Here is a 113,665-nt window from a genome sequence, read left to right as displayed (position 1 = left end):
GTGCGCGAAGCCGAGGCCGCGCAGCAGGTTCTCGAGCTGTGGCCCGGTCTCCGCGTCCACGCCGAGCTCGGCGAACGCGATCCCGGTGAGCTCGGGCGCGGGCGTCAGAGTGTCGTCGGACAGGGCGATGAGGGAGCGGCGGGCGTCGACGGCCGTGCGATGGGGATCGGCCTGGCGGAAGACGTCGTTGAACACCTCGAGCGAGAGTGGGCCGTCGTAGCCGGCGTCGAGGACGGCTCGGGTGAATCCGGTCAGGTCGAGGCGCCCCTGCAGCGGGAAGAGGCGGTGGTGGCGGCTCCACTGCAGCACGTCCATGTCGAGGCGGGGCGCGTCGGCCAGCTGCAGGAAGAAGATGCGCTCGCCGGGCAGCTCGGCGATCTTCCCGTACGCGTCGGTGCGGGACAGGACGTGGAAGCTGTCGAGGCACAGGCCGAGCGCCGGGTGATCCGCGCGGCGCACGATGTCCCACGAGTGCTCCCAGGTCGACACGTGCCGGCCCCAGGCCAGAGCCTCGTAGGCGATCCGCATGCCCCGCTCGGCCGCCAGGTCGGCCAGCCGCCGCAACTGGTCGGCCGCGAGCCCGTCGTCGTCGATCGTGTCCGGGGCGACCGAGGAGCAGATCAGCACCGTACGGGTTCCGAGCCGGCCCATCACGTCGAGCTTGGCCCGGAAGCGGCGCTCGGCGGCGGCGAAGCGGGCCGGGGGAGCGCCCTCGGCGTCGCGGAACGGCTGGTAGAGGTCGATGGTGAGCCCGAGGCCGGCCGTCCGCCGCCGGATCTCCTCGGGCGAGCTGACCGACGCGATCAGGTCGTTCTCGAAGATCTCGACCGCGTCGAACCCGGCCGCCGCGGCGGCGTCGAGCTTGTCCTCGAGCGTGCCGGACAGGCAGACGGTGGCAATGCTCGTCCGCATCACGCCTCCTATGGACGAACCAGTACGTTCACACTAGGAAGCGGCCGGGCCGGCGGCAAGGCGAGGAGCAAGTGGGCCAGGATTTTAGGATGGGAAAGGCGAGTGCCGACCACCACGTCCACCGATTCCACGACCGGCTGCAATTACCCGGCGGTAATTTGCAGAGGCAATCATCCGACGTTTCGGCGGGATGACGGACGCCTTTACGAACGGCAGACGAAAGCGAAAGAAAAATCAGACCGTTGTTCGAGAAGCTTCAATGCGGGTTCGGTGCGCACCGTCCAAGACTCACCACGCAGGGTCGATCGAAGCCGGCCTAAACGCGGCGAATGCGCGGTGAGCGAGAAGGCGGGCCATCCGTCCATACCGGACAGACCGCCGCCTAAGCCCGCGAACCGGCGCGGCGGCCGGGGTCGGGTGCGTCGTCAATAGGAGGTGCGAACTATTAACGAAAATTTGCGACGCGGCCCGGAATGGCAAGTCAGGGCGGATCGGCATTGTTTAGACGCGGGTCGAACATAAAAGGCGGATACCACCAGGGACGACGGTGGTCAACATCCGGGAATGGTCGTCGTGGAGACAGGCCGATCGACCCCCGCCAATCCTTAATTCTTGCTTAGACTCGCCGTCGGCCCGCCCGCTCCGCGTTCCCCCCACCGCCCACCACTGTGGAGGCTGCCCGATGGCTGCTGCCCGCACATCCGTACGCGCCCTGATCGCCGCCCTGTGCGCCGGCGCTCTCGCCATAGCCGCCGTCCCGTCCGCGGCCGTGGCCAAGCCCGCCGGCCCCAAGGCCCCGCACGTTCCCGGTTTCGGCCAGGTCGCCCCGCCTCGGGTCAAGCCGCCGGCCCCGCTGCCCAAGCGCACCGGCAAAGTCACCATCGCCAAAGCGAAGACCGCAGCCAAGACCGCAACCAAGGCCGCCGGGCTCAACGACCGCACCGCCTTGCGCGCGCTGGTCGTCGCGACCAACCAGGACGACTTCGGCGTGCCCACCTGGAAGACCACGCTCGACCGGCTCGGCGCCGCCTACGACGTGCTCTACAGCGCGAGCACGCCGCTGACCGTCGACTCGCTCGTGCGGGCGGACGGCACCGGCAAGTACAACGCGATCCTGCTGACGAACACGATGCTCGTGTACGCCGACGGCGGCAGCTACCTCAACGGGCTCGACGCCGGCGAGTGGAACATTCTCTGGGCGTACGAAAGGAACTTCGGGGTTCGGCAGGCCGCGCTCTACACCAGTTACGGCAGCTGGCCCGAGGACTACTGCCTGCGCTCGGCCGGCGAGACGTCGATCGGTGACACCCCGCTCGACGTGAGCCTCACGAGCGCCGGCGCCGGGGTGTTCGACTACCTGAAGGCCGGCGTCACCGTGCCGGTCGTGCAGTCGTACGTCTACAAGACCTCGATCGCCCCGGGCTGCGCGGCCGATCCGATCGCCACCGACGGCACGAACGTCCTCGGGGTGCGCAGCACGTCGACCGACGGCCGGGAGCGGCTGGCCCTGACGTTCACGCTCAACCAGTACCTGCTGCAGTCGGACGTGCTCGTCTACGGGCTCGTGCGGTGGGCGACCAAGGGGCTGTTCCTGGGCGAGCAGCGGCACTTCCTGAACGTCGACATCGACGACTGGTTCAACACAGCCGACCACTACTACCCGGACGGCCACATCGAGTACGACCCGGGCTTCAAGGTCACGGCGCACGACATGGTGAACCTGGACCAGCGGCAGGACGCGCTGGGCAACGGCTTCAAGTACAACCTGGCCTTCAACGGGGCCGACATCGACCCGTTCGCGGGCAACCAGTGCAGCCCGAACGGCGGCATCAACGAGCTCACGGCCACCACCAAGTGTCTGGCCGGCGATTTCCGCTGGCTCAACCACACGCTCAATCACCCCGAGCTCAACCACACCAGCTACGCCGACACGTACGCCGAAATTCTCGACAACCGCAACGCGGGCGCGGCGATCGGCCTGACCGAGTCGGCCGGGGTGCTCAAGACGCCCGAGTACTCGGGTCTGGGCGTCTACACGGTCGACCCCGACGACGACACCGGCGTGCCGGTCGACCACGGGCTGCAGGGCTCGAATCCGGAGCTGCTGCGGGCGGCCAAGGACCTGGGCATCAAGTACCTGCACGGCAACTTCTCGTTCGCCAGCCATCAGCCCGCCCACTTCAACGCGTCGATCCCACACCCGCTGGAGCCGACCGTCGAAATTGTGCCGGACTGGCCCACGAACATCGCGTACTTCGTGACCACGCCCGAGGAGGAGACGGCGTTCTACAACTCCTTCTACGGACCGGACGGCAAGTTCCCGTACTGGCCGACCAACCGCACGTACGAGCAGATCCTCGACTACGAGACCGGGATCGCGTTGCAGCACGTGGCGGCGGGCGGGGTCAACACGCACACCTTCCACATCGCAAACGTCAACGACTACGGCAACGGACGCACGCTCGTGACCGACTGGACCGAGGCGGTCGCGGCGAAATTCGCCGAGCTGTACGCGGTTCCGCTGCTCAACCTGGACTGGGCCGACCTCGGCGCGTACGCGAGTGAGCGGACCGCCCACTTCGGGCAGCTGTCGGCGGGCGTCGAGGCCGTCTACGACCGGTCCACCGGCGAGGTGACGGTGTCGTCGCCGGCCGCGGGCACGGTTCAGGTCGGCGGTGTCCAAGGGGCGAATTCCCGTTCCTACGGTACGGATGTCACGACCCCGATCGTGCTGGCCGCGGGCACAGCCGTGACGGTGACGGCCGCGCCGCGGGCCTGAGAACGACCATGCGGATCGCGCTGGTGTCGGAGGGCACCTACCCGTACGCGATGGGCGGCGTCAGCATCTGGTGCGAGCAGCTCATCCGCGGGATGCCGGACTACCGCTGGGAGGTCGTCGCGCTCACCGTCGACGGCTCCGAGCAGTCGGTCTTCGACAGCCCGGCCAACCTGGACGGGGTGCACCCGATCCCGTTGTGGGGCGGGCTCCGCGCGAAGCGGCGGGGCGACCGGCACGGCAGCGCGTTCACCGGGCCGTACGAGATGTTCCTGCGCGCGCTCATCACACCGCTGGAATCCGTACGGCCCGAACAGGGGCGCGGCTTGTTCCTGCTCGCCCTGCGGGGCCTGTGGGAGTACGCCGAGTCGGGCGGCGACCTGGGCGAGGCGCTGGTCTCGAACGAGGCGGTGACGATGATGCTCGACGCGTGGCGCGACCTGCGCGTCGAGTCGACCGGCCCGCCGCCCACGGTGGCCGACGCCGTGCAGGCGACCTGGCTGCTCGAGCACATGCTGCGGCCGCTGAGCGCGCCGGCCATCGAGGCCGACATCGTGCACTGCTCGATGAACGGGCTGTCGATGCTGGTGGCGATGGTGGCCAAGTGGAAGCACGGCACGCCGCTGGTGATGAGCGAGCACGGCATCTACCTGCGCGAGCGGTACATGGCCTATCTGCATGACGACGCACCCCATGCCGTACGGGTCATGGCGCTCAGCTTCTTCCGGTCCCTGGCCGGCGCGGCGTACCTGATCACCGACGTGCTCGCGCCGCACTCGGCGTACAACCGGCGCTGGCAGTTGCACAACGGCGCCGACCCGGAACGCATGTGGACGATGTACAACGGCGTGGAGCCGGCCGACTTCCCGGCCGCCACCTCCGAGCCGGCCGTGCCGACCATCGCCTTCATGGGCCGGGTCGACCCGCTCAAGGACCTGCACACGCTGATCCGCGCGTTCGCCATCGTGCGCGCGAAGATCCCGGCCGCGCGGCTGCGCATCTTCGGCGGCACGCCCGCGGTCAACCGGCTCTACCACGAGTCGTGCCAGGCGCTGATCACCGAGCTCGGGCTGGACGGCGCGGCCGTGCTGGAGGGCCGGATCGAGCGGGCCGTCGACGCCTACCACGCCGGCAGCATCGTGGCGCTGACCAGCATCTCGGAAGGCTTCCCGTACACGGTGGTGGAGGCCATGGCGTGCGGGCGGCCCACGGTTTGCACGAACGTGGGCGGGGTGGCCGAGGCGGTCGGCGACACCGGCCGGGTGGTGGCGCCGCGCGACCACGTGGCCGTGGCCGAGGCCTGCATCGAGCTGCTGAGCGACGATCAGCTGCGGTACAACCTCGGGTTCGCGGCCCGGGCGCGGGTTCTCGAGCACTTCACGCTCGCGCAGTCGCTGCAGATGTACCGGGACGTCTACGAGCGGCTGGCCCGCCCGATCGAGGGACCGAACCCGTTGCCGCGCCTGCGACCGGCCGCCCCGGCCTGGGCTGGTCTGCGATGACCGTCGAGAAGGAGGCCCCGGCGGCGCCGGCGACCCACCCGGTCGTCCTGCCCCGCATCTCCACCGACCCGCTGGACACGCTCGTCGACCGGGTGCGGCCGGTGCTGGCCCGGGCGGTGGAACCGTTGCAGGTGGCGGCGGCGCTGGAGGCCGACGGCGTCACCGACCGCAACGCCCGCGTCGAATACGGCTTCCCGGACGTCTTCGCGCTGGCCCAGGAGGTGTTCCGCCGCCTCGGTCCGCCCGCCGACGACCCGCCGGCGCCGGCCGCCAGCGGGCACGGCCGCCGGCAGGTGACCCGGCTGCTGCTGCACGGGCCGCTCTACGCTCTGCCCAGCGCGGTGTTCCCGGCCGTGCTGGCGGTGCTGGGCGAGCGCAACGCGCTGATCGCCCTGACCACGGCCGGCGTTGTCGGCTGGGCTCTCGCTGGGACGGTCGCCTATGCCGCGTACAAGCTGCTGGGCGCGAACCGGCCGCACCGGGCGGCCCGGTTGCTCCGCTTCTCGGCGCTGGCCGCGCCCGCGGTCGGCGTGCTCATCGGGTTGTGCGTCGGCGGCACCTGGGAGCTGATCGTCCTGGCCGCGGGGCAGCTGAGCTACCAGCTGGCCGGGACCGTGCTCATGTTCTATCGCCGGGAACTGTGGCAGGCGCTCGCGATGGTGCCCGCTGTGGTGGCGGGCGTGGTCTATCTCGTGAACGAGGACATCCTGGCGCCGGCGCTGATCACGGGCGGGGCAGGGGTCGCGGCCGCCTATGCCGCCGCGCTGTGGTCGACCCGCGGGCACGGCAGCGGGGAGCCCGCGTTCGGGCACGACCGGAAGAAGCTTGCCGGCGTTACGGCGTACGGAATTCTTTCGGCCCTTCTGCTTCTGCACGCCGCCCTGCCGTACCTGCCGAACCGGATCGACATCGCGCTCGCCGTGGCCCCGCTGATCTTGTCGATGGGGTTCGTCGAGTGGCGGGCCGAGCGGTTCCGCGGCCGCGCGCTCGAGCTGACCCGGACGAGCCGCAGCCCGCGCGACTTCGAACGGCGGCTCGGGCAGCGCATCGGCCGGGAACTGCTCGTGTGCATGGGCGTGGCCGCCGCGCTCGGTCTGGTGCTGATTCTGGTGCTGCAGACGCGCGACCCGGCCGTGTTCGTGATGATCGGCGCGCACGTCCTGCTCGCCGGCGCCTACTACGTCGCCTTCCTGCTGGCCGGATTCGAGCACTTCGGCCGGCTCTGCGCCTCGCTGATCGCCGCCCTGACGCTGCACCTCGGCGTCGTGGCCCTGCTCGGCCGTCCGGTCGCCCCACTGACCGACACGGTGCTCTTCGGGGGCAGCGTGCTCGCCCTGCTGTCGCTGTTCCTGCTCGGCCTGGCCCCGTCCGTCCGCCAGGTGCGCCACTACCGGTAGACCACTGGAAAGGAGCGGATCTGCATGCACGCGGTGATTCTCGCCGGAGGCAAGGGAGTGCGGCTGCGCCCGTACACCACCACGCTGCCCAAGCCCCTCATGCCCATCGGCGACAAGCACGCGATCCTGGAGATCGTCCTGGAACAGCTCGCCTCGTGCGGGTTCACGTCGGTGACCCTGGCCATCAACCACCTCGGCCCGCTCATCAAGGCCTTCGTCGGCGACGGCGCCCGGTGGGGGCTGCGCGTCGGCTACATCGAGGAGGACCGGCCATTGTCGACGGTCGGGCCGCTGTTCGCGCTCAAGGACAGCCTGCCCGAGCAGTTCGTGGTGATGAACGGCGACGTGCTGACCGACCTCGACTACGCCGACCTGCTCAACCAGCACACGGTCTCGGGCGCCGGGCTGACCGTGGCCATTGCCGAGCGCACCCACAAGGTGGAGTTCGGGGTGCTCGACGTGGAGGCCTCGCAGATCGTCGGCTTCCGCGAGAAGCCCAGCCTGCGGTATCAGGTGAGCATGGGCGTGTACGGGATGAGCCGGCGTACGCTGGCTCCGTACCCGGCCGGGCGGCCCTTCGGATTCGACGAGCTGGTGCTCGATTTGCTGGCTCGACGGGACAACCCGTCGACGTACCCGTTCACGGGGTTCTGGCTCGACATCGGGCGGCCGGAGGACTACGACGAGGCGAACCGCAGCTTCGAACAGCTACGGCCCATCCTGCTGCGCGACCGGGCCGGTGAGCCGGTATGAGGATTCTTTGCGGGGTGCTTGCGGGCTTTCGGGGCGTCGCGCTCGGGGGCTTTCGGGACGCGGCTTGTTCGGCGGTGGCGGCATGAGGATTCTGCTGTTCGGGTCGTCTGGGTTCATCGGGCGGCACGTGCGGGCGGCGCTCGCGGACGTGGGCTCGTTGGTGTGCCCGGGGCGGGATCGGCACGACCTCGTCAACGGTGATGTCGCTTCGCTTAAGCAGCTGGTGAGCGAGGAGCGGCCGGATGTGGTCGTTTGCTGCGTGGGGGCGCTGACCGGCACCTCCGCGCAGCTTGTGCAGGCCAACACCATGGTGGCGGCGAAGCTGCTCGAAGCCGCGCCGGATGCGCGGCTGGTGCGTCTGGGGTCGGCGGGGGAGTACGGCGTGACGCCGCACGGATCCGCCGTCGGCGAGGACGACCGCACGGAGCCGGTGGGGGCGTACGGGATCAGCCACCTCGCCGGGACGCGGTTGTTCGCGCTGGCCGAGAACGCGGTGTCGCTGCGGGTGTTCAACCCGATCGGCGCCGGGCAGCCGGCCGAGAACGTGCTGGGGCGGGTGGCCGCGCTCATTCGCGACGGGCAGACGTCGCTGTCGCTCGGGCCGCTGGGGGCGTACCGGGACTTCGTCGACGTGCGGGACGTGGCGTCGCTGATCCGGGCCGTGGTGGTCGCCGACTCCGTGCCGTCGCGGGTCTACAACGCCGGCAGCGGGCGGGCGGTGACCGTACGCGAGGCGGTCGGGATGCTCACCGAGGAGGCCGGCTGGAGCGGCGAGATCCTCGAGGCGCTGGCCGGGCCGCAACGCTCGGCGGCGGTCAACTGGATCCAGGCCGACATCAGCCGGGTCGCCGCCGATCTGGGGTGGAAGCCCGCGCATTCGCTGAGCGCCTCGATCAGCAGCATCTGGACCGGCGCGTGAGAGGGGCGGTGACGGTCGCGGCAACGGTGCTCCTGGCCGTCGCCGCCTGCAGCACGCCGTCCGACCCGGCGCCCGCGCCCGACGATTCGCTCACAACCGCGCAGTCCGGCCCTGCACCTTCGCTCAACGAGACGCCCGACCCTGCACGTTCGCTCAACCAAACGCTCAACCCGACGGCCGACCCTGCACGTTCGCTCAACTCCGCGCATCAACCGACGGCTTGGGCCTATCAGCTGCAGAACTACAAGAACGACCGGCTCGACGAGCTGGCCGCCGGCCGGTATCAGACGGTGGTGATCGACCTTGCACGCGACGGACACTCCGGATGGTTCACTTCGGCCGAGATCGCTCATGTTCGTGCAACCGGCAAGCGCGTGCTCGCGTACTTCGAGATCGGCAGCATCGAGAACTTCCGGCCGGAGTACCCGGGGCTCGACCGGGACCTGATCGCCAACGAGTGGACCGACTGGCCGGGCGAGTACTTCGTGCGCTACTGGGATGAGCGATGGTGGCGCTCGGTTGTCCGTTCGCGCATCGATCGCGCGCTGTCGGCCGGCTTCGACGGCGCCTATCTGGACACCCCGTTGGCGTACGAGGAAATTTCGCTCAGCTTCGCTCAGGGAAACGACCGGAACGCGCTCGCGCTGAAGATGGCCTCGCTCATCGCGCGCATCAGCGCGTACGCGAAAGCTCGTGACCCTGACTTTCTGGTCGTCCCGCAGAACTCGCCGGAACTGCGGCACCAGCCCGGCTACACCGCCGCGATCGACGGCATCGGCATGGAGGAGCTGTTCTTCAAAGCCACCGACGAGCGCTGCGCCGAGGACTGGTGCGCCGAGAACCTGGCCGACACCCGGGCGCTGCGCGACGCCGGCAAGTTCGTGCTCAGCGTCGACTACGCGACGAGGCCGGCCGACGTGCGCGCCGCTTGCGACCACTACGCATCCGAACGCTTCACCGGCACGGTCACCGTGCTCGACCTGGACCGTCCCGGTCCGCCCTGCCCCAGGAAATGAGGAGAACCGCATGCCACAGACGATCGGAGTCGTCGGCCTCGGCTACGTCGGTCTGACGCTGACCGCCGCGCTGGCCGACAAGGGGTACGTCGTGCACGGCGCCGACGTGTCCAACCATGTGCTCGACACGCTCGCGCAGGGCCGGTCGCACATCTTCGAACCGGGCGTGGAGGACATCTTCGCGCAGCGGGTCGGCCGGAACGTGCACGTCGCCGAGACGCTGCCACGGGACACCGTCGACGTCGCCGTCATCAGCGTCTCGACGCCGGTCGACGAGGCCACCCGGCGCCCGAACCTGGCCAACCTGGCCGCCGCCGCGCGCAGCGTCGCCGCCACCTGCAAGCCGGGCACGCTGGTGGTCGTGCGCAGCACCGTGCCGGTCGGCACCAGCCGCCGGGTCGTGCTGCCCGAGCTGCGGGCCGCCTGGGGCGACGACGTGAAGCTGGTGATGGCGCCCGAGCGCACCATCCAGGGGCAGGCGCTGCGCGAACTGGTCGAGCTGCCGCAGGTCGTGGGCGGCCTCGACGAGGCTTCGACCCAGGCCGGGCTCGAGTTCTTCGGCGGCCTCGCGCACACCGTCGTGCCGGTCTCCAGCCTGGAGGCGGCCGAACTGGTGAAGCTGTCCAACAACTGCCACACCGACCTGATCTACTCGTTCGGCAACGAGATCGCGCTCATCGCCGAGCAGCACGGGCTCGACCCGCTCGAGGTGATCCGGGCAGCCAATGTGGACTACCCGCGGCCCGACCTGTCGAAGCCGGGGTACGTGGGCGGCGGCTGCCTGTCGAAAGACCCGTACATCATGCTGGACAGCGCCGGCGGCTACACGCCGTTCCTGGTCGGGCAGGCTCGCGCACTGAACGAGCACCTTCCCAAGCACGTGGCCGAGACTGTTGTTCGTTTGCTGCGCGAATTGCGCGGGGAGACGCGCGGTCTGCGGCTGGCGGTGCTCGGATGGGCGTACAAGGGTTGGCCGCCCACCGACGACATGCGCGGGACGCCGATCGCCACGATGATGCCGATCTTCTCGGCGGCCGGCATCACCGTCACCGGGCACGACCCGATGGTCACGGCCGAGGTGGTGCGGCAGTACGGCGGCGACCCGATCAGCCTCGACAAGGCGTTCGCCGACAGCGACGCCGTGCTGGTCATCAACGACCACCCCGACTACCGGGCGCTCGACGTGAGCGCTCTGCTCGGCGACGCGCGTCCGGCGCTCGTCTTCGACTCGTGGCGCATCCTCGACGGCGAAGCCATCCGCGAGCTGGGCATCCGCTACGCCGGGCTCGGCTACCTGCCGGCCGAGGTGACCGCATGAGGGCGCTCCTGCTCGGCGGGGCCGGCTTCATCGGCCTGCACCTGGCCCGGCGGCTCGTGGCCGACGGCTACGAGGTGACGATCGTCGACGACTTCTCGCGGGGGCGCTCGGACAGCGACCTCGGCGCGCTGGACGTGAACGTGATCTCGGGTGACCTGACCGATCCGGCCTTCTACGCCGGGCTGGAACACGGCTGGGACCAGATCTACCTGCTCGCCGCCGTCGTCGGGGTGCGCAACGTCGAGAAGGATCCGGCGCGGGTCGTCCGGGTGAACACGCTCGTGGCGATGCACCTGCTCGACTGGATCGAACCGGGGGAGCGGGTCTTCTTCGCGTCGACCAGCGAGGTCTACGCAGGCGGGGTCGACGCCGGCATCGTCCCCGTGCCCACGCCCGAGAAGATCCCGACCATGATCTCCGACATAACTGCACCCCGATTCGCGTACGCGGCCAGCAAGCTCCTCGGTGAGGCGGCGTTCATCCACACGGCGCGCGCGAAAGGGTTCGACGCTGTCGTCGGTCGCTTTCACAACGTGTACGGGCCGCGGATGGGCGCCGATCACGTGATCCCGGAGATGTCGCTCCGCGCGCGTTCCGGCGAGGACCCGTTCCGGGTGCCCGGAGCCGACCAGTTCCGCGCGTTCTGCCACGTCGACGACGCGGTCGAGGCGATGGTGCGGCTGATGGCCACGCCCGAGGCGGCCGGCCAGATCGTGCACATCGGCAACGACCGCGAGGAGACGAACATCGGCGACCTGGCGAAGCTGGTGCTACGCGTGTCCGGCACTACTGCCGCGATCTCGCCTTCGTCCGCGCCGCCTGGATCGGTGCGGCGGCGCTGCCCTGACCTGTCGAAACTGCGGGAACTGACCGGGTACGAGCCGTCGGTGACGCTGGAGGAAGGCGTGCGGACGACGTACGCCTGGTACGCGGAGCACGGGAGGCCGGCATGACCGAGGAACGCGCGCCGATCTGCTTCTACTACGGCAACGGCAAACTGCTGGAGCTGGCCGAATATCCCCGCGTGGTGCTGCAGCCCGACTTCTACAACGCCGAGGAGATCGCGTACCTCAAAGGCAAGGGCGTGCACTGCCTGGCCTACCTGACCCTGTCCGAGGACACCGGGCCGCCCGCCGACTGGCAGCGCGTCGAGGTGAACCCCGACTGGGGCGGCAAGTTCGTGCACGTGGACCATCCCGGCTGGGTGTCGCACGTGGTCGGGCAGGCCCGGGCGGCGCTGGCGGCTGGGTTCGACGGGCTGTTCCTGGACACGCTCAACGTCGAGCTGACCTTCCCCGAGGACGTGCCGCACCTGCTCACCCTGGTCGCGGCCGTGCGGGCGGTGTCGGAGTCGGCGTACATCCTGGCCAACCGCGGCTTCGGCATGCTGCCCCGGCTGGCCGAACTGGTCGACGGCGTGGTGTTCGAGTCGTTCTCGGCCCGCTGGACCGAGGACGGCTACGCCCCGTGGCCGCCCGACGTGCTGGAGTTCCACGCCCAGATCGCCGAGCAGCTGCTGCGGCTCGAACTAGACCTGTACGCGCTGGACTACGCCGACGACCCGGGCCTCACGGACTTCGCCATCCGCCGGGCCCGCCAGTTCGGCATGCAGTGCATCGTCAGCGACCGCGCCCTGTCCCGAGTCTGACCGTTCGCTCATCAACGCTCATCGCAAACGCTCACTCGCCGACCGCCCCGCCCGGAGCGCTCAGCGAGTGAGCGTTGCTGCGCGTTCGCTCACTGAGTGAGCGTTGTTGCGCGTTCGCTCACTGAGTGAGCGTTGTTGCGCGTTCGCTCACTGAGTGAGCGTTGTTGCGCGTTCGCTCACTGAGTGAGCGTTGCTGCGCGAACGCTCAACGAGTGAGCGTTGTTGGCGCAAGCGATCAGAGTGCGCTTTTGTACAGGGCGAAGGTTGTTCGTTTGCGCAGGCGGAAGCCGATCGACTCGTACAGGCGGATGGCGTTCGTGTTGGCGGCCGACGTGTGCAGGAACGGGATCTCGCCGCGGTCGCGGATGCCGGCGGCGACCGCGCGCACGAGGCGGGTGGCCAAGCCCTGGCCGCGGTGGGCCGGGTCGGTGCAGACGGCGCTGATCTCAGTCCAGCCCGGCGGGTGCAGGCGCTCGCCGGCCATCGCGATGAGCCTGCCCTCGCGCCGTACGCCCAGATACGTGCCAAGCTCGATCGTTCGTTGCCGGAACGGGCCGGGCTGGGTGCGCTCGATCAGGTCCAGGATCTCCGGCACGTCGGGCGGGCCCAGCAGCCGTGCCTCGGGGAACGGCTCGGCGCGCAACGACTCGTCCACGAGCTGCACCCCGCCTACCTCGCCGGCTAGCTGCCAGCCGGGGTGCTCCGCCGGGACCGGTCCGGCCACCGCCACCTCGGCGGCCGGACCGGTCAGCTCGGCGAGGTCGGCCCAGGCCTGCGGATCCTCCGGGTCCTCCAACGCATGGAACGGCGCCACGTCGACCTGATACCGCACCGCCCGGCCGTAGAACTGAGCGAACCGCGAGTGGGTGCCCCGCAACGACTCCCAGACCGCATTGTCCAGAACGGCGTACTCGGCGCCGCCGAGGTTGTCGGCAACGCGTTCCCGTCGGGGCTGGCTGCCGTCCAGGTTGGTGGACGACGAGACGGCCGTCATCGGACCACCTCGACCGGCCCGTAGTGGTCTCCGCCCGTCGGCGTCCTCATCACGCCACCTCGCGGATGGGGCGGTCGGGCACGGCCAGGCCCAGGTGGTCGCGCAGGGTGGGGCCGGAGTACTCGGTGCGGAAGACGCCGCGTTCCTGCAGGAGGGGAACCACCGTGTCGGCGAACTCGTCGAGACCACCCGGGGTTACGTGCGGGACCAGGATGAAGCCGTCGCTGGCGTCCTGCTGCACGAGCTCGTTGATCGAGTCGGCGACCGTGGTGGCCGAGCCGATGAACGTCTGCCGCCCGGTGACTTCGATGATGAGCTCGCGGATCGACAGCTTCTCGGCGGTGGCCCGCTCGCGCCACTCGTTGGCCACCGCGATCGGGTCGCGGTGCATGCGGACGCTGGCCCGGCCGCGGGCGATGTGCTGGTCGGACACGTCGGGGTCGACTTCCGGCAGCGGGCCGTCGGGGTCGTACGCGGAAAGGTCCCGGTTCCACAGCTGCTCGAGGAACTTGATCGCGGTGGCCCCGCTGACCTGCTGCTTGCGCACGATGCGCGCTTTCTCTTGCGCGTCTGTGTCCGTGTCGCCCAGAACGAACGTCGCCGCGGGCAGGACGAGCAGTTCGTCGCGCTCACGGCCGTACGTCGCTAGGCGGCCTTTGACGTCGGCGTAGAACTTCTGGCCCTCTTGGAGCGTGCCGTGCCGGCTGAAGATGGCGTCGGCGGTGGCCGCGGCGAACTCGCGGCCCGCGTCGGAGTCGCCGGCCTGCAGGATCACCGGGCGGCCCTGCGGGCTGCGCGGCACGTTGAACCGGCCCGCGATGTCGAAGTGCTGGTCGGTGTGCCGGAACTCGCCGGCGTGCGGATCGCGCAGGAACACGCCGTTCGCCTTGTCGGCCGCGATCGCGTCGGCCGGCCATGAGTCGAAGAGTTCCTTGGCCGTCTCGAGGAACTGCGTCGCCCGCGTGTACCGGTCACCTTCGGCCAGGAAGCCGCCGCGCCGGAAGTTCTCGCCGGTGAACGCGTCCCACGAGGTGACGACGTTCCAGGCGGCCCGCCCGTCGGAGAGGTGGTCGAGGCTGGCGAACTGCCGGGCCACCTCGTACGGCTCGTTGAAGGTGGAGTTGATGGTGCCGGCCAGCCCGAGGTGGGTGGTGACGGCGGCCAGCGCGGCCAGCACGGTGAACGTGTCCGGCCGCCCGACCACGTCCAGGTCGTAGATCTGCCCGCCCTGCTCGCGCAGACGCAGGCCCTCGGCCAGGAAGAAGAAGTCGAACTTGGCGCGCTCGGCCGTCTGGGCCAACTTGACGAAGGAGTCAAATTCGATGTGGCTGCCGGCCGCCGGGTCGCTCCAGACGGTGGTGTTGTTGACGCCGGGGAAGTGCGCGGCGAGGTGGATCTGCTTAGGCAACGCGGGCTCCTTCGGCGTAGCGGTTGGCCGGCCGTGGAAGACCGAGCAGGCCGCGCAGGGTGGACGCCTCGTACTCCGTACGGAAAACGCCGCGCGACCGAAGCTCGGGGACCAGCCCCCGAGTGATCCCGCGCAGGTCGGCCGGCAGCCGCCCGGGGCGCAGCCGGAAGCCGGTGAGCCCGGCCGCCTGCCACTCCAGCAGCAAGTCGGCGAGTTGTGACGGCGTACCGGAAAAGACCGCGGCGTCCGACGTGAACGGCTCGACCGTGAAGCCCGGCGAGGTCGGCTCGAGGAAGACCACCAGGTCTCCGAAGACGTGTTTCACGTCGACCTGACCGACGATCTGCCGGGCGTTGTCCACATCCGTCGGCGTCACATACGCGACGTCGGCCGCGCGTGAGGCGAACCGGTAGGGGATCTCGGCGTGGCCGAGCGCGGTCACGACCGGCTGGCCCTGCGGCGGCCGCGGCGTGATGGAAGGGCCTTTCACCGAGAAGAACCGGCCCTCGAAGTTCACGTAGTGAACCTTGTCGCGGTCGATGAACCGTCCGGTGGCGGCGTCGCGGATCTCGGCGTCGTCCTCCCAGCTGTCCCAGAGCCGCCGCACCGCCTCTACGTAGTCGGCGGCCTCGTCGAACAGATCGGCGACCACCTGCTGGTCCAGGTTCGCGGGATCGAGCGCCGGGATCTGCCGCCGGCCGAAGTGCGCGGCCTCGTTCGACCGCGCCGAAAGCTGCACCCGCCAGCCGGCCCGGCCCCGGCTCACGTAGTCGAGCGTGGCGATCGCCTTGGAGATGTGGAACGGCTCGGTGTGGGTGACGGTCGCGGTCGGCACCAGGCCGATGTTGTGTGTGAGTGGAGCAACCCGGGAGGCGATGAGCACGGCGTCCAGCCGCCCCTGCACGTGAGCCGGGTCGTCGCTCTGCACGCCCAGCGCGTCCTCGATGGTGACGAAGTCGAGCTTGCCCGCCTCGGCCTCGGCGACCAGACCTGTCCAGTAACGAGCGGTGAAGATGTCCGCCGGTTGCGCTTCTTGTTCGCGCCAGGCGGCGGGATGCCAGCCCGCGCCGTCCAGAGCGACGGCCAGATGCAGATTCGGCATGGGTTACTTCCCCTCGATCGGCAGGCCGGGCGGGTTGATCTCGGAGGTGTCCACGGTCTCGTTGGCCAGGTTCCAGCGGTCCAGGATCTTCTGGTAGTCGCCCGACTTGATCAGCTCGTTGATCGCCGCGGCGTACGCCTCGACCAGCCCGCTGCCCTTCTTCGTGGTGATCGCGATCTTGCCCTGCAGCGTGGAGCCGGCCCCGGAGTAGGTGCCGACGATCTCGGTCTGCCCGGCCGTGGCCACGTGGTAGGCCGAGGTCGGGTTGGGCCCGAGGTAGCCGTCGATCGCGCCCGACCCGAGGGCCAGGTAGGTCGCCTGGTTGGTCTGGTAGTACTTGATGTCGACCTTGGGCAGGCCCTGCTTGACGGCCTCCTCGCTCCACTCGACGAGGATCTTCTCCTGGTTGGTGCCGGAGCCGACGGCGATCTTCTTGCCGGCCACGTCCTTCGGGCCGGTCACCTTCCAGCCGCTGCCCTTCTTGGCCTCGAAGGCGAGCTCGTCCTTGCGGTAGGTGGCGAAGTCGTACTTCTGCTTGCGTTCCTCGGTGACGGTGATGTTCGAGGCGCCCAGGTCGTACTTGCCGCTGTCGAGCCCGATGAACAGGTTCTCCCAGCTGGTGTTCTGAAGGTCAGGTTCCAGGCCCAGTACGCCGGCCACGGCCACCGCGATGTCGGGCTCGCTGCCGATGAGCGTCTTGTTGTCGGTGGCGGTGAACGCCAGGGGCGGGAAGCCCGCACCGGCCGCCCCGACGCCGACCGTGAGCTTGCCCTTCGTACGGATGGCCTCGGGAACCAGGTTGGCGATGGCGTCGACCTTGGCCGGCACGATGCGCTGCTGATCGGGACCGTCGTTGATCTTCACGGTCTGACCCGTGTCGGTGTCGATGGCGGCAGCGGCCTTCGGTGCCTCCTCCGGGGCGGAGCAGCCGGCGATCGCAACGAGCCCGGACGTGAGCGCGGCGGCCAGCAGGACGGTTCTTCTACGCATGTGTTTCTCCTGAAGAAGGGGCGGTGCCAAAGGGTGGGGAGGCGGTCAGACCAGGACCTTGGACAGGAATGCCCTGGTCCGTTCGTGCTGGGGGTTGTCCAGGACCTCGGACGGCGGGCCTTGTTCGACCAGGCGGCCCTCGTCGAGGAAGACGACGGTGTCGGCCACTTCGCGGGCGAAGCCGATCTCGTGGGTGACGACGACCATGGTGGTGCCGGCTTGGGCCAGGTCACGCATCACGTCGAGCACCTCGCCCACCAGTTCGGGGTCGAGGGCGGACGTGGGTTCGTCGAACAGCACCAGCTTCGGGTCGAGCGCCAGAGCGCGGGCGATCGCCACCCGCTGCTGCTGCCCGCCGGACAGCTGACGGGGGTACGCGTCGACCTTGTCGGCCAGCCCGACCCGGGCCAGCAGTTCGCGGCCGCGCGGCTCGGCCTGCTTGCCCACCGCTTCGAGCACGTTCTGCAACGCGGTCATGTGCGGGAAGAGGTTGAACGTCTGGAAGACGAAGCCGATGTTCGCCCGCTGCTTGAGGATGTGTCGTTCGCTCAACTCGTGCAGCTTGTTGCCGACCCGGCGGTAACCGATCAGCTCGCCGTCGACGCGGACCCGGCCGCGGTCCACCTTCTCGAGGTGGTTGATGCAGCGCAGCAGCGTCGACTTGCCCGAGCCGGAGGGCCCGATGATCACGGTGACGCTGCCGGCCGGGACGGTCAGGTCGACGTCGTGCAGCACCTCGAGCGTGCCGAAGGACTTGGTGACACCGGTCAGCTCAATCATCGGACGTACCCCCGCGAGTAGTGCCGCTCGACGTAGTGCTGCAGCACCGACAGGGCGGCGGTCAGGATCACGTACCAGACGGTCGCGACCAGCAGCAGCGGCACGACCCGCCCGTTGCGGCCGTAGATGACCTGCACCTGGTAGAACAGCTCGCCGATGGCCAGCACGTAGACCACCGAGGTGCTCTTGAGCAGGTTGACCAGCTCGTTGGCGGCGTTGGGCAGGATCGCCCGCATGGCCTGGGGGAGAAGGATGCGGCGGAACTGGCGCAACCGCGGGATGCCGAGCGCGGCGGCCGCCTCGAGCTGCCGCGAGTCGACCGAAAGGATGCCGGCTCGGACGATCTCGGCGGCGTACGCGGCCTCGTGCAACGCCAGGCCCAGCAGCGCCGCGCCGAACGCGCTGACCAGGGTGGACGTCTCGAAGCTGAAGAAGCCGGGCCCGAACGGGACGCCGATCTGCAACCGGTCGTACAGGTAACCCAGGTTGGCCCAGAAGAGTAGCTGCACCAGCAGCGGCACCGAGCGGAAGACCCAGATGAAGCCCCAGCTCACCGACTTGAGCACCGGGTTCTTGCTGAGCCGCATCGGGGCCAGCACGATGCCGCCGGCGAAGCCGAGCACGGCGCCCGCGAAGGTGAGCTGCAGCGTGATGAGCAGCGCGTCCATCACGGACTTCTCGAAGAAGTAGCCGAAGAAGGTGCCCCAGTCCCAGCCCGGGTTGGTGATCAGGCCGTGCAGGAACTGGGCGACCAGGACGAGGACGGCGGCCGCGGCGATCCAGCGCCACGGGTGCCGGGCCGGCACGACGACCAGGTCGTCCGGTGGCGGCGGTTCGTCGCTCGGGCGGCCGGTCGCCGCGCGAGCCGAGGACAGAAGACTCACGAGGGTCCTTCCGGGGAGGGCTGTTGCCGATGACGCTAGGTGGGCGACCGCAAAACCCTCAAGTCCTATCGGGTGTATATGTTTAACGAACTTGTCAACGAGTCCCGGACGAGGTCGTGGGCGGCCACAGCGACGGCGGCGGCCAGCATGGCTGCGCAAATGCCCAATCCGTACGAGATGGGTGCGAGCCCGCCGGCGCCGAGGACCACGCCGGCCACCGCCGCCGTGCCGATCGTGGCCGACACGCGTTGCGCGAGTTGCAGGAAGGCGGCGGCCAGACCGGCCGAAGTGAGCGGCGCGTGCATCAAAGTGAGCGCTTGGTTGGGCGAAGTGATCAGACCGGACGCCGCACCGCTCGCGAATTGAGCGATGGCGAGCGAGACGCTCAACCACTGGTCGTTCACGACATGAAGCACGGCGATGGACGACAGCACGGCGATCAAAGATCCGATCAGCGCCCACAGGATGTTGCGACGGCCGGCGAATCGCCAGCCGACCGACGACAGCAGGGCGAAGCCGAGGGCGCCGGGCAGCATCGTGAGGCCCGCGTGCAACGCCGACCAGCCCAGCTTCTCCTGCAGATGGAGCGTGATGGCCAGCGATGCCGACAGTGCCGCTCCGAACTGGAAGGTCGCGATGAGCGTTCCCGTACGGTATCCGCGCGACCGGAGCAGCGCGGGCAGCAGAATCGGCGTCCGGCCGGTCCGCGCGTACCGGCGTTCCCAGGCGATCAGGGCGACGAGCAGCACCGGCGCGAGCGCGAGAGCCGCCTGGGCCCGCGGCATGGTGAAAGGCAGCAGCAGGCACAGGATCACGCCGCCGAGCAGGGCCAGGCCGGGCAGGTCGAGGCCGGCTGTTTCCCGGCGCGCCGGTGTGTGATGCGGGAACCAGCGGATCGCCAGCGGCACCGTGATCAATCCGAACGGCACATTGAGCAGAAGCACACTGCGCCAGCCGTACGCATCACCGAGCGCACCGATCAAGCTGCCGCCCACGATCGGGCCGATCACGCCGGCAATGCCGCCCACAATGGCGTACGCGCCCAAGGCTCTTGTTCGTTTCTGTCCTTCGAACGTCTCCTGGATGATCCCGAGCACCTGCGGATTGACCGTGCCCGCCCCGACGCCCTGCAGCAGCCGCGCCGCCGCGACCACCCACGCCTCCTGTGCCGTGCCGGCGACGATGGCCGCGCTGCTGAACAGTGTGATCCCGGCCACGAACAGCCACTTGCGGCCGTGCGCGTCGCCGAGCCGGCCACTGGGCACGAGGGCCAGTCCGAAGGTGAGCGAATAGCCCGCGACGATCCACTGGATCGAGCCCTCGCCGGCGCTCAGAGAGGCCCGAAGAGCTGGTACGGCGGTGTTGAGGCTGGACTGGTCGAGCAGCGTGGTGAACGCGGCGGCGAGACAGAGGGCAAGGGTGACCGCAGGTCGTTTCATGCTCACCGCTATCTGAGACAGAAGCCGTTGACCCCTTGCTTATATCCTAGTTCGGCTATAGGAAAAAGAGAGTCCGTTCACCTGGAGGTGGAGATGCGTCGCCGTTCCCTGTTGATCGCCGCCGTGGCAACCGCGCTCGTCGCGGGCTGCTCCGGCAGCGGTGGCACCGACTCCGCCGCAGCCGGCGAACCGGTCTCCGGAGGCGCCCTGACCTGGGGCATCGAGACCGAACCGATCACCCTCAACCCGCATCAGTACGCACAGGCCAAGGCGCGCCTGCTGGTCTGGAACAACTTCGAGTCGCTGCTGACCCACGACGACAAGGGCGGCTACGTGCCGTGGCTGGCCAGTGGTTACGAGGCGTCGGCCGACGGGCTCACCTACACCGTCAAGTTGCGCACCGGCGTCACGTTCAGCGACGGCACGACGTTCGACGCGGCGGCCGTCAAGGCCAACATCGATCAGCTGCTCGCCGACGGCTACGCCCCGGCCGTGGCCGCCGTACAACTCAAGAACTTGAAGTCGGTCGACGTCGTGGACGCCTCGACCGTCAAGTACAACCTCACCCGGCCGGACGTGCTGATCCTCGACTTCCTGTCGTCGCCGCAGGGCGCGATCGTGTCGCCCAAGTCGCTCAAGGAGGCCAAGAACCTCAAGGCCGGCGGCACGGACCTGGCCGGCACCGGCCCGTTCGTCCTCGACCGCTACACGCCCGGCCAAGAGATCCACTACAAGAAGAACCCCGGCTATCGCGACCGCCCGGCCTATCTCGACGAGGTCACCTACCGGTTCCTCAAAGAGAGTTCCGTACGCGTGGGGGCGCTCACCTCGGGCCAGGTGCAGGTGATCGAGGGCGTGCCGGCCACCGACCAGGCGCAGATCACCGGCAATCCGTCGCTGACGCTGAGCAAGGGGCTCAACTCGGGATCGGCGTACAGCTACTACTTCAACGTCACGCATGCGCCGTTCGACGACATCAAGGTTCGCCAAGCGTTCCGGGACGCGCTCGACGTCGACACCGTGCTGAAGGGTGTCTACCGCGGCACCGCCACCCGGGCCTGGAGCGTGATCGGGCCGACCAGCCCGCTGTACGACAAGTCGCTGGAAGGCACGTACGGCGGTAATGCCGAACGGGCCAACGCGACCCTCGACGCGGCCGGCTGGAACACCCGCGACGCCGACGGCTACCGGGTCAAGGACGGCAAGCGGCTCACCGTCCGGCTCGTGCAGTCGGCGCCGTTCGTCCGCGATCGCCGCGAGATCCTGGCCCAGGCCGTGCAGGCCGCGGTCAAGCAGAGCGCGGGCATCGACCTGCAGGTCTCGGTGGTCGACCAGGGCACGGCGACGGCGGCGCTGGAGAAGGGCGAGTACGAGGTCTTCGACAACTCGCGGGCCGACACCGACGCCGGCGCCGCGCTCAACCTGCTGCTCGCCTCGAACGGCGCCATCAACCGGCTGGGCGTGCAGGACAAGGGGATCGACGGGCTGCTCGACAAGGGCCAGGCGGCTCAGGATGCTACTTCTCGCGCGGCCGTCTACCGCGACCTGCAGCAAAAGGTGATCGCCGATGACTCGCTCATCCTGCCGCTGTACGCGCCGGCCGATCAGATCGCGGCGTCCAAGAAGGTGGGCGGGCTGCAGTTCGAACCGACCGCTGGCGTTCCCGGCAGCGCCTACACCGTCTGGCTGAGCAAGTGATCGTGCTCCGCCGCCTGGCCACCGGGCTGGTCGTTCTGTGGGCCGCCGCGACCGCCGCCTACCTGGCGCTGCTCGCGGCGCCCGGCGACACCGTGGACAGCATCATCGGCGACGGCGCCGACACCCCGCTGATCCGCGCTCAGATCGTCCGCGAATGGAACTTGGATCGGCCCGCCGTCATTCAGTACGTGGATTACCTGTGGCGGGCCGCGCAGGGTGACCTGGGCCGGTCGTACCTCCTGCAACGTCCCGTACGGGATGTGATCGCCGACCAGATCGGGCCGACGCTCACGCTCGCGGTGACCGCGGCGGTGCTGGGGATCCTGCTGGCGTTGGTGCTGGCCGTGACGACCCGTCGGCCGTGGGCCCGCCGGGTCAGCTCGACGGCGGAGCTGGTGCTGGTGTCGACGCCGTCCTTCCTGATCGGGATCGTGCTGCTCAGCGTGTTCTCGTTCCGGCTGGGCTGGTTCCCGGTGTCGGGCGACCAGGGAGTCGCGGCGCTGGTGCTGCCGGCTCTGACGCTGGCGCTGCCGGTGGCCGGGGTGCTGACGCAGGTGCTGCGCGACGGCATCGACCGGGCGCTCGACGAGCCGTTCGTGGTGACGGCCCGGGCGCGCGGCCTGGGCGAGCGGGCCGTGCTCGTACGGCATGCCCTGCGCCACGCCCTGCTGCCGGTGATCACGCTGATCGGCTGGCTGTTCGGCATCCTCCTGGGCGGCGCGGTGATCATCGAGACCGTCTTCGGCCGGCCCGGGCTGGGCCAGGTGACGCTGCAGGCCGTGACGAGCGAGGACCTGCCCGTGGTGCTGGCCGTCGTCGTCTTCTCAGCCTTCGTGTACGTCGTCATCAACACGGCGGCCGACCTCGCCTACCTGGTCATCGACCCACGCCTGCGCAGGAGCTGACATGACTGTGCGTTTGTTGCGCGTTCGTCGGCGTTTGCTGCTCGCTGTGCGGGGGTGGTCGTCGTGACTGTTCGTTTGTTGCGCGTTTGCCGGCGTTCGCTGGTCGCCTGTTGGACGTTGTTGCTCGTTGATGGGAGGAGCTGACATGACGATCGCCCTCGAGCGTCCGCTGTCGGTTCGGTTGCGGAGGCCGTCGGGTGGTGGCGTGGCCGCGGCGACCGGGTTTCTGGTGTTGGCATTGGTCGCGGCGGTTACGCCCTCGCTGTTCGCCGGCGATCCGCTGGCTGCCGATCCGTTGCACGTGCTTGAGGCGCCTAGTGCGGCGCATTGGTTCGGCACCGACCAGCTCGGGCGTGACGTCTTTGGGCGTGTCGTCCACGGCGCTCGCCACTCCCTGCTCATCGGCGTGGTGGCGACGGCTATCGCGGTCGGCATCGGGCTTCTGCTCGGTTTGCTGGCCGGGCTGGCCCACAAGTACGCCGACGAGGCGCTCAGCCGGTCGTTCGACGCGCTCTCCGCGTTCCCGTTGCTGTTGCTGGCGCTCCTTTTCGTGGCTGTGGCCGGGCCCGGGACGGTCGGCCTGGTGATCGCGATCGGCCTGGCCACGATGCCCAACTACGCCCGGGTCGTGCGCACCCAGACGCTCGTGGTGCGCCAGGCCGGCTACGTGACTCAGGCCGTGGCCTTCGGCGACTCCCGCCTCCGGCTGGTGCTGCGACACGTACTGCCGAACGTTCTCGGCCCGGTTCCCGTGCTCGCCATCATCGGCTTGGGCGAGGCCATCCTGGCCGCGGCCGGCCTCAGCTTCCTCGGCATGGGACCGCAGCCGCCGTCCCCGGAGTGGGGCGCGATGCTCTCCGAAGGCCGCGGCTACCTGAACGTCGCCTGGTGGACCACGGTCCTGCCCGGCGTGGTCGTCACCCTCACCGTCATCTCGCTGACTGTCGTCGGCCGCCGCCTGCAACGCCGCTTCGAGGGGAGGTCGGCGTGAATCTCCTTCCGGTGGTTGTGGATATCCGTTTCGAGAGCGTCGCTATCGCCCGCGGGCGCTTCAAGGGGAGGCAGGCATGAGCGATCTGCTGGTTTCGGTGCGCGACCTGCATGTCACGTTCCCGCACCGCCGGGGCGACGTTCACGCCGTACGCGGCATCGACCTCGACATCCACCGAGGCGAGTGCGTAGCCATCGTGGGGGAGTCGGGATCCGGCAAGAGCGTCACCGCGCGCACATTGGTCGGATTGGCCGGCCACAACGCGCGAGTGCGCAGTTCCCGCTTCGAGATCGACGGCCGCTCCGGCCCCTTCGACTGGCAGAAACTGCGCGGCGGTTTCGCCGGCCTGGTCATGCAGGACGCGCTCGTCTCCCTCGACCCGCTGCGAACAGTCGGCGCCGAGATCAGCGAGGTGCTGAAGGTGCACAGCATTGGCAACCGCAACGACCGACCGGCCCGGGTCCGCGAGTTGCTGTCGACCGTCCACGTCCCCGAACCGGAGCGCCGGGCCGCCCAGTATCCACACCAGCTCTCGGGCGGCCTCCGCCAACGGGCGTTGATCGCTTCCGCCATCGCCGCCGCCCCGCCCTTGCTGATCGCCGACGAGCCCACGACGGCGCTCGACGTAACCGTCCAGGCCCAGATCCTGAACCTGCTGGCCGAACGCCGCGCCACCGGCGACACACTCCTGCTGATCAGCCACGACCTTGCGGTCGTCTCCCGCCTGGCCACCCGAGTCCTGGTCATGAAGGACGGCCGAATAGTCGAGTCCGGCGAGACCTCAACCCTGCTGACCGCCCCGACACACCCCTACACCGCCCAACTGCTGGCGGCGGTCCCCTCAGCCGCCTCCCGCGGCCGCCGCCTCTCATCCCCAACCGCTCCGCCGCTGACAGCTCCCGCAGCAAAATCGCCCGCGTCCACAGGTGCGGCATCCACAGGCGCTTCGTCTATAGACGCGGCGTCGACAGGCGTTGCGTTGACCGTTGCTGCATCCATGAATGCGGCGTCGACAGGCGTTGCGCTCACGGGTGCTACGTCCACGGGCGCTGCGTCGACAGGCGTTGCGTCCACGGGCGATCCGCTTTTGAGCGTTGCGTCCACGAGCCCTGCACCAACTAGGAATGCGCTCACAACCGCTGCGTCGAGAGGCGCTGGATCCGCAGGCGTTGCTTCGACGGGCGCTTCGTCCACAGGTGCTGCGCTCACAGGTGCGGCGTCCACAGGTGTTGCGGTTGCGGGCGTTGCGCTCACAGGCGTCGCATCCACCGGGGGTGCGGCCGTGGCTGCGCCGTCCACAGGGCGCGCTTCGACCGTGACTGTCGCGGATGAGTTGGCGGTGGCACCCGCCCTGTTCGATTCGGGCCCTCCCGCCGTGATTGTCGAGGCCTCGGGGCTGCACAAGCGGTACGGGGCGCACACCGTCGTGGACGGGGTCGACCTGACGATTCGGCGGGGCGAGATCGTCGGGCTGGTGGGGGAGTCGGGTTCGGGTAAGACCACGGTCGCCCAGTTGCTGTTCGGGTTGACCGCGCCCACGTCCGGGACCGTGGCGTTCGAGGGCGCGCCATGGACCGGGCTCAAGGAGCGGCGGCGTCGTCCGCGGCGCCGCCGCCTCCAGCTCATCTCGCAAGACCCGCTGTCCGGCTTCGACCCGCGCTGGACCGTTCGCCGAATCGTCGAAGAAGCACTTCCGCCGGCTTCGCTCACGAACGGCCACTCACCGACTTTCGAACGCGCACAAACAGCCAATGTGAGGCGTCGGTCGTGGCCGTGGTTGAGCGAAGCTGCTCGTTCGCGCAGGAATGAACAAGTGGTGGAGTTGCTCGAGCGCGTCGGGTTGGGGGCCGAGGTGCTTGATCGGTATCCGCGGCAGTTGTCGGGCGGGCAGCGGCAGCGGGTCGCCATCGCGCGGGCGCTGGCCCCTCGGCCGTCGCTGATCATCTGCGATGAGCCGGTGTCGGCGCTGGACGTGTCGGTTCAGGCGCAGGTGCTCGACCTGCTGGCCGACATCCGCGCTGCCGACGGCACGGCGTTGCTGTTCATCTCGCACGACCTCGGCGTCGTGCACCACCTGGCCGACCGGGTCCTAGTCATGCGCGACGGCGCCGTGGTCGAGTCCGGCCCGGTCGACGACGTCTTCCACAACCCGCAACACGAGTACACCCGCGCCCTGATCGACGCGGTGCCGACCTTGGAGGTGTCGCGATGAAGTTCCCGCCGCACAAATACGACCGAGCGATGGTCCACGCAGTGCCGGCGCCGGAGGTGTCGGTATGAGGTGCCTGCCGCACGAGTACGGCCGCGCATTGATCGACGTGGCGCCGAACCTGGAGGTGTCGCGGGTGAGGTGCCTGCTTGGCGAATACGAGCAAGCGATGGTCCACGAGGTGCGGACCCTGGAGGTGGCGCGATGAAGTTCTTGCTCATAACCTTGATTGCTGAGAAGAACGCTGCGCGGGCGGCTCATGAGCGGTTCCGGGAGGTCGTCGACAACGCGTTGCTGGCGGAAGAGCTTGGATTTGACGGGTTCGGGGTGGGGGAGCGGCATGAACGGCCGTTCTTCTCGTCGTCGCCGCCTGTTGTGCTCAGTCATGTTGCTGCGCTTACGTCGCGCATTCGGTTGTTCACGGCGGTCACGACGCTCAGTTTGCTCGATCCGGTGCGCGCGTTCGAGGACTACTCGACGCTCGACAACCTGTCCGGCGGGCGCCTCGAGCTGATCATCGGCAAGGGCAACGGCGCCGCGCAGGCCAAGCTGTTCCACGTCACCGCGGACGACCAGTGGGACCGCAACCGGGAGAGCTACGAGCTGTTCCGCCGGCTCTGGCGCGAGCCGAAAGTGACCTGGGAAGGCCGGTTCCGCCCGTCGCTGGACGACGCGGAGACATGGCCGCGGCCGCTGCAGCAGCCGATCCGGGTCTGGCACGGCAGCGCCACCAGCCGCGAGAGCGTCGACCTGGCGGCCCGGTTCGGCGACCCGCTGTTCTCGGCCAACGTCACCAACCCCATCGAGCCGTACGCGGAACTGATTAGGTACTACCGCGAGCGGTGGGCCCACTACGGGCACGACCCGGCCGATGCGCTGGTCGGGGCGGGCAGCGCCGGCTTCTACGCCGCACCGACCTCGCAGGAGGCCGTGGAGACGTACCGGCCGATCTATGACGCCCGCATCGCGCTGTTCCGCAAGGTGGGTGTCGAGCCGGTGTTCCCGACGCTGGAGGATGCTGTCGAACGCAGCTCGATCCTGGTCGGGAGTCCACAGCAGATCATCGACAAGGTGCACCGCTACCACGCCGAGTTCGGCCACGAGGTGATGCACCTGCACGCCGACGGCGACGGCCTGACCGACAAGCAGCACCGGGCCACCCTCGAGCTCTTCCAGTCCGAGATCGCCCCCGCCCTGCGCCGCGACCTGCCCAGCCGCCCGTTCCCCACCCCGCTGCTGCCCGCCCGCTCCGCCATCGCCGACACGGCGGGCGACGGCAGTGTCGCGGCCGCCCTGCCCGCCGGCGGCGCCTTCACCGAGCAGCCCGCCTCATGACGTCGCTCGCTGGTCAGCCTGCCACCGAGCCCACCACGGCGTCTTTCTGTTCGTGCGCCGGCGAAGCCCACTCGTACCGTCTGCTTGGAGGAACCCCATGACCGTGCCCTTGTCGATTCTGGATCTCGCCCCGCTGGTGTCCGGTGGCACAGTCGGGGATGCGTTGCGCCGTACGCTCGACCTTGCTCAGAAGGCCGAACAGTTCGGCTACCGGCGCTACTGGGTGGCCGAGCACCACTTGACGCCGGGTGTGGCCAGCTCGCAGCCGGCGCTGCTGCTGGGGCAGATCGCCGCCGTGACCGACCACATCCGGCTCGGGTCGGGGGCGCTGCAGACCGGGTTCCTGACGCCGCTGGCCGCACTGGAGCAGTTCGGGTTGCTCGACGCGCTCTACCCGGGGCGGTTCGACCTCGGGCTGGGGCGGTCGGCGCAACGCCGTAAGTCTTCGCTGTCCGATGCGCCGCAGGAGGAGCCCCCGCCTCCTGCCGAGGCTCGGGTGGTCGACGGCCTGCTCATCCCGAAGCACTTCGACTTCGCGCCGCTGATGCGCTCGGCCCGGGCGCAGCTGTACGGGAAGCTGCTCAAGCAGCCCAACGCGGAGGCACTGGATCTGGACGACGTGGTCTCGGACATCCAGACGCTGATCGCCGGCGCCTACAACGACGGGCAGGGGAACGAGGCCCACGCCGTGCCGGGGGAGAGCGCCGACCTGGAGCTGTGGATCCTGGGCAGCAGCGGCGGCGAGAGCGCCCGTGTCGCCGGAGCCCGCGGCCTGCCGTTCGCGGCCAACTACCACGTGGCGCCGGCCAAGGTGCTCGAGGCCGTGGAGGCCTACCGGGCCGCGTTCAAGCCGTCCGAGGTGCTGACCCAGCCGCACGTGATGGTCTCGGCCGACATCGTGGTGGCCGAGGACGACGAGACGGCCCGGCGGCTGGCCTCGCCGTACGGCCGGTGGGTGCACAGCATCCGCGCCGAGGGCGGGGCCATCCCGTACCCGAGCGAGGCCGAGGCGGCCGCCAACCCGTTGACCGCCGAGGAGCGGGATCTGGTCGCCGACCGCCTGGACACCCACTTCGTGGGCACGCCGCAGGCAGTCGTCGAGCAGCTGGAGACGCTGCGTCGCGTGACGACGGCCGACGAGCTTCTGGTCACGACGATCACCCACGACCACGCCGACCGGGTCCGCTCGTTCGAACTGCTGGCCAAGCACTGGCCGGGCTGAGCGATGGGCGCCGGGCTGCCGTCCGATGAGGGAGACGGCAGCCCGGCGCCCCGGATCAGGCGACGGTGCAGGCGGTGCCCCGGAGCGAGTAGCCGGCCGGGGACGGGTTGGTGCCTGTCCACGAGCCCAGGAAGCCGAACGATGCCGACGCTCCCGGGGCCACCGTGCCGTTCCAGGAGGCGTTGGCGACGGTGACCGTCGCGCCCGACTGCGCCACACCGCCGTTCCAGAGCTGACTGATCTGCTGGCCGGCGGGGAACTGCCACCCCAGCGTCCACGACGTCCACGCTGTCGTGCCGGTGTTGGTCACCCGCACGTCGGCCTGGAAGCCGCCCTGCCACGAGCCGGTCACCCGGTAGGTCACCGAGCAGGCGGTCGTGCCGATCGTCGGACCGGGCGTGGTGGGGCTGGGCGTGGTGGGGCCGGGCGTGGTGGGCGACGGGCTGACGGTGGTCGGCGGCGGGGAAGTGCTGGTGCCGATCTTGGTGGGGTCGGCCACGCCCCAGTACGCGGACTTGGCCTGCAGCCGGGTGTCGAACAGCAGTGGCGCGTCCTTGCGGGTCACCGGGAACGTGTCGAGCCAGGTGTTGTCGTCGGCCAGGCCCCACAACGTCACCGAGGTGATCTCGCCTTCGTACTGGCGGAACAGCGCGAACATGTCGCGGTAGACGTAGGCCTGCTGGAGCAGCCGGTCGGCCGGGGGCGCCGGGAACGATTCGCCGTTGCTCGTGTAGATGCTGACGTCCATCTCGGTGATCTGCTGTTCGAGGCCGAGCGGGAGGAACTTGTCGAGCATGGCCTTCGTCTCGGCGACGCTCGGCCAGCTGACGTTGATGTGCATCTGGTGGCCCACGCCGTCGATCGGCACGCCCTCGGACTTGAGCTGTGCCACCAGCGCGTACAGCTTGTCGCGCTTGGCCGGCACGTTGGTGTTGTAGTCGTTGATGAACAGCTTGGCGTGGGGCGCGACCTCGCGGGCCACACGGAACGCCGTACGGATGTAGTCGAGACCGGCGACCGTGAACCAGGTGCTGCGGCGCAGGCCGTCCGCCTGGTTCTCGTCGATGACCTCGTTCACGACGTCCCACACGCCGATGTCGGTGCCGTAGTGGGCGGCCACGTTGCGGATGTGGTTCTCGAGCCTTTCCAGCAGCAGGGCCTTGTCTTCTGCGGTGGCGGTCATCGGCTGCCCGTCGGCGCCGGTGAAGACCCATGACGGCGTCTGGTTGTGCCACACGAGCGTGTGCCCGCGGATCGCCATGCCGTGCGCCTTGGCGAAGGCGACGAGCGGGTCGGCCTGGGCGTACGTGAAGGTGCCCTCGGTCGGCTCGGTGGCGTCCCACTTGAGCGCGTTGCCGGGAGTCACGCTGTTGAAGTGCTTGTCGAGCAGTTGGCCGTGCTCGGTGACGATCTCGGCCCCGGTGATGGACGCGCCCACCGGGAACTCGGTCACGACGTCCTTGATCGACGGGATGGTCGTCTGGATGGGCAGGGCCGGCACGTAGCTCGCCGTCACGTCGTCGATGAACAGATCGCCGGTCGACGACGCCGTCTCGACGTAGATCCGGAGGAAGTCGACGTCGGTGGCGAGCGTGTAGCGGCCGGTGAGGTTGACCCAGCGTCCGCTGTCGACTGCCGTGTTGCCCACGACCTGGTCGTAGGCGGCGATCCCGTCCGTACGCCGTTCGACGCTGAGCCGGGCGTTGTCCGACCCGGTCGCCAGGCGCACCCAGGCCGAGATCGTGTACGCCGTGCCCTTCTCGAACTCGCCCAGCACGTCGAGCGACGGCCCCTGCCAGGTGGCCGTGCGCCCGGTGACCGCGAGGCTGCCCGACCCGCCGTGCGCCACCGTCGTGCTCGCGGCGACCGCCTCGGAGGCGCGCCCGGCCCAGCCCTGTGTCGTACCGTCCTCGAAGTCGCTCGTCAGCACCGTGATGGGCGTCGGTTCGTCGGCCGCACTGGCCGCCGTGGTCGCGACCATGGCCGCCGCCACCGGCAGAGCAGCCGCGAGCGACACGAGAGCAAGCCGCAGAGAAGCACGCATGAGACGTCCCGTCGACGACAGTCGATATGTGACGCACATCGTGACATGGGAGCGCTCCCAGGGCAACCTGCTCATGCGTTCCGCCGGTGGAAGACCAGGGCGGCGACTACGACGGCCGCCACGGGCCAGGCGACGGCAGCAACGGCACCGCGTTCCGCCTGCAGCAGCTCGGTATCGGGCAGCCATGGCGCCGAACCGGCGAAGCGGCCGAGCATCAGCGGGCACACGACGAGATAGAGGATCAGCCCCGCCGCCACGGCGGCCAGAGCGCTTCGCAGAATGGCCCCGAGCCCGGCACCGACCAGCGCGACGCTCAGGGGATAAAGCGTGCCGGTCGGCGCCGCGAGGACGGCGACGGCTGCTATGACCGTGACGCCCTTGGCCGCCATCAGTCGCGGACGCCGTGGCGCGGCCAGCAACGTCGCCCTGATCTGGCCGCCCGGCTCGTACTCCTGCGTCGCGGCGAGCACCCCGACCACCAGGAAACCGGCCTGAGTCCACCGCAACGCCGTCCGGATCGGATCCTCACTGGGCGCGGCGTGATGAGCCGCGAGCGCGATCAGCGCGGTAGCTACCCAGGTCAACCCAGCCGCCCACCGCAGAGACGGCAGGGTCACCAGCTTGAGCAGTTCGGCCCCGATCATGCGGGACGCCGGGCGAAGAGCTTCGCCGCGAGGGCGAGGAGAGCGGCCACCCAGGCGGTCATCACCAAACCGGCCGTCACGGGAGGGATGTGAACCTCACCCGGGTTCGAGCGCAGGAACATGTGGGCGCCGACGATGTCGGGCAGGTAGGCCGCCCACGGGGTGAGCTTGGTCAGTAGGTACGAGACCGAGACGACCGAGCTGTTCACGATGAACACGGTCAGCGTGATGATGCCGTTCCGGAAGATCAGCGTGATGGCGTAGGCCAGCAGACCGAGCAGCACCCAGTAGAGGACGGCGGCGGCTATACGGGCCGGCTCGAACGGCGGGGCGTATTTCGGCAGCATCGCCTGGGTGAGCAAAACGGTGGCCGAGGCGGTCAGCGCGCCCTGTACGGCCACGACCAGCGACAGCGCCGTCCCCTTGGCCAGCAGAAGGCGGGAACGGCCGGGCATGGCCAGCAGCGTCGCGGTCATCTGACGGGCATCGGGTGCGTCGTCCGACGTGGACGTGTACTCGCTGCTGACCGTGACGACGCCCAGTATCAGAGCGCCGAGCAGGCCTATTCCGAGATTCTCGTAACCCAGGTCGGCGATCTGGCCCGACTCGAGCGCCCGGCGCAGGCCGGGTGTGTTGACGAAGACCAGGGCGGGCGCGGCGATCAGGCCCAGCACCAGGCCGACCCAAGCGGTCGGCAGGCCCAGCAGCTTGCGCACTTCGGCCCTCACCACGAGGCTGCGCCCGTCAGAGACAGGAAGGCGGCCTCGAGCGATTCGTGTTCGCCGCGCACCTCGGCCGCCGTGCCCTGAGCGACGACCCGGCCGCGGTTGATCACGACTACGTCGTCGACCGGGAGGTCGAGCAGGTGGCTGGAGAGCAGCACCGTGCGGCCCTCGGCGGCGCAGCGGCTCAGGAATTCGCGCATCCAGTGGATGCCGGCGGGGTCGAGACCGTTGAACGGCTCGTCGAGGACCAGCACCGGTGGGTCCCCGAGCAGGGCGGCGGCCAGGCCCAGGCGGCGGCTCATGCCCAGGGAGAACCGGCCGGCACGCTTGCGGGCCGCCTCGGTCAGGCCGACGATCTCTAGCACCTCGCCGATGCGGGCCCGGGGCAGGCCGTTGCTGGCGGCCATCCAGCGCAGATGGGCCCGGGCCGAGCGGGCGCGATGGGCGCCGCTGCCGTCGAGCAGCGCGCCGACGACGGTCAGCGGGCGGGGGAGTGACGCATACGGCCGGTTGTTGATCGTCGCCGTGCCGGCGGACGGGCGGTCGAGGCCGAGCAGGATGCGCACTGTCGACGTCTTGCCCGCGCCGTTGGGACCCAGGAAGCCGGTGACACGGCCGGGACGGGCCTCGAAGGACACCTCGTGCAGGATGCGGGAGCGGCTGACCCGGTCGATGGAAATCATGCCGAGAGTCAAGTGGAACGGGCGGCCGGCGTCGTCGGACCACGGTCCGGTTTTTGGGCGGCCCTCAGACCAGGGTCCGAGAACTACAGTCGGCGGAGGCCGTCCGCCGCACCCACCGCGGTGAGTCGCTGTTCGCCCCGGCCATCCTGACCCGACTGGTCCACCACTTCGTGTCCGCGCCCAACCCGTCGCCGCGCCGCACGACGCTGGGCGGCCTCACCGGTCGTGAGGTCGACGTGCTGACGCTGGTCGCCCGGGGCCAGTCCAACGACGAGATCGCGACCTCCCTCAAGATCTCGGTGAAGACCGTCAAGACCCACCTGACGCACCTGCTGGCCAAGCTGCGGGCGCGCGACCGGGCCCAATTGGTGATCTCCGCGTACGACTCGGGTCTCGTTCGCCCGCGGGTTGCGGGGCGCACAGTCCAACCGGGACACTCTTGCCGTGACCGATGATCTGTCGACGAAGCTGAACGTCGAGGTGCCGCACTCCGCCCGCGTCTGGAACTACTGGCTGGGCGGCGAGGACAACTTCGGGTCCGACCGGGCGGTCGGTGACCAGGTGAAGGCGGTGTTTCCCGAGATTGTCGACGCGGCTCGGCAGACCCGGGCCTTCCTCGGCCGCGCGGTCACGTTCCTCGCCGCCGAGCAGGGCGTCCGGCAGTTCCTCGACGTGGGCACCGGCCTGCCGACGGCCGACAACACGCACGAGGTGGCGCAGCGGGTCGCCCCCGACTCCAAGATCGTCTACGTGGACAACGACCCGCTCGTCCTCAGTCACGCCCGGGCCCTGCTCACCAGCACGCCCGAGGGCGTCACCACGTACATCGAGAGGAACTTGAAAGACGCGGCCGGCGTGATCGAGGAGGCGAAGCGGACGCTCGACTTCTCGCAGCCGGTCGCGCTCATGCTGCTCGGCGTGATGGGCCACGTCGAAGACCCGGCCGAGGCGCGCGCCTTCGTCCACGGGCTGGTCGCGCAGCTGCCGCCGGGCAGCTTCCTGACGATGTCGGACGGCACGGCCACCAGCGAGCGGGTCATCGAGTCGCACCGGCAGTACAACGAGAGCGGCGCGGTGCCTTATCACCTGCGCGAGGTCGCCGACTTCACCTCGTTCTTCGACGGCCTCGAGCTGGTCGAGCCCGGCGTCGTCCCGATCCCGGATTGGCGCCCGGACACCGATGAGAAGGTAGTCGTCGACGGGTACGCGGGGGTGGCGCGCAAACCTTAGGCGGCGAGTTCGAAATCCATGCGCCGGGCGCGCACGCGTCCGGCCGCGGAACGCTGCTGGGCGGCGACCTCGAAGCGGTGCAGGCGCGGCTGCAGGTCGTGAAGCACGGCGGCCAGCAGGTCGGTCATCGAGATGCCGAGCGCCCGGCAGATGGCCGCCAGCATCTCGGACGACGGCTCTTTGCGGCCGCGCTCGACCTCGGAGAGATGGCCGATCGACATGCCGACCGCGTCGGCCACCTCGCGCAGCGTGCGCCGTTGCGCCAGGCGCGTGCGCCGCAACACCCGGCCGATGAGCTCCCGCAGCATCATGAGCCGACCCTAGCGCCTGCCGCCCACCCCCGCCGACCCGAAACGCGCACGCCGCGACGTGCCGGCCTTGACCGCTGTGGATCGGTCAGGCGCTTGCCTTGCGTTCGCGGAAGGCGATCATGTTCATGCGGTTGCCGCAGCGGACCGTGCAGAAGCGCTTGGAGCCGTTGCGGGACAGGTCGAGCACCAGGCCGTCGCAGTCGTCGGCCTCGCAGATGCGCAGGCGGCTCATCTCGTTCATGCGGATCACGTCGGTCAGGGCCAGCGCGATCTCGGCCCGCATGCGCTCGGCCAGCGGCGCGTCGGGCGAGGTGGCGTGCATGTGCCAGTCGAGCTCGTCGTGCCGGGCCAGGAACGGCAGGGCGTTGGCCTCGCGCAGCATGCGGTTCACGACCTCGACCGCCTCGTCGCGCTCCAAACCCCAGACCGAGCGGAGCAGCGTCCGGGTCTCCCGCACCTCGTTCAGCTCGGCTTCGTCGTGGTCAATGCGTCCCGTGTACGTGTAACGGGTCAGCAGTGCGGCCAGCTGCTCGACGGTGGCCAGCTCGTCCTCACCGCTGCGGGAGGCGCCGGGCGACGTGTTGACCAGCGCCACCACGAAGTCCAGCGACTCCACCGTGTCAGGGGCAAAAAGCAATTTGACTCCTCACTGAGTCGGGCCTAGCGTCAGGGGTATACGTAATTTAGCCCATGACAGAGGAGGCGGAAGTGAAGCCGAAGCACATCGGTGTGGCCGCAATGGTTCTCTCCGCCGTCTCGTTCGGCACGTCGGGCGCGTTCATCAAGCCGCTCCTCGAGGCCGGCTGGTCCCCGGCCGCCGCCGTCACCGTACGCGCTCTGACCGGCAGCGTCGTCCTGCTGCCGATCGTGTTGTTCGCGTTGCGGGGCCGCTGGTCGGCGTTGTGGCGGGCCCGCTGGCGAGTGCTCGGCATGGGCCTGATCGCCGTCGCGTTCACCCAGTTCGCCTACTTCGCAGCGATCTCCCGCATCCCTGTCTCGACCGCCCTGCTGATCGAATATCTGGCCCCACTGCTGCTGGTCCTGTGGGCGTGGGTGACGACGCGGCACATGCCCCGGCCCATGGTGCTGCTCGGCTCGGTGCTCGCGGTCGGCGGCCTGGTGCTGGTCATCGGGCCCGGCGCCCTGCAGGCCGTCGACCCGCTGGGTGTGGCGCTGGCCTTCGCCGCCGCGATCGGCTGCGCGGTTTACTTCGTGGTCGCCGCCCGTCCCGCCGACGGCCTGCCGCCGGTGGCCCTGGCGGGCTCCGGCCTGCTGCTCGGCGGGCTGGCCCTGGGCCTGATCGGGCTGACCGGCGTCCTGCCGATGCGGACGGTCGGCGGCGACGTCGAGATGCTGGGCGCCACCGCGCCGTGGTGGGTGCCGCTCGGTGTGGTCGCCATCGCGGGCACGGCCATCGCCTACGCCACGGGGATCGCCGGGTCGTCGCGCCTGGGCTCCCGCCTTGCGTCTTTCCTGGGCCTGCTCGAGGTGGTGTTCGCCTCGATCTTCGCCTGGCTGGTGCTGGGTGAGTCCCTGACGTTCCTGCAGATCCTCGGCGGCGCCCTGATCCTGGCCGGCATCGCCGCCATCCCCTCGGAGACCACCGAGGTCCCCGTCACCGAGGACGAGGAGCCCGCGCCGGAGCCGGGCGTAGTGCCGATCGCCGGCTGACCGCCCGACCTGGAAGGCGTCAGGCGTGTGCGCCCACCTTCACCTCGCCGATCGTGAGGGTGGGGGTCGCGCCGAGGATGTCGCCCAGTCGTTCGACCTCGGCGTCCAAGGCGCGCAGGCGGGCGCGTGACAGCGGCGTCAGCGGCTCGACCGTGACGTGCACCTTGCGGCCTGCGAGGCGCTGGTGCCAGACTCCGGCCGCGCGCCCGTCGATCAGCAGCACCGGGTAGTTGCCGGCCTGTCCGCGGGCCAGCGCCCGTTCGAAGGCACGGCCCGGGAAGGTCACCGAGCGAGGATGCGCTCCCACCCCGTACGCGTCGAAATAAGGCAACAGCCGCACGCCGGGGACCAGCCCGGGGAAGTCGAGATCCCCCTCCAGCAGCCAGGTCTCGTCACCTTCGACCGTCACCGGCTGCAGGTCCAGCGTCGTGAACACGTCGGCGATGAAGCGCGGGGGAGCGGCCAGCCACCGAGCGACCTGCGCCGGTGTGGCCGGACCGTACGACCACAGGTAGCGCCGGATCAGTTCGCGCAGCGCGGCCATCGGCTCGGGGAGCGAGAACCCCGGCGCCCACAACGCGGGACTCGTGTAAGTGACGTTGCGCCCCCGCTGAGGTCCGAAGCAGATGACTCCTTGCGTCAGCGGTGACCCCACGATCGTCCGCCACCGCGGCCACATCGTCTGGAAGGCGGGCATGACCAGGTCGCCCGCCCACGGTCCGGCCCGGGACACCACTTCGGCCGACAGCTCGTCAACGGTCAAGCCGCCGTCGGCCGCACGCAGCGCGTCGTCGAGTGCCGCCACCACCTGCTCGTTCTGTTCCGGGGTCATCCGTACGTCGGCGGCGAACGGGTTCGAGTGCGGCAGCGCGGCCAGCGCGCCCGCCCACAACCCCAGCTCACCAGCCGGCAGCAGGTGCACGGTGCCGCGCGGCCCGAACGTCTTCACCAGCGTCCGGTCCGTCCACAACGCCTTCTGCACATCCGTCCGAGTGCCGTCTTGGAGGCGCATCGCCACCGAAGTCTCTGCGGCCGACAGGATCTGGGCGTGGGCCCCGCACATCGCGGCCACCACGCCCGCCGGATCGGCGCCGGGCGCCGCCAGGTAGTTGCGCTCGACCCGCCGGGCGATGACATCGGACCAGGTTGGCGTCATGGGACGAACGCTAGCCGCGATTGCGGTCAGTTTCCGGCCGCAGGAACAGCAGCACGGCGAGGACCCGGCGCGACTCGCCGCCGGTGGAGGGCAGCCCCAGCTTGCCGAACACGCTCGACACGTACTTCTCGACGGCCCGCAAGGTCAGGTAGAGCCGGTCGGCGATGCCCTGGTTGGAGTGCCCACTCGCCATGAGCTCGAGCACTTCCCGCTCGCGGGGCGTCAGGGTGGCCAGCGGATCGTCCGGGCGCCGCCGCGCGACCAGCGACGACACGATGATCGGGTCGACCGCCGTGCAGCCCGCGGCCACCCGGCGTACGGCGGCCAGGAACTCCGCGACGTCGCTGATCCGGTCTTTCAGCAGGTAGCCGGCGCCGGCCGCGGAATCGGCGAACAGCGTCATGGCCAGCGCGGGCTCGACGTGCTGGGACAGCACCAGGACGGCCGTGCCCGGGTGCTCGGCGCGGATGGTCACGGCGGCCCGCAGCCCCTCGTCGGTATGGGTGGGCGGCATCCGGATGTCGACCACCGCGACCTCCGGCCGCAGCGAGGCCACGGCCCCGAGCAGCGCCGACGCGTCACCGCAGCGGGCCACCACCTCGAAGCCTGCGTCGGTCAGCAGCCTGGCCAGCCCCTCGCGCAGCAGCACGCTGTCTTCCGCGATCGCTACCCGCACGGCAGCTCCGCCCGCACCCGGGTGCCGCCGCCGGCCGGGCTCCACACCCGCAGCGTGCCGCCGAGAGCTTCCACCCGGTCGGCCAGCCCGCGCAGGCCGCTGCCGCTCGCGGTGTCGGCCCCGCCCGCCCCGTCGTCGGACACCTCGACCACCAGCGTCTTCCTGGCCGGGGCCACTTCGACCGAAGCGCTCGATGCGTTCGCGTGCCGGCCCACATTGGTCAGGCTCTCGCACACCACGTAGTAGGCGGCCACCTCGACCGGCTCGGGCAGCCGGTCGTCGAGGCGGACGTCGAGCCGGACCGGCACGGTGGCCTGGGCGGCCACCGATTCGAGGGCGACCGCCAGCCCGTGCCCGCTCAGCACGGCGGGGTAGAGCCCGTGGGCGAGATCGCGCAGCTCGGACAGCGACGTCGCCACCTCGGCCCGGGCCTCGGCCAGCGCCTGCCGGACGGCCGGGTCGCCGTCCAGGTGCGATTCGAGCAGGCCGAGCCGCAGCGACAGGCCGACCAGCCGCTGCTGGGCGCCGTCGTGCAGGTCGCGCTCGAGGCGCCGGCGTTCCGTGCGGCCCGCCTCGATCACTCGCGCCCGTGACGCCCGTACCTCGGAAAGCCGGGCCCGCAATTCGGCCCGCAGCCGGGCGTTGTCGATCACCATCTCGACCGCCGCCGCCACGGCCCGCACCAGTTCAGCCTCGACGGACGGATGGTGGACGAGGGCGGCCACCGGCTCACCGTCGCGGGGGATGAGGGTCGCCGACGCCGGCAGCGTCACGGGAGAGCCGTCGTGGTCGACCCAGCTGCGGTACTGCGGCAGCCAGTAGAGCAGCGACGCGGTGGGGTCGCGCAGAGCCCGGACCAGGGCGGGGGTCAGGTCGTCGGGCTCGGCGCGCAGCTCGACCACCAGGTCGCCGACGGAGGCGCGGGCCAGCCGCGCGTCGAGCAGACCAGCGAGAAAAGCCACTGGGGCCAGCCCCAGCACGAACAACGTGAGCCGCTGGACCAGTGTGAACCCGGCCGCGACGAACAGACCCATGACCAGCAGCACGGCCAGCGCGACCAGACCCAGCGCGAACGACCCGACGAGCCAGCGCACGGCTCGGTGTTGGCTCCCCAGGCGTACGCCCAATAACCCGACACCGACCAGCAGCAACCCGCTCAGCGTGACCAGCTCGACCGCATGCACCGCGTTGGCCGCACCGGGCGCGTCGGTGATCGCGAGCAGGTTCCCGTCGCCGAAACCGCCCAGCAGCATGACGGTCAACTGCAGACCGATCGAGATTGCGTACGCCACCACGACCACCACCCGGGCCGGGCCGGCGACGCGCCCGCTCGGAAAGGCCAGGAACACGTGCAGGAACAGCGCCACCACCAGCAGGTCGACCGCCTGCCCGACGGTGAACAGCACCGGGTTGGCCGACCACGCGAGGTTCGACAGCGCGGCCCCGAACCCGACGACGACCATGAGCCGGCCGAAGCCGCTTTCCGGCCGCCGCGTCCATGCCAGCAGTCCACAGAACACGTACGCCAGAAGGATCCACACGAACAGGCCGGCCTGCACGAGGTGGCCGCTCGGACGGGCGAGGGCGATCGATGCCACCGCCGCGGCGAGGCCGGCCGCGGCCAGGCTCCATCGCAGCGTACGGCTGGGAACCGCGCGCTCGTCGATGCCAGCAGAATAGGCCGGTCGCCCGCTCGGGAACAGGCCAGAAAACCGCCCTGTGGACAACGTGCGTACACGCTGTCGGCGATGCCCCGGCGCGACGAGCGTGAAGGGCATGACAACACTTGCCGCGGCCATCCGCCGCCACCCGCTCGTCAGCTTCTTCGTCCTCGTCTTCGTGATCGGCTGGTCGCCGTGGCCGTTCGGCATCGACGGCACCGCCATGCTTCCGTGCGCGCCGCTGGTGGCCGCCCTGATCGTCGCCGCCGTCACCGGCACCCTGCGAGATCTCGGCCGTCGCGTCATCCGCTGGCGCGTCCCCTGGTACTGCTACGTCGCAGCCGTCGCCCTGCCGCTGGCCGTCATCTTCACCACGGCCGGGATCCACGGTGGCGCCTCGTGGACCTTCGCCTGGGCCGACCTGGCGATCCTGTTCGCGCTGCGCTGGATCAACCCGCTCGACGGCCCGCTCGGCGAGGAGCCCGGCTGGCGCGGTTTCGCCCTGCCCCGGCTCGACGCCCGCTACGCGCCCCTGATGTCGGCGGCCGTGCTCGGCTTCATCGCGGCTGTCTGGCACCTGCCGCTGGTCTTCGTGACTCAGGGCAACCCGATCGGCTGGGTCGGCCTGTGCACCACCTTCGTGATCACGTTCGTGTACTGCTGGCTGTTCCGTCGCTCGAACGGCAGCGTACTGCTGGTCATGCTCTTCCACGTGGTGCAGGGCACGGTCGTTCCCAAGACCTTCGGGTACGAGGGTCAGGACGTCATGGACGTGCTGGAGCTCGGCCTGTACGCGTGGATGGTGGTCGTCGCGGCCCTGATCATCTTCGACCGCGCCGCCTGGCGCCCCGCCCCGCGTGAGGTCGGCGCCCGTCCCGCGGCCGGCGTCCTGACGACCCCGGTGGTGCAGCCCTGAGCATTCTCAGGGTGATCTCGGGGTAGAGCCCGATGGTTCGGCGAGCACGGGATCGGCAGGCTGATCCCATGCTCGCCGACGTGATGAACACCGCCACCGCCTTTGTCGACTGGCTGTCCACTCTCGACCGGTGGATGGTGCTCGCCTTCACGTTCCTGTCGGCCGCCGTCGAGATGACGTTCCTGGCCGGCCTGTTGGTGCCGGGCGAGTCGGTGGTCATGCTGGCCGGGTCGCTGCCGGACGGGCCGGCCGGCTTCGCCGTCGTTCTGGCGGTGGGCACGGCAGGTGCTCTGGCCGGGCAAATTGCCGGGTACGCGGTGGGGCGCGCATTCGGTCCGCGGCTGCGCACCACGCGACTCGGCCGCCGCATCGGAGCGGCGCGCTTCGACCGGGCCGAGAACTACCTGAGTGAGCGCGGCGCCCCGGCCCTGGTGGCGGTGCGGTTCGTCGCCGTCGTGCACGCGGTCGTGCCGATCGTGGCGGGCGTGGTGCGCATGCCGTTCGGCCGGTTCGTGCTGTGGTCGGGGCTGGGCACGGCCCTGTGGGTGGGCGCCTTCGCCGGCGTCGGCCTGCTCACCGCCGGGGCCGACGCCACCGGCGGCCTGGGCCTGGTGCTCACCGCGATCGGCGCCACCTGCCTCGGCGTCGTCCCGTTCCTGGCGCGTCGCCTGCGCCGGCCGGCCACGCCCCGTCGCGACCGCCGCCCGGCGGTGGCATGCTGAGGTCTCGGTGGACCGAGGGGGCGACGGGATGATCGCGCGGACCTGGCGGGGCTGGACCAAGGCGGCCGAAGCCGACGACTATCAGCGGCACTACGCGACGGTGGTGGCCACCGAGCTGCGGGGCATCGGCGGTTTCCGGGGCGCGCGGCTACTGCGCCATCAGGACGGCGACGAGGTGCGCTTCACCTCGATCACGTTCTTCACCGACGTCGACGCCATCCGCGCCTTCGCCGGCGACGACTACGAGTTCGCCGTGGTGGCCGAGGACGCCCGCAAGGTCCTGACCCGATGGGATGACAGAGTCACCCTTGATGAAGTGGCGATTTTCGTCACCTAGGTCGCACACTGGGCAGCCGAGAGGCGCGCACTGTGGCGCGGCGGGGGCCGACCACGCGGCCCTGATCGCTCACCTCGACGCCCTCGACCTCGTACCAGAGGTCACCGTCCTGCTGGACGGGGGCGCCGGCCAGGATCTTCTCTATGCGCAGACGCAGGGGGCCGATGCCGTAGCGGTAGTCCTCTTCGGCGAAGGTCCAAATGGTGCCCGCGGGTCTGTCGTCGATGGTCATCTCACCTCGCGGGGCCGGGCGGCTCGCGGCCGCGTCAAGAATGTGGAACGCTGGCGTCCATCCTGCGCGGTCCTTTGCAGCTGCACAAGGGCGTCTGCACGTGCAAGTGCGCTTGCATGAGGGATTTATGTCCGATTGTCTTATGGATCGTCCGACGAACGCCCCGGCGAATCGGTGCTTTGGCTCCCGGTCGGTATCTTTCCCGTCACCCGCTGCCACACCCACCCGGCCGGAACCTCGCGTCCGGAGAGGACGTACTCGGCGACGACCCGGTTGGTGACCGTGTCGATCAGCGCCCGCCGCGAGTAGGGGCGGCCGACGAAAAGGACTTCGTCGCCGGGTCGCACCGGGACGTCGTCGGCCGGGCCGAGGATGGTCTCGCCGTCCCGGGCCAGCATCAGAGGTACGGCGTCGAGGCGCTTCTGCCGATTTCGGGGGCTCCGCAGCAGGTCGCCCACGGCCACGCCCGAGCGCAGCCACGGCTGCAGCGCCGGGGCCTCCCTCTCGGAGAGCGTCATCTTCCACAGCGCGCCGAGCTTGGCGCCGCAATAGGCCTGCATCCGGTCGAGGGTGTCGGCCGCCCAGTCGTCGCCCAGCTCCGGCATCTCTTGCAGGAAGCGCCACAGCATGGGCGTGCTCAACCGGGCGTAGATCTCGCGGGCGGCCATCTCGCTCGGCACCAGCAGCCAGTCGATCTCCATGGCGGCGAACAGGGGCGCGTTGGCCGGGCGGTTCTGACGCGCCCCGATGAACAGCGACGGGTTCGCCTTGCGGGCGGCGGCCACCAGCGACAGGTTCGTCGCGTCGTTGTCGGTGCCGGCCACGAAACCGGCCGCGCCGGCCAGGTCGGCCTCGGCCAGCACCGACGGCTCGGACGCGTCACCCTCGATCATGCCCGGGCCGGGCTCGGCGTCCAGGCGCAGGTCGATCACGGTCACCTCGAGCCCGTCGGCCCGCAGGTCCTCGGTCAGCTTGTGCCCGAACCGGCCGAAGCCGCAGACGATCCAGCGCCCCGCGGCCGGCGGGCGGCTGGGCTGCGGCATCTCGGCGCCCTCCTCGTGGACGAGCCACGACATCAACAGGTACGACGAGGGCTGGTGCAACGCCAGGCGCAGATGATCGCCGTACCGGTCGAACGGGTTGACGACCGTGGGTGAGCCGAACGCCCGCATCCGATGCTCGATGGCGGGCGAGACGGTCCGGGCGATGACCGGCAGACCCGGGCGTACGAGGGCCGCGGTCATGGCCACGACCAGGTTGGCCTCGTCGTCGTCGGTCAGCGCCACGACACCCTCGCAGCCCGGATGCTCCAGCCCGGCCACGCCCAGCGTGTGCGGGTTGCGGGCGTCGGCCACCAGACCCGGGATGTCGGAGTAGTAGGGGTCGATGTCGAGGGTGTCGATGTGCTCGGGCGAGCGGTCGATGACGACCATGCGGCGGCCCAGCGAGTCGAGCGCGTGGCCGAGCAGCTGACCGGTCTGGCCGTACCCGACGACCAGCAGAAAAGGCTCGCGCAGGCGCTTGACGGTGCCGGTGAAGCGGCGCAGGGCGATGGCCTCACGGAACGCCCGGTCGCGCAGGGTGGCCAGCAACGACCCGATGGCGTAGGCCCAGCCGATCACGGTGAGGTAGATGGTGGCGGTCACCCAGAGTCGCTGAGCACCGGTGAAAGGATGCGGGATCTCGCCGTACCCGATCGTTGTTGCCGTATAGCTCATGAAGTAGAAGGCATCGAAGAAGCCCACCCGTACGGGATTCCCGTCCGCGTCCTGCCCGGGGATCAGGGTGAGGCCGAGCACGCTGATCGCGAAGATGAGGATCAGCACAATGAGCGGCGCCCGCATGCGGCGCAGAACCAGGAAGACGGTGGGGGAGGCGCCCTCGGCCGGCCGGGCGATCGCCGTGTGCCGGTGGAAACGTCCGCGGGGGACGGGCCGCCTCATCGCCGCTGGAAGGTCGTCGTCTCGATGACCAGCAGGGCGACGGAGACCAGGTTGGCCAGCAGCGCGCCCCCGGAGAGCGAGACGACGCTGGCCGTGGCCTCCGGGGTCATGCCCGCGGTGGAGATCTGGGTGGCGTAGACCCAGGTCAGCGTGGCCGCGATCAGCTGCAGGTCGGCGACGAGGCTGGTGGCCAGGTGCACCGCCCCGATCTGGGTGCGGTCGCCGAACTTCAGCACGGTGGCGATCAGATTGACCACGACGGCGGCGAACAACTCATACTCGTTGTGCAGGGCCGGGTTCGAGATGTCGCCGATGAAGAACCCAAAGTTCAACGTGGCGGCGAGCAGCACGAAGAACCCGAAGATGACCTTCTCAAGACTCATGAGCTGCGCCTCGTCACGGCACACACGCTAGTGCCTCCGTGGAATCCCTGCAGGGCTCTCCGGCTCGCGTGCAGAAGTCCGCTGATGCAGGACGTCTTCGATCGGTCGGCAGCTCGACTTGATGCGGTGTTGTTACTTGGAGCCATGAGAAGAACACTCTCCGATGATCGGGAGCCCACTCAGTCGATCTTGACCATGCGGCCCTTTGTGGCGGGCCGGAAAGTTTCGACCGGCTTCCTGCTCATCATTGTGCTATTGCTCCTGCTGTTGATCACCCCCTTGGTGATTCTTCCTTTTGCGAGCCTTTCGAGAGACCAGCTCAGTGACATCAGCAATATAGGTCAGGCTTACGGCTCGATCTCCGCGCTGTTGTCAGCATTAGCGCTCGCGTCGGTGGCCGCTTCTCTGTTCTATCAAGCGCGACAGGACCGTGCTCACCGGATCGACGCCCTCCGGCAGGGGCAGCAACAGCTCTTGGCGTACGTGATCGCGGAGCCGTCCGTGTTCGGCCCCTGCATCGTTGACTTCGCCCGGTTGGAGTCGGACGAGGACGCTCGAAGATATTTCTTCACGACGCTGTGGCTGAACTATTGCCGCCAAGGCTACGAGATCGGTGTTTTCGACGAGAACCACATCCGCGCCGAATTCGCCGAAGGAATGTTCGAGAGTGAGGTTGCGGCCCGGCTGTGGGGTGTTCGTATGGCTGAGCTCCAGCGGCAGGGCGTGAAAGACATCGGCTCGTTCAATCGAATCTTCGCGCGGGAGAGTGATCGGAGAGCTGGTTCTGCTTCGAGGGGAGGGGTGGCGACCGGATCCTCCGAAAGCACCCAGGAATCGTCGGAGCAGTCGTCAGGAGATCAGGGGCAGGTCGGGGTTCGGGCGGAGGGTGACCTTGACGGCTGAGGCGCGGGGGCCGGCGGCGGCGGTCTGGAGGGCGGTGCGCCACTCGGGCAAGCCGTAGACGTGGGTCACCAGGCCGTCGACGGGGTAGGACGGGTCGGCCAGCCACTCGACGGCCTGGGTCATGGTGTGGCGACCGCCGAGGGTGGGTTCGGGGCCGAAGTTGACGGTGCCCTGCACGGTGAGCTGGCGGTTCCAGACCAGGGACCAGTCGACCGGTTGCTTGCCGGCCGCTCCGACCAGCACGAGCATGCCGGTGGGGCGCAGCAGGTGCAGGGCCAGGTCGATGGTGCCGGGCAGGCCCACGCAGTCGAAGACGACGTCGACGCCCTGTTCGAGCAGGGGGATCTTGGTCAGGCGAGGGCGGATGACGCGGCCGCCGTGCAGGTCGGCCAAAGTCTCGACGACCCGCGGCCCTGGCGGCAGGGTGCGATCGGCGCCGGCTCTTTCCGCGTACGTCGTACTGAAGCGGCCGGGGCCGACTGCAGTGATGTCGAGGCTCGGGTGCAACCGGCGCAGAGCGGCGATCACCAGCAGACCGATCGGGCCGGGGCCGATCACTACTGCGCGGTCGCCGCGGCGCTTCCAGTGCAGGGCGGCGTGCAGGGCGATCGAGGCGGGCTCGGCCAGCACGGCACGGCGGGACGGCGTGTCGTGAACCGGGTGCAGTTGCGAACGGTGGGCGACCAGTGATTCGCCCCAGCCGCCGCCGAGTGCGGCGTCGAACCCGACCGACGGCGCCTGGCACCCGGTGACACCGGGTTGATCGAAGCGCTCACAAACGTACGGGAAACCGTCATCACACGAACGGCAGAGCGGGAAGCCGCGGTGCGCGCACGAGATGATCGGGTCGACGACGACGCGCTCGCCCTCTTCGGTGACGGCGACGATCTCGTGGCCCAGGATCTGGCGGCGGGCGGCGTAGAAGGCGCTCAGCACCAGCGACGACTTGGCCCGGGCGACGCCGACGTCGCTGCCGCAGATGCCGGCCAGCTCCGGGCGCAAGCGCACCCAGCCGGGCGCGGCAGGCAGCGCGGGCTCGGGGACGTCGTCGCGCAGCGAGAGCATGAGGCCCATGCGGCGGGTGGCGGCGGTCAGCAGGTAGCGCGGCACGGTCAGTTCGGTGAGGACGGCTCGCATCCACCGACTGTCGGATTCGTGCGCCTCGATGCGCAAGTGTGTTCTGTGCTAGTCCGCGTGCACCTCGTCCTAGCGACGTGCGTCACTGCGCCCGCAGGATGAGGGCCAGGGGCGGAAACATTTCCGCCACTTGATCGAAACAGTTCGGCGTCCCGGTCGCCCTCGGTGAACCGGTGATGCTGCGCGCCCAACTCGCCGTCGCCACCAATGCGGCGAGTGTGTGAAACGTATCAATATCGTGGGAAGGGCATTGATGAAACGAGCACTCGTTCTGGCCCTGCTGGCCCCGGTCGCCGTCGCCGTCATACCGGCCGGAGCGGCGTCGGCCGCGCCGGCGTCGGCCGCGGCGGCATCTGCTGCGTCCGCGTCGGCACCGTCTGCGTCAGCGTCGGCATCGGCAGTGTCGGCCGCGGCGTCGGCGTCGTCGGCATCTGCTGCGCTGGCGTCGGCCGGATCAGCGTCCGCTGGTTCAGCGTCGGCAGCCGCAGCGTCAACGTCGGCGGCTGACTGCAAGAGTTATCCCTGGATGGACGTCCGCAAGACGCCGGAGAAGCGTGCGCAAGCGTTGCTCGCCGCCAGCACCCAGCACCAGAAGTACCGGTGGCTGGTGGAGCAGCCGGCCAACAGCCCGCAGCAGACCGAGTGGCAGGGCGGCGTCGTCTATCCAGTTCAAGTGCCATGCACCCCGACCGTCGTCTACTCGGACGGGCCGGACGGTGTGCGCTTCACGCCGGGCGTCACCGCCTTCCCGGCCACCATCGCCACCGCCGCCACGTTCAATCAGCCGCTCGCGTACGTGAAGGGCGCGGCCCAAGCGGCCGAGGCGTTCGACAAGGGCAAGAACGTGCTGCTCGCGCCCGGTCTGGCCAGCGGGCGGACACCGCTCTCCGGCCGCACGCCCGAGTACCTGGGCGAGGACCCGCTGCTCACCGGTCTGATGGCCGCGGCCGGCACGCGGGGCATCCAGAGCAGCAAGACCAAGCCGGTGCTGGCGACGCTCAAGCACTACGTCGCCAACGAGCAGGAGCTGGACCGGCAGACCAGCTCCTCGAACGCCGACGAGCGGACCCTGCGCCAGATCTACGACCTGCCCTTCGAGATCGCCGTCGACCGCGGCGCCCCGGAGAGCGTCATGTGCTCGTACAACCAGATCAATCATGTGTACGCATGTGAAAATGAGCGTTTGAACAAGGTGCTCAAACAAGACGTCGGTTTCGATGGCTATGTAATGAGCGATTTCGGTTCGGTCCATAGCACCGCGCCCAGTCTGGTCAACGGGCTCGACCAAGAGCTGAACCGGCCCATCTGGTTCACCCCGGCCCGCCTGGACGAGGCGCTCGCGGCCGGTCAGATCACGCAGAAGCAGATCGACGCCGCAGCGTTCCGGGTTGTTCGTTCGTACATCCGCGGCGGTCTGTTCGATCACCCGCTGGCGGCGACACCGGTGGAGGACGCGTCGACGCCTGTCCACAAGGCCATCGCTCGCACCACGGCCGAGCAGGGATCGGTGCTGCTGAAGAACAACGGCCTGCTGCCGCTCAAACCGCGCAAGGGCGATCAGATAGCGGTCATCGGAGCGACAGCATCGAGCACTCCGACCGACGGGATCAGCGCCAATTCGGTGTGCAGCCTGCCGTGGCGGTTCGGGAGCCCGACGACCCTGCAGTGTGAGGACCTGGTCTCGCCGGAGGACGGGATCCGTACGCGGGCAAGCAAGAACGGCGCCACGGTGGCTTTCAACAACGGCAGTGACGTCGCATCGGCTGCCGCGGCGGCGGCCTCGGCTGATGTCGCGGTTGTGTTCGCGTACGTCCGGATGGGCGAGTTCAACGACCTGACCGACCTGCGGCTGCAGGGCAACGGGGACGCGCTGGTGTCGGCCGTGGCCGCGGCCAACCCCCGTACGGTCGTGGTTCTGCAGACCGGAAGCGCGGTCGAGATGCCTTGGCTGGCGCAGGTGCCGGCCGTGCTCGAGACCTGGTACGCGGGGGAGCAGATGGGCCCGGCGATCGCCTCGCTGCTGTTCGGCGACACCAACCCGTCGGGCAAGTTGCCCATGACGTTCCCGAAGTCGTTGAGCGATACGCCAACTTCGCGCAGCATCGCGCAATATCCGGGCGTCGTCGTGGACGGCATCCGCCAGGTTGACTACAACGAGGGCCTGAAGGTCGGCTACCGCTGGTACGAGAGCGAGGGCATCGATCCGCTGTTCGCGTTCGGCCACGGCCTGTCGTACACAACGTTCAAATACGCGCAGTTGAAAGTGTCCGCATCGCGCAACGATGTGCGCATCAAGTTCCGGCTGACCAACACCGGCCGCCGGGTGGGCACCGAGGTCGCGCAGGCGTACGTGTCACTGCCCGCCTCGACCGGGGAGCCGTCGAAGCGGCTGGTCGGCTTCGAGCGGGTGACGCTCGCGCCCGGGCAGAGCCGGACGGTCGATCTGACGCTGTCGCGTGACGACCTGGCCGATCTGCACCTGCTGCAGTACTGGGACGGCCGGTGGAAGACGGCGTCCGGTCAGTACGGCTTGGAGGTGGGCGGCTCGTCGGACACCGCCGCATTGCGCGCGACTTTCCGCCGGTAATGCGGGCGGGGCCGCCCCTGGGGAGGGGCGGCCCCGTCGTCAGGCGGACCAGGTCGGTCGATCGTGAAGAACAACCCGCCCGGCAATTCGCGGACGTCGTCCGAAGGCTATTCGGGCAGCTTGACGTCGCTGTTGCCCTTCCAGTCCTGCGGCTCGCCCTCGCCGCCGGCCTCCGGGTCGCGGTGGCCGAGGGCCGTCTCACCCGGAAGCTCCTCGACACGCTTCTCGGCGATCTCCTCGAGCTGGGCCTCGGTGTCCTTGCTCAGATCCGACATCTCGCACCTCCGTTGTCTCGTTCTTGCTACGCCCACGCCTCTACCCGCCCGCCCCACCTCTCAGCGGCCGCCGAGACCAGGCTCACTTCCGCCGTCAGCGAGCTCTCCGCTGGTGGCGAGTTTCCCGCCAATGGCGAGCTTCCGCTGGTGGTGAGCTCTCCGCTGGTGGTGAGCTCTCCGTTGGTGGCGTGCTCTGAGCTAGTGCCGGTCGTTCCGTCGCAACCTTGTCATCCGCCGGGGGCGGGCTCGAACAATTGGCGGTTGGTGCGGGTCCAGTTGATGCGGGCGGCGGTTTTGTCCAGGAAGCCGGTTGACTGCCAGTCGGCTTGGGGCTGGCAACCCTGGTCGGCGAGCCGGCGGGCCCGCTTCCACACAGCCTCCTGCTGGGCAATCACCTCGTCAACCAGGCCGGTGGTGCTTTCCAAGCCGTACGCCTCGGCGAACAGCTCTAGGCGGCGCCGGCGGTTCGGCGGCTCGGGGAAGGACAGCCAGCGCACGCATGTCTCGTCGTCGCGGAACGGTGCTACGTATTCCAACGCGTACGCGATGTCGTGGATCGGTTTGGCGGGCCACGCGTAGTCCCAGTCGAGTGCGGCCACCGGTCGCGGGCCGTGCCACACCAGATTCCACGGGCCGAAGTCTCCGTGGCAGATCAGTTCGTCGTCGGCCTGCGGAGCGGTACGACCGGCCCAGCCGTCCACGGCGGCCGGCCGGAATCCGCGTACGGCGTCGTGATACTGGCGCAGCAGGCGGGCCATGGACTTGAGGCCGCGCTCGTCGACCACCTTGGCCCAGCCCGCACCGCCTGACTCTCCGTCGATGAAGGAGACGACCTCGCGGCCGTCAGCGTCGATGCCGAGGAACCGGGGCGAGTGCGGGTAGCCGATGCCTTCCAGGTAGCGCAGAAGCTCGTGAACGCTGGACGACCAGGGCTGCAGCGGCCGCCGTACGGTGTCGCCGACGCGCACGACCGTCCGGTGCGGCTTGTCCTGCAACATCTCATGATCATCCATGTCGCGACGGTACCGCTACCGTCGGCTCATGTTGCGCAAGATTGACTGCGTCCTGACCCGCGTCGACGACCTGGACGCGGCGGAAGCCTTCTACACCCGAGTCTTCGGCCTGACTCCGCTGTGGCGCGACGACTCCTCGGTCGGCCTCTCGATGCCGGACACGGACGCGGAGATCGTCCTGCACACGATGGACCTCCCACCCGACCTGACCGTGTACTACCTGGTCGACGACGTCCGGTCCGCGGTCGCCGCCTACACCGGGAATGGCGGCACCGTCCGCACACCGCCCTTCGATGTGGCGGTCGGCCAGTGTGCCGTGCTGGAGGACCCGTTCGGCAACGCCGTATGCGTCATCGACCTGACCCGGGGCCGGCGTCCGTCGCTCTGACCCCCTGTGGACAACTCAGCGATCGCCAATGTTGATCGCGTATGGTGCGCCCCTCAGCCCCGGGCGGGTGGGTTCAGTCCGCAGCCGCACGGCCCTGCGAGATTTGCTTCCGCTTGGCCGGCTGCGTGACCCGAGCGGGAGCGCCGAACGTGCCGGCGCTCCCGCGTCTCGCGTCAGCCCACCGGCTGGGGATCGCGGGCCGGTGCCGGCGGCTGGGGTGCCTCGATCTCGATGTGGGGGAGGGCGCGGTCGAGGGAGCGGGGCAGCCACCAGTTGGCCCGGCCGAGCAAGGTCATGGTGGCGGGAACCAGGACCATGCGGATGAGGGTGGCGTCGATCAGGACCGCGGTGGCCATGCCGAGGCCGATCATCTTGACGGTCACGTCAGGATCCAGGGCGAAACCGGTGAAGACGGCGACCATGATGGCAGCCGCGCTGCTGATGACGCGGCCGCTGGCGGACAGGCCGCGGATCACGCTTCCTTGGGCGTCGCCCGTGCGGAGCCAGTCCTCGCGTACGCGGGAAAGCAGGAAGACCTCGTAGTCCATCGACAGGCCGAACAGGACCGTGAACAGCAGCACCGGCACCCAGCTGGACACCGACACGGCGTGCGGCAGGCCGACCAGGCGCGCTGTGGTGTCGTTCTGGAAAATCAAAGTCATTACGCCGTACGCGGCTCCGACCGACAGCAGATTCATGGCCGCAGCCTTGACGGCGGCCACGGGCGCGCGGAACAGCACGGTCAGCAGCACCAGCGACAACGCCACCACGAAGACGACCACAATCCACAGGCGGTCGGCCAAGCGGTCGGAGACGTCGGCGAACACCGCGACCAGGCCGGTCACCAGCACTCCGCCGGGCAGCACGTCCTCACGCAGGCGGTGCAGCAGGGCGGTGGTCGCCTCGTCCTGCGGGCCGGTCGTCGGCTCGACCACGATGACGGCGGCGCCGCCCTCGATCGTCGGCGGGGAGACGGCAGCCACGCCGGGCTCGGCGCGCAGGGCCGCGGAAAGTGCCCCCAGGTCCGGCGTCTTCGTCAGGTCGACGGCGATGATCAGCGGGCCGTTGGCGCCGGCCCCGAACTCGGCCGCGACCAAGTCGTACGCCTTGCGGGTGGTGTGCGAGTCCGGCATGCTCCCGGCGTCCTGCGGCCAGGTGCGCATGCCCAGCATGGGCGCGGCCAGCACCACCAGCACGATCAGCGACGCCACCGCCGCCAGCCCGGGCCGCCGGCAAATCCGAGCCGCCCACCGCGCCGTCAACGTCGGCCGAGGCGCCGCCGCCCTAACCGCGCCGCTGTCGACACGACCCGCACCGGTTCCGGCCGCGCCGCGTCCGGTACGACTTGCACCGGTTCCGTTCGCGCCGCGTCCAACACGACTCGCTCCGAGCTCGGACGTGTCGCGACCGGAATGACCTGCCCCGATCCCGACCGGATCGCGTCCGGCACGACCCGCTCCGATCTCGGAGGCGCCGTGACCGGTGCGACCCGCATCGATCTCGTTCGCAGCTCCGACCGGACTCGGGGCGACCACTCGCCGGATGCGCCGCGGCAGGACTCTATGGCCGGCCAGGCCGCACAGCGCGGGCACCAGCGTGAGCGCCGCCGCCATTACTGCTGTTACGGCGAAGAACGTGGCGTAGCCGAACGACGAGTATGTGGGCAGCGTCGACAGCTTGAGGCCGAACAGCGACACCAGCACGGTCAGCCCGGCCACCACCACCGACACTCCGGCCGTGGCGTTGGCCGCGCCGGCCGCCGCTCGGGGTGACAGGCCGGCCCGCAAGCCCTCGACGTGCCGGGCTACCAGCAGCAGCGCGTAGTCGATGCCGACGCCGAGGCCGACCATCGTCGCGATCGTCGGGGCGATGGTACTGACGTCGGTCGCCCGTTCCAGCAGCGCGATGAGTGCGGCGCTGGCGGACAGACCGGCTACGGCCACGGCGATGGGCAAGCCGGCCGCCACGACCGACCCCAGCGCGAAAGCCAGAATCACGAGCGCCGCGACAATGCCCACCAGTTCCGCCGTACCGCTGGGGGCCTGGACGTTCTCGGCGACCTGGCCGCCGAACTCGACCTGCAGCCCGTCGGCCACGAGCGGCGCCGCCGCCGACCGGAGTGCGTCGATTCCCTCGGTGCCGGCGAAATCGGTGACGGGAATGTCGTACTGGACGCCGATGAGCGCGGTGTCGCCGTCGGCCGACATTCGCGGGGGCGCGACAATGGCCGCGCCCTCGACCTCGGCCAGCCGGGCCCGCAGCCCGTCCAGAGAGGCGGGATCGATGGGCCGGTCGGAATGCACGACGACGCGGGCATCCGTTCCGGACATCTGCGGGAAGTGCTTCCGCAGGAACTCCGTTCCGGCCTGCGACTGCGTGCCGGGAACGTTGTAGTCGTCGCGGGGCGTGCCGCCGAAAGCCACCGACAGCCCGGTGAAGGCGGCCAGAACGATCAGCCAGGCGCCGATCGTCCGCCAAGGGTGCGCGGCGGCTGATTCCCCGAGCCGCCCGAGCAAGCGAGACATTTTCTCTTCTCCTCCGTACGTTTCTCGGAGGAGACAGTCGCCCACCGCACTTGCGGTTCGCTTGCGCCCGGCCTAAAGCTTCTTGCAAGTCGCCAGGTCTTTGAGCAGCAACGCGAGATCGCAGACGGCCGGGCCGCGCGGGCGTGGTGCACAGCCGGCTCACTGCGGCCCAGCACCGCGCAGACCCGGGAGCACTGCCTCGTCCTAGTGGAAGCGGGAGGCGTGGGCCATGTGCAGCATGCGGTCGTCGTCCTCGGCCGTCCGGTCCGGCTTCTCGAGCAGCGTCCACACCCCGTTGAAAAGGTCGACGGCGAGTTGGCGGGTGTCCGTCATCGCTTTTCTCCCAAGGCTTTCCGCGTATCGGGTAAGAGGAGAAACACCGTGGCGCAGGCGGCGCCGATGAAGACGACGTAGGGGCTGAGTTCGCCCAGGAAGAATGTGGGGGACGGCTCGGTGGTGATGGTGGCAGTGGCGCTGTACTCGATCAGGCCGTCGGGGGCTTCGGTCAGGCTCTCGACGGCCTCGGACAGCCAGAACGCGGCCGGGACCAGCACAATCAGCGCGCTCACGATGCAGACGGCCAGCCAGGCCCGGAAACTGCCGCGCACCATGGCCACGGTCAGTACGGCCACGGCGGCCGCCAGGAACAGGAAGAAATAGCCGCCCGAGGTGGTGTTCGGGTCAGCGTTGAACGGGCTCGTCAGCAACGACAGACCGAGCCCGACAAGGCCGCACACCAGCGTCGCCAGCGCGACGACAGTCACCCGTACCGAGGCGGTCACCCGGGCACAATAGCGTTTCCGTCGGCCGTGGACCGCACCGTCACCCGTTCGCCGATGGGTTCGCCCTCGGTGAGCAGGTCGAGAATGGCGTCGGCGCGGGCCACGAAGCGGCGGCCGTCGCTTTCGAGGCGGCCGAGCACGATGCCCTCCGGCGGATGCTTGACCGTGTAGGTCTCGATGACGGCCGGACCGTCGGCGTTCACCGCCTCGGCCGGTGCCGGCGCCGCGTCCAGTTCGGCTTGGATCCGCTCGCTGTGGGACGGCTGGAAAGCGTACGGAATCGTGGTGTAAACGCCCGTCGAGTGCTTGCTCATGATGCCGCCGTTGGCCCCGACGAAACCGTACGAGCCGGGAGCCGACCGCACCCGTTCGACCACCGACACGATGGCGTGCATCGAATAGTTGTTGCCCGGCCCGCCGAAGAACGGCAGTCCGCCCGTGACCGTGAGCCCGCGCGGATCGTCGGTCGCAATGCCCAAGGCCTCGGCCACGATGAAAACCGGTGCCGCGTAACAACTGTAGAGATCCAGAACGGCCAGCGAATCCGACGAGATTCCGGCGACTTCGAGCGCGTGCCGGGCCGCCCGCACCGCCGCCGGCGAGGTGCCGTAATCGGCCCGATCGAGCAGATTCCGCTCGCGCAGATCGGCGTGCCCGGCCAGAAAGACCCAATTGCTTTCCGGTACGCCGAGACGCCGCGCTGCCCCGGTCGACATCAGCAGAACCGCGGCGCCCTGATTCACCTTCTCGCGCGCCACCACATAGCGCGTGTACGGGTCGGCGATCGGCCGGTTGGCGGCGGTGGGCGTCACCAGCGAAACGGAGTCGCGGAAAACCGGCGCCGCCGCATGCGGATTGGCTGCCGCGACCGCGGTGAAAGGCGAGAACAGTTCCCCGATGGCTCTCGCATAGTCTTCCCGCGACATCTTGAGCCGGGCCCGGCGCGCGTTCTCGATGAGCGCGTACTGCGACGGCGTGTCCGACAGCCCGTGCGCCACGTGGTGCATCGACACGATGCCGTCGAGCCCGTGCCCGCGCGCCTCGAGCGACCCGCCCGGGCTCTCGCTGAAGTCGGGCGGCGACGGAGTTCCGGCCAGCGCGGCGATCGTCGAGATGGCCTCCGATCCGAACAGCAGCACAACTTCGGCGTCGCCGGCCGCGATCGTCGCCGCGAACTCGTTCACCAGGTGCTGCGGGGCTTGACCGCCGCCGACCTCGAGCACCGCCCGCCGCGGCGTCGCCCCAAGGCGTACGGCCACCGAGCGCGGGAAATTGTCGGAGCACCCCAGCAGCGGCGTGGCCCACGGCAGCGAGATCTCGAACTGCGGCACCCCGGCCACCGTGTCGACGGCCGACGCCGGGACACCCGCGTCTTCCAAGGCGGCCCGCGCGGCGTCGGCGGCCAGGCCGACCGGCGAGCGCGCCTGATAGCCCGGCGAGTCGAGCCGCTCCGACACCTGACCCACGCCGACCAGCACCGGCGTCCGGGAATCGATCATCAGAGACGCCCGGCGAGCTCGCGGATCCGGGCCGCGCAGTCGGCCGCCATCGTGCGGGTGATCTCGCCGGCCGGGCGGATGTCACGGAACGATCCGACGACCTGCCCGACGAAGAACGACTCGAGTTCGAGCGCGCCCTGGTGCCCGGCCTCGGCCGCGGCGTCGATCCGCTGCCAGGCCTCGTCGACCAGCATCGGCTGCAGCGGTAGGGGCAACGGGGCGGGGCTGCCGGGCGCCGCCCACTCGTCGTGCCACGCCGTTCGCAATTGCCGGGCCGGTTTCCCCGTACGCGTGGGGGAGCGCAAGGTATCGGCCGAGCTCGCCGCCAGGAACTTGCTCTTGATCGCCTGGACGGCCACATCCTCTTCGCTGGACAGCCACACCGAGCCGCACCACACCCCGGCCGCCCCCAGCGCGAGCGCCGCCGCCATCTGCCGCCCGTCCGCGATGCCGCCCGCCGCGAGCACCGGCCGGTCGCCGGCGATGTCGACGATCTCGGGCGTGAGCACCATGGTGGCGATCGTGCCGGTGTGGCCGCCGGCCTCGGTGCCCTGCGCGACCAGCACGTCGACGCCGGCCGCGATCTGCCGCTCGGCGTGCTTGGCCTGCCCGACCAGGGCCGCCGTGACGACCCCGAGCTCCTTGGCCCGCGCCACCAGCTCGGGCGGCGGGGTGCCGAGCGCGCTGGCGATCAGCGAGATGCGGTGCTTGAACGCGGTGTCCAGCAGCGCGATCGCGCCCGGAGTGGTCAGCGAGGCCGCGACCTGCTGATGATCGACCGTGGCGGCGGGCGGGATGTCGTACTTCTCGAGCAGTTCGCGGACGAACGCGAAGTGCTCCTCGGGGATCTGGGCGCGCATGCTGGCCACCAGGTCGTCCGGGTCGCCGGGCACGAACTTCTCGGGCACCAGCAGGTCGACCCCGTACGGCTTGCCCTCGACCTGCTCCTCGATCCAGGTGAGCTGGGCGTCGAGCTCCTCGGGGCCGTAGACCGAGGCGGCGAGCACGCCGAAGCCGCCCGCATTGGTGACCGCCGCGACCACGGCGGGGGATCGGTTGAAGCCGACGATCGGGTGTTCGACGCCGAGCAGGTCGGTCAATGCCGTACGCATGGCGAGATGTTACCCGGCAGTCACTTGGGCCAGGCGCCGGATCTCGCTTCCCTGTTCCACGGCCATCTCGTTGGCCACCTCGCGCAGCTTCTCGTCGCTGCCGCCCTTGATCACGTCGGCCGCCATGCGCAGGGCGCCGCGGTGGTGATCGGTCATCATCGCCGCGAACTTGGTGTCGAAGGCGGCGCCGGTGGAGGCGGCCAAGGCGGCCATGTCGGCGTCGCTCTGCATGCCGGGCATCGCTTTGTGGTCATGCGCCGGGTCGTTCTCCGGCAGACTTCGTTCCTTCAACCACGTACGCAGGAAATTGATCTCAAAGGGCTGGGCCGCGGCGATCCGATCGGCCAAGGCGCCCAGGCGCTCGTTGGCGGCCCGGTCGGGCGCGAGTTTCGCCATTTCGATCGCCTGCTGGTGGTGAACGATCATCATGTGTACGAACGTGGTGTCGATGCCGTTGTAGGTCGACCCGTCGGGCGCCTTCACGGCGTCGGAATCGCTCACGACGGCCTCGTCACCGGGCGCCCCGGGCAGCACCACCCGGTGCGGCGGCGCGGCGCTGACGCTTGGGCGGGGCGCCGCGGCGGAACCGCCGGAGCCCATGTTGGCCGCGACCGCCACCGTCACCGCCCCGGCCAGCACGACCATGACCGCGACGAGTGTCGATGTCCTGACCCGACCCACCGAGCCTCCCGTATAGATCGTCCAATATGTTCCCGGATCCGCCCGCGGCCACTACTGTAGCGACAAAGATGAATACGCATCGTGCGTCGCCACCTCGCCGCGGGATGCGTCAAGGGAGGGAGACCCATGAAGCACACTGCCCCACGAGGGCGGATGCTCAAGCGCTTGGCCGCCGTGAGTGCGTTCGCACTGATCGCCGGCCTGCTGACAGCTCCGGGGAGCAGCGCGGCGCAGACACCCGTCGGTGGCAACACGATACCGGGCATCGACGAGATCGTCAGCAGCCCGAACCTCAAGCAGATCGCGCACCTCGACAAGTCGGGCCCGCTGACCGGCACGAACACCGATTGGGCGTTCCAGGGCCGGTACGCGTACGGCGGCAACTACAACGGCTTCTACGTGTACGACGTCAAGAACCCCAAGGCGCCGACGGTGGCCGCGCAGGTGCTCTGCCCGGGCTCGCAGAACGACATCTCGGTCAGCGGCAACCTGCTCTTCCTGGGCACCGACTCGCAGCGGACGAACGACACCTGCGACAACGCGGCGTCGACGGCCGAGGTGCCGGGCGACCGCTGGGAAGGCATCAAGGTCTTCGACATCAGCAACCCGCTGACGCCCAAGTACCTGAAGTCGGTCAAGACGGACTGCGGCTCGCACACGCAGACGCTGGTGCCCGGCAAGCGCGGCGAGAAGGCCGTCTACCTGTACGTGTCGTCGTACAACCTGGCCGGCGTCGACCTGCCCAACTGCGCGCTCCCGCACGACAAGATCTCCATCGTCAAGGTGCCGCTGCGCAACCCGGCGGCGGCCGCGGTGGTGGCGACGCCGGTCGTCTTCCCGGACGGCGGCTTCCCCGGCAGCGACAGCGGCAGCGAGACCACGGGTTGCCACGACATCACCGTGTACGCCGAGAAGGACCTCGCGGCCGGCGCCTGCATGGGTGACGGCGTGCTGTTCGACATCTCGAACCGGGCCAAGCCGCGCATCATCAACACGGTCCGCGACGAGGTCAACTTCGCGTTCTGGCACTCGGCCACCTTCAACAACAGCGGCACCAAGGTCGTCTTCACCGACGAGCTCGGTGGCGGCGGCGCGGCCACCTGCAACGCGGCCATCGGCCCCAACCGCGGCGCCGACGCCATCTACGACATCGTCGGCAAGGGGAACAAGCGGAAGCTGGCCTTCCGCAGCTACTACAAGATCCCCCGCTACAACGCCGACACCGAGGTCTGCGTGGCCCACAACGGCTCGCTGATCCCGGTTCCCGGACGCGACATCATGGTGCAGGCGTGGTACCTCGGCGGCGTCTCGGTCTGGGACTTCACCGACTCGCGGCGGCCCAAAGAGATCGCGTACTGGGAGCGCGGCCCGCTTTCCCTGGACACGCTGACGGGCGGCGGTTCCTGGTCGGCGTACTGGTACAACGGCCACATCTACTCGAACGACATCACCAAGGGTGTCGACGTGCTCGAGCTGAAGGATCCGCGCACCAACATCGCGAAGTTCTTCCGCACGGACACGTTCAACGCCCAGACGCAGGACAACTACCTGCGCTGGTAAGCGTTCCGGCGGCTCATCCGGCCAGTGCCCGCAAAAGCTCCGCGTGGAGGGCACTGGCCGGTGAGTGCCACGTGCACGCCACGTGGAGGGCCGCCACCCGGCCCGTGGCCAGCAGTCGTTCGCAGGCGGCCAGCAGGTCGCCCGTGGAAGGACCGCCCGGCACGGGGAAGCGCAGACCGGGCAGCTCGTCGGCGTCGAGAACGTCGGCGTCCACGTGGACCAGCAGCGGGCCCGGCGGGACGGTGTCCGGGTCGACCTCGGGCACGGTCAGGCGCCGGGTCGCCGACGTGAGCAGGTAGGCCGCCTCGGCCGGGTCGAGGTCCCGGGCGTCGGCCAGCACGGCCCGTTCCGGGGCGATCGGGCGCAGTCCGATGCGGTCGGCGTAGAGTTCGGGATGGGCCCCGTTGACCAGTCGTAGCGAGAGCCCGCCCAGGTAGCCGGACGTGGTCGTCTCGAGGGTGTGGACGTCGCCGTGGCCGTCGAACCACACGATGGCCGGGTCCACGCCCGCCCGCTGCAGGCCGGCGACCACCCCGCCGGCGATCAGGCAGTCGCCCGAGAACACCAGCGGGCGGTCGCCCGCGGCCGCCACGGCTTCGGCCGTCGCGTTGTTCAAGCGGGCCAGTTGCTCCCAGTCGTCGCCTTCGAGCTCCGGATCAACCGTGACGTCGGGCCGGACGGGAATCGTGTCGTCGGGAAAGCGCTCGTTGCCGTGATACGGAACCAGAATCGTCGTCACGCCCCACGCTAACGCGGGCCTCAGCCGATGACGAAGGGCTTGCCCACGGGCAGTTTCCGGCCGTCGGCGTCGTAGGCGGTCCAGTTCTCGACGTCGGGCAGCTCGCCCGGCGTCACCTTGCCCTCCTTGTAAGCGGGGCTGTTCTTGTCGGGCTTGAGGTAGACGTCGTCGAAGGTGAACCAGAACAGGACGACGTCCGGGTCCTCGCTCCAGACGGCGGTCTGCGCGGTCACCAGCTTGCCCCGCGACTCGACGGTGATCTTCGTGGCGGGGCCGACGTAATAGCCGTACATGGGCAGGTCGTAGTAGTCGAGGTTCGAGGGCAGGCCGATGGCGTGGAAGCCGGGGCTGCGGTCGGGGGCCACGTCGTCGAACTGGTTGTGGCAGGGGGCCAGGTCGCCGTCGAGGTCGGCGGCGCAGGCGCGTACGCCGAAGGTGATGTCCGGGTAGGCCGGGTTCACGTTGTGGAAGGCCGTGACCACGACGTCGCGGTCCTTGCTCCGCAGGCCGGTGGCCACCGGCTGCCCCCACGAGCCGTCGGGCTTGACCGCCGCGGCGGGCCACGCACCCCCGACCCGCTCGGGAGTTTGCGCCGGCCAGACGGCGACGGTGGTGGCGACCGCGGCTGCCAGCACCGTCGCGGCAACCGAGGCGGTGGCGAGACGACGGCGGCGCAGACGGCGGCCCGCCTTCATGATGTCGCCGAGCGCGGGCGGGCGGCCCTCGCCGGGCTGCCGCAGGGCGTTCCGGAAGGTGTCGAGGTCGGTCATCACACAGCTCCATTGCCTACGAGGTCGGACGGGGTGAGGGTGACCCGCAGCTTGCTCAGCGCCCGCGAGTTGAGGCTCTTGACGGTCCCGACGGCCACGCCCAGTTCGGCCGCGACCTCCTTCTCGCTCAGGTCGAAGTAGTGCCGCAGCACGACGACCGCCCGTTCGCGATCGGCCAGGTCGCTCAGCGCGGCCAGCAACCAGCGCTGGTCGGTCACGTCGCCCGCCACGTCCTGCGCGGACGCGCGTTCCGGCAGGTGGTCGTGGGCGTGCTCGCGCAACGGCCGGCGCCACTGGTCCTTCAGGTGATTGACCATGACCTTTCGCGCGTACGCGTAGGGGTCCTGCCGCCGGACCCGGCGCCACGCCGCGTACGTCTTGACCAGCGCCGCCTGGGCCGCGTCCTCGGCCTGCTGCTCGTTGCCGGTGAGCAGGAAGGCGGCCCGCCGGAGCCGGTGGAACCCGGCCGCTGCGAACTCCGAGAACTCCGCGTCACCGCGTGCCATCGGCCATCCTCTGTCGTGTCATATCCTCAAGACGCGCGAGGCTGCACAAAGGTTCGCAACCGCGCGGTCAGACGCTCGTCGGTGGCGACCTGGTTGCTCGACCAGGTGGTGCTGGAGACGCCGTGGCGTTGAGGGCGATCGAGTTCGGCCTGGAAGAGCGGGGCCAAGCCGGCGGCCAGCGGGCCGGAGGCGGCGTCGGCGATGGCCGGACGGGTGTGCGGGTTGGCGTTCCAGGCCGCGGTCAGCACGGGAAGCGCGCGGCCGGGCTCGGAGGTGAGCCGCCACAGGGCGATCGCGGCCCGCGTCGGCAGCCACCAGGCCTGGGCGTCGCCGTCCAGGAAGGGCCGGACCGCCGGGACAGCGGCGGAGGCGGCGGGGCCCATCGCGCCGATCTGTTCGAGCGCGTTGACGGTGGCCCGGCCGCCCAGCTGGTCCACGAGCAGCGGGAGAACGTCCGGGTCGCCGAGGATCCGCCACAGCGCCCCGGCGGCGTTGACCGCCAGCCGTTCCTCAGTGCCCGAAGCCGCTGCCCGCAGCGCCGGCACCGCCACCGAGGCGGCCGGCCCGATGGCGCCGAGGGTCAGGGCCGCGGCGTCGTCGAGCGGCATCTCGAGCAGGGCCGGCACGGCGGGCGCGGCCGCCGGACCGGCCGCCCGGAGCACGGCGTGGAAGTCCGGCGACGGCAGCAACGGCAGGATCGCCTCGATCGCCGCCTGCGGGTAGTGAGCGAGCAGGCCGGGCGTGCTGCGCGGGCGCTGATCGAAAGTGAGCGTTTCGAGCAGGTACGGCAACGCTCGCTCATCACCGAGCGCCCCCAGGATCTCGACCGCCGGGTGCAGTCCCGGCGGCCCCGACTGATAGCGGACGAGCCAGTCGGGCAGCGCGACGAGCGCGGCGTGCACCGGATCGGCGACCGGCGCGGTCAGCGGATACCAGTGACTCAGCAGGCGGGCTGCCTGGTCCCTGATCCGCCCGTCCGGGTGGGTCAGATGACCGGCGACCAGGTGGACGAGTACGCGGTAGTCGCCGCGCCACCGGTCGATCAGTTTGCCGGTGCCGAACAGCGCGTCCTGCACGATGTCGGCGTGTGGTGAGCGCAGAAGCTGCTCGAGCATCTCGATCCTGAGCGGAACGCGCGGTCCGAGCGCGTCGGTCAGCTGATCGATCAGCCTCGCGGCGTGCGGAGCGCGGCGGCCCGCGTCCAGCTTCTCGGTGGCCACCCGCACCGAGCCGATCAACGTGTCGGTGCGAAAGCCCGCGGACGCTGCCGGTTCGGCTTCCTCCGCATACGCCCGCTCCAGCCGGGACGCCAGCTCGTCGGCCGGGACCTGTTCCGGATCCTTGCGGGCCACGGCCACCAGCGCGGCCACCGAGGTCGACGCCAGCAGCGAGTTCGCGGCGGCGGCCAGCAGCAAATCGGTGGGGACGTCGGTCTCGCTGAGACCGTCGAGCAGCGCCCGCAGAACGACCGGGTCGTCCTCCACCGCGAGACGATCGAGCAGCACGTCCTCCGGCAACAGCTTGGCCATGGCCGCGCGCACGGCCGGATCGGGGTCGGCGGCGAGGACGGCCAGTGCGGGCGCGGCCGCCGCGATCAGCTTGCGGGCCTTCCGGATGCGCCGGTCCATCGCGCCACCGTCGCCGAGCTCGGCTCCCGCGATGCTCGCCAGCAACTCCGCTATGCCATGCCGGCCCGGCAGCGGCGACGCGGCCGTCGATGACGCGGCGCCCAGCCGGCCGGGTGACGACGGTGTGGCGCCCGGCCGGCCGGGTGACGACGGTGTGGCGCCCGGCCGGCCGGGTGACGACGGTGTGGCGGTCGTATCCGAGCCCGGTGACGGCGTGGTCAGGGCCTTGAGCAGGAACGGCACGGCCTCGACGGTGCATTTGTAGACGTCGCCCTGGTGGTGGACGGCGCCGTACATGGCGTCCAGCGACTCCTCGCGCACCGCGGGATCGAGGTCGACCAGGCCGCGCACCCAGCCCGGCACCTGGGTCGCCGGGCCGTAGGCGTGCCGCATCCGGCCCCAGTCGATGTCGTCCATGCCGCTGAACATGGCGGCATCGTAGAGGGTCGCTCAGTCCGGCCGGTCGTGGTCGCGGGGGACCAGGCCGGTGCGGACGGCGTGCAGGGCGGCCTGGGTGCGGTCGGCCAGGCCCAGCTTCATCAGGATGCTCGACACGTGCGTCTTCACCGTCTTTTCGGCGACGACCAGAGCGCGGGCGATCTCGCGGTTGGAGCGGCCGTCGGCGATCAGCGTCAGCACGTCGCGCTCGCGGGCGGTCAGCGCGGGGGAGTCGGCCGGCGCGGCCAGCAGCGAGGTGGCCACCTCGGGTTCGAGCAAGAGGTGGCCGGCGTGCACCGAGCGGACCGCCGCCACCAGCGCCTGCGGGTCGACGTCTTTCGAGAGGTAGCCGCGGGCGCCCGCGCGGACGGCGGGCAGCAGGCGAGCCCTGTCGGTGAAACTGGTGACTACTAGCACTTTGGCCGGCAGGGCGCGCCGGGCCAGTTCGCGCAGCACGGCCACGCCGTCCATGCCGGGCAGGACCATGTCGAGCAGGACGACGTCGGGCGCCGTCTGCTCGATCAGCTCGACCGCGGTGGGGCCGTCGGCCGCCTCCCCGGCCACCTCCAGATCGCCGGCCAGCTCGAGGAAAGTGCGTAGCCCCCGGCGTACGGCGGGATGGTCGTCGACGATCAGCACGCGGATCTCAGCCATCGGGCACCCCGGAGGCGCGACTCTCAATCACCGGGCACCTCCAGGCGGACCACTGTGCCGCCGCCCGGGGCGGAGGTGAAGGTGGCGCTGCCGCGGACCGAACAGGCCCGGTCGCGCATCGAGCGCAGCCCGAGGCTGCGCCCGGCCCGCAGGGTGGCGGCGACGTCGAACCCGGCGCCGTCGTCGGAGATCTCGAGGCGTACGCCGCACCGGCCCAGCCGCACCAGGCTGACCCGGATGACGGCGGCGCCGGCGTGGCGTACGGCGTTGTGCAGAGCCTCTTGAGCGACGCGCAGCACGACCGCCTGCTGCGTCGGCGACAGCACGGGTGGCGCCTCTTCGGTGTAGTGCAGCCGCGGACCGCCCGGACCCGACGCCCGGTCGAGGATCTGCACCTGTTTGCGCAGCACGTCGGGCAGGCCGTCCTCGTCGAGGCGAGCCGGGCGCAGCTCGAGCACCGCCGCGTGCAGCTCTTCGGCCGCCTCGCGGGCCAGCGCCGTCACCTCGGCCAGCCGGGCCCGGGCGGCGGCCGGGTCGCGCTCGATCAGCAGGTCGGCCGCCTGGGCGGTCAGCCGCAGGCCGAACAGCCGCTGGGCCACCGCGTCGTGCAGGTCGTGGGCGATGCGGGCGCGTTCCTCGGCGATGGTCAGCTCGCGGCTGCGCGCGTAGAGCCGGGCGTGGGTGAGCGCGATCGCGGCGTGCGCGGCCAGCACCCGCACCAGCTCTTCGTCGTGCGCGGTGAACCCGCCGGGCTTGTTGGCCAGGTAAAGCGCGCCCAGGATCTCGTCGCCGCTCGTGACCGGCACGCCCAGGAACGCCTTCAGCTCGGGGTGGGCCGAGGGCCACCAGTCGAAGCGCGGGTCGGCCCGGATGTCGTCGAGGCGCTGGGCAGCCGGCTCGCGCAACATCACGGCGAGGAAGCCGTGCTGGCGGGGGAGGGGACCGATCGCCGCTTGCTGTTCCGCCGAGACGCCGGACACCAGGAACTGGGCGAATGAGCCGTTGTCGTCGGGCACGCCGATGGCCGCGTATTCGGCCGCGGCGAGCTCGCGGGCCGTGTCGACGATCGTCTGCAACACCTCGGGCACGGTGAGCTGGTCGCTGACCGCCAGCACCGCCGCGGAGAGGCGGCGGGCGGTGCTCAACTGGTCGGCGGCGGTCACGCGGCCCACGATAGCCACGGGCGGCGAAAACCGCGTCGGTCCACGGTCCTAGGACCAAGGTCCGAAGCAAAGAGCAGACCTGGGTCCGAGGCCGCCGGCCGTGGAAAAGAGCAAGGTCGACGGCATGACGAACACAGCCGTGATCACCGGAGCCTCCCAGGGGCTCGGCGCCGCCCTCGCTCGTGGACTGGCCCGCACCGGGTGGAATCTGGTGGTCGATGCCCGTACGGGAAAAGACCTGGACGTTGTCGCGGAAGAGCTCGCCCGCCTGACCACCGTGGTGGCGATCGCGGGCGACGTGGTGGACGACGACCATCGGGCCGAGCTGGCCGAGGCGTCGTCCAAGCTGGGCGGGGCCGACCTGCTGGTCAACAACGCCTCGACGCTCGGCGGCAGCCCGCCGCCCGCGCTGGCCGCCTTCCCGCTGCCCGCGCTGCTCGAGACGTTCGAGGTGAACGTGCTGGCTCCCACCGCGCTGACTCAGCTCGTGCTGCCCCAGCTGCGCCTCTCGCCGGCCGGGGCCGTGCTGAACATCAGCTCGGACGCGGCGGTCGAGGCGTACGAGGGATGGGGTGGCTACGGCGCCGCGAAGGCCGCTCTCGACCACGCGAGCGCCGTGCTGGCCAAGGAGGAGCCGGGCCTGCGCGTCTGGTCGGTCGACCCGGGCGACCTGCGCACGCGGCTGCAGCAAGAGGCGTTCCCCGGCGCGGACATCTCCGACCGCCCGCTGCCCGAGACGGTCGTGCCGTATTTCGTGAAGCTGCTCGACGAGCGGCCGGCCTCGGGGAGGTACGTCGCCCGATGACAGTCGTGGATTTCGAGCTGCCCACCGGGTTGGAAGCGCGGGAACCGGTCGAGGCGCGGGGTCTGACCCGCGACGGAGTACGGCTGATGGTGAGCCGCGGCAGCGAGGTCAGCCATCACCGCTTCACCGAGCTGCCACGCCTGCTCAGCCCGGGCGACCTGCTCGTGGTGAACAACTCGGCCACGCTGCCGTCGGCCATCGACGCCTCGGCCTTCGACGCCTCGGGTGTCCGCGTCCACGTGTCGACTGAGCAGTCCGACGGCACGTGGCTGGTCGAGCTCCGGACGGGCACGCCGGAAGCCGGGCTCGAGCTGAAGGTTCCCGGTGGCTCGCTGACCCTGGTGCGCCCGTTCACCGGACGGCTGTGGGTGGCGAGGGCCGACGTCGGCGAGGGCCGGGTGGCCTTCCTGACGCGGCACGGGTGGCCGATCCGGTACAGCTACACCGATCAGGACTGGCCGCTGCACGTCTATCAGAACGCGTACGCGACCGAGCCCGGCAGCGCCGAGATGCCGAGCGCGGGACGCCCGCTGACCGGACGGGTGCTGGCCGAACTGGCCGGCCGGGGAGTGCTGGTCGCACCGGTCACGCTGCACACGGGGGTGGCGTCGGCCGAGGTGGACGAGCCGCCCTATCCGGAGTGGTATCACGTGCCGGCGTCGACGGCCCGGCTGATCGAGCACGTGCGGGCGTCCGGCCACCGGGTGATCGCCGTCGGCACGACCGTCGTGCGGGCGCTCGAATCAGCCGTGGCCGGGCCACCCTGCGGCTGGACGTCGCTCGTCATCGAGCCCGACCACGTCGTGCGGTCGGTCGACGGCCTGCTGACCGGGCTGCACGAGCCACGCGCCTCCCACCTCAAGATGCTCACCGCCGTGGCCGGCGAGCAGGCGTTGCGGGCGGCCTACGCCGAGGCCCTGCGCGAGCGCTACCAGTGGCACGAGTTCGGCGACGTGCACCTGATCCTGGGTGGTCACATGGGCGGGATCTGACGCAGGGAGGGATAAGGCACGGGACTGCCGCGGAGGATCGCTCCGCGGCCTTCCCGGCAGGGTGGCCGATCGGGGTGGAGGCCGCCGAAGTCGCGCAGCAGCTGATCGGCGGCGGCCCAGAACCGCTCGTCGTCGGGGCAGTACCAGTCGATGCCTTCGCTGTACGGGTCCCAGACGTACGCCCTCTCCTGCTCGGCCAGGCCCTCGCCGTCCCGGGCGATGACCTCGTCGTAGCCGGCCCGGCCCGCCCGCACGTCGTCGCGCAGGTGCTGAGCGTTGGCGAGCGCGGTCCGCATCCGCAGCCACAGATAGCGGCGGGTCTGCGTGGCGTCGCCGAAGCGGCGGCGCAGGCGCGCCCCGGCCAGCGCCCCGCGCAGGGCGAGCGAGGCGATGACCTCGCGCGGCATGTAGAGGTTGGTGCCGCCCTCGTTGCTGCGCTGGCGCACCCAGGCCACCCGCCCGCGGTAGCCGGGCATGCCGGTCTGCATGGTGTCCCGCCACGACCGGGCGGTGTCCACGAGCGCGGACAGGAACGAGGTGGCGGCCGGTCGCACTTCGCTGGAGGGTGCCCGCGTGGCCTGCCAGTCCTGGGGCAGCCACACATCTTGGTGCGGGTGTCCCTCGGGGTGGCTGCCGAGGTTGAGCCCGAACGTCGGCCAGCTGGGCAGGAGCGTGTCGAACAGGTGGACCGGAAAGTTCGAGGTGATCCCGCCGTCGGAGAACCACAGCTCCTCGGCCAGGGTCCGTCCCGAGGGCCAGCACAGATCGCCGACGCCGTCCGCGCGCAGGAGCCGCCCGAAGTCGTCATGGATCTGAGCCGGCCTCACCAGGCGGTACATCCGGACGGCCTTGAACAGTCCGGGCAGCGCCACGCTGAGCCGCACCGCGAACGCCACGGGCAGGTCCCAGGGGTCGGGCAGCCGGTGCAGGACGAGGTTCCGGCCGTCCGTGCTGGCACACCTCAACGGCTCGGGGTCGACCAGGGCGCGCAGCACGTCGTCGTCGAAGAACTCCGCCAGGTCGTCGAGGCTGACGTAGAGCTGTTCGCTCTCGCCGTCGTGCGGACCGATCGCGTCGAGCGGGAAGCGATACGGGCGCTGCCGGGTGAGGTCGGTCGTGATGAGTTCCAGATTGATCGACCGGGCGCGGGGATCGGCGGCCAGCGCCCTGATCTCTTCCGTGGCGGCGAGCCAGGCGTCGTCGGCCGCCCGGTCGGTCCGGTCCGCGGGGCGCCGCCCGGCCGGCCGGAACTCCGGTCCCTGCCACAGATGCCCGAACCGCAGGGGCTGGCCTTCGGGCAGTCCGGCCAGTTCGCGCAGGGTCCGGCCCAGCCAGGGCATCAGCGAGAGATCCACCGTCGGCTTCGCAGTCGCGGCCAGCAGCTCGGACAGCGATCGGGAGGAGGCGGGAGTCGCGCCGGCGATCAGGCCGTACCCGAACTTCCGGGCCTCGGCCTGATAGCGGAAGACGCTGGCGCCCACGACGGCCACGATCCCCGCGCTGAGCCCCGTGCCGACCAGCACGCCGACCGTCCACTGCCACAGCCCAAAGCCGGCCAGGACCAGGGGAGTGGCGAACAGCGCGGACGCGGTGACAGTGCGGAAGATCGGTGAACGTTCGCGGTCCGCCTGCGCGGAGGCGCTGGACACCTTCGACAGTTCGGTGAGCCATCCGGGCGGGTCGGCGATGCCGACCCGGGGGCTGCGGATCAGCGGCAGCAGCACCCACACGCCGGCGACGAGCACGAAGAACAGGCTGAGATCGAGGCACGCCCACAGGACGGCCGGGAACGCGGACGACCGATCGAGGGCCGGCCACGACCCGATCCGGGCTCCGACGGCCGCGGTCGTCGCGACGGCGCCGAGCACGAGCAGGGCCAGCACCAGCTTCGACCATCGGTAGAACGCGAGCAGGGCGATCAACGGCAGGGCCCACAGCCGCTTGCGCATGGCCGCGGTGGCCAGCGCGTACACCGGCCGGTCGCGCTTGGCCGGACGGAACAACTGCGCGAGCCGGTACTCGTCGTGCCGCTGCCCATCGTGCGGGCTGACCTGGCACAGCCACCCGACGATGTCGGCCAGGCCGGGGAAACCGGGCCGGAAATGCCCGTCGCCGACCGGCGGGGGATCGGCTGAGGGGTAGCTGCGGCCGTATTCCGCGGCGGCGGCCGCCGCGGCCGCGATCGCGCCCGCCGAGGCGCCGCCCACGTTGCGGATCCGGCGGTCGCGCGCGATCTCGCAGACCGCCAGCGGGTACACCACTCCCGAGGTGGTGCCGCCGCGCATGGTCAGATCGACGCTGTGGCGGCAGTACGTCCGCCTTTCCTCGGCGGTCACCCCGCTGTCCGGCGGCAGAACCTCGCTCGGCGCCTTCCAGATCACCGGCGGAGCGTCGAGCCGGTATTTCCCGGGCTTGCCGTACCCGCCGACATCGATGCACGAAAGGTCGTCGCCCCACACCCATTTCCGGTCGTCCTCGGTCGGGTCGACGGCCTCGATCTTCCACTTTGAGCCGGAAGCGTCGGCCGGCTCGGGAAGGTAGGGCTCGTGCAGGAGCGTCGTGGCGGGGCGCTCGCCGGTCATGAGGTCGCCGAGGACGGTCAGGGCTTCGCCGGAGCTGGGAACGGCCATGCCAGCAGCCTGTGCGGCGCCGGGGCGGGGGGACAGGCGCCTGTCAATTACGCGCCATGTCGCCTGTGCGCCAGCGCCAGGGGATTGGTTGTGCAACAAAGGCGGGCGAGGCTCATCGATCATCGTCTTATCGAAGGAGATGAACCTTGTCTCTGCATCAACGGCGCCTCGCGGCCACCCTCGCCGCGAGCGCGCTCCTGGCGGCCTCCGCGGCCTCGGTGCTCACCTCGCCGGCGGCGGCCGCGCCACCCGCGGCAAGAACCGGGCCGGCCGCGACGGTCACGCTCGTGACCGGTGACCGGGTCACCGTCGGGCCGGGCGCGTTGCGGGTCGAGCGGCCCGACGGCACGGCCTCCGGTTACACCCGGCGCGTCGAGGGCGACGCCACCTACGTCTACCCCGACGAAGCCCTCCCGCTGATCGCGAAGGGCACGCTGGACCGCCGGCTCTTCAACGTCACCGGCCTGATCGCCGACGGCTACACCGACACGCTGCCGCTTATTGTCCAGTACGGCGCGGGAGCGCGGCGGAAGCTTCCGGGCAGCACGGTCACCGGAGCCCTGGACAGCCTCGACGCCAACGCGGTGACCCGGGACCGCGCTTCCGCCGCCTCGTTCTGGGACGCGCTGAAGAGCCCGGCCGTCACCCACGTCTGGCTCGACGGCAAGGTGCGGGCCGACCTGACCGAGTCGACCGCCCAGGTCGGCGCCCCGCGCCTGTGGGCCGAGGGCGACGAGGGCGCGGACGTCGACGTGGCCGTCCTGGACAGCGGCGTCGATGCCGAGCACCCCGACCTGGCCGGCCAGGTCGAGGCGTCGGCCAGCTTCGTGCCCTCCGATGAGGACACCACCGACTACAACGGCCACGGCACCCACGTCGCCTCCACGATCGCCGGCACCGGCGCCGCCAGTGACGGCGCCGAGCGTGGCGTCGCCCCCGGCGCCCGCCTGCACGTGGGCAAGGTGCTCGACACCGAGGGCCGTGGCCAGGAGTCGTGGATCATCGCCGGCATGGAGTGGGCGGCCCGCGACCAGCGCAGCCGCGTCGTCAGCATGAGCCTGGGCGGGCCCGGCGGCGACGGCAGCGAGCCGATGAGCGCCGCCGTGGACGCGCTCAGCGCCGAGACCGGCGCCCTGTTCGTGATCGCGGCCGGCAACGGCGGCCCGGCCGACATCAGCTCGCCCGGCAGCGCCGACTCCGCGCTCACCGTGGGCGCGGTCGACGCCCAGGACCACCTGGCCGAGTTCTCGAGCACCGGCCCGCGCAACGGCGACGGCGGCCTCAAGCCCGAGATCACCGCGCCCGGCGTCGACATCCTGGCCGCCCGCTCGCACTACGTGCGCGGCGGTTCCGGCTACTACCAGACGATGAGCGGCACCTCGATGGCCACGCCGCACGTCGCCGGGGCGGCCGCGCTGGTCGCCGCCGCCCACCCGGACTGGACGGGCCAGCGCATCAAGCAGGCCCTGGTCGGCACCGCCCGGGCCACCCCGGAGTACACGGCCTACCAGGCCGGCGGGGGCCGCCTCGACGCCTACGCCGCCGCGCACGCCACGCTGTTCGGCACCGTGAGCGCGTACTCGGGCTTCTTCCCGTACGGCAGTGCCCCGACCGCCAAGGACCAGACGCTCACGTACACCAATGACGGTGACACCCCGGTCACGCTGAAACTCAAGGCCGAGATCGAGGCGGCCGGCGCGTTCAGCCTCGACAAGAACGAGGTCACCGTTCCGGCGCACGGCACGGCCACTGCCGTCCTGAAGGCCAAGCCCGAACTGGTGCCGGTCGACCGCCCGGTCAGCGGCATCGTCACGGCCACCGACGACACCGGCGCGCTGAGGACCCGTACGCTCATCGGCCTCAGCCGGGAGGGCGAGCGCCACAACCTGACCGTGACCGCCAAGGACCGCGACGGCAAGCCGGTCACCGGGACGGTCATCTTTACCGATGAGCACCTGTTCGGCGCCGTCGAGCTGGACGCCGAGGGGCGCGGCACGGTCCGGCTGCCCGTCGGGACGTACACCGGCTGGATCGACGCTGACGTGCGCGGCGTCGCCGGTCCGCGCTCCAAGGGGCTGGCCCTGCTGTCGTTCACCGACGTCACCCTCGACCGGGACCGCGCGGTCACCCTCGACGCGCGTCAGGCCCGCCGGGTCACCGCGAAGGTGCCGCAGGAAACCACACCCACGGCCGTACGCCTGGACATCCACCGTGGCTGGCCGAACGCGTTCACCGAGAGCTCCCGGCTGCCCGACGAGTCGTACGACAGCTCCTGGGCCCTGCCCACCGGCCGGAAGGTCACGAACGGCACCTTCGAGTTCGGCGCCCGCTTCCGCCTCGAACAGCCCGCGCTGACCGTGAACGGGCACGAGGACGTCCTGGTCCAGCGGTCCGAGCCACCCCTGCCGAAGGGCCGTCACAGCCTGACGGTCAGCACGAAACCGCAGCGTGGTAAGGCTTTGATCGTGCGCGACACCGGCGACATCGCCGGTCAGGCCGCGACCGCCGCGAAGGCCGGCGTCAAGCTGCTGCTCGTGGTCAACACGGGCGCCGGACGGCTGCACCCCTGGCCGGACGAGGTGATGTTCGGCCCCGACCAGCCCGCCCCGGTCACCGTCGTCACGCTCGGCGCCGACGAGGGCGAGGCCCTGCTGCGCCACCCGGCCCGAATCACCGTCAACTCCAACCCCACAACCGATTACCTGTACGACGTAGTGCACCACTGGACGGGCGCGGTTCCGGCCGACCCGTCGTTCCGGCAGGGCCCGGCCGACCTGGCCCGGGTCAAGGTGGCCTTCCGCAACCACCGGCCCGGCAAGGCCCTGGAGTTCCGGGGCGACGTCTGGCGCGGCTTCGTCGTCGGCAACCAGGTGCCGGCCACCGCCCAGGGCACTCGCACCGACTGGGTCACCGCGGGCACCACCTGGGTCGACGACGCGTTCCTGCCCATGGAGATGGGTCAGCACCTGATCGAGCCGGTCGTGTACCGGGCCGGAAGCACCGCCGAGGTCGACTGGTTCGGCCCGATTCTGCGGCCGCGTCAGGGCCCGCTCGGCTACCTGCCGCAGCGCTACCTGGACGGGCTCTACCTGCCCGTTCCCGGCTGGGGCGGCCAGGGTGCGGGTTATGTCGGCGAGACCGGCGGCAGCAACTTCGCCGTGTCCAACCGGGCCGAGCTCTACCGCGGCGACGAGCTGCTGAAGTGGGGCAATGCTGAGTATCTGCCGGTCACCGGCCTGCCCGCGGGCAGCGAGCCCTACCGCGTGGTGGTCGACAACAATCGGGCCGACTGGACCGGGCCCTACTCCACGCGTACGCGAACGGAGTGGACCTTCAAGTCGGCCGCCAGCGGGGCCGAGAGCGCGGTCGTCGTGCCGATGATCCAGCTCGACTACGCCGTCCCGCTCGACCAGGCGGGCCGGGCCGGGCGCGACGCGAAGCTCACGGTGACGCCGTCGCAGTTGCCGGGCGTGACGGCCAGGCTCGGGAAGCCCGACGTCGAGGTCTCGTACGACGACGGCCGTACGTGGCAGAAGGGCACCTCGCTGAAGGCGCCGCGCTCCGCCGCGTACGTGTCAATTCGGGTTTCCGTACGCGACGCCGCCGGCAACACGGTGAAGCAGGAGATCACCCGGGCCTTCGGGCTGCGCTGAGCAGGGGAGGTCCCGATCACAATTCGTGCGCGGGCCGCCTCCTCCGCGATAGGAAAGATGCCATGACAACCGTGGACCGGGCCGTTCTCGACAATCCCGTGTGGACGGCCCTGGTCCACGGCCAGCGAGACTTCGCCGAGGTGCGAGGTCAGGCCGGGCGCTTTCTGCCGTCGGTGTCGCCGTTCGTCGCGGTGGCCGACGCCGCCGACCCGGCTGCCTGGGCCGACCTGGCCGAGCTGGCCGGCCCGGGCGGCGACGTGCTGATGCCGGCCGCTCCCGACGGCACGCCGCCCGGCTGGGAGAGGACCGGCGGCGGCGTCGGCGTGCAGCTCACCGGGGAGGACCTGATCCCCGCGCCCGATCCCGAGGCCGTCCGGCTGACCGAGGCCGACGTGCCCGAGATGCTCGACCTGGTCTCTCGCACCCGGCCCGGGCCGTTCGGGCCGCGCACCCGCGAGCTGGGCACCTACCTGGGCATCCGTCGCGAGGGGGCGCTGGTGGCGATGGCCGGGGAGCGGATCCGCCCGCCCGGCTGGTCCGAGATCAGCGCCGTCTGCACCGACCCCGCCTTCCGCGGTCAGGGTCTGGCCGGCCGGCTCGTCCGGGCGGTGGCCGCGGCCATCCGGGACCGCGGCGACACGCCGTTCCTGCACGCGGCCGGCACCAACACCGGGGCGATCCGGCTCTACCTCGCGATGGGCTTCCGGCACCGGCGCGACATCAATTTCCATGCGTACCGGCGGCTTCCGAGCTAAACTCGCCGGAGTCTTCGAGAGCAGGAGCAGATCTGTGACGGGCAACGGTGACGACATCTCCGGGTGACCTCCCCGGCTGATGTCGTCTTTCTCCGGTCCCCGTCCGGCCCTTTTCTCTCGGAGCTCTTCATGTCCGACGCTTCTGTCGTCTGCACGTCCCTGTCCTTTTCCTGGCCCGACGACACCCCGGTCTTCGACGACCTGACGGTGTCGGTCCCGGCCGGGCGCAACGGCCTGGTCGCCGCCAACGGCACCGGCAAGACCACGCTGCTGCGGCTGATCGCGGGCGACCTGACTCCCACCGGCGGCACGATCACCGTGGGCGGCGTGCTCGGCTATCTGCCCCAGCACCTGCCGTTCGCCCAGGAGCAGACGGTGGCCCAGGTGCTCGGGGTCGACCGCACCATCGCCGCCCTGCACGCCATCGAGTCCGGCGACGCCGCCGAGGAGCACTTCGCCACGGTCGGCGCCGACTGGGACGTCGAGGAGCGCAGCCGGGCCGAGCTCGACCGGCTCGGCCTGGGCGACGTGGCGCTCGACCGGCGGCTGGGCACGCTCAGCGGCGGCCAGGTGGTCAGCCTCGGCCTGGCCGCGCAACTGCTCAAGCGGCCCGACGTGCTGCTGCTCGACGAGCCGACCAACAACCTCGATGGCGCCGCCCGGGAGCGGCTGACGGCCGTGCTGCGGACGTTCGGCGGGTGCCTGCTGGTGGTGAGCCACGACCGCGCGCTGCTGGACGAGATGGACCGGATCGCGTCGCTCGACTCCGGTGAGCTCCGGTGGTACGGGGGCAACTTCACCGCGTACGCGCAAGCAGTCGAAGCCGGGCGCGAGGTGGCCGAACGGCAGGTGCGCAACGCCGAGCAGGACCTCAAGCGGCAGAAGCGCGAGATGCAGCAGGCCCGCGAGCGTTCGGCCCGCCGGCAGTCGACCGCGGCCCGCAATCTGGGCAGCGCCGGCCTGTCCCGGATCCACGCGGGCAACCTGAAGAACAGCGCCCAGGTCTCAGCGGCCCGGGCGGGCGACGTGCACGCCTCACGGGTGGTCGACGCGCAGGCCCGGTACGACGAGGCGAGCTGGGCGGCCAAGCACGACGACCGGCTTGTCATCGAGCTGCCGCAGACGGCGGTGCCGGCCGGGCGGACGGTCTTCAGCGGCTCGGGGCTGCAGGTCACTTACGACGGACGGCCGGTGTTCCCGGACGGCGGGATCGACCTGACCATCCGCGGCCCGGAACGCATCGCGCTGGCCGGGCCCAACGGCGCCGGCAAGTCGACGTTGATGCGCCTGATCGGCGGCGACCAGCCGCCGCGGGGAGGCCGGGTGGCCTATCTGTCGCAGCGGCTCGACCTGCTCGACGACGACCTGACAGTGGCGGAGAACCTGGCCCGTTTCGCCCCGGCGCTGGCCGACGCCGACCGGATGAACCTGCTGGCCCGCTTCCTGTTCCGGGGCGACCGCGCTCATCTGCCGGTGCGGGTGCTCTCGGGCGGCGAGCGACTGCGGGCGACGCTGGTGTGCGTGCTGTTCGGCGAGCCGGCGCCTCAGTTGCTGCTGCTGGACGAGCCGACCAACAACCTCGACCTCGTGAGCGTCGGCCAGCTCGAGTCGGCCCTCACGGCGTACCGCGGCGCCTTTGTCGTTGTCAGCCACGACGAGCGGTTCCTGGACGCCATCGGGATCGACCGCCGCATCACCCTGGGCTGAACGGGAAAGCCGCGCCCGTTCGAGCAACGGGCGCGGCTTTCACCAGGCGAATCAGGCGGCGTACTTCTCCACCAGGGCGCCGAGGGCCGGCAGGGCGGCCTCGATGTGCTTGGCGGCGCCACCGCGCACGGTCTTGTAGGCCTTGACGACGACGGCCTTCTCGGAGGCGTTGGCCATGTCGTCGGTGACCAGCAGCAGGGCCGGGGTGACCTCGTCCTGACGCTTGACCAGGTACTCGCCGAACGAGCCGCCGCCGGCGACCTGGAAGTCGGTCCAGAACGGCTGCAGCTGCTCGAGCATCGACGGAACCATGATGTTCAGGGTCTCGACGTAGTAACCGGGCGCGAACGAGGTGACGGCCTTGTAGGCCAGCTTCACCGCGCCGGCCGAGATGCCCGACTTGTTGGCCAGTTCGGCCTCGACCAACGCCTGGGCGTCCTTGACGATGGCCTCTTTGGTGGCCGGGTTCTCGGAAAGCTCAAGAAGGTTCGAAACCATGGGTGTGCGCGCTCCTCATCAACAAGACAACGGCGAGCAGACTACTCAATGCAGAATCACTTTCAACTCCTGCCTCGGCCGTCACGCCAGATGCCCCGCCCCGGCTACGATCTTCGGTCTGAACGGCCGTCCGGATGACCCGTTCGGCCGGGGCGTTGGGCACCCGGGCGTAACGGAAGTCTGCTATCGCCCGCAGGCGGCGCACGTGGCGCGCGGCCGCAGCCGGTCGTACGCCTCGATGAGCTGCGGCCCGGGCCCCAGCCCCAGTTCGTCACCCAGCCGGCGGCGCACCTCACGGAACGTGTGCATGGCCTCGGCCTGACGACCGTCGGCGGCCAGGGCCGACAGCAGCCGTGCCTGCAGGCTCTCGTCGAGCGGATTGAGGACGGTCGCCTGGCGCAGCGCGGGCAGGATGAGCCGGACCGGCCCGCCGCGCAGGGCGGCGTCGGCCGCCTCGCGGGTCACCTGCCAGCGTTCGGCCTCGACGGCCAGGAAGCTCGGATGCTCCATCTCGAGTTCGGCCGCGCAGCGCCCGTTCCACAGCGACAACGCGGTGGCGTAGCGGCGCACGGCCGCCGCCGGGTCGTCGGTGCGCCGGGCCTCGGCGGCCAGCCGGCGGAACCGCAACAGGTCGAAGTTGTGCTCGTCGACCAGCAGCCGGTAGCCCGAGGCGTGCCGGACCAGGTGGTCGCCGGTCGCCCGGACCGGGAGTTCGGGTTCGAGGACGCGGCGCAGCACCCCGATGTGCCGATGCACCACGTTGACGGCGCTGACCGGTGGGTCCTCGCCCCAGAGGGTGTCCACCATCTCCGACAAACCCACCGTCGACCCGGCTCCGGCCAGCAGCAGCGCCAGAATGGTCCGGGGCTGCCGCCCGCCCAGCTCGAGGTCGACCCGGCCCCGCCGGACGCGCACCGCGCCCAGCAGGCCGAACCGCAAGTCAGGTCCGCGATCAATCACCCCTTCACCCTGCCCCGGCCACCCGGGCCGGATCATCCGTCGAGTGACTGCCCTAGGGGCTCGCGGGGCAGCTTTCCGGCTCGCGCAGCGGGGCGGTTCCCAGGGCGTCGAGGACAAGAGCCGTGACGTACGGGTCGGTCGGCAACTCGCTGTGGGCCGTGCGCGCGGCCGGGCAGATGCTCTGCAGCGACAAGTTGATCGCGCCGTCCAGGCGGGCCGAGTCGGGCGGCTGGACCGTCTCGTCGTTCTCGGTCCAGATGGACAGCCAGGGCAACCCGTCGGGCAGCGCGCCGTCGATGCTGTCGAGCACGTCGCTGCCGGGCGCCAGCTCCTGGCAGGCCTGCGGGCACCGGGCGCCGCCGAACCGGGCGCCGAGCCCGGCCAGCCGGGTGCCGTGCAGGGGAGAGCCCAGCGAGACCACCCGCCGGGCCCGCTCGGCGCCGGCGTGCCGGTCGACCCAGAGCCGGGTCACCACGCCGCCGGCCGAGTAGCCGATCACGTCGACCGAGGGCGCGCCGGCCGTCGTCGCGTCCCGCACGGCCGCGTCGAGCGTTTCGGCCTGGTCCTCGAGCGGGCCGGTGCCGTCGCCGGGCAGGGTCAGCACGGTCGCCGTGCGCCCCGCGGCCGTCAACCGCTCGGCCAGCCGGGTCAGCGCGGTGCGGCTGCCGCCGTACCCGGGGACCAGCAGCACCGTTCCCGGCTGAGCCTGATCGGGCCGCGGGCCGTCGTCCCCGCCGCCCAGCAGCCGGACGCCGATCAGCGTCAGCAGCACCAGCGCGACGGCGCCGCCCACGGCCGGCCACAGGTACCGCACCGGATCATCATGCGGCAGCGGCCCGCGCCGATTCAGGCGAACGGGCCAGCCCGGCCAGCGCGGCCGGGTCGCCGGTGCGGGCGGTGTGCTGGAAGGCGGCCAGCAGGGCCCGGTGCTCGTCGCGGGGCACCGGGTGGTCCGGACCGGCGGCCAGACGGCGGCGGGCCCGGCCGACCAGCTGCCGGGTGTGCGGCTCGGTGATGCCCAGCAGGTCGCCGATCTGCCGGTAGGGCAGCTCGAACGCCTCCCGCAGCGTGTAGGCCACCCGCGAGCGCGGCTCGAGCCGGGCCACCAGCAGGGCCAGGGCCGACCGGAGCTCGTCGGCCGCGGTCACCTGGTCGGCCGGGTCGGCCGGCCGCGCCGCCGTCGGGAGCGCCGGGGCGGGCCGGTGCTGAGCCCGGTTGAGCGACAGGTGGACCGTGGTGCGCGACAGGTAGGCCGGCGGGTCGAGCACGGTGTTGTGGTCGACGCGCTGCCAGCGCAGCCACGCGTCCTGCACGACGTCCTCGGCCTCGGCCCCGGCGATGCGGGTGGCGATGCGCAGGAGCCGGTCACGCACCTGAAGAAAGTCGGCGAGCATGGGTCCGACGCTAGGTTCGGTCAGTGCCGAACCAGTGACAGCTCAGGGCAGCAGCTGATCCAGGGTGGGCGCCTTGGTGAAGATGCCGTCGCGCTGGCCCAGCGTGGCCACCCGCTCCAGCGACCGGCGGTTGATGTCCTCGGGCCAGCTGGGCAGGATCATCGCGATGCGTACGGTGTCGTTGATCTGGGTGTACGTGCCCACGACGTCCCGCACCTCTTCGGGGTGGCCGGCCGCGTAGCGCATCGATTCCTTGATGGCCTCGGTGAAGTCGGTGACCAGCTGCGGCTTCGCGGTCATCGTGCCCCGGCTGGTGAAATAGAGCGCCACCGTCAGGTCGGGCGCGGTGTCGACGAAGTTCGAGGCGAGGATCTGGCCGCCCTGGGTCAGCACCGCGCTCAGCGCCGGCTCGACCACCCACGCCGCGTCCACCTTGCCCGCCTGCAGCGCCCCCGGCATGTCGGGGAACGGCATGGCCTGGAAGCTCAGGTTGTCGGCGTTGCCGCCGGCCCGGCGAACCGATTGCCGTACGGTCGTGTCGCCCAGGTTCTTCAAGGTGTTCACCGCGATCCGCTTACCGGACAGGTCGCGGGCCGACCGGATCGGGCTGCCGTCGCGCACCACGATGGCCGAGAAGTCGCGCCCGGCCCGTCCGTTGGAGGCCACGCCGCTGGCCACCGCCTTCAGCGGCGCGCCGGCCGACTGCGCGGCCATCAGCGAGGTCACGTTGCTGAAGCCGAACTGGTACTTGCCGCCGAGCACACCCTCGACGATCGGCGCGCCGCCCTGCTCGGGGGTGAGCGTCAGGTCGATGCCGCGCTTGGCGAAGAAGCCCTTCTGCTTGCCGAGATAGATGGGCGCCACATCGATGATCGGGATGACGCCGACGCTCACCTTGGTGCCGGGAGCCGCCTCGACCTTCTTGTCGTCGGTGCAGGCGGCCCCGGTGAGCAGCAGGACGGCGGCGATGGCAGCGGCGAGGATCCGGCGCATGGTGTGCCCTTTCGGCTACGCGGCGCGACTGCGCCGGGCGCAATTTACCGGATCAAGGGCGCCATGGCCTCGGGCGTAAAGGGAAAACTAAATGTCTGCCCGTACGTCCCGAAGATCGTCGATCCGGCGCTGCACGTCGGGGGCCGACGACCGGCCGGCCGCGTAGCTGTCCACCTCGTCCTCGGCGGCGGCCAGACGCTCGCGGACGCCGTCCGGATCGGACTTCGCCGCGCCGGGCAGGCTGAAGCGCAGCCGCCAGCCGGCCAGCTCGAGCTTCGACGCGTGCGTCACCAGCTTGGTCTCGGCGGCCGGCAGGTCGGCGGCGTGGGCCAGTTCCCGGTCGAGCTCGTCGAGGCCGCGGTCGAGCGCCGCCACGTACGAACCCCACTCCTGGGCGCCGACCGTGCTTCCGCCGTGGGCGAGATCGAGCCCGGTGCGCAGGCGGTGGAAGGAGCCACGAATGGCCTCGGCGTAGTCGGCGTGCCGCTCGACGGCGGCCTCCTCGGCGCCGGACAGGCGGCGGCTGACGTCCTCGTGCTGTGTTGTCACCGGCCGACTTTACGATCTGCGGCCCGTGCCTGGGCAACCATCAGATGAACAGACTCAGCCCGAGGCGGCCAGCTTCTTGAGCGCGGCCCCCGCGTTGGAGGTGAGCGGGGCGCCGTGACCGGGCAGGATCGTGCGCACGTCGAGGCCGGCCAGCTTCTTCATCGAGGCGCCGGCCGTGGCCATGTCCTCGCTGTACTGCGGGTCGGGGCCGACCAGGCCGTCGGTGGTGGTGCGCAGCGCGTCCCCGGCGACCAGGGTGCCCGTGTCCGGGTCGAACACCGAGATGTGGCCCGCCGTGTGCCCGGGTGTGCCGACGATCCGCAGGCCGAAGACGTCGTCGTCGTCCTTCAGGCCGATCAGGTCCTTCGTCGACGAGATGGACACGACGTCGGCCTCGCCGGTGTAGAACTTGGCGTTCGTGGCCAGCGGCTCGACACCGCCGAGGCCACCGGCGTGGTCGTCGTGCTTGTGGGTCATCACGACATGGCGCACGGCGGAGAAGCTGCTGCCGGCCGCGGTGAGCCCTTCGCCGATGGCCTCGGCCGAGCCGCCCGTGCCCAGGTCGACGATCGCGGCCGTGGAACCGCGGATCAGCAGATAGGCCGAGACGAACGAGAGGTCGACCCGTTTCCACGTCAGGGGGCCGGTGGCCTCTTCCTCGGACGCCGCGCCGGCGGTCGGCGCGGCAGCGGGTGAGTCTTCGTCAGCGGAACATGCGGAGAGCACAGCCACTCCCAGCACGCCGGATCCGGCCGTGAACAGAAGTCTTCGACTGATTCCCATGCCCTATCGTCCGCCTGCAAGCTGGTGATCGCACGGATTTCCCACCGCCGATCCTGGGTAAGGACCCGGCATGACGGAGTACGGAATCCATGCGTCCCATGAGCAGATCCCGCCCGCCGAGTTGCTCGCCGCCGTGGTGGCCGCGGAACGCGCCGGCTTCGACGCGGCGATGTGTTCCGATCACTTCTCGCCGTGGAGCCGCCGGCAGGGCGAGTCGGCGTTCGCCTGGTCGTGGCTGGGCGCGGCGCTGCAAGCGACCAACCTTTCGTTCGGTGTCGTGAACGCGCCCGGCCAGCGCTACCACCCGGCGATCATCGCGCAGGCCATCGGCACGCTGGGCGCGATGTACCCGGGCCGGTTCTGGGCCGCGCTGGGCAGCGGCGAATACAGCAACGAGCACATCACCGGCGAGCCGTGGCCGCGCAAAGAGGTCCGCGAGGCCCGCCTGCTCGAGAGCGTCGAGGTGATCCGCGGTCTGCTGGCCGGCGAGGAGGTGACCCGGGACGGTCTGATCAAGGTCGACCGGGCTCGCCTGTGGACGCGGCCCGAGACACCGCCCGCGCTGATCGGCGCCGCGGTGAGCACCAAGACCGCCGCCTGGTGTGCCCGCTGGGCCGACGGGCTGGTCACGGTGAACGCCCCCGAGGACCACCTGCGGGCGATGATCTCGCAGTACCGCGACGCCGGCGGCCGCGGCCCGATCTGCCTGCAGGTGCACCTGAGCTGGGCGCCGACCCAGCACGAGGCCGAGGCGATCGCGCACGACCAGTGGCGCAGCAACATCTTCCAGCCGCCGGTGTGCTGGGACCTCGAGACGGTCGAGCACTTCGACGTGGTCAGCGAGAACGTGACGGTCGAGCAGGTCGGGAAGGTCGTCAACATCTCGGCCGACCTCGAGGAGCACATCGAGAAGCTGCGCGGCTACGCCGCCCTCGGATTCGACCGCATCTATCTGCACCACGTGGGGCAGGACCTGATCCCGTTCGTCGAGGCGTTCGGGTCGAAGGTCCTGCCCGCGCTGCGGTGATCAGCCGGGGTTGACGCTGCAGTCACCCCGGAACTGGTACGTCGTCGTATTGGTCTTCGAGCCGCCGAGGTAGTCGATCTGCATGCCCGTGGCCGAGCCGTCCAGCGCTCCGCTGCGGCTCACCACGAGCAGCAGGTTGGCCTCCTCGCCGGCCGGGATCGTGGCCCCCTCGGCCGGCGCCCGGAAGGCCCAGGTCGGGTTGGCCGCCGGGGGATAGTTGACGTTCCCGATCGGGGTCCGGCCGCCGCTCAGCGGCACCACGAACGCCTTGCCCGCCTTGACGCCCTTGGCGCCGGCCCAGCTGATCTTCTGGATCACCAGATCCGAGCCGGCCGGCGCCCGCAGCACCTCGCCGACCATCATGGGGGCGCCCTCGGGCACACGCACACACTGCGTGACCGGGTCACCGCCGAACACGAGCTCGTCGCCGCCGTCCGACCCGCAGGCCGCGAGTCCGACCGCCAGAACAACACCGAGCGTGGCCAGGCCACTCCGCCGAATCATGATGCGGGACCGTACTGGCCGCTTGTTACGGGTTGATCTCAGTGCGTAATAATTTTTTCCGGGGCTCGGCGGCTGCGGAATCCGTCGTGGACGATCCCTCCGGGCGTCGTTTCCGGGGCACTCGAACAGTGTTCTGGTCAGGCCGCGGAACGCACGCAATGATGATCGTCGTGGTCTGGCGCAAGTACCTCTTGATCCCCCGGCTGACCCTGGCCGCCCTGGGCGCGCCGCGCTCGCAGTCGCGGGCGTGGGAGCGCTATTGGGCCGGCGTCACGCGCACCGGCCCGGCGGGCGACGTGCTGTGGGAGGCCGACGAGCCGGCCGAGAACGAGCTGCTGGCGGCCGTGCTGCGGCGGCACGCCGACCCGAGCCTGCCGATGGTCGACCTGGGATGCGGGTCGGGGCGTCAGGCGTACGCGCTGACGGGTTTCGCCTCGCGCGTCATCGGCATCGACGGCTCGGCGGCGGCGATCGCGCGCGCCACCGGCGCCTTCACCTCGGGGGTGGCCTTTCGCGTGGCCGATATCGCGTCACCGGGATTGGGAAAGCTCCTGCACGATGAGGCGGGCGACGCGAACGTGCACATCCGCGGGGTGCTGCACGTGCTCGACGACGATTCCCGGCGGGCGGTCGCCGCGAACGTCGCCGCGATGCTCGGTGGAACCGGCACGTTGTATCTGAGCGAGACCAACCACGTCGGCGACCCGCTCGACTTCCTGCTGGACCAGGGAGCCGGGCCGACCCGGCTGCCGCCGCTGGTGCATCGGCTGATCAGCGCGGGTGTGCGGGCGCCGCGGCGGTTCGGGGCCGAAGAGGTGGCCGAGGTGTTCCCGGACGACGCGTGGCAGGTGCTCGAACAGGGCGCCACGCACGTCTACGGAAATCCGCTGGAGCCGGACGGACCGGTGCAGCGGATCCCCGCGTACTACGCCGTCGTCAGGACGCGGCCGCGCCGTCCGTGATCACGTTCTCGGGGTGACGCAGCAGGAACTCGGGCAGCTTGTCGGCCGAGGTCGCCTCGAACAGGGCCCGGGTGTCGTCGTTGATCGCCTCGCCGCCGTCGCCGGGCGAGAAGGTGCCGCCGTTGGTCTTGATCGGGATCAGGTCGCCCGCGGCCAGGCCCTTGAGCCCGAAGATGAAGTTGTCGACCGGCACGTTGTTCGTGTCCATCTTCAGCGACTTGCCCGCCGCGGCCAGGATCTTGGCCACCTTGCTCGGGTTGCCCATGATGCCGGCGCTGCTGGCCTTCTTGGCCATCGCGCGCAGCAGTTGCTGCTGGTGCCGCTGACGGTCGTAGTCGCCGTTGGTCGAGTGGCGCAGGCGCGAGAACTCGAGCGCCTCCCACGGCTGCATCTCGCGGCAGCCCTTCTTGAAGACCAGGGCGTCACGCGGCTTGCTCTTGGGGTCGGCGCCGTGGGCGTACTCGATCTTGCCGTTCTTGACCAGATAGTGGCTGGACCACATCTCTTTGTCGACGCACAGGCGGACGCCGCCCATCGCCTCGAGGATGCCCTTGAAGCCGTTGAAGTCGATGACCACGACGCCGTCGAACTCGATGCCGGTCAGCTCGTGGATGGCCTTGGTGGCCAGCTTGGCGCCGCCCTGCCAGCCGCGCCCGTTCTGCGAGCCGAACAGGTAGGCGGCGTTGATCTTGGTGGTCTGCTCGCGCACGCCCATCTCTTCGTCGGCCGGGATCTTGGCCACCGTGTCGCGCGGGATCGAGATCATGTACGCCTTGTCGTGCGAGGCGGTGATGTGCAGGATCATGATCGTGTCCGACCGGGACTCGCCCTCGCCCCAGCCGGTGCGCGTGTCCAGCCCCAGCAGCAGCATGTTCATGGCGCCCTTGGGCAGTTCGCCGGCCTTGGTGGTGCTGTTGCCCAGCCCGCCGGACGCGTTCAGCACCGACGAGGTCGTCTGGATGTTCGAGGTGAGCTGCCCCAGGAAGTATTTGACGCTGACGATGCCGCCGACCCCGACCAGTGCCATGACGACGCCGAAGGTTGTCACGAGTTTTGCCCAGAGTGGCGCTTTGTGGCGCTTCGACTTCTTTTTGCCGGCCCCGCCGCCGCCCTGCGCTTTGCGCTGACCCTGGCGTGCGTCGCGATCGCCCCTCATGGCGGTCCCAGCCGGCATATGTGGTAGCTCCCTCGTGGTGACGCGGTGCGTTTGGCAACGCGCCGGGCTCAACGCCGTCAGAACAGATATATGGTCACGATCTATTAGTCAACCCCGCTGGACGGCGGGTGACGCCGCGACAACGTTTCGAATTCAAATGACCGAAATCCGGCACGGAGAGTAGCGACCCGACCGCGCCGGGATGCCTTCCCATTATTCGACGGGCGTCAAACGGTTGCCCACTCCATTGCCCGATTCGGGCGCTTTCTGATCTCTAACTGATAGCGGTTCCACCCTTTCTGGGAATTGTCTGAACGCCATTCACGGGAAGCTACTTCCGCCCTGGATACCAACTGCCCGCAAGCAGACCTGTGGACAACCTTCGCTTTTTGCTGAGGCGTCCTGTGGACGAAGGCCGGCCGCCGCGCGCCGCAGCGCGTAGTCTCCGGCCCGCCCCCTGGTCGGGCGGGGTGGGCAGGTTGGTTCAGAAACGTCTCTGTCCGCTAGCGGATCGGGGCGGTGCCCCGGGCACCCGGGCGTGCTGTGATCGGGCCGTTCCCGCCGTCAGCCGCCCGGGGGTGAGACCCCGTGTACGCCGTCCTGCTGCTCCTCCTGGCCGTGTTCGCCGCGGCCGCCGTGACCCACCTGCTGCGCCGCCGCCGGCGCCGCCGGGCCGCGGCCGCCGGCCTCGACGCAGCCGTACCCACGTTTCGCGTGGTCGCGCTCGGCCCGCGCGGTTCCGGCAAGACCCTGCTGCTGGCGAGCATGCACCACCAGATGCGCCTGCCCGGCGCCCGGGTTTGGTTCCTGCAGACCTCGCACGCCGACACCGTGCAGCTGAGCGGCTGGTTCAACCAGGTCGCCGACGTCGACTCGGACTGGCCGCACGGCACGGCCCCGGGCGAGACCCGTGACTTCACGTTCGACGTGCGCACGCGTGCCGCCTCCGGTGCCGTGCACACCGTCATGACCCTGAACTACCTCGAGTACGCCGGAGGAGTCCTCACCGAGCCTCGTCCGCCCGGCGAGGGCTTTCAGGAGGAGTTGCTGGCCCACATCCGCGACGCCGACGCCCTGTTCGGGATCGTCGACGGCTTCCAGCTGCGGCAGTGGGCCGACGGCAACCGGGCCGGCCGCGTCAAGCTGCAGCACTCCCTCACCACGATGGTCACGCTGATGCTGGGCGAGCACCGCCCGATCACCTTCGTGATCACCGAGGGGGACCTGCTGCGCGACCTCGACGCCGACGAGGACGGCCGCTTGGCCATGGTCCGCAAGCTGTTGATGACCAACCCGGACTTCCGCGAGCTGGTCAAGGTGCACGGCCGGCACCGGATCGTGCGGCTGATCCCGGCCAGCGCGGTCGGGCCCGACTTCGCCGGGATCGATCCCGAGGGGCACGTGCGGAAGAGGCCGGACGGCGAGGTGCGGCCGTCCAACGTGGACGCGCCGCTGCCGGCCGTCGTGCCGGACGTCTTCGAGCAGGTGGAACAGCGGGTCGACCATGCCCGGCGGCACGCGCTGATGGAGGACGTGCGCCGGCAGACGGCGGGCGGGCCGGGTGCGGCGCCGGCCGAGCTGGGCTCGTACGTGGCCCGGGCGGCCGGCACGCTCGACCCGATCTACTTCGTGTTCGTCGGCGAGGCGGTCACGGAACTGGAGCGTGGCAAGGCGGCCCGGCAGCGGTTGCGGAGCGAGGCCGAGGAGTTCCGGGGCGCCCGGTCGGCGGCGTTCGTGCTGCGGTCGCCGGTTCGTGGGCCCGAGGTCGTGCGATCCCGGCGGCCGCTCGTTCTCGCTGGGGTGGCGGTAGCGCTCGTGCTCGTGGCCGTCCTGATCCTGCTCGCGACAGCACGAAGCCCGGAACCGGCGTGTGAGCCGGCCCCGGGCCTCGAGGACTGTCAGACGCCGGCGGTCGAGGTGATCCAGGCGCGGTTGTAGGCGACGCTGCCGTAGTACTGGCGGGAGGTGCCGTCGGCGGTGGAGGCCACGCCGACCTGGGCGCCGTTGTAGACCTGGGGGCCGCCGGAGTCGCCGCGCCAGGCGTTGCCGTTGATGCGGCTGCTGCCGATCGCGCGGCCGCCGTAGGCGTCGGTCTGGTTGGTCGAAGTGACCTGGACGGTGGCCGTCTTCAGCGTGGTCGAGGCGCTGCAGCCGCTGTAGCAGGTCATGCCCCAGCCGTAGATGTTGTTGGTCGACCCGACCGGCGGGTAGGCGCTCGACAGCGGCATGTACGACGTGGTGATCGGCGAGGCGAGCCGCATCAGGGCCAGGTCGTAGCGGGTGGCCGTGCTGCTGACGGCGCGGGTGGTGCCGCCCGAGGTGCGGTTGACGCTGCCGACGCGTACGGACATCGTGCCCGAGATGCAGTGCCGCGCGGTCAGCACGTAGTTGGCCGAGATGATCGTGCCCGAGCAGGTGAAGCTGCCGTTGCTGAGCACGGCGGCCGCCCACGGCGCGGACGAGACCGTGCCGCCGCCGATGATGTTGGTGCCCGGGTCCTCCACGGCGGCCGAGGCGGCCGAGGGTGCGGCCAGGGCGCCGGTCAGGACTGTGGCAAGCGAAGCGACGACGATGCGGATGCGCACGCCGGACTCCTTTCGGGTGGTCGTCGACACGGCTGGGCCGGTCCGGTCCGGCACCGTATCGAAGGCTGTCGAAGTACCGTACGTGGTGTCAAGGTGAAACGGTTACAGCCCACTTCGCACCTATCACCGTGTGATGACCGCCGATAGCCTGGGCGGGTGGACCTCGCCATGTTCGTCGGCGGCGCCTGGACGCCCGCCCGTTCGCACGCCACCACCACGGCGACCAGCCCCGCCACCGGCGAGAAGCTGGGCGACGTACCGGAAGGGAACCGCGACGACGCCCGTACGGCCATCGCCGCCGCCCGGTCAGCGGCGCCCCGCTGGGCCCGGCTCACCGCCTACGAACGGGCCGCGCTGCTGCACCGCGTGGCTGACGTGATCGAGGCCCGGCGGCACGAGCTGGCCCGCACGCTGACCCTCGACCAGGGCAAGCCGCTGCGGGCCGAGGCCTACGACGAGGTGGACGAGCTGGTCACGTACTGGCGGATGGCGGCCGAGGACGGCAAGCGCCTGGGCGGTCTGGTGCCGAACTCGTCGTCGCCGGGCAAGCGGGCGCTGCTGATCCGCCGGCCGCGCGGCGTGGTCGGCGTGATCACCCCGTGGAACTGGCCCTACACCATGCCGGCCGAGCTGATCGCGCCCGCGCTGGCCTGCGGCAACACGGTGGTGTGGACGCCCGCGCCGTCGACCTCGGTGGCCGCCGTCGCGCTGGCCTCGTGCGTGGCCGAGGCCGACCTGCCGCCGGGCGTGCTGAACCTGGTCACCGGGCCGGGGCCGGTCGTCGGGGACGAGATCGCCCGCAACCCGGGCACTGACGCGGTGGCCTTCATCGGCTCCACGGCCACGGGCAAGCTGGTAGCGAACGCGGCGTCGGGCAAGGCGACGCTGCTTGAGATGGGCGGCAACGGGCCGGTCGTCGTGCTCGACGACGCCGATCTCGATCGCGCGGTCGAAGGGGCGCTGGTCGCCTGCTTCTTGTGCGCGGGTCAGAGTTGTACGGCGGGGGAGAGGCTGCTGGTCCACTCGGCGATCAAGGACGAGTTCGTGGCCCGGCTGGCGGCGGCCGTGCGGTCGACGGTCCGGCTGGGCGACCCGTTCGACGACACGACCACGATGGGCCCGCTCAACAACGCCGGGGTGGCCGCGAAGATGGACGAGCACGTGGCCGACGCGGTGGCCCGAGGCGCCAGCGTGCTCACTGGTGGCGTACGCGGGAAAGCTTTTCCGACCGACCTCTACTGGACGCCGACGGTGCTCGACGACGTGCCGGCCGACGCGCTGATCGCCACCGACGAGACGTTCGGGCCGGTGGCGCCCGTGGTGAGCATCGGCTCGCTGGACGAGGCGATCGAACTGACCAACGCTTCCCGGTACGGGCTGCTGGCCGCCATCTACACGGCCGACCTGACGAAGGGGCTGGCGTACGCCGACGCGGTCCGCACGGGTTGGGTGAACATCAACGAGTCGTCGAACTACTGGGAGAGCCACCTGCCGTTCGGCGGCCGGGCCGGCTCGGACAGCGGACTGGGCCGGGTGGGTGGCGCTCATCCCATGGAGGCTTTGACCGAGCTGCAAACGGTCATAATCTCGTGAGTGCCCGTCGATGAGCTTCTGACCTCGCTGGATCCGCTGCCGTACCGGGAGCGGATGCGCTTCCTGGCCGCATGGGCGCGCACCGCGCCGGACAGGGCCGAGGTCTGCGCCCGACTCGTGACCGGAAGCGCGTACGAGCGGCAGTTGGCTCTGGTGGCGTCGATGGTGGCGCGGGACGCGGCGGGAATCGTGGCGGCCGCGTCGTCGCCGCAACCGTTGCTGCGGAACAGGCTGTTCGACCTGCGCATCACGGAGTTGTCGGCGGCGGATCGGCGGAAGGCCTATCGGACGCTGCGGCACCTGCGCGACCCGCACACGGCCGACCGGCTGATCCGGGAGGTGCGCGAGCACTTCGGGGACGAGGAGGCGGCGGCCCTGCTGCCGGCTTGCGGGGCTTCGGTCGTACGGGAAATGCTGCCCGACCTGGAATTCGCGGCCAACCTCGAGGTGGTGGCGAGGCGGCACCCGGCGATTCTGCTGGAGGTGGCCGAGGAGCGCTTGGCGGCGGCGCCGATCGAGCAACGCCGGGCGGTGTGGGGGCACTTCGGCGCGGCCGTGTTGTCGTGCGAGCCGGCGCGGGTGCTCGACCTCGTGGAACGGTATCCGGTGGAGGACTATCTGCCGGGCGCCTTGACGGCGTACGGACGGCTGGCCGCCGCCGATCCCGGCCGGGTGGCGCGGCTGCTGGTGGACCGGAACGCCGCTCGGCCGTTGCCGCCCGCTGTCCTGCGCCGGTTGGTAGTGCTGCCGAACGAGGAACTGGTGCCGCTGGCGCGAACCCACTTCGTGGCGTTGCTGGAGGTGCTGGCTCCGTCGCGGCGGTTCGACCTCTACTCGCTGGCCTCCGACGAGCGGTGGCCGTCCGTGCGGGTCATGGAATTGCTGCCGGTACGGGATCGGGTGCGCTCGGCCGCGCAGGCCCTGGACCTGGTGGCACCGCCGCTACGCGCGAAGTACCGCTCGTACCTGGCTTGGGACGAGGTGTCGGACGCGCTCGTCGCCGGGACGCGGACGGGTGCCGTTGCCGAGCGCGAGCGCGCCTGGGCGTTGCTGATCGGAGCGGCCCGCCGCTCGCGCGACCCTCGCGCGGTGGGCCTCTTGCGGCTCGACCGTCTTGGCAACGAACTTGATTCCGTACGCTCGACCGCCCTGCACGCTTTGATAGGTGCGCATCTGACGCCCGCGCAGGCGTCGGCGCTGACCACCGCCGTGCTCGAGGCTCGGGACACGTCCGGCTCGACGCGGGCGGCGCTGGTCCGGCTGGCCGTGGACACCCTGCGCCGTCACTTCGACGAGCCCGAGCTGCGGGAGTGGGCGCTGGCCACTATCGCGCGGGTCGGCGAGCCCCTGCCCAGCTTCGAGGGGGTGCCGGCCGCGGCGGTCTTCGAAAGGCTGCGCGGGCACGTGCCGGTGCTCGCGCTCGCCCGTGCGCTAGGTCCTCGCGCGTACGACCTACCCGAACTGCAAGAGGCGGTGCGCGCGGCTATCACGACCAAGGACCGCGACGAGGCGATCCGGCTGTGGCTGGCCGACCGGCGGCGCCGCTCCGAGCGGGTCGAGGAGGTGCTGACCATCGACCCGTACGCGGTGAGCCTGCCGGAGGTGTGGTCGGTGATCAGCTCATCCCGGACCGACCTGCTGGGCCGGGCGATGGCGCCGCAGCCGCCGGTGCATGTCGAGCGCTGGCTGCCCCGCCAGCACGAGGCGTACGTGGATCTACTGGGCTCCATAGTGGACGACGCCACGCAGCCGCTGGCGCGGCGAGCCTCGATGCTGCGGATGGCCGCCGTGGTGCCGGTTCTCGGCCGCGAGCTAGTGCTGAGCTACCGCGACGGCGCCGGGGTGGTGACTGGTTCCGGTGGTGGGGTTACGCCGTCGGGCCGGGACGTGGCCGGTTTCGGTGGTGCTGTTACGCCGTCGGGCCGGGGCGTGACTGGCTTCGGTGGTGGGGGCGCGCCGTTGAGCCGGGACGATGCTGAGGCGGTGCCCAGCTTCGGCGGTGAGGGGGTGCCGCTGGGCCGGGACGCTGCCGGCGTGGTGCTCGCTGAGGCGGCGTTGGGTGCGTTGCCGTACACCGACCGGGCCGACGAGGCTTTGTCGACGCTGCTCGAGTACGCGGGTTCGGATCGCGCTCGGGTTGCCCTGTATGCCGCCGGTCGCGCGGCCGCGCACACCGTGCCGTCGCGGCTGCCCGCGTTGCTGGGCGGCGTTCTCGTGGGCCCGGCCAAGGTGACGAGCCGCAAGGCGGCGGCCCGGCTGCTGGCCCGCTACGCACCGGCCGAGGTGATGACCACGCTGCTGGAGGTCTTCCCGGACGCCCCGCCCGACGTTCAGACGGCGATCGTCTCGGGCGCCCGCCAACGGCTCGACGCCGAGGCGAGCTGGGCCATCCTGGCCATGGGGAAGGACATCTTCGACACCGTGCCGAGCCAGATCTCGGCCCGGCACCGGCCGCGCTACGCCGAACTGGTGGCCGGCGCCTGCCGCCGGGGCGAACGGGCCGCGTTCACCGCTCTGCCGCGCTGGCTGCCCTACGTGGCGGCGGAAGATCTGGTGACCAACTACTTCACCGATCTCGGACCAGAATTCTCCCACATCGCCGCCTTGATGCCGGCGCTCATCTCCTCCGGGCTGATCCCAGTCTTCACGACCCTCATCGAGCGCGGCGCCCGCCCGAAGACCAGCGGTTCAACCGAGCGCGGCGGCCTCGACGAGGGCGGCGACCTCATCGCGGGCGGCGACCAGGTTGCGGGCGGCGGCCTCAACGAGCGCGGTGAGCTCATCGAGGGCGGCGCTGAAGTTGCGCGCCGGCGGATTGAGGCTGTGGCGCGGGGGACGGTTGGCTGGGCGCGTACGGCTCCGGCGGCGGTCGACCGGTCGGCGTTTGTTGCTTCGGCCCGCTTCCTGGCGGGCCAGCCGTCCTATCGGCCGGTGGGGGTTCTGATGCTGGTGGGGCTGGGGCGGCTCGACAACCTGGACGAGCTGGCTGACCTGTGCGCCGGGCACCCCGTCCTGGCCGTACGCACCGCCGACCAGATCCGCGATCGGCTGACCGAACTGCGCCCGTACACCGACACCGCGACGATTCGTCGCCTGACCGCGCGGGGCGACCTGGCCGGCGGTCTGTTCGCCGTGGCCCTGTTCACCGATTCCCGCTTCCGGTGGCCCACGCTCTGGCACGACATGTTACGGACCCTGCGCGAGCACCCTGAGCCCGAAGTCCGCGACGAGGCCAACGCCATCGACGCCACCCATCGCTAGCCTGCCCTCAGCCCGAGGCCGCTCCGGCTCGAAAGCCCGCTTCGGCGCCTGGCCGGCGTGATTTGGCACCCGGTTCCGCTTGGGGCCAGATCTCGCTTGCCCTCAGCCCGAGGCAGCTCCGGCTCGAAAGCCCGCTTCGGCGCCTGGCCGGCGTGACTTGGCACCCGGTTCCGCTTGGGACCGGATCTCGCTTGGGGCCAGGTCCCGCTTGGCTCCGGGGCCCGCTTGGGCCCGGGTTCCGAGTGGGCTTCAGTCCGTGTTGGCGGCGTTCGTCGGCCGGCGGTTGCTTCAGGGTGCGGGTTCGGGTGCCGATAAGTGAGTGTGACCGTCCTTGCCGACGAGGTGACGCAGTCCTGGCCGACCTGGGCGCGGGCCGCTGAAAGCATCGATCGCTACGAGCTCGCCCTGACCTTGCTGGACGCGACTCCGGACGTTGATGACGACGTCACCCGCGCCGCGCTGCTGCTGCAGACCGGGCAGCCCGCGCGGGCGCTCGCGCTTCTGGCCGCTCAGGGGTACGGCGACCTGCCCGACGTGGCGCAAGCCGTCTGGCCCGACCTGGTGCTCGGGGCATGCCGGGCTGCCGCCGGGGACACGGAGGCGTACCGGTGGCTGATGGCCTGCGCGCGCCGGTTCGACGGCGCCGCGGACGGGTGGCGGCTGTGCTACCTGATCGCCGCGGCGGCCGCCGGCGGCAACGACCGGGCGACCGCGGATCAGGCGTGGCACGCCCTCGTCACCCGGTACGAGATCATCACTCCGGTCACGGTGGCCGAGTTCTGCGCGGCCCAGGTGGCCGCCCGTGACCCGTACGACGCCATGGCTGCGACGACGACGCTGGCCGGAGTCGTCGCCGATCTGCACGTCACGGCCGCCCTCGAGCGGAACCCGGCGCCCGCGCTGCGGACGGCCTCGGCACTGCGACTCCGGGGTGATGATGCCGGAGCACGGCTGCTGCTGCACGGCGTACGGCGCCGAATTCGATCCAACGCCGAGCTGGACGCGGCCCTGGCCGACCTGACCCCGGCCGCGCCGATGCGCCGGCACCGACTGCTCGTTGTCGTGTTGTGGTGCCTGGCGCCGCTGCTGTTCCCGCTCGGCATCGTCGGCGGGCTGCTCGTCCTCGCTTCCCGCCTGGCCTGGCAGCGCTGGGTGCCGATCCCGGGGCTGAACCGCACCGACAGCGTGGTGTGGCGGGCGTTTCAGAGCCTGAGCTACGACCCGCACACCGACCCGGCCGAGCCCCCGGCGAAGGACCAGACCGGCTACTACGGCGCGGCGGCCTTGCTCAGCCTGCTTTTCGTGGCGCTACCGCTTGGTGGCCCGACCGCCGCCGTGGTCGGGTTCGGCCGGGCCGGGGAGGTCGGCACCTGGCTGCTGCTGTGCCTCGGCATCCCGGCCCTGGCCTTCCTCGGCGCCCGCCAGGCGCACCGGGAGATGCGCGCCCGCCGCCACCGTCGCCGCCGCGAGGCCGAGCAACGCTCCCGGCTGAGCCAAGCCCGGCGCTGCCACTGCTGGCAGGTGCCCAGCACGTCAGGTCCGTTCGCCGTCGAGTACTACCGGCACCACCTGCACCACGAGCCGCTGCCGATGCCTTCACCGGTTGCCGCGAGCCTGGGTCGCTGTCCCACCACGGGCGCGTTGTGGCTCGCGGTCGACGCGGACGACCCGGCCCGGGCCGTGCTCCTGCGTGGAACGCCTCAGGCGGAGCCCGAGCCGGCGCCCGGGATGTATCTCTGAACCGGTGGGCGGTGCATGAAGACGTCCACCGGGTCCTCGGACTCGACGATGAACCCGTGCCGCTCGTACAGGCGGCGGGCCGCGCTGCCCCGCAACACGTTCAGCCGTACCGCGACGCCGTCCCGGTCACACCGCTTCAGCAGCCACCGCAGCACCGCCGTACCGAGACCTCGACCTTGATTTTCGGGGTGGAGATAGAAGTGTTCGAGCCAGTGCGCGTCCTCGGCCGGCCGTAACGCGACGCAGCCGGCGAATTCCGTGCCCACCTCGACGATCCAGGTGTGATCGGGCTCGTACGCGTCCCGCAGGCGCTGCCGAACGCGGTGCTCGTCGTACCGGCCGAGCCGTTCCAGATCGGCCCGCAGCACCACCGCCCGCAGCTCGGCGATCGTCGCGAGATCGGCCATCGATGCGGGCCGAGCCGCCCACGTTGCCGCGAGCCCGGACTTCGTCATGTCAACGATTCTCGCTGCCCGCGAGCGTCACAGGATCGATGGGGTTCGGCTCCGACCGGACGGGGCACTCCGACCACGTCTACGTCAGGAGAAATGTCATGCGTTCGCTGCTGGTCATGCTCGGAATCATCGCCCTCGTGCTGATCGTGCTGGGTCTGGTGCTCAAGGCCGTCAAGTGGCTCATCATCATCGGCCTGGTCGCCCTGGCCGTCTCGATCGTCATGGGCTGGTTCAACGGCCGCCGATCCGTGCGATGACCGCCCGGCCGGCCTTCGGGGCGGTGTCGGCTCGGGTCGTGCGTGACCTGAGACCGCGGCCGGCTCAGGAGTAGGCGATGCCGGCTATCTGGGTGTTGAAGGTGATGAACGGGCTGTGCAGGCGGTACGCCTCCACGTCGACCCGGCTGAAGCCGGCCGCGCGCAGCACCGTGGTCAGGTCGCGTTCGCACGAGCAGCCCTCGAACGTCCACGCCCACGGCCGGCGCAGCGCCCGCTGCAGCCCGCGCGTGACGGTGCCGCCGGGCGCCGCCACGTGCTCGACGAAGCGATAGGTCCCGCCCGGCCGCAGGATCCGGCGGATCTCTTGCAGCACCGCGGCCGGATCGCTCACGGTGCAGAGCACCAGCGACGAGATCACCGCGTCCGCGCTCCGATCCGGCAGCCCCGTACGTTCCGCGGTGCTGTCCCGCAGATCGAGCCGCACCCCACGACGCTCAGCCGCGGCCCGCAGCCGCCGGTGCATCGGCCGGTTGGGCTCCACGGCCACCAGCGTCGACCCCGCCCGCACGTACCTGAGGTTCGCGCCCACCCCCGGCCCCAGCTCAACAACATCGCGCGGCAGGTCCGCAAACACGCGCCCTTTGTGCCGCCGCACGTTCCACTCGATGTACGGCCCCATCAACCCGAAAAACGCGGCGTTGAAGGGCCCGCGCACCCTGTTCACTTCATACCCGGTCACCACTGACATGCCCTCAGCCTGGCCGGTCGACCCACCCTCGGTCAGGCGTAGAAATACCCCACTGCGCGCACTACAGGCTTCCTTCGTGTGCGCTGTGCCAGGCGGCTATCTGGGCGCGAGAGTGGAAACCGAGGCGCAGGGATGCGTTCGACGTGGCCCTCGGCTGAGCGTTCTACTTGCTGCCCTCGTGGGCGCTGTGCCAAGCCGCTATCTGGGCGCGGGAGCGGAAACCCAGGCGCAGGCGGATGCGTTCGACGTGGCCTTCGGCTGAGCGTTCGTCGATGTGGAGCCGGGTGGCGATCTCGCGGTTCGTCAGCCCTTGAGCGACCAGGGCGGCCACCTCTTGCTGACGGGCGGTGAGGCCTTCGAGGCGGCGGCGGGCCACGGGCAGGCCGAGGAAGCGGCGGACCACCCGCACCAGTTCGTCGCGGTCGCCGGCGTACGGCAGATGCGAGCGGCCGGGCAGCAGCGTCAGCTGGGCGCCGTCGATGCCGGCGGCGAGCGCTTCGGCCTGGGCGCCGGGCGCCGCTCGGTCGCCGGTGCGGTGCACGACCAACGTCGGCGCCTTCACTCGAGCCAGCAGGTCGCTGACGTCCAGCTGGTAGCTCAGCGCCAGCAGCTCGCGGGCGGTCGCGGCGCTCGAGCATTCACGCTGGTAGCGGGCCTGCTCGACGCGGGTCGCGCGGTCGGCATCGGGCGCGAAGATGTCGGTCAGCACATCCGACCCCAGCCCCCAATGCGCCTCGACCAAGCCCAAAACACTTTCCTGTACGCCGGGGGGCGACAGCTCGGGCCCGCGCGCCCAGCCCCCGTACAACACCAGCCGCCGCACAGTTTCCGGATGCGCCGCTGCCCAGGCCACCGCCACCGGCGCGCCCATCGACGCCCCCATCAGGTCGAACGGCTCACCCACGGACGCCGCGACCGCCCCCAGCTGCTCGAGCTCGAACGCCAGGGACGCCGGCCGGTCCACCGCCGCCGACAGCCCGCACCCGGCCCGGTCGTACCGCACCAACCGGCACCCCTGAGCCAGCGCCTCATAGAGTGCCCGTTCGGCCGGCAGCTCCCAGCCCAGCCGCAGATGCGTGAGCCACCCCATGACGTATACAAGAGGACGGCCCGACCCCACCGAGGCGTACGCCACCGCGGTACCGTCCTCCAGCACCACCTGACCGAGCCTCTGCCGCACCCCGCGATTCTCCTACGCGGGACGAGAAACGGTCATGTTGACTGGATCAATATTGACGTCAACATGTACGCCATCAAGACGTCAACACGAACGGAGCCGACGCAGCTCGCCAAGCACGGGCGCCCCGGCGATCGGCCGCTGCGTTACTCAGGCTGAATCAATCCGCTCGGGCACGTCCTGGACCGACATCGCACATCATCGGCACGTCGTGTCGTAGCGGCTGCTATAGCTGTTCTGGTCATTCGCGTTGTGGGTGGCTGTCAACCCAGCAAGTCCCAGCGGTTGCCGGCAATGTCGAGGAAGACCGCGACCCGCCCGTACGATTCGGCCCGCGGCTCGCGGACGAAGGTGACGCCCGCCTCGGTGAGCCTAAGGAACGTCGCGTCGAAGTCGTCGACGCGCAGGAAGAACCCGACCCGGCCGGCCGCCTGATCGCCGACGGCCGCGCGCTGGCGGTCGCCGTCGGCCCGGGCCAGCAGGATGCCGGTCTGGGCGCCGGGCGGCCGGACGACTACCCAGCGCTTCGGCCGGCCGTCGGTGGTCAGTGAGGGCGAGTCCTCCACGAGGTCGAACCCGAGCACGCCCGTGAAAAACGCGATGGCCGGGTCGTATTCGTCAACGATCAGGGCAACCAGATCAATCTGCACCGGGGCACTCTAGGCCGTGTCCGGGCGGAGGAGGTGGGCGCCGAGAAAGAGGGAGCGACGGGCGCTGAGCGAGGCCGGGCGAAGTCTTGGACGGTGTAGTCGATGACCTCATCGGCACCCAGGGAGCGGACCAGCGGGACATTCCGGGTGCTGTCGGCAACCCGGACTCGCCGGGTGGCGGGGTGACGGCACTCGGCCGGAAGGCGCCGCTGCTCGTACCGGGTGCTGTTGTCGACGGCCGCGGACGTCGCACCGGCCACCACGTCACCCGGCATCACCAGGGAATGACGTCGTCGTCGTTGGTGAACGTGCCGGTGAGGCCGTCGCACCGACCACGACGTCACCCGCCATCACTAGGGGATGACGTCGTCGTCGTCGTGGGTGAACGTGCCGGTGAGGGTGCCGCGCCGACCACGACGTCTCCCTGCATTACCAAGGGATGACGCCGTCGTCGTTGGTGAACGTGCCGGTGGGGCCGTCGTCGGGGAGGGTGGCCAGGCGGATCGGGGTGGCCGCTGCCTCGGGGACCGGGCGGCCGGTGTAGCCGGTGAAGTCGGTGGCCACCAGGCCGGGGCAGGCGGCGTTGATCAGGATGTTCGTGTCGGCCAGGCGGCGGGCGTAGTGCACGGTGATGGCGTTCAGGTATGTCTTGGTGGGGGAGTAGGCGGCCATGATCGGGCCGACCTCCACGGCCGGGTCGGACTGCCAGGTCAGTGAGGCGACGCTGCTCGACACGTTGACGATGCGGGGCGATGGCGAGCGTCGTAGCAGGGGCAGCATCGCGTTCGTCACGCGGATCACGCCGTACACGTTGGTGTCGACGACCTGGCGGACGATGTCGAGGTCGAGCGTGGTGGGGTCCTGCTCCCAGCCGGGGCCGGTGTCGCCCGAGATGCCGGCGTTGTTGACCAGGACGTCGAGGCGGTCGAGCCCGGCTGCGGCCTCGGTGACGCTGCGGTCGCTGGTGACGTCCAGGGGCACGGCGAAGGCGTCGGCGCCGGCCTCGCGCAGCGTTTTCACGGCCGCCTCGCCGCGGGCCCGGTCGCGGGCTCCGACTGCCACGCGGTAGCCGCGTGCGGCCAGGCCGGCCGAGATCTCGTAACCCAGTCCCTTGTTGGCGCCGGTGATCAGCGCCGTCTTCTTGTCGCTCATGACGCCGATGCTGGCTCGCGAAACGGCCGTGTCCTTACACCGTTTAGGTCAGCGGTGATACCTGGGCGGTATCACCGAGCTATCGTCGGTCGGTGGACACGCTGGAGACGCGCGAGCTCCGATATTTCGTCACGGTGGCCGAGGAGCTGCACTTCAGCCGGGCCGCCGAGCGCCTGGGCATCGCGCAGCCGCCGCTGTCCCGGGCCATTCAGCAGCTGGAACGGCGTCTCGGTGTCACCCTGCTCGAGCGTGACCGGCGCGGCGTGGCGCTCACCGACGCCGGGCGGGTGCTGCTCGACGAGGCCCGCGTGCTGCTCGACAGCGTGGCCGCAGTCGCCCGCCGTACCCAGCGCGCGGCGTCCGCTCCCAACCGGCTGACCTTGGCCACGAAGGCCGGCGCCAACCACGACCTGCTGCGCAAGCTGCTCGACGCACATGCCGCCGAGCCGGATGCGGCCGAGATTGAGGTGGTGCTGTGCGGAATGGGCGACCAGGCGCGGATGCTGCGTGACGGCCGGGCCGACGTGGCGTTCATGCAGCGTCCCTTCGACGCGCTGGTCGGCTTCGACACCGAGGAGCTGCTGACCGAGCAACAGGTCGCGATCCTCCCGGCCGAGCACCCGCTGGCTGCCCGTACGTCTCTGACGCTGGCCGACATCGCCGACGTGCCCGGCCTGCCCGTCGCTCGCTGGCCGAATCAGGACGGCACCTACGAGCCCGGCCCCGGCCCCGAGATCAACGACCTGTCGCAGCTGGCCCAGCTGATCGCCCTCGGGCACACGTCGGCGGTCCTCTGCGCCTCGTCCCGCTCCTGGCTGTGGAGCGCCCATGTCGCCGTCCCGCTCACGGACGCTCCGCACGTCACCACAGTGCTCGCCTGGCCCGCACACAGCCGCTCCCAGGCAGTCGCCCGGCTCGTGAAAACGGCCGTCAACCTGTAGAGCTCGACGCGCGACGTTGCGCCGGAGGTGCCGACGACCCGCGCGAAGGGCCTTCCAACGCGCGACGATGCGCTGGAGGTGCCGACGGCCCGCTTTTCCGGTACCGGCAGCAGCGTGGACTGCTCGGCGTGAGGCGTGAGGCGTGAGGCGTGAGGCTCGTTCAGTGGTGGGCGCGGCGGTGCGCACCCAGCACGTCGAGGCCGAAGTCGTTGCTGGGGTTGCGCCAGACCGAGTGCGCGTGGTTGGCGTTGCGCTGGGTGTTGTCCCACTCGAGCAGCAACTTCGGGCCCTGCACGCGGTAGTAGTGCGGCGCCCCCGGTTCGGTGGATCCGGCCCAGGCCACATGCACGAGGTCGAGCGCGGCATCGTCGTACGTAGAAAGGGGTGAGACCGCTTCGGGCACCCGGCCGAAATATGTGCCCAGCAAGGCGTACAGAAGCTCGCGTTGTTCGCCGTTCAAGGCACTTCCAGGAATGCCTTTCGGCTCAGCGGTGTATTCGAGCGACCGATGCTCGGGCTCCCCGTATGCGGCGGCGGCGTCGATGGCGTCGCTCGCGCTCTGCAGCTTGGCCCACTCCACAGGGTCGGAGAAGCGTTCGTCGCGCCAGATGCCGGCCAGCGGGATGACGCGGTCGCCCTCGGCGATGTCGGTGCGGTTGCCGGTCACCAGGTCGGACGGCGCCTTCGGGGAGAGGACGGCCCGCCGCCGGTCGTCCGGGCTCAACGACCGTACGAGCTCACGGGCCAGGTCTTCGACCCGGGCCAGCGGACGGTTGACGGCCCCGCCCAGCAGCTCGGACACGGCCGGGTCGGCGCCCATGAAGCACGGCGTGGTCGAGACCAATCGGCCATCCACCACCAGGTTGTTCAACGAGACGTGGTGGCCGCCGAACCGCCATCCCCAAGTCCCAGTGCTGTCCGGCTCGCCGAAGACGCGCAGGTAGTACAGCCCGGGGTCGCGCCCGCGCTCGCGGTCGAAGCGGGCCACGAAGCCCTCGGTGTGGTCGAGCACGTTCTCGAGCCCGATGGTGGTGGCCACGGTGACGTAGCCGGCCCGCGACAACCCGGAGGCCACCAGTTTCATGGCCGCGCGCTGCTGCGCGGGCCGCTGCTGGTGGAACGTCAGTCCACCGTGGTCGGTCGGAGTGTAGAACCAGCGCCGCCGCTCACTGTCCGTCCCTTCAGCGTACGGCCCTTCGCCCATGGCGATCGCCCGTTGGTCGTCGGTCAGCAGCTCGAGCCAGGCCCGCGCGGACGAGGCCATCCGGGCCGCTACGTCATCCACCATGAACCGAACTTAGCCGTTGCGGTGGTGTTTCTTGACGAAGGTGTAGCCGGGCGCCAAGGGGCCGATGCCCGCGCTCTCGGCCGCGGCCTGCTGCTTGCCGGAGGGCTGGGCGCCGCGGGGGAGCTTCCGGATGAAGCCGCTGACCCAGTGGTCGCCGCGGTGCGACTCGGCCGGGATCGGCTCGACCATGGGCGCGTAGAACACCATCTCGGTCGCGGCGGCGCCCTCGACGGCGGGATAGGACGGGTGGCCGGCCGAGTCGACGCTGCCGGTCACCCGGGTCAGAAATCCCTCGCGGATGAGCTGGTCGACGGCGTTGCGCAGCAGGAAGGCGGCCTTCGCGCCCCGGCCGAACCGTTTGGCCAGCAGCTCCTCGCTGATCACGGCGCTGCCGTCGTCGAAAACCCGGCCGAGCTTGCGGACGGTGTGCAGGACCTTGGCGCGATTCGATTTATCCGGCTCGTAGTCCCGGGTGACAACCTTCGGGTCGTACGCGTGGAAGTACTCCACGCCGTCGACGGTGAGCGGCTCGTCGAGCGGCTCGCTGCGGATCACGAAGTCCTGCCGCGCCGGATGCCAGGTGACGGTGACCAGCACGCCGGGCCGGAAGATCTCGGGCCAGGTGAGCCCGGTGAGCTGCCACTCCACGTCCTGCTGCAGCTCGCACTCGAAGGTGCGCCGGTTGTCGAGGACGACCACGACCCGTTCCTGCTGCAGGCCGGCGGCCGCCTCTTCCGGCACCGCGCACACCCCGGCCTCGAGATCCGCGCGCCACAGCGCCAGCCGGCGGCTGACCGTCTTCATCCGGCGAATCTACCGTGACCGGGGACAACCCCCGGCCACGGCGCGTGCGCGTGTCAGTCGAGCGGGTCGCGGCCCGACGCGCTGTCCAGCTCTTGCAGCTGCCGCTGGACGTGGTCGCCCAGGGCCTGCTGGTAGGTCTGCGCCAGCCGGCCCAGCTTGTCGATCTCGTCGAGCAGCGCGTTGCGCTTGTCGACCAGGCCGTTCATCGCCTCGGTGTGCTTGCGGCGGGCGTCGCTCTCGATGGTGCTCGCGGTGAGCTGGGCGTCGCTGGTGACCTTGTCGGACTCCGACTGGGCGCCGGCGATGAGCGCGTCGGCCTCGTTGCGGGCGTCGCGCATGTGGTCGTCGGCGGTGCGCCGGGCCATCATCAGCACGGGCGAGTCCTGCCCGTCGCTCGCCGAGGGGGCCGGGGCGGCCGGCGTCTCGCGGCGGGCCCGCTCGAGCTGGGTCTGCATGCTGCGCGCGTTCTGCTCGGCGCGGGCGCGGGCCTCTTGCAGCCGGCCCAGCTGGGCCGTCAGGTCGGAGAGCTCGGCCTCCAGGGCCCGGCTGTTCGGACCGGCCGCGGCGGGGCCGCCCGGCCCGGGTCGCTGAACCTGGTCGTGCAGGGCGCGGTTCTCTTCGAGGAGACGCGTCAGTTCCTGCTCGACCTCGTCCAGGAACGCGTCGACGTCCTCCTCGTCGTATCCGCGCTTGCCGATCGCCGGCTTCTTGAACGCCACGTTGTGAACGTCGGCTGGAGTTAGCGGCATGTGCTCCTCGGTTCCCCTGCTGTTTCGACCTGCCGAGGCATCCTACGCACACACCCTTGGAGTCCGCTCAGGTGTCATAACATCTGTTCGCCGACTGAACACTTGCCGAAGGGTTTTCCGGTGGCCGACGCCGACGATGTACGCCGACTCGCGCTCGCCCTGCCCGATGTCGTCGAGATCGACAGCGACGGCTTCGACTTCCGGGTGCACAATCGGGGCTTCGTCTGGTCGTATCCGCAGCGTGAGCCGGGTAAGCCGCGTGTCATCCGCACCGATATCGCCGTTCTTTATGTGGGTGACGAGGCCGAGAAACAAGCCCTGGTTCTGGGCGAACCAGAGCTGTTCTTCACCATTCCCTCGTACGACGGACTGCCCTTGGTGATGCTTCGGCTACCAGAAGTGACAACTACGCGCTTGCAAGAACTTATCGGTGACGCCTGGCAAATGCGCTCCGAATCTCAGGGCTGATTACCGTCCGAGCTTGCGATAGCGACGCACCGCGAGCGGGGCGAAGATCACCAGCAGCAGCACCGGCCAGGCCACGGCCAGAGCGATGGCGTGTTCACTGTGAGCGCCGGGGTTGCCGAAAAGCTCCCGCGCGGCGGACACCGTGGCCGAGATCGGGTTCCACTCGGCGATCGCCCCGAGCCAGGCCGGCATGGCCTCCGGCGGCACGAAGACGTTGGACAGGGCGGTCAGCGGGAAGGCCAGCGGGAAGACGATCAGGCTGACCGTGTCCGGGTTGGGCACGACGCTGCCGAGATAGATGCCGACCCAGGTCAGCGCCAGCCGCAGCAGCAGGATGAGCCCGATCGCGGCCAGGGCGGCGCCGGCCCCGCGGTGCCACTGCCACCCGACGAGCAGGCCGCAGATCACAAGCACGAGCATTTCCAGAACGGCGCGAGTCAGATCAGCCGTGCTCCGGCCGACCATGAGCGCGGACCGGGCCGTGGGCATCGACCGGAACCGGTCGACCACGCCGCGGTTGATGTCGAGCGAGATGGCGGTGGCGGTGGCGCCCAGCCCGTACAGCTGAGTCATCACGAAAACGCCGGGCAGCAGGTACTCGCGGTAGCTGTCGCCGCCGACGGCCATGCCGCTGCCGAACACGTACCCGAAGACGAGCACGAACATGATGGGCAGCGAGAAGTACAGGATGATCTGCTCGGGCTCGCGGACGACGTGCCGCAGGTAGCGGCCGGTCATCACCCAGCCGTCGGCGAGGGCGGTGGTCATCAGTTCTCCTCAGGGGCGGAAGCGGAGGGGCGGTGGCCGGTCAGGGAAAGAAAGGCTTCGTCGAGCGTGGGGCGCCGGATGCCCAGGTCGTCGACGGTGATCGCGGCGTCCCGCAGGATCCGCGCGGCCTCGACCAGCGCGGCCACCCGGTCGGTGACGGCGACCCGCAGCCGGCGGGTGTCGGCGTCGACGTCCACCGAGCCGATCCGCCCGAGCAGGGCGGCCGCGTCGGTCAGCCGGTCGTGCTCGCGGATCACGACCTCGAGGCGGTCGGCGCCGATGGCGGCCTTGAGCTCGTCCGGCGTGCCCTCGGCAACGACCCGGCCGGTGTCGACCACCGAGATGCGGTCGGCCAGCTGGTCCGCCTCGTCGAGGTACTGCGTCGTCAGCAGCACGGTGGTGCCGTCGGCGACCAGCTTGCGGACGGTGTCCCACACCTGGTTGCGGCTGCGCGGGTCGAGCCCGGTGGTCGGCTCGTCCAGGAACAGCACCCGTGGCGAGCGGATCAGGCTGGCCGCCAGGTCGAGCCGCCGTTGCATGCCGCCCGAGTACTCGGTGGCCGATCGGTGGGCCGCCCCGGTCAGGTCGAACTGTTCGAGCAGTTCGTCGGCCCGCGCCTGAGCCGCGCGGCGCCCGAGGTGGTGCAGGCGCCCGAACAGGACGAGGTTCTGCCGCCCGGTCAACGAGCCGTCGACCGCCGAGTACTGCCCGGTCAGCGCGATGCGCTCGCGCACCTGCTCGGGCTGCCGGGCGACGTCGGCCCCGGCCACCGTGACCCGGCCCGCGTCGAAGCTGAGCAGCGTGGCCAGGATGCGTACGGCCGTGGTCTTGCCCGCCCCGTTCGGCCCCAGCAGTCCGCACACGCTCCCGGCCGGCACGCTCAGCCTGAACCCGTCGAGCGCCGCCACACCCCGGTAAGTCTTCCGCAGCCCCTCGGCCGCGATGGCGATGTCTGTCATGCCCCGAAGGCTGCCGCCCGCCGCTGACGAGCCACGCACGAGCCGCTGACGGCCGCCGTCAGTCGTGTTGACTGGATCGTGTTGACGTCAATATTGATTCAGTCAACATGTCCGCGGTTACGCCTGGTCGAGCAGTTCCCAGCCGCGGCGCAGCCAGGGCTCGGTGTCGCGGCGCAGCAGCTGGGCGCAGCCCTCGGCGACGACCCGGGCCAGCTTGGCGTCGTCGGCGCTCATGAAGCCGCCGCGCCAGGACTCCTCGTACTCGTCCTCGTCCTCGATCTCGACCCGGCCGTCGTTCTCGTGCCACACCGGGTCGAGCTCCAGATCAACGTACCGCCAGCCGTCGTCGGTCGTCGAAGGCGGCAAGCAGACGTCGATCTCGAGCCGCCGGCCGGCCGGGTCGCCGACCCACCACGCGGCCCACGGGCGGCCCGTCGCCAGCAGCACCACCACCGGCATGGTCGAGGTGCCGTCCTCGTGCGGCGCGTGCCAGGGCGACCCGATCGGCGCCCGCAGCCAGGTGCCGTCGGCATCTCGAGCGACCTGCTCGAAGCCGAACCAGTAGACGCCGCCGGGGCGCTTGACCTTGTGCAGGCGGACAGTGCTCACAAAGACTCCAGGGCGGCGCGGGCGGCAGCTACGACGTTGATGGCGTCCGGGCCGGACGCCTCTTCCACGACTTGGCGGTACCAGTGGGCGGCCTCCTGCGGATCGGCGGCGGCCTGCCCGAGGACGAGCTTGATGCTGAGGCGTACGCCGTCGGCCGTGTACCAGCCGCTCGGGCACTCGGCCAGCGCGATCCGGGCCAGCTCCAGCGCCTCGGCCCGGTCGCCCTGGTGCAGGGCCAGCCGGGCCAGCCCGAGGCGGGACGACGCCACCACCTCGGGCGCGCCGCACGCCGTGGCCAGGGCCATCGACTCGGTGAAGTCGGCCGCGGCGCCGTCCGGGTCGCCGCCGAGCATGCGGGCGTCGCCCCGGGTGCGCAGCATCTCGGCCAGGTCGACGTCGGAGTGCAGTTCGGCCGCCAGCCGCAGGGCCTCGTCCATCGGCGAGCGAGCCGCCTGCCGGTCCCCCCGGGCGATGGCCAGCTCGGCCAGGCCGGACTGCGCGAGCATCATGCCCCAGCGCTCGCCGAGCGCCTGAAAACTGACCAGGGCCAGGGCGAACTCGCGCTCGGCCCAGGCCGGGTCGCCGCGGAAGAGGCCGATCCAGGCGCTGCCGACCGACGCCAGCGCCTCGCACCACGGCGAGCCGCGCAACCGCGCCCGCAGACTCTCCTGCACCTCCATCAGGTCGTCGTCGGTCGATTCCGGCGGGCCCGCGGCGAACGCCGACAGGTACAGCAGGAAGGGTTGCGCGGGCGGGCGGTCCAGCGTCTGCAGATAGCGAGCCGGGTGCTCGTCACGCTGGGACGGCCCGGCGTTCAACCGGCACAGAAGGTATTCCTCGGCCAGGCCGGGTGGCGCCGACGGCCCGACGCGGCCGAGCAGCTCGCCGGCCAGCGCCGCCGCCTCGCCACGGGCCCCGCGCAGCCACCAGTAGAACGACAGCGCCGCCACCAGCCGCAGCGCCACCTCGCCGGATCCGTGCCGCACCGCCGCGTGCAGGTTGTCGCGGTCGGCGTCGAGCCGGTCGAGCCAGATCAGCTGGTCCGGCCCGCGCAGGTGGGCGTCGGCCGTGCGGGCCAGCTGCAGGAAGTAGGAGGCGTGGCGGTCGGCCGACGCGGGCCCTTGAGCGGCGCAGAAGGCTCGGATCGTCGACAGCATCCGGTACCGGGAGCCATCGCGTTCGATCAGGGACTTGCTGACCAGCCCGTCCAGCACGTCCAGGGTCTCGGCGCCCAGCCCGCACACCTGCTCGATGGCGTCGAGCCCGGCCCCGCCGCGGAACACCGTGAAGTCGCGCGCCAGCGACTGCTCTCCCGGGGTGAGCAGGTCCCAGCTCCACGCGACCAGATTCCACAGGGTCTGGTGCCGCGACTCGGCCGTGCTGCTGCCGCGCGACAGCACGCGGAACCGGTCGCCGACGCGGCGGGCCAGCTCGTCCACCGGCAGCACGGGCAGCCGCGCCGCGGCCAGTTCCAGAGCCAAGGGCAGACCGTCCAGCGTACGAACGATCTGGCGCACGGCCGCCTCGTCCGCCGCCGTCAGGGCGAACCCGGCGGCCGACGCGCCCCGCTCGGCGAACAGTCGCACCCCGGCCTCGATCGGCAGCCCGGCCACCGGCACCCGGACCTCACCGGTCACGCCCAGCGGCTCCCGGCTGGTCGCCAGCACCCGCAACCCCGGGCACGCCACGAGCAGCCGTCCGGCCAGAGCGGCCGCCGCGCCCAGCAGGTGTTCGCAGTTGTCGAGCACCAGCAGCAGCTCGCGTGTGGACAGTGCGGCCAGCAGCCGGTCGAGCGTGTCCGGCCCGGCCGACCGGTCGCGCAGTCCGGTGTCACGCAGCCCGAGCGCGTCGAGCACGGACCGGGCCACGTCGTCCGGCCCGATGCCGGCCAGCTCGACGAGGCACGCCTCGCCGGGATGCCGGCCCGCGACCTCGAGCGAGAGCCTGGTCTTGCCCGCTCCGCCCGGCCCGACCAGGGTCACCAGGCGCGCGGTGCGCAGCGCCTCGCGGGCCCGGTCGAGTTCCGGCCGGCTCACGAAACTGGTCAGCTGAGCCGGCAGCCGACGACGAGCCGGGCCGGCGTCGCCGCGCAGGATGCCGGTGTGGACGGCCTGCAGTTCGGGTGACGGGTCGACACCCAGCGACTCGGCGAGCACCCGCCGGGCCTCCTCGAAGGCGGCCAGCGCCTCGGCCGGGCGCCCGCCCGCGGCCAGCGCCCGCATGAGCAGGGCCCACGTGTGCTCCCGCAGCGGCGCCAGGGCCAGCAGCGTGCGGAGTTCGCCTTCGGCGTCGGCCGAGGGGCGTACGTGTAATTCGGCCTCGATCCTGTCTTCGGCGGCCTGGCGGCGCTGCTCCTCCAGGCGGTCGGCCGCCACCACGGCGAAAGGTGCGGACCGGACGTCGGCCAGCGCCTCACCCCGCCACAAGGCCAGCGCCTCGGTCAGAAGCGAGGCGGCGGCGGCGAAATCGCCCGTGCGGAGTGCGGAACGTCCGTCGGCGGCCAGCCGGGTGAAGCGGTGAACGTCCACCTCGTCGGGACCGACATCGAGCCGGTAGCCCGAACCGTCGTACGAAATGGGAACTTCACGCCGCAGCCGCGAGACGCTGGACTGCACCGCGTTGACCGCCCCGGCCGGTGGATTCTCGCCGTAGAGGTCGTCGATGAGCCGGGGGAGCGGCACCACCCGGCCCGCGTCGAGCAGCAGCCGGGCCAGCAACGCCCGCACCCGCGCGCCCCCCGCGGCCACGGCCGGGCCGGCGAGTGTCGGACCCAGCACCCCGTACGGCATGGGTCCATTCTTGTCCGAAGGCAAAATCGTCGCGTGATCCCGGGGGCGTAGCCCAGCAGGCTCGCGTGCCGCTCTCTAAGGTGATCGGCATGCCTGCCAAGCTCAACCCCGACAAGGCGCGGTCCGCGTTACGGACCTCGGCCTTTCTTTCCGCGCAGACACTGCTCGTGCTGCTCATGGCGTGGGTCGTGCTGTGGCTCATGGGCAAGGCCTGGTCGGTCATCTGGCCGGTGGTGGTGGCGCTGCTGCTGACCACGCTGACCTGGCCCATCGCCCGGTTCCTGCGCTACCGGTGGCACTGGAAGCCCGCGCTGGCGGCCAGCTTCGTCACCGTGCTGTTCCTGGCGGTGATGGCGGGCATCATCATCGTCATCGCCGTGCCGGTGGCCTCGCAGTCCGGTGAGCTCTCGACCAAGGTGGTCGACGGCATCCAGAGCGTGCGCGAGTGGGCGGCCGGCCCGCCGCTGAACTTCGGCGACGACGACATCACCGGCGCGCTCGACGCCGCCGTCGACCGGATCCAGTCCAGCGCCGGCAACATCGTCAACTACACCTTGACCGGCGTGAACACCGTCGTCAACGGCGTCATCACGACCGTACTGGCGCTGTTCCTGATGTTCTTCTTCCTCAAGGACGGGCCGCGCTTCCTGCCCTGGCTGTCGCGCCAGCTGCCGGGCCGGCTGTCCGAGGACGTGCCGGCCGTGGCCACCCGCAGCTGGGACACGCTGGGCGCGTTCGTGCGCTCGCAGGCCTTCGTCGGCCTGCTGGACGCGGTCTTCATCGGCCTCGGCCTGTGGATCGTCGGCGTGCCGCTGGTGCTGCCGCTGGCCGTGCTCACCTTCATCACGGCCTTCATCCCGATCGTCGGCGCGCTCTTCGCCGGCTTCGTGGCCGTGCTGATCGCGCTGGTCTCCGAGGGCTGGGTCGACGCGCTGATCGTGCTCGGCATCATCATTCTGGTGCAGCAGCTGGAGGGCAACGTCTTCCAGCCGATGGTGCAGAGCCGGGGGCTGGGGCTGCACGCGGCGGTGGTGCTGCTGGCGGTGACGCTCGGCGGCAGCCTGCACGGCATCATCGGCAGCCTGCTCGCCGTGCCGGTGGCCGCGCTGATCTCGGTCGTCTACGTCTATGTCCGTGAGCAGCTGAGCGACAATCCGCCCGAGCCCGAGCCGGAAGTGCCACCGGAGCCGGGGCCGGACGAGGAGCCGGCCGCCACGGTCTGAGGCAGTTCAAGGGGGCACACCGGACGGTGTGCCCCCTTGACATTGGGTCGACTTTGCCGAAACCATGCATCTGCGTCGATGTTAACGCTCACACCACCGAGGAGCGCGATGAAGATGCTGTCCCGATGGCTGGCCGCCCTGCTCGGCGCGGTCGCCGTCCTTGTCGTCCCCACGCCCGCCAACGCCGCCACCACGCTGGTCTACGCCACCTTCAAGGGCGACGCGCAGGCCGACGAGGAGCTGTGGCTCTACCAGTCGACCAACGGCGGCACGAGCTACAGCGTGCTGGCCGACACCAACTTCCACGGGCCGACCGGCGTCCTGCGCGATCCGAGCATCCTGAAGCACAACGGGCGCTACTACATCGCGTACACCGTGCAGTCCTGGACCACCAATTCGACGTACTTCAACATCGCGAGCAGCACCAACCTGACCAGCTGGACGAACACCGCCAGCGTGCCGTCGGGCATCGCCAACACCCGCTTCACCTGGGCGCCCGAGTTCTACGTCGAGGGCAGCACCGTCCGCATCATCACCAGCGTGGCCGCCACAACCTGTTCCAACTGCTTCCGCCCGTACGTTTACACGGCGCAGAATTCCGCTCTGACCTCGTGGAGCGGGCCGGCCCAGATGTGGGGTCTCGGCACCAACCACATCGACACCTCAGTGGTGAAGTCGGGCAGCACGTGGCACGCGTTCACCAAGGACGAGACCGGCAAGTACATCGAGCACTGGACGACCACGGCCAACCTCACCGAGGGCTGGGTCAACCGGGGCCGGCTGTGGTCCAGCGGCTACGAGGGCCCGTCGCTGGTGCGGCTGGACAACGGCAGTTGGCGCATCTACGTCGACCGGTACAGCACGGGCGGCGGCATCTACACCGCCACCAGCAGCGACCTCAACACCTGGACCGGGCTTACGTCCGTCGGGTGCTCGGGGTGCCGCCACGGAACGGCGATTCCGCGATGAGGCGCCGGACGCTTCTCTCCGCGGGCGTTGCCGCGGGTGCTGCTGCGTTTGTCCGGCCCGGCGCCGCAAACGCCGCTGCTCTCGTCCGGCCCGGCGCCGTGAACGCCGCCACCTACACCGGCTACGCGATGGCCTACTTCACCGAGTCGCCGACGATGGCCGCCGCCAGCTACAACCTGCACCTGGCGGTCAGCTCGGACGGGCTCAACTGGACGCCGCTCAACCAGAACCGGCCGGTGGCCGACCCCACCTCGGGCAGCGGCGGCCTGCGCGACCCGTTCCTGCTGCGCAAGCAGGACGGCACGTTCGTCGTGCTCGCAACCGACCTCAACGGCACCGACTGGGCCTACCAGAGTCAGTATCTGCACGTCTGGGACTCGGCCGACCTGCGTACGTTCACCAACTACCGCCTGCTGAAGGTGCACAACCTGGCCACCCACGCGTGGGCGCCGGAGGCGGTGTGGGACGCGGCCCGCGGCCAGTACGCGATCGTCTATTCGTCGGTCGTCGGCGGCCACAACGTGCTGATGGTCAGCTATACCACCGATTTCCGCACCGCCACGACCGGGCAGGTGTTCTTCGACCCCGGCTACGACGCGATCGACGGCAACTTCGTGACGGTCGGCGGGGTCAACTACATGTACTACAAGAACAACACCAACAGCACATTGCTGGGCACCCGGTCGAGCTCGTTCAACCCGGGCAGCTTCAGCGTCTACACCGGCGCGATCGGCCCCGGCCGCGGTGTCGAGGCGCCGCAGATCGTCAAGTCGAACACCGCCAACACGTGGCACATGTGGGGCGACACGTGGAGCCCGAACGGCCGCTTCTTCTGCTGGCAGTCCACCAACGTGCCGGGCGGCTCGTGGAGCCTGCTCAACGACCGGGCCTACACGCAGCCGCTCAACTCCAAGCACCTCGGCATCACACCGATCACGGCGGGCGAGTTGTCGGGGCTCACTTCCCAGTTCGGCACGCCCGCGTGGCGCCGGCTCAAGTCGTACAACTTCCCGGACCGGTACGTGCGGCACGCCAGCAACGCGGCCCGCATCGACGTGTACCCCTTCGACCCGTATCAGGATCAGCTCTGGACTCTGGTGCCCGGCCTGGCCAGCTCGTCGGGCGTCTCGTTCCGCTCGGTCAATTACCCGTCGATGTATCTGCGGCACTCGAACTACGCCCTGGTGCTGGCGGCCGACGACGGGACGGCCACCTTCCGGGCGGACGCGACGTTCACCCAGGTGGCCGGGCTGGCCGACTCGTCGTGGTCGTCGTTCCGGTCGTACAACTTCCCCGACCGGTATGTCCGGCACTCGAACTACGTGCTGCGGATCGACCCGGTCTCGACGGCGACCGAGAGGCAGGACGCGACGTTCCGGGTCGGCTATTGACAGCCTCGTGTTGACGACTGGATTGCCGTACATGTTGACGTCAATATTGATCCAGTCAACATGAGCCCGCGGCCGAGGCGGCCCGGGTCGCGTCGGCCGCGGTCAGCGTGAAGCAGTCCGATCGGCGGCGGCCGGGCATGCTTGACGGGTGAGTGAGCTCCCGTCGCGCCTGTTGCGCTCCAGCGACACCCTCGGATGGCGTCAGGTGCACGCCAGCACCTGGCGCGACCCGGCCGTCGCCGACGAGTTCCGCCGCGCGCCCACGCCCGACCTGACCGTCGTCCTGGTCACCAGCGGCAGCTACCGTATCGAGAGCCGGGGCGGCGGTTCCTGGCGGGGCGCTGCCTATCGCCCCGGCTCGGTCGGCATCACCGCACCCGGCCGCGGCGTGCGTCTGCGCTGGCGGGCCGCCGGGCCGCAACCGATGGAGTCGCTGCACCTGCGGCTGAGCGCCGGGCTGGTGAGGGAGACGCTTTCCGCGTACGGGCGGACCCCGGCCGACCTGCCCGACGCGCTCACCGTCAACGACGACTACGTGGCCGCTGCGGCCGGCGCCCTGGCCCGCGCTCTGCACGAGAGTGCGCCCACCCTCTACGCCGACTCGGTGGCGCAGGGCCTGGTCGCGCATCTGGTGCACCGCTCGGTCCCGGTCGCCCGGCCGGCCGTGGTCGCCTCGCTCGACACCGGCCGCGTCATCGAGCACATGCACGACCACCTGGGCGACGACGTCGACCTGGACGCGCTGGCGGCGGTGGCCGCGATGAGCAAGTTCCATTTCGTGCGCGCCTTCCGCGCCGCCACCGGCCTGACCCCGCACCGCTACCTCACGATGCTGCGCATGCGCCGGGCGGCCGACCTGCTGCGCACCACCGAACTCGGCGTCCGCCAGGTCGCGTACGCCTGCGGTTATCAGAGCCCGAGTCGCTTCGCCGCCGCCTTCCGCCGCGAGCACGGCACGAGTCCCGCTCTTTACCGCAACTTTGGGCTTCTCTAGCGCAAGATCGGGTCCGTGGGCGGGGCGGGCGGCGGGCAACGTCGAGCCCATGACTGGAAAACTCGCAGGTAGGACCGCCGTCGTCACCGGAGGAAGCGCGAACATCGGCAAGCTGTTCGCCCAGGCCCTCGCCGACGACGGAGCTGACCTCGTCGTGCACTACAACAGCCCGTCGCGGGCGGACGAGGCCGAGGCCGTCGTCGGCGACCTCAAGAACCGGGGCGTCGAGGCCATCGCGCATCAGGGCGACCTCACCGCCCCCGGGCAGATCGCCGCGCTGGTCGACGCCACGATCGACCGCTTCGGGCAGTGGGACATCCTGGTCAACACGGCCGGGATCATCGTCCGCAAACCGTTGGCCGAGACCAGCGAGCAGGAGTACGACGCCTCGTTCGCCATCAACGCGAAGATCCCGTTCTTCCTGATGGCCGAGGCAGCCCGCCGGATGGCCGACGACGGGCGGATCGTCAACCTGGTGACCACCCAGGTGGCCGTCACGGCCGCGACCTACTCGGCCTACGCGGGCAGCAAGGCCCCGGTCGAGCACTTCACCAAGGCGTTCGCCAAGGAGGTCGGGCCGCGCGGCGTGACCGTCAACTGCATCGCTCCCGGCCCCCAGAAGACGAACTTCTTCTACGACGTCGAGACCGACGAGACCATCGCCTGGCTCAAGAGCATGACCATCAGCGGCGACCTGGGCGACCCGACCGACATCGTGCCGGTCATGCGTTTCCTGGTCGCCCCGGAGACGCGCTGGGTCACCGCCCAGACCATCTACTGCAACGGCGGAATGATCTCGCCGATCAACTGAGCGGCCGCCGGGTCCGGGCGGAAGTCGGTGTAGGCGCCGTCGAACGGGAAGGCGCCGGCCTTCGCGAGCTCGATGAGCCGCTCACCCTCCGCCCGGATCGCGCCGGCCGTGGCCGCGTCGAAGTAGTCCGGGGCGCCGACGGCCGCGGCGAACTCGTCCTCGTCCTTCCACTCCCAGCTGCGGTCGGGGCTCACCACCACGTCCAGCACGAGGTCGGTGGTGTCGACACCCTCGGGGCGCCGGGTGAACGGCGTCTCCAGATTCACGTACCACCCGCCGAAGGCGCCTTCGGCCGAGAAGAACCACCAGACCGAGTACGCGGCTCCGGGCGGCATGAGCACCAGAATGCTCCAGTGCCGCCACTTCCTTCGTACGAGGGAAGGCTCTTTCATCTCATGCAGAGGGCGGTCGTGCAGTGTGCTGCCGTCGTGGTCGGTCAGCTGAGCCACCTCGGTGCCGACCGGCATCCACAGCAGCAACCCGTCCGCGTCGTCGCGCACCACCCGCATCGGCTTGGCGAAGGTGGTCCGCCCGGCCCGGACGTAGCGGCGCACGACCATCTGATTCGGGGCGAAAGGCATGCGCGCGACTTTACGACGCTGCCGCCAGCGCGCCCGCCAGCTGGCCGCGGCCGGTGATGCCGAGGCGGGGATAGATGCGGTAGAGGTACGAGCTGACCGTGCGGTGCGAGATGAACAGGCGCTGGCCGATCTCGCGGTTGCTCAGACCGCGCGCCGCCAGCTCGGCGATCTGCATCTCGCGGGCCGACAGCTGCTCGCTCAGGTGGGGGTCGCGGTTGGCGGCGGCCTCGCCGGTGGCGCGCAGCTGACTGCGGGCCATCTCGGCCCACGGCAGCGCGCCCATCCGGTCGAACTCGTCGCGGGCCGTCCGTAGCGGGTCGCGGGCGTCCAGGTAGCGGCGTTGCCGGCGCAGCCATCGGCCGTGGTGCAGCCGCAGGCGGGCCCGCGCGAGCGTCAGAGCGGGCGGCAAGCTGTCCAGCGCTTCGGCGTACGCCTGCTCGGCCTCCTCATCCGGGGCGAGCACGGCCCGGGTATAGAAGTGGGCCATCGTCATCATTTCCGTCGGCAGCTTCGCCGTCAGGCCGGGCAGGTCCGCCAGCACCGACCGGGCCTCGTCCACCTTGCCCGCCGCCACCGCCGCGTCGGCCAGGTCGGGCGCCAGCATCCACACGCTCACCGAGTGGTGGTGCACGTCGGCCGGGTCGAACGCCTTGGCCAGCAGCCGGTACGCCTCGTCGGCCCGGCCCTCGAACAACGCGAGCAGGCCGTCGGTCTGCTGCGCGATGACGGTCGCGAACGGCATCGCGGCGAACAGCCGGCTCGTGCGCAGCTCGCGGAGTACCCGGATCGCGTCCTCGGCGTCGCCGCGGGCCGCCGCGATCAGCCCCGCCGTCGCGCGCAGGCCGTGCGAGACAACGGTTTCGCCGGTCTCGTCGGCCAGCTGCAGACCTTCGTCGGCTTCGGCCCGGGCCCGGCCCAGCTCGCCCAGATAGAACCGGGGCCAGGCGCCGGCCAGCGTGCGCGAGAGCAGCCCGAGCTGACCCTGGGCCCGCCAGATGGCCGCCGCCTGGTCCAGATAGCGCGAGGCCCGGGTGAACTCGCCCAGCACCATCGCGCCCGAGCCCAGGAAGTGCAGCGCGCGCCCGTCGGACGGGTCCGGTTCGGCCGCGTCGAAGCGGGGCAGCACGTCCACGCCGTAGCGGTACGGTTCCGCGTACGCCCGGACGGTGACCAGATGAGGCGGCCTCAGATCCGAGTCCCACCGGGCCAGTTGGGCCGTGACCGCGGCCCGGGTCAGCGCGTCGCCGTCGAGGAAGAAGCAGCGCGTCCCGGCCCGCCACAACAGATTCTCGGCGACGTCGCGCGCCCCCGCCTCCATGGCCGCGCCGGCCGCCGTGACCATTTCGCGGATCCGCCGGTGCTTGTCGTCGGCCTCGAGCCCGGCGTTGTCGGAGACGATCAGCAGCCGGGCCCGGTCGACCGGCCCGAGCGCGTTCAGGTCGGCCCGGTCGAGCAGCGCCCGGGCGTGCCGGCGGTCGCTCA

The 113,665-nt window shown here is 70.6% G+C and carries 104 protein-coding genes and 1 pseudogene (2 of these 105 only partly in view); 44 read left to right on the top strand and 61 right to left on the bottom strand.

Annotated elements, in window-relative coordinates:
* Positions 1-912, bottom strand: the 5' portion of a protein-coding gene (locus tag OWR29_RS15130; RefSeq protein WP_267563448.1) for a sugar phosphate isomerase/epimerase and 4-hydroxyphenylpyruvate domain-containing protein. 852 nt of this gene lie to the left of the window's left edge; the window shows 912 of its 1,764 coding nt (coding positions 1-912); it begins with the start codon at positions 910-912; its stop codon lies beyond the left edge, outside the window.
* 682 nt (positions 913-1,594) lie between these two features.
* Here OWR29_RS15130 and OWR29_RS15125 point away from each other — a divergent pair.
* The 9 genes from OWR29_RS15125 (at position 1,595) to OWR29_RS15085 (ending at position 12,241) form a co-directional block, all read left to right on the top strand.
* Positions 1,595-3,691: an Agd3-related carbohydrate-binding protein gene (locus tag OWR29_RS15125; protein ID WP_267563447.1), complete on the top strand. Its 2,097-nt coding sequence runs from the start codon at positions 1,595-1,597 to the stop codon at positions 3,689-3,691.
* An 8-nt stretch (positions 3,692-3,699) separates the two neighbouring features.
* A complete protein-coding gene (gene pelF, locus OWR29_RS15120; protein WP_267563446.1) occupies positions 3,700-5,190 on the top strand; it encodes a GT4 family glycosyltransferase PelF in 1,491 nt (496 codons plus the stop codon).
* Positions 5,187-6,587, top strand: coding sequence for a hypothetical protein (locus tag OWR29_RS15115; RefSeq protein ID WP_267563445.1), 1,401 nt, complete (start codon positions 5,187-5,189; stop codon positions 6,585-6,587). The genes pelF and OWR29_RS15115 overlap by 4 nt, the downstream gene beginning before the upstream one ends.
* Positions 6,588-6,611: 24 nt before the next feature.
* On the top strand, positions 6,612-7,340 hold the full coding sequence (locus tag OWR29_RS15110) for a sugar phosphate nucleotidyltransferase (RefSeq protein ID WP_267563444.1): 729 nt from the start codon (positions 6,612-6,614) through the stop codon (positions 7,338-7,340).
* 82 nt (positions 7,341-7,422) lie between these two features.
* Positions 7,423-8,259 carry an NAD-dependent epimerase/dehydratase family protein gene (locus OWR29_RS15105; protein ID WP_267563443.1) on the top strand — a complete coding sequence of 279 codons (837 nt, stop codon included), beginning with the start codon at positions 7,423-7,425 and terminating at the stop codon, positions 8,257-8,259.
* An 8-nt stretch (positions 8,260-8,267) separates the two neighbouring features.
* The gene (locus OWR29_RS15100) at positions 8,268-9,275 is read left to right on the top strand and encodes a glycoside hydrolase family 191 protein (protein ID WP_267563442.1); all 1,008 of its coding nucleotides are present in this window, start codon (positions 8,268-8,270) and stop codon (positions 9,273-9,275) included.
* A 10-nt stretch (positions 9,276-9,285) separates the two neighbouring features.
* Positions 9,286-10,593, top strand: a complete 1,308-nt coding sequence (locus OWR29_RS15095; RefSeq protein WP_267563441.1) for a nucleotide sugar dehydrogenase — start codon at positions 9,286-9,288, stop codon at positions 10,591-10,593.
* Positions 10,590-11,546 (top strand): NAD-dependent epimerase/dehydratase family protein, encoded by a 957-nt coding sequence (locus tag OWR29_RS15090; RefSeq protein ID WP_267563439.1) that lies wholly within the window; start codon positions 10,590-10,592, stop codon positions 11,544-11,546. Before OWR29_RS15095 ends, OWR29_RS15090 begins: the two co-directional genes overlap by 4 nt.
* Positions 11,543-12,241, top strand: coding sequence for an endo alpha-1,4 polygalactosaminidase (locus OWR29_RS15085; protein ID WP_267563438.1), 699 nt, complete (start codon positions 11,543-11,545; stop codon positions 12,239-12,241). The genes OWR29_RS15090 and OWR29_RS15085 overlap by 4 nt, the downstream gene beginning before the upstream one ends.
* 235 nt (positions 12,242-12,476) lie before the next feature.
* Here the strand turns inward: OWR29_RS15085 and OWR29_RS15080 are convergent, their stop codons facing one another.
* From OWR29_RS15080 to OWR29_RS15050, 7 genes are all read right to left on the bottom strand, one after another.
* On the bottom strand, positions 12,477-13,235 hold the full coding sequence (locus OWR29_RS15080; RefSeq protein ID WP_267563437.1) for a GNAT family N-acetyltransferase: 759 nt from the start codon (positions 13,233-13,235) through the stop codon (positions 12,477-12,479).
* A 49-nt stretch (positions 13,236-13,284) separates the two neighbouring features.
* Entirely contained in the window at positions 13,285-14,643 is a 1,359-nt protein-coding gene (locus tag OWR29_RS15075; RefSeq protein ID WP_267563436.1) for an NtaA/DmoA family FMN-dependent monooxygenase, read from the bottom strand.
* Positions 14,636-15,745, bottom strand: coding sequence for an LLM class flavin-dependent oxidoreductase (locus OWR29_RS15070; protein ID WP_267563435.1), 1,110 nt, complete (start codon positions 15,743-15,745; stop codon positions 14,636-14,638). Before OWR29_RS15070 ends, OWR29_RS15075 begins: the two co-directional genes overlap by 8 nt.
* 3 nt (positions 15,746-15,748) lie before the next feature.
* Positions 15,749-16,735, bottom strand: coding sequence for an ABC transporter substrate-binding protein (locus tag OWR29_RS15065; RefSeq protein WP_267563433.1), 987 nt, complete (start codon positions 16,733-16,735; stop codon positions 15,749-15,751).
* 45 nt (positions 16,736-16,780) lie between these two features.
* Positions 16,781-17,515, bottom strand: coding sequence for an amino acid ABC transporter ATP-binding protein (locus tag OWR29_RS15060; RefSeq protein ID WP_267563432.1), 735 nt, complete (start codon positions 17,513-17,515; stop codon positions 16,781-16,783).
* On the bottom strand, positions 17,512-18,399 hold the full coding sequence (locus OWR29_RS15055; RefSeq protein WP_267563431.1) for an amino acid ABC transporter permease: 888 nt from the start codon (positions 18,397-18,399) through the stop codon (positions 17,512-17,514). The genes OWR29_RS15060 and OWR29_RS15055 overlap by 4 nt, the downstream gene beginning before the upstream one ends.
* Before the next feature lie 65 nt (positions 18,400-18,464).
* A complete protein-coding gene (locus tag OWR29_RS15050; RefSeq protein WP_267563430.1) occupies positions 18,465-19,838 on the bottom strand; it encodes an MFS transporter in 1,374 nt (457 codons plus the stop codon).
* 93 nt (positions 19,839-19,931) lie between these two features.
* Between OWR29_RS15050 and OWR29_RS15045 the strand changes: the two genes are divergently transcribed.
* From OWR29_RS15045 to OWR29_RS15020, 6 genes are all read left to right on the top strand, one after another.
* Positions 19,932-21,536, top strand: a complete 1,605-nt coding sequence (locus tag OWR29_RS15045) for an ABC transporter substrate-binding protein (protein WP_267563429.1) — start codon at positions 19,932-19,934, stop codon at positions 21,534-21,536.
* Positions 21,533-22,441, top strand: coding sequence for an ABC transporter permease (locus OWR29_RS15040; RefSeq protein WP_267563428.1), 909 nt, complete (start codon positions 21,533-21,535; stop codon positions 22,439-22,441). Before OWR29_RS15045 ends, OWR29_RS15040 begins: the two co-directional genes overlap by 4 nt.
* A gap of 145 nt (positions 22,442-22,586) precedes the next feature.
* Complete coding sequence (locus tag OWR29_RS15035) at positions 22,587-23,432, top strand: ABC transporter permease (protein WP_267563427.1); 846 nt, start codon at positions 22,587-22,589, stop codon at positions 23,430-23,432.
* A 76-nt stretch (positions 23,433-23,508) separates the two neighbouring features.
* Positions 23,509-25,644, top strand: coding sequence for a dipeptide ABC transporter ATP-binding protein (locus tag OWR29_RS15030; RefSeq protein WP_267563426.1), 2,136 nt, complete (start codon positions 23,509-23,511; stop codon positions 25,642-25,644).
* Positions 25,645-25,845: 201 nt separating this feature from the next.
* A complete protein-coding gene (locus OWR29_RS15025) occupies positions 25,846-26,976 on the top strand; it encodes an LLM class flavin-dependent oxidoreductase (RefSeq protein WP_267563425.1) in 1,131 nt (376 codons plus the stop codon).
* Between the two features lie 97 nt (positions 26,977-27,073).
* A complete protein-coding gene (locus OWR29_RS15020) occupies positions 27,074-28,198 on the top strand; it encodes an LLM class flavin-dependent oxidoreductase (RefSeq protein WP_267563424.1) in 1,125 nt (374 codons plus the stop codon).
* A 55-nt stretch (positions 28,199-28,253) separates the two neighbouring features.
* Here the strand turns inward: OWR29_RS15020 and OWR29_RS15015 are convergent, their stop codons facing one another.
* From OWR29_RS15015 to OWR29_RS15000, 4 genes are all read right to left on the bottom strand, one after another.
* Positions 28,254-30,242 (bottom strand): endo-1,4-beta-xylanase, encoded by a 1,989-nt coding sequence (locus OWR29_RS15015; protein ID WP_267563423.1) that lies wholly within the window; start codon positions 30,240-30,242, stop codon positions 28,254-28,256.
* A gap of 71 nt (positions 30,243-30,313) precedes the next feature.
* On the bottom strand, positions 30,314-30,886 hold the full coding sequence (locus tag OWR29_RS15010; protein WP_267563422.1) for a hypothetical protein: 573 nt from the start codon (positions 30,884-30,886) through the stop codon (positions 30,314-30,316).
* Positions 30,883-31,614: a hypothetical protein gene (locus tag OWR29_RS15005; RefSeq protein ID WP_267563421.1), complete on the bottom strand. Its 732-nt coding sequence runs from the start codon at positions 31,612-31,614 to the stop codon at positions 30,883-30,885. Before OWR29_RS15005 ends, OWR29_RS15010 begins: the two co-directional genes overlap by 4 nt.
* Positions 31,611-32,294, bottom strand: coding sequence for an ABC transporter ATP-binding protein (locus OWR29_RS15000; RefSeq protein WP_267563420.1), 684 nt, complete (start codon positions 32,292-32,294; stop codon positions 31,611-31,613). Before OWR29_RS15000 ends, OWR29_RS15005 begins: the two co-directional genes overlap by 4 nt.
* A gap of 53 nt (positions 32,295-32,347) precedes the next feature.
* Here OWR29_RS15000 and OWR29_RS14995 point away from each other — a divergent pair, with 53 nt between their 5' ends.
* Together OWR29_RS14995 and OWR29_RS14990 are read left to right on the top strand one after the other, a co-directional pair.
* Entirely contained in the window at positions 32,348-32,749 is a 402-nt protein-coding gene (locus OWR29_RS14995; RefSeq protein ID WP_267563419.1) for a response regulator transcription factor, read from the top strand.
* Positions 32,739-33,524, top strand: coding sequence for an SAM-dependent methyltransferase (locus tag OWR29_RS14990; protein WP_267563418.1), 786 nt, complete (start codon positions 32,739-32,741; stop codon positions 33,522-33,524). The genes OWR29_RS14995 and OWR29_RS14990 overlap by 11 nt, the downstream gene beginning before the upstream one ends.
* 68 nt (positions 33,525-33,592) lie before the next feature.
* Here OWR29_RS14990 and OWR29_RS14985 read toward each other — a convergent pair.
* Positions 33,593-33,835 (bottom strand): annotated as a pseudogene (locus OWR29_RS14985) (helix-turn-helix domain-containing protein); the annotation flags it as partial.
* Between the two features lie 85 nt (positions 33,836-33,920).
* Positions 33,921-34,472, bottom strand: a complete 552-nt coding sequence (locus OWR29_RS14980; RefSeq protein WP_267563417.1) for a CGNR zinc finger domain-containing protein — start codon at positions 34,470-34,472, stop codon at positions 33,921-33,923.
* Positions 34,473-34,525: 53 nt separating this feature from the next.
* Between OWR29_RS14980 and OWR29_RS14975 the strand changes: the two genes are divergently transcribed.
* Positions 34,526-35,506 carry an EamA family transporter gene (locus tag OWR29_RS14975; protein ID WP_267563416.1) on the top strand — a complete coding sequence of 327 codons (981 nt, stop codon included), beginning with the start codon at positions 34,526-34,528 and terminating at the stop codon, positions 35,504-35,506.
* A gap of 19 nt (positions 35,507-35,525) precedes the next feature.
* Here OWR29_RS14975 and OWR29_RS14970 read toward each other — a convergent pair whose 3' ends face one another.
* Genes OWR29_RS14970 through OWR29_RS14960 form a run of 3 tightly spaced genes read right to left on the bottom strand, consistent with a single transcriptional unit; the run spans position 35,526 to position 38,936 of the window.
* Positions 35,526-36,662, bottom strand: a complete 1,137-nt coding sequence (locus OWR29_RS14970; protein ID WP_267563415.1) for a winged helix DNA-binding domain-containing protein — start codon at positions 36,660-36,662, stop codon at positions 35,526-35,528.
* A 10-nt stretch (positions 36,663-36,672) separates the two neighbouring features.
* Entirely contained in the window at positions 36,673-37,338 is a 666-nt protein-coding gene (locus OWR29_RS14965) for a response regulator transcription factor (RefSeq protein WP_267563414.1), read from the bottom strand.
* Complete coding sequence (locus OWR29_RS14960; RefSeq protein WP_267563413.1) at positions 37,329-38,936, bottom strand: sensor histidine kinase; 1,608 nt, start codon at positions 38,934-38,936, stop codon at positions 37,329-37,331. Before OWR29_RS14960 ends, OWR29_RS14965 begins: the two co-directional genes overlap by 10 nt.
* Positions 38,937-39,114: 178 nt before the next feature.
* On the opposite strand from OWR29_RS14960, the gene OWR29_RS14955 reads away from it, so the two are divergent.
* The 3 genes from OWR29_RS14955 (at position 39,115) to OWR29_RS14945 (ending at position 40,974) form a co-directional block, all read left to right on the top strand.
* Positions 39,115-39,915 (top strand): CPBP family intramembrane glutamic endopeptidase, encoded by an 801-nt coding sequence (locus OWR29_RS14955; protein WP_267563412.1) that lies wholly within the window; start codon positions 39,115-39,117, stop codon positions 39,913-39,915.
* A gap of 68 nt (positions 39,916-39,983) precedes the next feature.
* Entirely contained in the window at positions 39,984-40,637 is a 654-nt protein-coding gene (locus tag OWR29_RS14950; protein ID WP_267563411.1) for a DedA family protein, read from the top strand.
* Between the two features lie 28 nt (positions 40,638-40,665).
* Positions 40,666-40,974: an antibiotic biosynthesis monooxygenase family protein gene (locus OWR29_RS14945; RefSeq protein ID WP_267563410.1), complete on the top strand. Its 309-nt coding sequence runs from the start codon at positions 40,666-40,668 to the stop codon at positions 40,972-40,974.
* Here the strand turns inward: OWR29_RS14945 and OWR29_RS14940 are convergent.
* The 3 genes from OWR29_RS14940 to OWR29_RS14930 form a co-directional block, all read right to left on the bottom strand.
* Positions 40,967-41,206 (bottom strand): hypothetical protein, encoded by a 240-nt coding sequence (locus OWR29_RS14940; protein ID WP_267563409.1) that lies wholly within the window; start codon positions 41,204-41,206, stop codon positions 40,967-40,969. The two genes, OWR29_RS14945 and OWR29_RS14940, sit on opposite strands and share 8 nt — an antisense overlap.
* 140 nt (positions 41,207-41,346) lie before the next feature.
* Complete coding sequence (locus tag OWR29_RS14935) at positions 41,347-43,149, bottom strand: potassium channel family protein (protein ID WP_267563408.1); 1,803 nt, start codon at positions 43,147-43,149, stop codon at positions 41,347-41,349.
* Entirely contained in the window at positions 43,146-43,532 is a 387-nt protein-coding gene (locus tag OWR29_RS14930; protein ID WP_267563407.1) for a DUF6394 family protein, read from the bottom strand. The genes OWR29_RS14935 and OWR29_RS14930 overlap by 4 nt, the downstream gene beginning before the upstream one ends.
* 84 nt (positions 43,533-43,616) lie before the next feature.
* On the opposite strand from OWR29_RS14930, the gene OWR29_RS14925 reads away from it, so the two are divergent.
* Positions 43,617-44,435: a DUF6082 family protein gene (locus tag OWR29_RS14925; RefSeq protein WP_267563406.1), complete on the top strand. Its 819-nt coding sequence runs from the start codon at positions 43,617-43,619 to the stop codon at positions 44,433-44,435.
* Here OWR29_RS14925 and OWR29_RS14920 read toward each other — a convergent pair.
* The gene (locus tag OWR29_RS14920) at positions 44,382-45,572 is read right to left on the bottom strand and encodes a zinc-dependent alcohol dehydrogenase (protein ID WP_267563405.1); all 1,191 of its coding nucleotides are present in this window, start codon (positions 45,570-45,572) and stop codon (positions 44,382-44,384) included. The two genes, OWR29_RS14925 and OWR29_RS14920, sit on opposite strands and share 54 nt — an antisense overlap.
* Before the next feature lie 302 nt (positions 45,573-45,874).
* Complete coding sequence (locus OWR29_RS14915) at positions 45,875-46,066, bottom strand: hypothetical protein (RefSeq protein WP_267563404.1); 192 nt, start codon at positions 46,064-46,066, stop codon at positions 45,875-45,877.
* A gap of 32 nt (positions 46,067-46,098) precedes the next feature.
* On the opposite strand from OWR29_RS14915, the gene OWR29_RS14910 reads away from it, so the two are divergent.
* Positions 46,099-48,159: a beta-glucosidase gene (locus OWR29_RS14910; RefSeq protein WP_267563403.1), complete on the top strand. Its 2,061-nt coding sequence runs from the start codon at positions 46,099-46,101 to the stop codon at positions 48,157-48,159.
* Between the two features lie 107 nt (positions 48,160-48,266).
* Here OWR29_RS14910 and OWR29_RS14905 read toward each other — a convergent pair whose 3' ends face one another.
* Complete coding sequence (locus OWR29_RS14905) at positions 48,267-48,434, bottom strand: hypothetical protein (RefSeq protein WP_267563402.1); 168 nt, start codon at positions 48,432-48,434, stop codon at positions 48,267-48,269.
* Between the two features lie 227 nt (positions 48,435-48,661).
* Positions 48,662-49,447 carry an aminoglycoside phosphotransferase family protein gene (locus tag OWR29_RS14900; RefSeq protein WP_267563401.1) on the bottom strand — a complete coding sequence of 262 codons (786 nt, stop codon included), beginning with the start codon at positions 49,445-49,447 and terminating at the stop codon, positions 48,662-48,664.
* Between the two features lie 28 nt (positions 49,448-49,475).
* Here OWR29_RS14900 and OWR29_RS14895 point away from each other — a divergent pair, with 28 nt between their 5' ends.
* Positions 49,476-49,835, top strand: a complete 360-nt coding sequence (locus tag OWR29_RS14895; protein WP_267563400.1) for a VOC family protein — start codon at positions 49,476-49,478, stop codon at positions 49,833-49,835.
* Positions 49,836-50,008: 173 nt separating this feature from the next.
* Here the strand turns inward: OWR29_RS14895 and OWR29_RS14890 are convergent, their stop codons facing one another.
* The 6 genes from OWR29_RS14890 to OWR29_RS14865 form a co-directional block, all read right to left on the bottom strand.
* Positions 50,009-52,360 (bottom strand): MMPL family transporter, encoded by a 2,352-nt coding sequence (locus OWR29_RS14890; protein ID WP_267563399.1) that lies wholly within the window; start codon positions 52,358-52,360, stop codon positions 50,009-50,011.
* A gap of 204 nt (positions 52,361-52,564) precedes the next feature.
* On the bottom strand, positions 52,565-52,693 hold the full coding sequence (locus tag OWR29_RS14885; protein ID WP_267563397.1) for a hypothetical protein: 129 nt from the start codon (positions 52,691-52,693) through the stop codon (positions 52,565-52,567).
* A complete protein-coding gene (locus OWR29_RS14880; protein ID WP_267563396.1) occupies positions 52,690-53,142 on the bottom strand; it encodes a hypothetical protein in 453 nt (150 codons plus the stop codon). The genes OWR29_RS14885 and OWR29_RS14880 overlap by 4 nt, the downstream gene beginning before the upstream one ends.
* Positions 53,139-54,641, bottom strand: a complete 1,503-nt coding sequence (locus OWR29_RS14875; protein WP_267563395.1) for an acetyl-CoA acetyltransferase — start codon at positions 54,639-54,641, stop codon at positions 53,139-53,141. Before OWR29_RS14875 ends, OWR29_RS14880 begins: the two co-directional genes overlap by 4 nt.
* Entirely contained in the window at positions 54,641-55,753 is a 1,113-nt protein-coding gene (locus OWR29_RS14870; RefSeq protein ID WP_267563394.1) for an NAD(P)H-dependent flavin oxidoreductase, read from the bottom strand. The genes OWR29_RS14875 and OWR29_RS14870 overlap by 1 nt, the downstream gene beginning before the upstream one ends.
* 9 nt (positions 55,754-55,762) lie before the next feature.
* Positions 55,763-56,434: a DUF305 domain-containing protein gene (locus OWR29_RS14865; protein ID WP_267563393.1), complete on the bottom strand. Its 672-nt coding sequence runs from the start codon at positions 56,432-56,434 to the stop codon at positions 55,763-55,765.
* 126 nt (positions 56,435-56,560) lie between these two features.
* Here OWR29_RS14865 and OWR29_RS14860 point away from each other — a divergent pair, with 126 nt between their 5' ends.
* On the top strand, positions 56,561-57,994 hold the full coding sequence (locus OWR29_RS14860; protein ID WP_267563392.1) for an LVIVD repeat-containing protein: 1,434 nt from the start codon (positions 56,561-56,563) through the stop codon (positions 57,992-57,994).
* A gap of 13 nt (positions 57,995-58,007) precedes the next feature.
* On the opposite strand, the gene OWR29_RS14855 is transcribed toward OWR29_RS14860, so the two are convergent.
* The 6 genes from OWR29_RS14855 to OWR29_RS14830 are packed head-to-tail and all read right to left on the bottom strand — an operon-like array spanning position 58,008 to position 63,892.
* A complete protein-coding gene (locus tag OWR29_RS14855; RefSeq protein WP_267563391.1) occupies positions 58,008-58,733 on the bottom strand; it encodes an arginase family protein in 726 nt (241 codons plus the stop codon).
* Between the two features lie 20 nt (positions 58,734-58,753).
* Positions 58,754-59,503, bottom strand: a complete 750-nt coding sequence (locus OWR29_RS14850) for a hypothetical protein (protein WP_267563390.1) — start codon at positions 59,501-59,503, stop codon at positions 58,754-58,756.
* Positions 59,503-60,009, bottom strand: coding sequence for a SigE family RNA polymerase sigma factor (locus tag OWR29_RS14845; protein WP_267563389.1), 507 nt, complete (start codon positions 60,007-60,009; stop codon positions 59,503-59,505). The genes OWR29_RS14850 and OWR29_RS14845 overlap by 1 nt, the downstream gene beginning before the upstream one ends.
* Positions 60,010-60,035: 26 nt before the next feature.
* Positions 60,036-62,066, bottom strand: coding sequence for a hypothetical protein (locus OWR29_RS14840; protein WP_267563388.1), 2,031 nt, complete (start codon positions 62,064-62,066; stop codon positions 60,036-60,038).
* A 21-nt stretch (positions 62,067-62,087) separates the two neighbouring features.
* A complete protein-coding gene (locus OWR29_RS14835; protein ID WP_267563387.1) occupies positions 62,088-62,729 on the bottom strand; it encodes a response regulator in 642 nt (213 codons plus the stop codon).
* A gap of 23 nt (positions 62,730-62,752) precedes the next feature.
* Complete coding sequence (locus OWR29_RS14830) at positions 62,753-63,892, bottom strand: GAF domain-containing sensor histidine kinase (RefSeq protein WP_267563386.1); 1,140 nt, start codon at positions 63,890-63,892, stop codon at positions 62,753-62,755.
* A 124-nt stretch (positions 63,893-64,016) separates the two neighbouring features.
* Between OWR29_RS14830 and OWR29_RS14825 the strand changes: the two genes are divergently transcribed.
* Together OWR29_RS14825 and OWR29_RS14820 are read left to right on the top strand one after the other, a co-directional pair.
* Positions 64,017-64,697: an SDR family NAD(P)-dependent oxidoreductase gene (locus OWR29_RS14825; protein WP_267563385.1), complete on the top strand. Its 681-nt coding sequence runs from the start codon at positions 64,017-64,019 to the stop codon at positions 64,695-64,697.
* Positions 64,694-65,689, top strand: coding sequence for an S-adenosylmethionine:tRNA ribosyltransferase-isomerase (locus tag OWR29_RS14820; RefSeq protein ID WP_267563383.1), 996 nt, complete (start codon positions 64,694-64,696; stop codon positions 65,687-65,689). The genes OWR29_RS14825 and OWR29_RS14820 overlap by 4 nt, the downstream gene beginning before the upstream one ends.
* Here the strand turns inward: OWR29_RS14820 and OWR29_RS14815 are convergent.
* The gene (locus OWR29_RS14815) at positions 65,671-68,319 is read right to left on the bottom strand and encodes a patatin-like phospholipase domain-containing protein (protein WP_267563382.1); all 2,649 of its coding nucleotides are present in this window, start codon (positions 68,317-68,319) and stop codon (positions 65,671-65,673) included. The two genes, OWR29_RS14820 and OWR29_RS14815, sit on opposite strands and share 19 nt — an antisense overlap.
* Before the next feature lie 146 nt (positions 68,320-68,465).
* Here OWR29_RS14815 and OWR29_RS14810 point away from each other — a divergent pair, with 146 nt between their 5' ends.
* The 3 genes from OWR29_RS14810 (at position 68,466) to OWR29_RS14800 (ending at position 74,434) form a co-directional block, all read left to right on the top strand.
* On the top strand, positions 68,466-71,972 hold the full coding sequence (locus OWR29_RS14810; RefSeq protein WP_267563381.1) for a S8 family serine peptidase: 3,507 nt from the start codon (positions 68,466-68,468) through the stop codon (positions 71,970-71,972).
* A 62-nt stretch (positions 71,973-72,034) separates the two neighbouring features.
* The gene (locus tag OWR29_RS14805) at positions 72,035-72,727 is read left to right on the top strand and encodes a GNAT family N-acetyltransferase (protein WP_267563380.1); all 693 of its coding nucleotides are present in this window, start codon (positions 72,035-72,037) and stop codon (positions 72,725-72,727) included.
* 129 nt (positions 72,728-72,856) lie between these two features.
* The gene (locus OWR29_RS14800; protein WP_267563379.1) at positions 72,857-74,434 is read left to right on the top strand and encodes an ABC-F family ATP-binding cassette domain-containing protein; all 1,578 of its coding nucleotides are present in this window, start codon (positions 72,857-72,859) and stop codon (positions 74,432-74,434) included.
* Between the two features lie 51 nt (positions 74,435-74,485).
* On the opposite strand, the gene OWR29_RS14795 is transcribed toward OWR29_RS14800, so the two are convergent.
* The 7 genes from OWR29_RS14795 to OWR29_RS14765 all read right to left on the bottom strand — a co-directional run bounded on the left by OWR29_RS14795 (position 74,486) and on the right by OWR29_RS14765 (position 79,611).
* Positions 74,486-74,932 carry a DUF6918 family protein gene (locus OWR29_RS14795; RefSeq protein WP_267563378.1) on the bottom strand — a complete coding sequence of 149 codons (447 nt, stop codon included), beginning with the start codon at positions 74,930-74,932 and terminating at the stop codon, positions 74,486-74,488.
* Positions 74,933-75,115: 183 nt separating this feature from the next.
* On the bottom strand, positions 75,116-75,892 hold the full coding sequence (locus OWR29_RS14790) for an AfsR/SARP family transcriptional regulator (RefSeq protein WP_267563377.1): 777 nt from the start codon (positions 75,890-75,892) through the stop codon (positions 75,116-75,118).
* Positions 75,893-75,944: 52 nt separating this feature from the next.
* A complete protein-coding gene (locus OWR29_RS14785) occupies positions 75,945-76,706 on the bottom strand; it encodes a lipase family alpha/beta hydrolase (protein ID WP_267563376.1) in 762 nt (253 codons plus the stop codon).
* 7 nt (positions 76,707-76,713) lie between these two features.
* On the bottom strand, positions 76,714-77,286 hold the full coding sequence (locus tag OWR29_RS14780; RefSeq protein WP_267563375.1) for a sigma-70 family RNA polymerase sigma factor: 573 nt from the start codon (positions 77,284-77,286) through the stop codon (positions 76,714-76,716).
* 42 nt (positions 77,287-77,328) lie between these two features.
* Positions 77,329-78,279: an ABC transporter substrate-binding protein gene (locus OWR29_RS14775; RefSeq protein ID WP_267563374.1), complete on the bottom strand. Its 951-nt coding sequence runs from the start codon at positions 78,277-78,279 to the stop codon at positions 77,329-77,331.
* Between the two features lie 87 nt (positions 78,280-78,366).
* Positions 78,367-78,828: a hypothetical protein gene (locus OWR29_RS14770; protein ID WP_267563373.1), complete on the bottom strand. Its 462-nt coding sequence runs from the start codon at positions 78,826-78,828 to the stop codon at positions 78,367-78,369.
* A gap of 54 nt (positions 78,829-78,882) precedes the next feature.
* Positions 78,883-79,611, bottom strand: a complete 729-nt coding sequence (locus OWR29_RS14765) for an MBL fold metallo-hydrolase (RefSeq protein ID WP_267563372.1) — start codon at positions 79,609-79,611, stop codon at positions 78,883-78,885.
* A 70-nt stretch (positions 79,612-79,681) separates the two neighbouring features.
* Here OWR29_RS14765 and OWR29_RS14760 point away from each other — a divergent pair, with 70 nt between their 5' ends.
* Positions 79,682-80,638 (top strand): TIGR03885 family FMN-dependent LLM class oxidoreductase, encoded by a 957-nt coding sequence (locus OWR29_RS14760; protein WP_267563371.1) that lies wholly within the window; start codon positions 79,682-79,684, stop codon positions 80,636-80,638.
* Here OWR29_RS14760 and OWR29_RS14755 read toward each other — a convergent pair whose 3' ends face one another.
* Positions 80,639-81,142 carry a hypothetical protein gene (locus OWR29_RS14755; RefSeq protein ID WP_267563370.1) on the bottom strand — a complete coding sequence of 168 codons (504 nt, stop codon included), beginning with the start codon at positions 81,140-81,142 and terminating at the stop codon, positions 80,639-80,641.
* A 158-nt stretch (positions 81,143-81,300) separates the two neighbouring features.
* On the opposite strand from OWR29_RS14755, the gene OWR29_RS14750 reads away from it, so the two are divergent.
* Positions 81,301-82,104, top strand: a complete 804-nt coding sequence (locus tag OWR29_RS14750; protein ID WP_267563369.1) for a methyltransferase domain-containing protein — start codon at positions 81,301-81,303, stop codon at positions 82,102-82,104.
* Here OWR29_RS14750 and OWR29_RS14745 read toward each other — a convergent pair.
* The gene (locus OWR29_RS14745) at positions 82,079-83,152 is read right to left on the bottom strand and encodes an LCP family protein (protein WP_267563368.1); all 1,074 of its coding nucleotides are present in this window, start codon (positions 83,150-83,152) and stop codon (positions 82,079-82,081) included. The genes OWR29_RS14750 and OWR29_RS14745 overlap by 26 nt on opposite strands.
* 696 nt (positions 83,153-83,848) lie before the next feature.
* Between OWR29_RS14745 and OWR29_RS14740 the strand changes: the two genes are divergently transcribed.
* The gene (locus OWR29_RS14740) at positions 83,849-85,198 is read left to right on the top strand and encodes a hypothetical protein (RefSeq protein ID WP_267563367.1); all 1,350 of its coding nucleotides are present in this window, start codon (positions 83,849-83,851) and stop codon (positions 85,196-85,198) included.
* On the opposite strand, the gene OWR29_RS14735 is transcribed toward OWR29_RS14740, so the two are convergent.
* Entirely contained in the window at positions 85,159-85,845 is a 687-nt protein-coding gene (locus OWR29_RS14735) for a S1 family peptidase (RefSeq protein WP_267563366.1), read from the bottom strand. The genes OWR29_RS14740 and OWR29_RS14735 overlap by 40 nt on opposite strands.
* A 156-nt stretch (positions 85,846-86,001) precedes the next feature.
* Between OWR29_RS14735 and OWR29_RS14730 the strand changes: the two genes are divergently transcribed.
* From OWR29_RS14730 to OWR29_RS14720, 3 genes are all read left to right on the top strand, one after another.
* Positions 86,002-87,438, top strand: coding sequence for an aldehyde dehydrogenase family protein (locus OWR29_RS14730; RefSeq protein WP_267563365.1), 1,437 nt, complete (start codon positions 86,002-86,004; stop codon positions 87,436-87,438).
* Positions 87,439-90,699, top strand: a complete 3,261-nt coding sequence (locus OWR29_RS14725; RefSeq protein ID WP_267563363.1) for a hypothetical protein — start codon at positions 87,439-87,441, stop codon at positions 90,697-90,699.
* A 315-nt stretch (positions 90,700-91,014) separates the two neighbouring features.
* Complete coding sequence (locus OWR29_RS14720; protein WP_267563362.1) at positions 91,015-92,439, top strand: hypothetical protein; 1,425 nt, start codon at positions 91,015-91,017, stop codon at positions 92,437-92,439.
* Here the strand turns inward: OWR29_RS14720 and OWR29_RS14715 are convergent.
* Positions 92,400-92,894, bottom strand: a complete 495-nt coding sequence (locus OWR29_RS14715; RefSeq protein ID WP_267563360.1) for a GNAT family N-acetyltransferase — start codon at positions 92,892-92,894, stop codon at positions 92,400-92,402. The genes OWR29_RS14720 and OWR29_RS14715 overlap by 40 nt on opposite strands.
* A 98-nt stretch (positions 92,895-92,992) precedes the next feature.
* On the opposite strand from OWR29_RS14715, the gene OWR29_RS14710 reads away from it, so the two are divergent.
* Positions 92,993-93,151, top strand: coding sequence for a hypothetical protein (locus tag OWR29_RS14710; RefSeq protein WP_267563359.1), 159 nt, complete (start codon positions 92,993-92,995; stop codon positions 93,149-93,151).
* A 64-nt stretch (positions 93,152-93,215) separates the two neighbouring features.
* On the opposite strand, the gene OWR29_RS14705 is transcribed toward OWR29_RS14710, so the two are convergent.
* From OWR29_RS14705 to OWR29_RS14690, 4 genes are all read right to left on the bottom strand, one after another.
* On the bottom strand, positions 93,216-93,746 hold the full coding sequence (locus tag OWR29_RS14705; RefSeq protein WP_267563357.1) for a class I SAM-dependent methyltransferase: 531 nt from the start codon (positions 93,744-93,746) through the stop codon (positions 93,216-93,218).
* A gap of 277 nt (positions 93,747-94,023) precedes the next feature.
* Complete coding sequence (locus tag OWR29_RS14700) at positions 94,024-95,040, bottom strand: alpha/beta fold hydrolase (RefSeq protein WP_267563356.1); 1,017 nt, start codon at positions 95,038-95,040, stop codon at positions 94,024-94,026.
* Positions 95,041-95,300: 260 nt separating this feature from the next.
* Positions 95,301-95,687, bottom strand: coding sequence for a VOC family protein (locus OWR29_RS14695; protein WP_267563355.1), 387 nt, complete (start codon positions 95,685-95,687; stop codon positions 95,301-95,303).
* 429 nt (positions 95,688-96,116) lie between these two features.
* On the bottom strand, positions 96,117-96,839 hold the full coding sequence (locus tag OWR29_RS14690; protein ID WP_267563353.1) for an SDR family oxidoreductase: 723 nt from the start codon (positions 96,837-96,839) through the stop codon (positions 96,117-96,119).
* A 92-nt stretch (positions 96,840-96,931) separates the two neighbouring features.
* Between OWR29_RS14690 and OWR29_RS14685 the strand changes: the two genes are divergently transcribed.
* Complete coding sequence (locus OWR29_RS14685; RefSeq protein ID WP_438872595.1) at positions 96,932-97,780, top strand: LysR family transcriptional regulator; 849 nt, start codon at positions 96,932-96,934, stop codon at positions 97,778-97,780.
* Between the two features lie 160 nt (positions 97,781-97,940).
* Here OWR29_RS14685 and OWR29_RS14680 read toward each other — a convergent pair whose 3' ends face one another.
* Genes OWR29_RS14680 through OWR29_RS14670 form a run of 3 tightly spaced genes read right to left on the bottom strand, consistent with a single transcriptional unit; the run spans position 97,941 to position 100,591 of the window.
* The gene (locus tag OWR29_RS14680; RefSeq protein ID WP_267563352.1) at positions 97,941-99,068 is read right to left on the bottom strand and encodes a DUF3500 domain-containing protein; all 1,128 of its coding nucleotides are present in this window, start codon (positions 99,066-99,068) and stop codon (positions 97,941-97,943) included.
* A gap of 9 nt (positions 99,069-99,077) precedes the next feature.
* On the bottom strand, positions 99,078-99,872 hold the full coding sequence (locus tag OWR29_RS14675) for a hypothetical protein (protein ID WP_267563351.1): 795 nt from the start codon (positions 99,870-99,872) through the stop codon (positions 99,078-99,080).
* Positions 99,873-99,925: 53 nt separating this feature from the next.
* Complete coding sequence (locus OWR29_RS14670; RefSeq protein ID WP_438872594.1) at positions 99,926-100,591, bottom strand: DivIVA domain-containing protein; 666 nt, start codon at positions 100,589-100,591, stop codon at positions 99,926-99,928.
* A 150-nt stretch (positions 100,592-100,741) separates the two neighbouring features.
* Here OWR29_RS14670 and OWR29_RS14665 point away from each other — a divergent pair, with 150 nt between their 5' ends.
* Complete coding sequence (locus OWR29_RS14665; protein ID WP_267563349.1) at positions 100,742-101,089, top strand: MmcQ/YjbR family DNA-binding protein; 348 nt, start codon at positions 100,742-100,744, stop codon at positions 101,087-101,089.
* Here OWR29_RS14665 and OWR29_RS14660 read toward each other — a convergent pair whose 3' ends face one another.
* The 4 genes from OWR29_RS14660 to OWR29_RS14645 all read right to left on the bottom strand — a co-directional run bounded on the left by OWR29_RS14660 (position 101,090) and on the right by OWR29_RS14645 (position 106,214).
* Complete coding sequence (locus OWR29_RS14660; RefSeq protein WP_267563348.1) at positions 101,090-101,857, bottom strand: ABC transporter permease; 768 nt, start codon at positions 101,855-101,857, stop codon at positions 101,090-101,092.
* Positions 101,857-102,816, bottom strand: a complete 960-nt coding sequence (locus OWR29_RS14655; RefSeq protein WP_267563347.1) for an ATP-binding cassette domain-containing protein — start codon at positions 102,814-102,816, stop codon at positions 101,857-101,859. Before OWR29_RS14655 ends, OWR29_RS14660 begins: the two co-directional genes overlap by 1 nt.
* Before the next feature lie 117 nt (positions 102,817-102,933).
* On the bottom strand, positions 102,934-103,425 hold the full coding sequence (locus tag OWR29_RS14650; protein WP_267563346.1) for a ribonuclease FAU-1 family protein: 492 nt from the start codon (positions 103,423-103,425) through the stop codon (positions 102,934-102,936).
* Complete coding sequence (locus OWR29_RS14645; RefSeq protein WP_267563345.1) at positions 103,422-106,214, bottom strand: ATP-binding protein; 2,793 nt, start codon at positions 106,212-106,214, stop codon at positions 103,422-103,424. Before OWR29_RS14645 ends, OWR29_RS14650 begins: the two co-directional genes overlap by 4 nt.
* 89 nt (positions 106,215-106,303) lie before the next feature.
* Here OWR29_RS14645 and OWR29_RS14640 point away from each other — a divergent pair, with 89 nt between their 5' ends.
* From OWR29_RS14640 to OWR29_RS14620, 5 genes are all read left to right on the top strand, one after another.
* Positions 106,304-107,437 (top strand): AI-2E family transporter, encoded by a 1,134-nt coding sequence (locus tag OWR29_RS14640; protein ID WP_267563344.1) that lies wholly within the window; start codon positions 106,304-106,306, stop codon positions 107,435-107,437.
* A gap of 108 nt (positions 107,438-107,545) precedes the next feature.
* On the top strand, positions 107,546-108,406 hold the full coding sequence (locus tag OWR29_RS14635; RefSeq protein WP_267563343.1) for a family 43 glycosylhydrolase: 861 nt from the start codon (positions 107,546-107,548) through the stop codon (positions 108,404-108,406).
* Positions 108,407-108,504: 98 nt separating this feature from the next.
* Complete coding sequence (locus OWR29_RS14630) at positions 108,505-109,797, top strand: glycoside hydrolase family 43 protein (protein ID WP_267563342.1); 1,293 nt, start codon at positions 108,505-108,507, stop codon at positions 109,795-109,797.
* 148 nt (positions 109,798-109,945) lie between these two features.
* Positions 109,946-110,791 carry a helix-turn-helix transcriptional regulator gene (locus OWR29_RS14625; RefSeq protein WP_267563341.1) on the top strand — a complete coding sequence of 282 codons (846 nt, stop codon included), beginning with the start codon at positions 109,946-109,948 and terminating at the stop codon, positions 110,789-110,791.
* Between the two features lie 49 nt (positions 110,792-110,840).
* On the top strand, positions 110,841-111,602 hold the full coding sequence (locus OWR29_RS14620; RefSeq protein ID WP_267563340.1) for an SDR family oxidoreductase: 762 nt from the start codon (positions 110,841-110,843) through the stop codon (positions 111,600-111,602).
* Here OWR29_RS14620 and OWR29_RS14615 read toward each other — a convergent pair.
* Positions 111,566-112,183 (bottom strand): ribonuclease FAU-1 family protein, encoded by a 618-nt coding sequence (locus tag OWR29_RS14615; protein WP_267563339.1) that lies wholly within the window; start codon positions 112,181-112,183, stop codon positions 111,566-111,568. The two genes, OWR29_RS14620 and OWR29_RS14615, sit on opposite strands and share 37 nt — an antisense overlap.
* A gap of 10 nt (positions 112,184-112,193) precedes the next feature.
* Positions 112,194-113,665: the 3' portion of an AAA family ATPase gene (locus OWR29_RS14610; RefSeq protein ID WP_267563337.1), read on the bottom strand. 1,201 nt of this gene lie beyond the right edge of the window; only the last 1,472 of its 2,673 coding nucleotides appear in the window; the start codon falls outside the window, past its right edge; its stop codon occupies positions 112,194-112,196.

The sequence above is a fragment of the Paractinoplanes pyxinae genome (assembly GCF_026626335.1).
Taxonomy (GTDB): domain Bacteria; phylum Actinomycetota; class Actinomycetes; order Mycobacteriales; family Micromonosporaceae; genus Actinoplanes; species Actinoplanes pyxinae.
Note: the sequence above shows the minus strand (reverse complement) of the source record. Positions and strands in the feature narration are given on the sequence as shown.

What these genes read in the sequence shown, in the direction of transcription:
- OWR29_RS15125 (WP_267563447.1), top strand. Translation starts at nt 1,595, where the DNA reads ATGGCTGCTGCCCGCACATCCGTACGCGCCCTGATCGCCGCCCTGTGC.
- pelF (WP_267563446.1), top strand. Translation starts at nt 3,700, where the DNA reads ATGCGGATCGCGCTGGTGTCGGAGGGCACCTACCCGTACGCGATGGGC.
- OWR29_RS15115 (WP_267563445.1), top strand. Translation starts at nt 5,187, where the DNA reads ATGACCGTCGAGAAGGAGGCCCCGGCGGCGCCGGCGACCCACCCGGTC.
- OWR29_RS15110 (WP_267563444.1), top strand. Translation starts at nt 6,612, where the DNA reads ATGCACGCGGTGATTCTCGCCGGAGGCAAGGGAGTGCGGCTGCGCCCG.
- OWR29_RS15105 (WP_267563443.1), top strand. Translation starts at nt 7,423, where the DNA reads ATGAGGATTCTGCTGTTCGGGTCGTCTGGGTTCATCGGGCGGCACGTG.
- OWR29_RS15095 (WP_267563441.1), top strand. Translation starts at nt 9,286, where the DNA reads ATGCCACAGACGATCGGAGTCGTCGGCCTCGGCTACGTCGGTCTGACG.
- OWR29_RS15090 (WP_267563439.1), top strand. Translation starts at nt 10,590, where the DNA reads ATGAGGGCGCTCCTGCTCGGCGGGGCCGGCTTCATCGGCCTGCACCTG.
- OWR29_RS15085 (WP_267563438.1), top strand. Translation starts at nt 11,543, where the DNA reads ATGACCGAGGAACGCGCGCCGATCTGCTTCTACTACGGCAACGGCAAA.
- OWR29_RS15080 (WP_267563437.1), bottom strand. Translation starts at nt 13,235, where the DNA reads ATGACGGCCGTCTCGTCGTCCACCAACCTGGACGGCAGCCAGCCCCGA.
- OWR29_RS15070 (WP_267563435.1), bottom strand. Translation starts at nt 15,745, where the DNA reads ATGCCGAATCTGCATCTGGCCGTCGCTCTGGACGGCGCGGGCTGGCAT.
- OWR29_RS15065 (WP_267563433.1), bottom strand. Translation starts at nt 16,735, where the DNA reads ATGCGTAGAAGAACCGTCCTGCTGGCCGCCGCGCTCACGTCCGGGCTC.
- OWR29_RS15060 (WP_267563432.1), bottom strand. Translation starts at nt 17,515, where the DNA reads ATGATTGAGCTGACCGGTGTCACCAAGTCCTTCGGCACGCTCGAGGTG.
- OWR29_RS15050 (WP_267563430.1), bottom strand. Translation starts at nt 19,838, where the DNA reads ATGAAACGACCTGCGGTCACCCTTGCCCTCTGTCTCGCCGCCGCGTTC.
- OWR29_RS15045 (WP_267563429.1), top strand. Translation starts at nt 19,932, where the DNA reads ATGCGTCGCCGTTCCCTGTTGATCGCCGCCGTGGCAACCGCGCTCGTC.
- OWR29_RS15035 (WP_267563427.1), top strand. Translation starts at nt 22,587, where the DNA reads ATGACGATCGCCCTCGAGCGTCCGCTGTCGGTTCGGTTGCGGAGGCCG.
- OWR29_RS15030 (WP_267563426.1), top strand. Translation starts at nt 23,509, where the DNA reads ATGAGCGATCTGCTGGTTTCGGTGCGCGACCTGCATGTCACGTTCCCG.
- OWR29_RS15025 (WP_267563425.1), top strand. Translation starts at nt 25,846, where the DNA reads ATGAAGTTCTTGCTCATAACCTTGATTGCTGAGAAGAACGCTGCGCGG.
- OWR29_RS15020 (WP_267563424.1), top strand. Translation starts at nt 27,074, where the DNA reads ATGACCGTGCCCTTGTCGATTCTGGATCTCGCCCCGCTGGTGTCCGGT.
- OWR29_RS15015 (WP_267563423.1), bottom strand. Translation starts at nt 30,242, where the DNA reads ATGCGTGCTTCTCTGCGGCTTGCTCTCGTGTCGCTCGCGGCTGCTCTG.
- OWR29_RS15010 (WP_267563422.1), bottom strand. Translation starts at nt 30,886, where the DNA reads ATGATCGGGGCCGAACTGCTCAAGCTGGTGACCCTGCCGTCTCTGCGG.
- OWR29_RS15000 (WP_267563420.1), bottom strand. Translation starts at nt 32,294, where the DNA reads ATGATTTCCATCGACCGGGTCAGCCGCTCCCGCATCCTGCACGAGGTG.
- OWR29_RS14975 (WP_267563416.1), top strand. Translation starts at nt 34,526, where the DNA reads ATGACAGAGGAGGCGGAAGTGAAGCCGAAGCACATCGGTGTGGCCGCA.
- OWR29_RS14970 (WP_267563415.1), bottom strand. Translation starts at nt 36,662, where the DNA reads ATGACGCCAACCTGGTCCGATGTCATCGCCCGGCGGGTCGAGCGCAAC.
- OWR29_RS14955 (WP_267563412.1), top strand. Translation starts at nt 39,115, where the DNA reads ATGACAACACTTGCCGCGGCCATCCGCCGCCACCCGCTCGTCAGCTTC.
- OWR29_RS14950 (WP_267563411.1), top strand. Translation starts at nt 39,984, where the DNA reads ATGCTCGCCGACGTGATGAACACCGCCACCGCCTTTGTCGACTGGCTG.
- OWR29_RS14945 (WP_267563410.1), top strand. Translation starts at nt 40,666, where the DNA reads ATGATCGCGCGGACCTGGCGGGGCTGGACCAAGGCGGCCGAAGCCGAC.
- OWR29_RS14940 (WP_267563409.1), bottom strand. Translation starts at nt 41,206, where the DNA reads ATGACCATCGACGACAGACCCGCGGGCACCATTTGGACCTTCGCCGAA.
- OWR29_RS14935 (WP_267563408.1), bottom strand. Translation starts at nt 43,149, where the DNA reads ATGAGGCGGCCCGTCCCCCGCGGACGTTTCCACCGGCACACGGCGATC.
- OWR29_RS14930 (WP_267563407.1), bottom strand. Translation starts at nt 43,532, where the DNA reads ATGAGTCTTGAGAAGGTCATCTTCGGGTTCTTCGTGCTGCTCGCCGCC.
- OWR29_RS14925 (WP_267563406.1), top strand. Translation starts at nt 43,617, where the DNA reads ATGCAGGACGTCTTCGATCGGTCGGCAGCTCGACTTGATGCGGTGTTG.
- OWR29_RS14920 (WP_267563405.1), bottom strand. Translation starts at nt 45,572, where the DNA reads ATGCGAGCCGTCCTCACCGAACTGACCGTGCCGCGCTACCTGCTGACC.
- OWR29_RS14910 (WP_267563403.1), top strand. Translation starts at nt 46,099, where the DNA reads ATGGACGTCCGCAAGACGCCGGAGAAGCGTGCGCAAGCGTTGCTCGCC.
- OWR29_RS14905 (WP_267563402.1), bottom strand. Translation starts at nt 48,434, where the DNA reads ATGTCGGATCTGAGCAAGGACACCGAGGCCCAGCTCGAGGAGATCGCC.
- OWR29_RS14900 (WP_267563401.1), bottom strand. Translation starts at nt 49,447, where the DNA reads ATGGATGATCATGAGATGTTGCAGGACAAGCCGCACCGGACGGTCGTG.
- OWR29_RS14895 (WP_267563400.1), top strand. Translation starts at nt 49,476, where the DNA reads ATGTTGCGCAAGATTGACTGCGTCCTGACCCGCGTCGACGACCTGGAC.
- OWR29_RS14890 (WP_267563399.1), bottom strand. Translation starts at nt 52,360, where the DNA reads ATGTCTCGCTTGCTCGGGCGGCTCGGGGAATCAGCCGCCGCGCACCCT.
- OWR29_RS14885 (WP_267563397.1), bottom strand. Translation starts at nt 52,693, where the DNA reads ATGACGGACACCCGCCAACTCGCCGTCGACCTTTTCAACGGGGTGTGG.
- OWR29_RS14875 (WP_267563395.1), bottom strand. Translation starts at nt 54,641, where the DNA reads ATGATCGATTCCCGGACGCCGGTGCTGGTCGGCGTGGGTCAGGTGTCG.
- OWR29_RS14870 (WP_267563394.1), bottom strand. Translation starts at nt 55,753, where the DNA reads ATGCGTACGGCATTGACCGACCTGCTCGGCGTCGAACACCCGATCGTC.
- OWR29_RS14860 (WP_267563392.1), top strand. Translation starts at nt 56,561, where the DNA reads ATGAAGCACACTGCCCCACGAGGGCGGATGCTCAAGCGCTTGGCCGCC.
- OWR29_RS14850 (WP_267563390.1), bottom strand. Translation starts at nt 59,503, where the DNA reads ATGACCGACCTCGACACCTTCCGGAACGCCCTGCGGCAGCCCGGCGAG.
- OWR29_RS14845 (WP_267563389.1), bottom strand. Translation starts at nt 60,009, where the DNA reads ATGGCACGCGGTGACGCGGAGTTCTCGGAGTTCGCAGCGGCCGGGTTC.
- OWR29_RS14840 (WP_267563388.1), bottom strand. Translation starts at nt 62,066, where the DNA reads ATGTTCAGCGGCATGGACGACATCGACTGGGGCCGGATGCGGCACGCC.
- OWR29_RS14835 (WP_267563387.1), bottom strand. Translation starts at nt 62,729, where the DNA reads ATGGCTGAGATCCGCGTGCTGATCGTCGACGACCATCCCGCCGTACGC.
- OWR29_RS14825 (WP_267563385.1), top strand. Translation starts at nt 64,017, where the DNA reads ATGACGAACACAGCCGTGATCACCGGAGCCTCCCAGGGGCTCGGCGCC.
- OWR29_RS14820 (WP_267563383.1), top strand. Translation starts at nt 64,694, where the DNA reads ATGACAGTCGTGGATTTCGAGCTGCCCACCGGGTTGGAAGCGCGGGAA.
- OWR29_RS14815 (WP_267563382.1), bottom strand. Translation starts at nt 68,319, where the DNA reads ATGGCCGTTCCCAGCTCCGGCGAAGCCCTGACCGTCCTCGGCGACCTC.
- OWR29_RS14805 (WP_267563380.1), top strand. Translation starts at nt 72,035, where the DNA reads ATGACAACCGTGGACCGGGCCGTTCTCGACAATCCCGTGTGGACGGCC.
- OWR29_RS14800 (WP_267563379.1), top strand. Translation starts at nt 72,857, where the DNA reads ATGTCCGACGCTTCTGTCGTCTGCACGTCCCTGTCCTTTTCCTGGCCC.
- OWR29_RS14795 (WP_267563378.1), bottom strand. Translation starts at nt 74,932, where the DNA reads ATGGTTTCGAACCTTCTTGAGCTTTCCGAGAACCCGGCCACCAAAGAG.
- OWR29_RS14780 (WP_267563375.1), bottom strand. Translation starts at nt 77,286, where the DNA reads ATGCTCGCCGACTTTCTTCAGGTGCGTGACCGGCTCCTGCGCATCGCC.
- OWR29_RS14775 (WP_267563374.1), bottom strand. Translation starts at nt 78,279, where the DNA reads ATGCGCCGGATCCTCGCCGCTGCCATCGCCGCCGTCCTGCTGCTCACC.
- OWR29_RS14765 (WP_267563372.1), bottom strand. Translation starts at nt 79,611, where the DNA reads ATGGGAATCAGTCGAAGACTTCTGTTCACGGCCGGATCCGGCGTGCTG.
- OWR29_RS14760 (WP_267563371.1), top strand. Translation starts at nt 79,682, where the DNA reads ATGACGGAGTACGGAATCCATGCGTCCCATGAGCAGATCCCGCCCGCC.
- OWR29_RS14755 (WP_267563370.1), bottom strand. Translation starts at nt 81,142, where the DNA reads ATGATTCGGCGGAGTGGCCTGGCCACGCTCGGTGTTGTTCTGGCGGTC.
- OWR29_RS14750 (WP_267563369.1), top strand. Translation starts at nt 81,301, where the DNA reads ATGATGATCGTCGTGGTCTGGCGCAAGTACCTCTTGATCCCCCGGCTG.
- OWR29_RS14715 (WP_267563360.1), bottom strand. Translation starts at nt 92,894, where the DNA reads ATGACGAAGTCCGGGCTCGCGGCAACGTGGGCGGCTCGGCCCGCATCG.
- OWR29_RS14710 (WP_267563359.1), top strand. Translation starts at nt 92,993, where the DNA reads ATGCGTTCGCTGCTGGTCATGCTCGGAATCATCGCCCTCGTGCTGATC.
- OWR29_RS14690 (WP_267563353.1), bottom strand. Translation starts at nt 96,839, where the DNA reads ATGAGCGACAAGAAGACGGCGCTGATCACCGGCGCCAACAAGGGACTG.
- OWR29_RS14680 (WP_267563352.1), bottom strand. Translation starts at nt 99,068, where the DNA reads ATGGTGGATGACGTAGCGGCCCGGATGGCCTCGTCCGCGCGGGCCTGG.
- OWR29_RS14675 (WP_267563351.1), bottom strand. Translation starts at nt 99,872, where the DNA reads ATGAAGACGGTCAGCCGCCGGCTGGCGCTGTGGCGCGCGGATCTCGAG.
- OWR29_RS14660 (WP_267563348.1), bottom strand. Translation starts at nt 101,857, where the DNA reads ATGACCACCGCCCTCGCCGACGGCTGGGTGATGACCGGCCGCTACCTG.
- OWR29_RS14655 (WP_267563347.1), bottom strand. Translation starts at nt 102,816, where the DNA reads ATGACAGACATCGCCATCGCGGCCGAGGGGCTGCGGAAGACTTACCGG.
- OWR29_RS14645 (WP_267563345.1), bottom strand. Translation starts at nt 106,214, where the DNA reads ATGCCGTACGGGGTGCTGGGTCCGACACTCGCCGGCCCGGCCGTGGCC.
- OWR29_RS14640 (WP_267563344.1), top strand. Translation starts at nt 106,304, where the DNA reads ATGCCTGCCAAGCTCAACCCCGACAAGGCGCGGTCCGCGTTACGGACC.
- OWR29_RS14635 (WP_267563343.1), top strand. Translation starts at nt 107,546, where the DNA reads ATGAAGATGCTGTCCCGATGGCTGGCCGCCCTGCTCGGCGCGGTCGCC.
- OWR29_RS14620 (WP_267563340.1), top strand. Translation starts at nt 110,841, where the DNA reads ATGACTGGAAAACTCGCAGGTAGGACCGCCGTCGTCACCGGAGGAAGC.
- OWR29_RS14615 (WP_267563339.1), bottom strand. Translation starts at nt 112,183, where the DNA reads ATGCCTTTCGCCCCGAATCAGATGGTCGTGCGCCGCTACGTCCGGGCC.